A 115,343-nucleotide genomic window follows, 5' to 3' on the forward strand; every position below is an offset into this window, starting at 1 on the left:
AGGTACAGGCCGTAGACGTCCGCGCCCGGCTCGGCGGGCAGCACGACGGCCGTGTCCGACAGGTCGGCCATCCGCGTGAACGGAAAGCCGCTGTTCGCAAACGCGGCGAGGTCGGGCAGCGCCTTGTAGTGCGGAAACGACGACACGTCGATCGTCGAGTCCGGGTCGATCGAACCCGCGACGTTCTGCAGCAGCCGCCCCGTGCATCGGCCCATGTCCGGGATCTCGTAGAAGAAGTGCAGCTGCAACGGCGTGCGCGGCGTGAGCAGCAGCGGCGGCACGTGCAGCGTCGCGCGGTCGATACCGTTGGCGACGAACGGCAGGTAGCGGCTCAGGCTCCAGCGCGACGTTTCCCGTGCCGGGATCGGCAGCGCCTTCACGAACGTGTCGCCGACGCTCAGGTTGAGCGACGAACGGTCCGCGCGCAGCGTCGGCGTGTAGCGATAACGCAGGTCGATCGGTGCGCCGCGCGTATCCCAGGTGAACAGATCGGGGGCGACGCGCAGATCGATCCGGACGGCGCCCGCGTCGTATCCGGACACGCTGAGCGCGCGCCCGTCGGCCAGTTCGCCGATCCGCACCGGGCGCGTCGACGACAGCCAGTTCGGCGCGTCGTACGGCACGCGCGGCGCGACGTTCTCGAGCCGGCTCACCGTGGCATGCGTACCCGCCAGCGTCTTGCTGCCGAGCACGAGCGTGAGCGCGGCGACCTTCACTTCGTCCGGCGTGCGACCGAGCACCAGCAGCAGCTGGCCGTGAGCCGGCGCCTGCCGCTCGACGACGGCCAGCGTCGGTCCGTCGATCGCCGGCAGCGTCACGCCGTCCAGACGATCGTCGGCCGTCGCGAACACCACCGCGTTGCCCGATTCAGGCAGGCCGCCGGGCCGGGCCGGAAACCGCGCGCCGCGATACGAGGCCAGCGCGCCGAACCACGACGCGACGATGCCCGCCGCTTCCAGCGTCTCCCGCGGCGGTCGCGCGGCGAATGCGAACGGCAGCTCGAGCCGCCGGACGTCCCGCGAATCGAAGAACGGCGCGGGCAGGACGCCGAGTTCCGGCCGCTCCGGCAGCGCCGCATAGGTCAGCTCGAGCCGGCTCGCGTTGCTCACCGTTGCCCACAGCGACGAGTTGGCGGGATCCTCGCAGTCTTTCGTGTAATGACCGATCAGCTGAACGTTCAGATGGTTGTACTCGGTGACGAAGCGCGGATCGATCGACACGTCGCGCGCAACCGTCATGCCGGCTTGAGCGGCCGGCAACGGCAGCGTCGCCGCCACTTCGCCGTTGATCAGCACCTTGAGCTGCGACAGATCCGGCAGCAGCGCGGGCGAGTAGCTGTAGACCAGATGCAGCGTCGCGCCCATGACGACCTCGTCGCGCCGGACCGAGAACGCGATGCCGTTCTGGCCGTCGGTACCCCGCAGCTGCAGCGGATCGCGTGCCCCGAGATCAGCGAACGTCAATGCCTGGCGCCGGCCGCCGGGCACGAGCGTGCCGGGCTCGGCCGTGGTCGGCAGCATACCGAAGCGGCGACGCGCGGCGTCGGCCGCCGGCACCGGTTCGGCGAGCGGCGCGGGGCGCGCGGTGTCGGGCCCGACGACTATGGCCGGCGACGGCGGCGCCGCATCGCCCGACGACATCGCGCCATCCGCCGCGCGCATCGCGCCGGGCGCCTGCATCCCGGCGGCCGCTGCCCAGCTGCCCGATGCGATGCCGCCCGCCATTGCCCAGAGCAGTAGCGACACCATCCTGCGCGACACGCGCGCATACCGGCCGACACGTGCAGGAACCGCGACAACCGCGCCCTGCGAAATGCACGCCTTGCGGCGCGTGCTGCCGCGCTGTCGCGACGCCCACGTCATTCTTTCCGCCTCATGCTATTTTTTTTCGTTGCTGCGGCCGCCACGCGCGTACACGCGCAGGTCCGCGTACAGGCGCGCGATCAGGCGAAGCAAGCCCTGCACGCCGACCTTCAACAGATGCAGGAACGCACGCAGCGGCGAATCGGGACGGCGGCCGTCCGTCCAGTCGATCCATGCGTCGGCTCGGGCAAAGGTCGAACTGACGAGATCGAACTCCTGCTGCTGCGACAGGCTCTCGAACCGGATGCCGACGCGCCCCGGTTCGACGTATTCGACCGTCGCGGGAAATGCGTACTCCTCGACACCGCGAAACAGCGATACCGTCACCAGCTCGCCACGCGGAATGCGCGCATCGTCGGGGACTGCCACGCCGATCCCGCCCTCCGAGTAGTCGCGCGTTTCGCATGCCAGCGTCCGGCCATTCGCGAAGCGCAGCATGACCGGAATCCGCGCCGCGACACGATGGGACACGCGTACCTGCCGGCGCTCGTTCGCCGCCGCGACGGCGAGCCCCAGAATCAGGATGTTGTAGGTCGTCCATGCCAGGTTGAACGCCGTCGTCTGGACTTCGCTGCCGACGTGACGGTTGAGCGACAGGTTCAGGACGCCCACCGCGAGGCCGATCACGTTCAGGACCACCAGGCTCAGATACGGTTTCGACACTGCCCAGTCGAAGTAGCCGCGGTCGATGCGTCCGCCCTTGGCCGTCACGTTGAACTTGCCCAGTCGGGGATTGATCAGCGCAAGCATCGTCGGCAGCGCGATGTACGACGCGAGCACGGCTTCGTAGACTTCGGCCCAGAACGAATGGCGGAAGCGGCCCTGCATCCGCGAGTTCGTCACGTTCGCATGGATGACGTGGGGCAGCGCATAGAGCGCAAGCATCGTGGCCGGGGCATGGATCACATGCGCGTCGAAGAACAGGAACGACAGCGGTGCGGTCAGGAACACGAGCCGCGGGATCCCGTAGAAAAAATGCATCATCGCGTTCAGGTAGCACAGCCGCTGGCTCAGCGTCAGTCCGCGCCCGAACAGCGGGTTGTCGATGCGGAATATCTGCGTCATGCCGCGCGCCCAGCGGATGCGCTGGCCGATGTGCCCGGTCAGGCTCTCGGTGGCCAGCCCCGCCGCCTGCGGTATCGCAAGATAGGCCGTCGTATAGCCGCGGCGATGCAGCTTGAGCGCGGTGTGCGCATCCTCGGTCACCGTCTCCGTCGCGATGCCGCCGATCTCCTCCACCATCGAGCGGCGCATCAGCGCGCACGATCCGCAGAAAAACGTCGCGTTCCAGAGATCGTTGCCGTCCTGCACCAGTCCGTAGAACAGTTCGCCTTCGTTCGGCACCTTTCTGAAAATGCCGAGGTTGCGCTCGAACGGGTCCGGCGAAAAAAAGTGATGCGGCGTCTGCAGCATCGACAGCTTTGGATCCCGAATGAACCAGCCTAGACAGATCTGCAGGAACGAGCGCGTCGGCACGTGATCGCAATCGAAGATCGCGATGTATTCGCCGTCGGTGATCTTCAATGCTTCGTTGAGGTTGCCGGCCTTGGCATGGCGATTGTGATCGCGAATCGTCCAGTGCACGCCGACCGACTCGCAGAACGCGCGGAATTCCGGGCGACGTCCGTCGTCCAGCACGTGGATCGACAGCTTGTCGGCCGGGTAATCCAGCGCGAGCGCCGCGTAGATGGTCGGCTTGACGACGCTCAACGGTTCGTTGTACGTCGGAATGAACACGTCGACGCTCGGCCAATGCGCGCGCGACGCGGGCAATGGCAGCGGCTTGCGCCCGAGCGGCCACGCGGTCTGGAAGTAGCCGAGGATCAGCACCGCCGCCGCATAGACTTCGGCCGCCGCGAGCAGCGTGCCCCACACCGCGTCGAGCGGATGCGACCACACCAGCGTGCCGGACAATCTCCAATACATGTAACGGCCGGTGGCCACCACCGACAGCACGATCATGACGAGCGTCGCATAGCGTCCGCCCAGGCGACGGACCACCAGCGAACAGGCGATGCAGCAGGTGGCGAACACGAGCTGCCCGATCGCGTCGAGCGGCACCGTACACACGAAATACAGCGCCAGCAGCGTGCACGCGGCCACCGGCAGCGCGACGAACCAGCCGCTCCCGGGCAATGCATCGACGAACCGGTCGACCGCCGACGGCCGCGCGACCTCCCCGCGGGCGCTCAAGCGATGCTCCGCGCGGTGTCGCGCCGAGCGAGCACGCGCTCGAGCCATGCACCGCACGCGTTCAGGTCGGCGGCGGCCTGCGAACGCGGGTCGTAGCGATTCACGGTCGTCCGGGACGCGAGCGATTCCGCGACCCCTTCATCGCGGTGAATCACGCCGCCGAACCGCGCCGCGCCGAGGCTGTCGCACAGCACGCGCAGCACATCGCGGCCCAACTCGCGCGACTGATCGACCTGATTGACCACGTAGCCGTCGCCCACGAAATCCGCGCGGCTCGCGGCATACGCGTCGAGCATCCGCCGCATCTGCGGAATCGTTGCGTACGAGGCCGCATCGGCCAGCACGACCTTGAGCACGAAATGCGCGGCCGTCAGCGCGGCGCGCATGTATACCGAGGTGCCCGGCGGTGTATCGATGATCACGATGTCGTCGTCGCCGAGCCCGAGCGCGGCAAGCCCGTGCGCGAGCCACGATGGATCGCGGTCGAGCAGCCGCTCGAAGCGGCGTTGATCCGTTTCGCTGACCAGGCCGAACGGAAACACCGTGATCCCGTCGACGACCACGGCCGGCCAGTTCAGCCTGTCGAGCGCAGCATGGGCGAGCCCGTCGGTCATGTCGAGCGGCACGCCGAAATGCAGCTTCAGCGCATTCTGCGGATCGAGATCCACCACGCTCACGCGCCGGCGTCGCGACGCCGCCAACACGGCCGCGAGATTCGCCGCCAGCGTCGTCTTTCCGACGCCGCCCTTTGCCGAAGCGATCGCGACGATTTTCATGAGCGGCCGGTCCACACCGACGGCTTCTTCGGCGCCTCGCCCGTCGGCTCCGTGCGCAGCCGCTCGAACAACCGAACCAGCGGCTGTGACGGACCTTGCGCGTCCGTGCCATCCGATGCCGCCGGCCTGCCGACCAGTTTCTTCAGCGTGCCGGATGCTTGTTCGCGCCCGCCGTTATCCTGCGCGGACGCAGGCAACGCACGCGTGTCGGCCAGTACGATTTTGCGCAGGCTGTCCGCGCCGTCCGGCGACCCGGCGCCCGGTTGCCCGTGCGACTCACTCGCGCGCAACTCGACACCGCCGAGCAGCGGCCAACGCGCGCGTGCCACTTCGGCGTCCGCTTCCGCACGTACTTCGTGATAGCGTCCGGCATCGCCGCCAAAACGCTTGAACAACGATTCGATATCCCGTGAAGTCGACATAGCGTGCCCATTGGTTATCGCGGAAGTTCCGGTCGGCCCGGTCGCTCAGTTCTTTGCGCGCGCAACACGCAGTTCGATCCGCGAATCGTCCGGCGGCGCGACGTCCTGCGTCACGCGCAAACCGGTCGCGCCGACACTGTCGAACCAGCCCTGATACGCGCCTTCGAGGAAGGCGGAAGACCATGCGAGACAGCCGTCGCCGAACGCGCGCAACGGCGCGGCGTAATGAACGATGCGCAGGAAATCGTGTTCGTCGGACAGTTCGGCGTAACCCCACTGCATGTCGCGCCAGCGGGCATTCAATGCATCCGCGAGATCGTCCGTCGACTCGCAAGGGCCAAGTGGATGCGCGGCTGCGAAGCGCATGCCGATGCGCGCCATCAATTGCCTCAGCTCGTCCCGATCGAGCTGATCGGTGAATTCACCGGCCAATGCCTCCAGGAAGCCGCGCCATTGGATCGACACATGGCGCTCGAGTAGATGCTCCAACATTCCCTGCATGGACGACGAATCCCCGGTGAAAGACAATTATCGGCGTGGCCGCATCGTGTGCTTCGCGTGCGGACATCGTGGCAACAGCGTTTTTGCGCATCGTAGCGAATCCAATTAGACGAATGGGATTCGACATCTAGCCGAAAAACGCCAAACTATCGGCCACCGCCGACAATTGACGGGCGTGGCCACGGCGGCAGCCGAGCGGCGATTGGCCGCGCGGACAGGCAAGCCGATATACGGCCAGGCTCGTGCGCGGCGCGACGCATGAAACGTTGGAAAGGTCGCCGTATCAGGCCCGGCCGGGCGAGGATTCCGCGCGGAATTCGCAGAACAACTCGCGACGCTCGGCGAGTTCGTCGATCTGTGCCGGCGTCAATGCGGCAACGATCGCAGCCGTCTCGTCCGACATGCCCAGTTGTTGTTTCGCCGCTTCGCGATCCGCTTGCAGCAAGCGCTGGGCAAGCGTCAGATACGAACGGTTGAATTCCGCAATCGCGTCGAAGATGTCGTCCTGTTCGGACATGGGCGTTCCTGATTTTGGACGGTGATTGCATTCAGCCGGCCGCAGCGCGCGTATTGGCAATACGCGGAGTTTCGGCCCCGCACTCTACGTGTCGCGCACGGCGACGAGCGGACAAAACCTAGCGGTAATCCGCCACCTCGCGGGTTGCTCGTATTTCCGTTCGTGAAAACACGACACGACGGAGCGGCGGCATACGGTTCGGCAAAGTCGCGTGGCGATCGCCGGCCCACCCAAATGCTTGCCGGAACGCGCAGCGCCGCCGGCAGATGCCTGCTATGCAGCCCGTGTCACGCGCTCGCGCCAGAAATCCCCGCGGGCGCCGAAAATCTTGCTGCACCATTTGGTGCCGTCCCAATACACGGGAAAGCCGTACGGATGTCCCGGCCATCGGCCCTCACACCACATCGGTTCCGCGGGAGGATCGGTGCATGGAAGCCAGACACCGGCCCAGCCGGTGCGCTGCCGTTGTTCGGATATCGTCATGGTGTCTATGGTCGAATGCGTCATGGTGACTCCACTTTCGCCCTTCTGTTTGGCAATTGCGTTTCAACGATAAATATATTTCGTTCGGTTCTTTTTCTTCCTTCGCATATAGCGGGAGCGTGGCGCGCTTTCGTCCACGCATGCCGGAAACTCGACGGCTCCCGGCCACGGGGCCACCATCGCAATCCGGCCCGCACATTTGCAAGCAGGTGTTGCGACGAGACGACGCCAGCGTTGCCATCTACGGCTGCGATCCGCGGCCGACCAGCGCTTCGATCTCGGTTGGCGTCAGCGCGATGATCCGTGACGCGATCTGATTCGAGATGCCCAACTCGCGTGCCGCGACCTCGCAATCGATCTTCAACATCTGCTGCATCAGTTCGAGATAGGCAGGATCGAGTGCGCCCAACGCCCGGCAAATATCATCCTCTTCCGTCATCACGCTCTCCTAAAGACATGCCCGTGAACGCGATGCATCGGCACACACTCGCATCTGCAAAATCCGACCGGGTTCCGGGCTTTCGCTTCGAACCGTATCCCAACCAAGCGAACGCCTGTCGACAAACGACAGCCGTCATCCGCTATATAACGCCGAGCCGGCCATTTGCACACTGTTTCAAAATAATTCTTGCGCCAACGTATGGTTTCGCAATCAACCTGTCGGATTCGCCCAAGATTCAGTCGCCGCTTTATTTCCGAACACATTAGGATTTCCCGAATCGCACGTGCGCGGCCAGGCAATTGCGTCCTGTGCGACTTCGAATCTCTTGTTGCGTCCGGACACCGACATCGCACCTCGACGTTGTCTGCTCTTCATTCCGAACTCATGGAATTACCACTATGTTGAAAGTGACGAAAGCCGTCTTTCCGGTCGCCGGCCTGGGCACGCGGTTCCTGCCGGCCACCAAGGCCAGTCCCAAGGAAATGCTGCCGGTCGTGGACAAACCATTGATCCAGTATGCGGTCGAGGAAGCGATCGAAGCGGGCATCACGGAGATGATTTTCGTGACCGGACGCAGCAAGCGCGCGATCGAGGATCATTTCGACAAGTCGTACGAGATCGAGGCCGAACTCGAGGCACGCGGCAAGGACAAGCTGCTGTCGCTGGTGCGCAGCATCAAGCCGAGCCATGTCGACTGCTTTTACGTGCGCCAGGCCGAAGCGCTCGGGCTCGGCCATGCCGTGCTGTGCGCGGAGAAGCTCGTCGGCGACAATCCGTTCGCGGTGATCCTCGCCGACGATTTGCTCGATGGCCCGAAGCCGGTGTTACGCCAGATGATCGACGTCTTCGATCACTATCATGCGTCGGTCATCGGGGTCGAGGAAATCGCTCCCGAAGATTCGAAATCCTATGGCGTGATCGACGGCAAGCGCTGGGAAGACGATCTCTTCAAGCTGTCCGGCATCGTCGAGAAGCCCGAACCGGCGAATGCGCCGTCGAACTTCGGCGTGGTCGGCCGTTACGTATTGAAACCGAAGATCTTCGAGCATCTCCGCGGGCTCAAACCCGGCGCGGGCGGCGAATTGCAACTGACCGACGCGATCCAGTCGCTGCTCACCGATGAACAGGTGCTCGCGTATCGCTACGACGGCACGCGCTTCGATTGCGGCAGCAAGCTCGGGTACCTGAAGGCGACGATCGAGTTCGCGCTGCGGCATCCGGAGGTTGCGGCGGACTTCGAGCGGTATTTGCTTGCGCGGATGTCGGAACAGCTGGTCGTCTGATGCCGATCGTGCGCCGTGGTGACACGCGGCGCATCGCGTTGCCGGCTTTTCATCCCACGAGCGATCGATAACTCCGTTTCGTCCAGCGAGGACCGGACATGTGGCTCGCTATCGGCAACCTCGGTGACGCGGCGCTGACGCTGCCGCTTGCCGCCATCTGTTTCGCGTGGCTCACTCGTTCGATGTATGGCTGGCGCATTGCGTTGTCGTGGGTCGTGCTGCTTGCCGTCGCGATGCTCGCCGTCGGACTGACGAAAGTTCTCTACGCCGGATGCGGGTTGCAGATCCGGTCGATGAACTTCCGCATGATCAGCGGGCATACGATGCTTGCCGCGACTGTCTGGCCGATGGCGTGCCTGCTGATGCTGCACGACGGGTGGAACGTTCGCCCTGGCCCGGCGCTGTTGCCGGGGCTCGTCCTCGCCGCGACGATCGGCGTTGCACGCGTACGCGACGATGCACATAGCGCGTCCGAGGTGATCGCGGGGTGGATGCTCGGCGCGCTCGTTACCGTCGTGTTGCTGAAACGATGGACGGACGCACCGATCCTGCCGCCGGCCATGCGTCCGCTCGCCGTGGCTTCGACGCTTGCCGTGTCCGCCCTCGCCTACGGATATCACGCGCCGATTCAGGCGGCTATCGAGATGTATTCGCCGCTGGTCTGCACGCGTCTTTTCTGACGACTGTCTGCCGCATCGGGTAACGCTGCCCGCGGCGTGCAATCTCGCCCACGATTCACACGGCCGCCGCAGACGATTGGCGGCACCGATCAACATTCTGTCGGACTCGCACGATAAGCATTACCGACAATGCGCTTATAACGCACCGCACCATTTTTATCTTTCGCTGGGAGCCGATGAAGATCCTCGTATACGGCATCAACTACGCGCCCGAGCTGACCGGCATCGGCAAGTACACCGCGGAGATGGCGGAAACACTCGTCGAAAAAGGCCACACCGTGCGCGTCGTGTGTGCACCGCCGTACTACCCCGAATGGCGGGTCGCCAGCGGCCACTCGGCGCTGAGCTACTCGACCGAACGACGCAGCGGCGTCGCGCTTTGGCGCGCACCGTTGTGGGTTCCGTCGCGACCGAGCGGCGCGCGCCGCATCGCGCATCTCGCGAGCTTCGCGCTTTCGAGCTTCCCCGTCATGCTGCGGCATGCGTTCTGGCGGCCCGACGTCGTCGTGTGCATCGCGCCGAGCCTGCTGAACGCGCCAGCCGGCTGGCTCGTCGCACGGTTGACCGGCGCCCACGCGTGGATCCATATCCAGGATTACGAGGTCGATGCGGCGTTCAGCCTCGGAATGCTCAAGGGATCTCTGCTGAAGCGCGCCGTGCTTGCCATCGAGCGTACGCTGCTGAAGCGCTTCGATACCGTGTCGACGATCTCCGGGAAGATGGTCGAGCACGCGCTGCGCAAGGGGATTCATTCAAGCAAGCTCGTGCATTTCTCGAACTGGGCCGACACCCACTCGATCTATCCGCTCAAACGGCCGAGCGAGCTGCGAACGGCGTTGTACATCTCTCCCGCCGCGACGGTAGTGCTCTATTCCGGCAACATGGGTGCCAAGCAAGGGCTGGATATTCTCGCCGACGCGGCTCAACGACTCGTATCGCGCGACAATCTGGTGTTCGTCTTCTGCGGCAACGGGCCCGCGCGCGCCGAGCTCCTCATGCGCTGCGGCGGCCTCAGGAACTGCCGCTTCATCGAGCTGCAGCCTATCGGCCGGCTCAACGAGCTGCTGAATCTGGCCGACATTCACGTCCTCCCGCAACGCGCCGACGCTGCCGACCTCGTCATGCCGTCGAAGCTGACCGGGATGTTCGCGAGCGGGCGGCCCGTGATCGCGATGGCGAGCCCGGGGACGGAGCTGCATGACGTGGTCGCGCCGCGCGGGATCGTCGTGCCGCCGGGCGATTCCGAAACGCTTGCATCGAGTATCGACGCGCTCGCCGCCAATGCGGCCGAGCGCACTCGCCTGGGACAGGCCGGGCGCAGATTCGCCGAGGCCGTCCTGTCGCGTGACGCGGTGTTGAGCGATTTCGACACCAGGTTGCGCGCATTGCGTCCCGAGCCGTCCAATGCCGACGTGTCAGGCGCACGGCATCCGGATTTTTGAACCCGCAATCGATTCCTCTCCATACGGCAACATGAAAATCACCATCATCGGTACCGGTTACGTAGGCCTCGTGACGGGCGCATGCCTTGCCGAAATCGGCAACGACGTGTTTTGCGTCGACGTCGATCAACGCAAGATCGATATCCTGAACGGCGGCGGCGTACCGATTCACGAACCCGGCTTGAAAGAGCTGATCGATCGCAATCGTGCGAGCCGCCGGCTGCAATTCTCGACCGACATCGAAGCCAGCGTCGCGCACGGCGACATCCAGTTCATCGCGGTCGGCACGCCGCCCGACGAGGATGGCTCCGCCGATCTGCAGTATGTGCTCGCCGCCGCGCGCAATATCGGACGGTATATGAGCGGGCCGAAGGTGGTGGTCGACAAGTCGACCGTTCCGGTCGGCACCGCGCTGCACGTGCGCGATGCGATCGCAACCGAGCTGACCCGCCGCGGCCTGCGCCACGAATTCTCGGTCGTGTCGAATCCGGAGTTCCTGAAGGAAGGCGCTGCCGTCGACGATTTCATGCGGCCCGATCGTATCGTGATCGGCACCGACGCCGACGAGGCCGGCGAGCACGCTCGCGAACAGATGAAGCGGCTGTATGCGCCGTTCAACCGCAATCACGAGCGTACGCGCTACATGGACGTGCGCTCGGCGGAGTTCACCAAGTATGCGGCGAATGCGATGCTGGCGACGCGGATCTCGTTCATGAACGAGCTCGCGAATCTTGCAGATCGCGTCGGCGCGGATATCGAAGCCGTGCGCCGGGGGATTGGGTCGGATCCGCGGATCGGGTATGACTTCCTTTACGCCGGCGTGGGTTACGGCGGTTCGTGTTTTCCGAAGGATGTGCGAGCGTTGGTGCAAACCGCCGCCGAGTACGGGCAGGCGCTGCGCATTCTGGAAGCCGTCGAGGCAGTCAACGATGCGCAGAAGAAGGTGCTGCTCGAGAAGATCTCGGAACGCTTCGGGGATGATCTGTCGGGGCTCACGTTCGGGGTGTGGGGGCTTGCGTTCAAGCCCAATACCGATGATATGCGGGAAGCGCCGAGCCGTGAGCTCGTGGTTGGGCTTCTGAAGCGTGGTGCGAACGTGCGTGCTTACGATCCTGTTGCGACGGATGAGGCGCGGCGCGTGCTTGCGCTCGATCTCAGCGACGATCCGGCTGCACATTCGCGGCTCGAGTTCGTGACGACGTCGGAAGAGGCCGCTGCAGGGGCCGATGCGCTCGTGATCGTCACGGAGTGGAAGGTGTTCAAGAGCCCGAATTTTGCGGCGCTCGTCGAGTTGCTCAGCGAGCCGGTGATTTTCGATGGGCGGAATCTTTATGAGCCGGAGACGATGCGGGAGTTGGGGGTCGAGTATTACAGTATTGGGCGGGCGGGTGTGGGGGGGACGCGTGAAGCAGAGACGACGTTGAAGGTGGCGCGGGGGTAGGAACGACGTTTGTGTGGGCAGCGCAAGGGGAGCGACATGTCGACTCGAGACTATCAATCTTTCGCATGCCCTCCTCTCGCGCCCCGATAATTCCTAGCTAACAAATGTCAACCGAGACGGGTTTCCTGGCGGCGTGCCGGGACGCTAACGTGACGCCGCATGTAGCACAGCGATTGATGATCGCAAAACACATTGGGCGAACCACGTATCGGTCGGCGCAAACAAAAATACATCGAGCACGCCAGGCGATGTATATCAGCCGCGAGCGAGCCGAGTAGCTTCCCTGCTGACTCTAGCGGCTTCCGACCTTATTCGTGTGCGCGCGCTGGTCGAGCGGAAAGTGGTATAAAACCGCAAATTAGCGGGAAATGAAATTGTCACATCCACATTACGGATGCTCCGAATCAAACCGACGCGAACCAGCCTGCGCTATAGCGCTTTGGACGGGCATGCTGAGCATCGGTAACGTACATTACAACAGACCACTAGAGACGGACGCCATTACTTTGACAGAACACCTGGATAACTCATTCGGCGTTAACAGAATTTTGCACGGAGCACCGAATTATGAAGGTTAGCGTTGCAGTATGCGGGCGATTCCATTTTCACAACTATGTTGAAAAATTAGACGAATTTGGGATCCTTGATACATTTTACTACTCCCATAAAATACGCAACTCCGCATTCTCCTTAACACATAGCCGCGCGGTAAATGTCTGGCTCAAGGAATACGCGCTCCGAGCACACGCGAAGCTGCTCAAGGGTCGATTCAGCGACACGCTGTATCCGACATACCACGACCTTTGGCAGATCGGCGTCCAACTGAACTGGCGCCCGACACCATTGCTGCACGTGATGGCACATGGCACATCACTGCAAATTGTGAAGCGAGCAAAGCAGGAAGGTTCAATCGTAATCGGCGAGGTCGTCAATACACATCCAATCTATCACGACGAAATCCTGACTCAAGAGGAAAGCAAGCGCGGGATTCAGCATGAAAACAGAATAAACCGACAACAGCAAAGGCTCATCGATGAGTTAGAAATGTATAATTACGTACTCGCGCCTTCTGAAATTGTCCGTGAATCTTTCGTCCAGCAGGGCGTTCCGCCAAATATCATCAAGGTGATTCCCTACGCCGCCAATGTCAATAGGTTCCACCCTTTAGAAAAAAATACATCACTCAAAGATAGCTTCAACATTCTATGTGTCGGTCAGATAACACTACGAAAGGGTCAACTCTATCTTCTTGAGGCAATTAAGAAGCTTGATGACAAACGACTACACGTTACGCTGATCGGCCAAATAGATCCACGAATAAAGCCCCTACTGGCTAGCTATCAGCATCTCTTCAAGCACATTCCTCGCGTAGACAATGCCGAACTCAACGAGCACTATAATTCGGCTGATCTCTTCGTGCTGCCTTCACTCGAGGAAGGCTTGGCAGTCGTTCTATGCGAGGCCCTTGCGACTGGACTTCCCATCATTGCCACGCGCGAATCGGGGGCTGCGGAGATTATCGAGCACGACCGCACCGGAAAGATTATCCCCGCAGGTTCCTCCATTGAGCTTGCTGACGCGATCAACGAAATGGCTAATTCTCCGGAAAAAGTGAGAGAGTTCTCTCAACAGGCGATCCTTGCCGCGACGCAAACTCACAACTGGAATCAGTATGCCGATAAGCTGCGCAACCTATACTTGAACTGCTTAAGCTAGAAATTACGAATCGAAATTCGTGACACGCGTGTCACGACGCAACTGAGTCAACAAAACTTGTCGCTGATGCCATCAGCGACAGCATCAGCGACGCTACGTTGATGCTGTCGCTTCACTGGCTACAACAAACCGAATGGCAAACGCGATGAGCACTTCTCCGAAGCAACAGTTCAATTCATTGAATAATTTTCACGCCAGCTTGGCGACAAGTAAATTTAAAGTCAAGACCCGAAAATCATATATTTCTGACGCCTCGATTTCTTTGAAAGCCAATCAATTGCCGGCTTCTCAACGAAAAGATAAAAAACATACGAAAACCCGATAGCCAATAAGCCAGCCAAAGCCACCCATCCAATATTTTCCTGCCGAACGCCACGAAACAAAATCGCCGACAAAAAAACCAATAACGGCAAATGCGTAATATACAACGAATAACTTAACTTACCAACCCCTTCCAATAACGTAACCGCTAATCCACTCCAATCTTTAACAACCAATATCACACCAAGAAACAAGGCAAACGACAACGACCACACTTGAAATGCAACAAAAGGAAGCTTAAAAAATAAAATACACCCCACCACCAATAGAAAAACACCACCCGATAACCGCACCCTCATCTCTCTCGCATATTTATCAACCTCCCCCTCCGCAACCAGCACACCCAGGTACCACGAAAACCAATAAGAGGCAAACACCTTGACTCCACTTTCATGTAAAACAATACACGAAATCGCATTTACCATCAGAACAAAAAACATAACATTCCGAACACCCCATGCCCTAATCAAAATAAGCAAAAATGGATATACGATGTAGAATTGAATTTCGATAGACAAGGTCCACAATGCGCCATTAGAACCAAATACCCCTCCAACCACTCCCTGCAATGCGAGCAAATTAACAAAAAAATCCCGAATTGATAAATCACCAACTCTCACATAACCCGGCAATAGCTTCAAAGTCAAATAATCGAGAATTAACGTAACAATCAATGCCGCAAACAATACCGGATATATCCTAACAAAACGCCTAAACCAAAACCTCAACGCCATATCTCGAAACAAAAAATTAGCCTTCGAATCTCCAGCATATCCACGATGAATACAATAACCGCTCAACACAAAAAAAACGGGCACTCCAATCGACCCCCATACGAGCGGGAAAGAAGCATATCCAAAAATCCTAGATGCAGAGATTGCTCCCGGCCCCTCCAACCAAAAAGCACGCATTCCAATCCAAAATATTTCTCGAGCATGCAAAAATAGAACGAAAAGTGCTGCCACACCGCGCAGCAAATCTATGTTTCTTCCAACGAGAGGCCTTGAGAGCATCATATAGATTCCCGATCAACAAAACATACGAGCCCAACATCTCATACAAATAACGCCGGCTTCAGCAAGCCTACCCTCCGAGCAGTGCCGACACCAACTCTCCAATGTTATGGCTAACTGAAGTCTGGTACATGGCACGCTCGAATGCTTCCCTTGACAGTTTCTCGTAGTGCACAGGATTCTCAGATAAATATTTTATAAAATCAGCGACTCTTCCCTCAAAATCAGAATCATCAGGATAAGTCACTCCCCCACCGGCTACCAATAGTGATCGAATACATCCTCTTGATGTTGCGATCACTGGAATCATCCTGCTCATCGCTTCTATTATAGTTAATGGCTCTGCCTCATTCTCGTAGGCGGATGGAAACACCAACAGATCAATTGATCCAAAAAACAACTCCTTCTTTTCGCCGTAGGCCGGGCCAATATAGTCGACCCTATCCTCGGAACGCACGCACAACTCAAATTGCTCCCGAATACTTTCATCAAGGGGACCAGCAATTATTACCTTCAGATCGACACCCTCGTCCCTCAACTTATCAACAATATCAAATAATCTAAATATTCCCTTTTCCCGCGTAATATTTGACAAAAAACCAATCGTCAACCCCGAACGGTTAACATTTTTTTCAACCTTAATGCCAGGACTCAATTTCATCCCGATAATTTCCGCATTCGAAATTGCCCGTACGTCCGTTACCAGACCACCGTACCGATCTCGGAGCCGCGCCGCCATGTCCTCACAGAGCACAATATGCGTCACCTTTCCCGAAATTGAAAATATTATAGAAGTCACCCAGTCTCGTTTGTTAATGTATCTAAAGCTATGGTGATGAACAAAGGCCCGCACACCCAAAAATCTACCAATAACCAGAAATATTGAATCTCTAATTTGCCCCTTCCCACCCGAAAGAGCAACGTAAAGTGAAACAGGCCGATGCGAAATCATCAAAAAACAATAATTCACTATTAGCTTCACACCATCAAGAAAGCGACGAAACGTCGACGCAATCTTATTTTTTGAACTACCCCTCCAAGTCGTATCAAACGGAATCACATTTGCGCATTGCCGAAGTCTTTCCATCATGGTCTGGTTCATATTTGACAAGCCATGAACCGGCGGTGGAAATGCGCCGATCATGAACACAGTAGGTTTGCCCTTCATTTAAGAACCTCAACCAAGACAATCTAAAATTCAACAGTCGTAAAAAGATAATCCCGACTGGCCACAATAAAATTCCTTCAACTCTATGCCTGTCAACTTCTGGGCAATGTGATAAATAGCTCGATAAATTTATAATTTTTATAATCTCAAGAAATCACTTTCACCAGATCAAGCAAATTTGTTGCATAGAGTCCCGGAGACCAATCTCGAATAAGCATTTTTGCTCGCCGTGCAAGCTTATGTCTCGTAGACGCCTCTTCCAACAATTCGATCATTTTTTTAGACAGCGCATCAACGTCATCCGGCGCCACAACAAAGCCCGTCTCATTGTCGATCACGATTTCGTCTGCGCATCCGCAAGTCGAAGTTACGATCGTAGGAATACCAGACGCCATCGCTTCACTAACACATATACCCCATTGATCATACTTACTTCCAAGAACCAAATACTCCGCCAACGCGTAATATTTTGGCATCTCTATGTTCAAAACACTGCCCCGCATTATTACCTTATCCTCAAGTCCCAGTGCGCCAACCCTCTCCCTGATGGTTGATTCCAGAGGTCCATCACCGATCAAGATTAAACAAACGGACTCACTCCTTTCATTTGCTTTTCCGAATGCCTCCAAGACACCAATAATATTTTTTCTATCGATAAATCGACTAACGCACAGAACATATCGATCGGGCAAACAAAGGGTCTCTCTAACAGAAAATTCATCCAGCTTTGCTTTTGCCGCTATTTCTCCAAACATTTCCACATCGATCACGTCAAATCCAACTCGAGAGCGATCCATTGGAATCCCCAGACCTTTTACATATCTCCGATGTTTATTTCCGGCGACCAAAGCACCATCAAAGCGCGAAACAATTAATCCCTTTAATTTCTCTTTCCAAATCGACCTTCTCCCGTCGTCAGCCTTCGAATCTGAAGTAAAAATTATCTTGTAGCCATGAAATATTTTACCAAAGGCCAAATATATAGAATAATTTGTGTTGTATCCCAGCGTTACTATCACATCAGGGGAAAAATCACTTACTTCGACTCTTATCGCCCTCAACAAACGCCAACCCCGCACCAAACCCTCCTTAAGATTTGGGAATAAAGTCCTCTTATCGTATTTTATATCGCGCTGAAAAGAATCTCTGCTGCTCTGAGGATATTCGTATAGCCCAGATTCCCCGTACACCTCAATTAATCTGACCTCGAATCCTCGCTCGACACACAAATCGGCAAAAGATTTATATCGAGGGATGTGATAATCACTAAGATTCCCAATCACAAAAAGGATTCGCATATTACGCCCACTCAAATTCAAAAAAATATCAATTCGAGAACTTGCTCAATACATCATCAAGCACATGAAATAGCCCATCAATTTCTCAATAACCTATAAAACTAGCTCCAATTCGGAGCAACTTTATTTGATACGACTTCCAAATATCTTTCTGCAACAGCGGATTCAACATGCCGAGACAAATGCACCTGGTATTTACTAAATAAATTATCTCGAAGGTCTCTATTTTCGTGAGCACGAATCATCTGACTAACCAGATCCTCAACATCGTCGCGGCGAAACACAAGACCACATTCTCCGACAGCATCCGGCAACCCACCGCCATCTGATACTATTACTATGCAACCGCATGCCAGACCTTCCAATGCAACATTTCCGAAAGGCTCAGCCCAACGAGACGGAATCACTAATATCTTGTGCTGGTTATAAATTGATGCGATTTCGGAAGCATCTTTCTTTCCAACGAAATCGATTTCGATGTCTGGGCACCGAGAATGCGCAAGAACTTCCAATTCAGATCTATCTTCACCTTCACCAACTATGGTTACTCCCGAAATCTTTATTGTCGAACTTGCTTGTGCTAGAGCCCGGATAAAAATATCGGCCCCTTTATCCTTGACGAGACGCCCCGCAAACAAGAACTCTCGCGGTCTACTGTCGTAGGCAATTTCATTACGAAATACCGAATTTCTATATGGATTCCCAATTACGTTTCCGGCGTATTCACAGTCTGTCGCAACGGCCTTACTTACATAAATTCGACCTTTCACTTCACGAAGAAAAAGCCTTTTCAATCTACTTCTAAAACTTGGCTTACCATCAACTCCAGCGATCCAAGTTCTTACCGCGACATACGTTTTCCTATATCGCAAAATTCCGATTAATGCATACCGAAGAGACGGATTATTGTGAAAAATAACATCCGCCCACATTATCAATCCAATTCTCTGCCATACACCCGGCCGGCGGATGACCGCGAACGGAAACGATGTTTCGCATTTCGATGGAGTCTGGGTAACGAGAACTACATCGTGCCCAAGATTTACGAAATTTCGAGCCAGAATTTCCGAATTTACTTCAATTCCGCCAACCGACGGATAAAATGCATGAGAAATAAATAATATCTTCATCTTCGTCAACTTATTCATTAAGAGCGGGTTATCGAAGCAATCTGATTCGATGGGATTTTCCCTCGGTATCCAGATCCATCAGTTGGCGAATACACTGCGAACTCGGCCGCGCGACTATCTTTTAATATCAAACAATCCCATCGCCCAGCGGCCAATACCTTGACTCGAACAGCCAGATCATGCAGTCGTAGATGGCTAAACCACCTTGTCCCAAAAGACCTTCATCAACCAGACGAGGTCGAGGCCTTGATGCAGTACTCAATCCGGTCAGTAACAAGGTCCAAGGTGCGTCGTGATGTTTGGGAGCCGGGACGCGACTCGTATTGCTTCTTGCGCGATTTCCGAGGTCAATTTGTTGTCGACAATATGTTCTAAGAACTCGTGGCTCGATTACAGCGGTTCACTGCCGCGATGTCTGACGCACGCGAAGTCGCAGTCGCTACACTTCGAAACGGGAATATACTAAGTATTGGCGGAACAGCTTTACCAATATGACCGCCACATGTTTCCGAGCGCTCGCGGCCCCCCGTCATACTGCCATGGCTAATCGTACAGTTCTATCGCACCACAGCCGACATCGATCCCGGCCAAGTCCGCCATCAATGCCGCACAAGTGCACAGTTGAAAACTGACGCCAGTCGGCGCATCAATAACATTCCGAATGACACGGATCTTCGATCACCCATCCCCTCAGTACCTTTTTATTTTGCAACATCACTTTCTACGTAAGCCTTGACATTTATTTATGTGCTATGCCACCTCACGGTAGTCCGCCGCAAATCAAAACGTCAATTGACAAAATAAAAAATCGCCAAATTAGAGCCCCCTCAACTGAAATGAGAGAAAACATCTTATTCGGCGACAACCATCCACTCTCCTATTTATTTCAATTCAACAATAGCCTCAGCCAGTATTTTTGCTCCACTAATACTTAAATGATCTTCGTTGAAGTAAAGAACGCCAAAATCAGGTGCGTATACATGGCACACCGAATCGCACAAGTATCTTTGCGTATAAATTCCCCTAACACTACTATCCCTTTCAAGTGATTCGAGCATTTCAAATACGGCTGAATTTTTTGCGCGGTATATCTTCTCGCTCAAACCATATGAATTCAAATTCCTGCCATCTTGAGCAGCGACGCCCAAAATGGCTGGTGGATCGAATGATTGAACCGGTATCGGATACAGTACAATCACCTTCTTACCTGCCCGGTCCAAAGCAAGCGCTGCCCTTCTGAATCCGTCCAGCATATCTGCGTACGCGAAACTTCTGTATCTGTAGAAGTTCGCTACCATGACGACCTGTTTTATATTCCTATCTTCAAGAAGATGTACAAGCGTATCATTATTATGCTTTACACAAAATGGCCTACTCTCAATTGAATATCCTATTGAGGGCGGACAGGCAGAAGCAGTGATTTCCATTACCGATTGATCGTTCGCCACGAGCTTCTGCCCTAACGCAACAGACAATTCTGCGCCATGACTGTCTCCCCATATTGCGATACTAGGCGGCACATTCTTCGCCCCAAATGTACAATTATTTGAATAGGGAATAATTCTCGATCCATCACTATGACACTCTACGCGTCGCACATTATAATCATTTGACGCATTAAATAGTCTTTGAGCATCGGTAGAAAATCGGTTTGGCATTCCTTGCGACGCACCAACAACTATTGGAGCAATACATCCAAGCACCATAATAGTTACCCCCACTTTCAAAACAGGAGTCCTGGCCGCTTTGACGCCCAAAAAAGGACGTTCGACATAATATCTAGAAAGCACCGCCGCAATTAACCCGATAATTATGGCCATACCAATTTCGGTTGGCGACAATTCATCGCCATAAATATGCTTTAAAAAAACTAGAACCGGCCAATGCCAAAGGTACCACGAATATGAAATGTCACCAAAAAATAGAAACACCTTATTCGAAATCACTCTTCCAACAAACGTCTGCCATTTTGCGTTCGCACAAATAATCGCCGCAGCCCCAACGCATGGCACTAGCGCAGCAAATCCAGGAAAGGCAACTCGTTCATTATATAAAATCAGGCCACTGGCAATAAGAATAATTCCAGAAATGGCCAAAATCTCATTACTCTTACGACCTTTCAAAAGACTCAATCCTGGTGCAGCACAAAATGCCCCAATCAGTAACTCGAAGGATCTAGGCGGCGTCAAGTAAAAAGCCGCACCCGGATGTTGATGTAACATCCATACCGAAATAGAAAGCGACACGAGCATAAGAACTAGCACAACAGGAATGTACAATTCCTTTCTAATTCTAAAAATTAAAATCAGAATCAGGGGATGTAGAATATAAAACTGCTCCTCGACAGCCAGCGACCACGTATGCAAAAGCGGCTTCAGCTCAGCAGAGCCGTCGAAATATCCGGAGAGGTGAAGAAAAACAATATTTGAGACGAAAAAGATAGAACCGACTACGGTTTTACTTAACTCCATAAAATCTTTTGGAGAAAGCAGAAAATACCCACAAATCATCGAGAAAAACAATACCGAATATAGCGCGGGAAATATCCTTCGTACCCTACGTCGATAGAATTCGGCAATCGAGAATTCTCCCCGCTCAATTTCACCCAAAATTGTTCTGCTAATCAGATATCCAGATATCACAAAAAATATATCAACGCCTACGTATCCACCTGGAATAAGCGATTTGTTAGCGTGAAACAACACGACAGAAAGCACGGCTATCGCCCGAAGCCCCTGAATATCTGATCTAAAATTGACATGCCTCATATATAATTCCCGCTTTATAAAAAATACCAGCGGACACCAACATCACGACCATTATCGCGAAAAAGTCGCAGCCCACAACATAATGCTTGTTGATGACTCGAACACAAAAAACAAATCTCTGCAGCGCTCAACAACATTCCGGCACATCCACATGGATGTTAATATGACAAACCAGCCCCACCTCAAACACAATTTACTTCTACACAAAATACTTCTCAATTTAAATTATCCTTTCACTCTGCAATCGACACCAATGCATCGATGTCATGCGTCGCAAATTTTTCAATTTTCCTCACGAAATATTAACCATCTTCACTAAAAATATCGAAGATAAAAACTCAATTCTATTTTGGCTTATTAGTTTTAATGAACTTCTCAAAACTATGATTAGCATAATCAACTCTTGCCAAGCGAGCCCATACGCCGCCATTGAAAGTGATCCAGATATTTTCGCGATCACATAACAAGCCGCGAGACCGAAGATGGAGAAAATCAATGCCCATAGGGTGAATCTGGTATGCAAGTTAACTGCCAGCAAAACAATAGCGCTGGTACCCCACAACATATTCAGGATAACCGCAATCAATAATGGTATAAATAGATTTATATCAAAAACGACCTTCCCTTTTGTCCAGTGGTCGAAAATGAATGGAGCCAGCCAAATCATGCTCGCACCCACCAGCATTCCGATAAACAATGCCGCTCGCATTGCCGCGGCGTGTAACTTTCTGACCAAAGGCATATTTTCGGAAGCATAGGCTGACGAAATCTCAGGAACTATGGGTGAGTTGATCGCCGTAGACAACTGAACCAATAAACGCGCGAGAGTACGCATGGCGGTAAATACAATTACCTGTAACGGTCCAAACATGTATCCGATTAGCATGACACTTCCACTTTGCGACACGGCGACGCTGGCAGGCAACGCCATATAACCTAGGCAGGGGCGTATCAATCGCCGAGCCACTAGTAAGCCGTCTTTCGATAAAACAAACCTCGCCCACTCAAACCGAACGGCTAACTGGCGAAACATCCCAATTACAAAGATTATCCGAACGATCAAAACAGATAGCGCTACTACTATTGGACTTCCGCCGAGCAGAGCCGAAGATACAGTCGCCATAATTTCCGTAAGGCGTTGGACATTATTTAGAAATGCACCGTAGGGATATTGTCCACCCCCACGAAAACTGGCAACACTACAATTTTGAAAAAAAGTCAAACAAACCTGAATCCCGAAAATAAGCAAAATTATGACTGAAGAGTCTTCCCGAAATCCGTGAATAGGTAATATCTGAAACTGACTTTGCAGTATTATTAACAGGCAAGTCAGGAAAATCACCGCAATGCACGCGACAATGTTCGCCACAAGTGCCCCACGAAAAGCATTTTTTGCTTTCATCAGATCCTTGCGGCCGAGTGCCATGGCAATCTCATTTCCCGCCACGGAGCTAAATCCCATATCACTTAACGCAAGATATTGTGGGATAACGCTTAAAATGATCCATGCCCCGTACTGCTCGGCGCCCCAATGGATCAATAGTGTCGGCAATATTATGAGCTGCCCCAATATCGTGACAGCCTGTCCAAATCCATTGACCAGGATCCCTTTTCCGATTCTTGCTCCTAGGCTCATATGTCTCTATTCCGGCGCCGATATTTCATTCATCAATCAATTATTGAATGCTTTTGATTAAAAATAATCTAAAACAATATCTCACAAAAATCAGCCTGCCCCATCCCGCTCATTAAACAAAACTCTATTCTTGATGGGCTTCGCAGGTGAGCCGGCACAAATCATGTGAGCTGGCATATTTCCTATAACCACGCTACGAGCACCCACCACTGCACCGTCCCCGATAATTACTCCAGGTGCGACAAATGTCTCAGTCGCAATCCAGACACCCGATCCCACTTTTAACCCGGCCCCACGAATCGGAAAATCAACCGATCGATAATCGTGATCTCCACCGCACAAATATGTCCCTTGCGAAACTACTGAATGCGCCCCGATTGAAATATCACCTAGGCTATAGATGTGTACGTTATCGCCAACCCACGCGAAATCTCCAATCTGTACCTTCCAAGGATACGTAATAATTGCGGACGGTCTTATGAGAACTCGCTTCCCGATTTTTGCGCCAAATGCCCTTAATAACATACGCCGGAATCCATACGCAATTTGTGGCGAGCATCTAAATAATGTTGCCTGGACAATCCACCATAATTGCACAATTACTGCGTGACGTCCTCGGAATCCCCGCGGCATGACAAAACGACTTAGATCTTGAGGTAAATTCATGAGGTCACTCCGCTTCGGCGCATAAAATGATAGTCATTCATATCACCGACACCCATCTAGTTCAGAAATCAAAAAATCGTATCGACCAGCGAACGTTACCTATCGGAACGTCTCCTCCACCAATGCGTGACCAGAAAAATAATTGAATCTCGAACTACTGTCTGAATCCGAGATCTCCTGCTCTCCTGTTTTTTTTAAAATCACACTTCCATTGCGGATCAAAGTAAATGTCGGTCGGCCGAATTCGAACGGTACGTCGACGTTTTGCAGTCCGGCCTGCAAATTGAAAGTCGAATGATCGCCACCAATTTCCACAATCAAAGTTGCTGGATACTTTAGAAAAGCCGTCACGTAAACACGATCTTCCAATGTGGATACATTTTTAGGACGACCCATATCGGAAAATTCCTTCGGCGTTACCGTCGCACTCAACTTCATCGGTGCCAGTCGATAAAAATAGTAGAGTTGGTCGGTGGAGATATGCGGTGGCACACCGGCTTTAAACCAATCAATATAGTACTTGCTTGCTTCTAGATAGGCGCTATGAGAGAGCAATTTCCCGGCTGTACCCCAAGTGAGCGCCGTCGTATCCGGACTTCCGAATGGAGCCATATACGTCGATTCGTTCCAATCATTCCACGTTACCAGCTCTACCCAATCGGCACCTACATCAATGGCAGATCGCCACTGATCCTCCATACCTTGAAATCCCTTTGTGTCAAACAATCTATAGTTTGTAGAATTTCCGCGGTAATACGGATAAATTCCCGCCATAAATATTTTTTTTCTTTCGTGGAGACTTCGAGATAAATTTATATTGGAATTTACGACTTGATCAGACCTCGTTCCTGCAGCAAAATAGAAATATCCATCAATGTCGGGGAATGTATTGATCAGATTTTCAGCTAGAAGATCGGAGATCAGCGGGAAAACTATTGGTCTCGTATAGAAAAATGGAATAAAAAACAACCTTTTGTTTTTTGCAAATTCCATCAACTCTTTGCCTTGTCTATTATCCTTTCCCTCTCTCGAAAAAGTTGACAAAACAAATTTTCCACGGAAATAAAATTGATTTGGTTGATTACTCAACGTGTCAACGATATCTTCGAGCTCCTGACGACTCAATCCATCGTCAGATATAAATAACTTGAAACCAGTTCCTAACTCTTTTGCAGCCTCATAGATTCGGAGTACGCGCTTTTTATATTCCGGCTCTACCTCATTCCAGTGTCCGCAATTCAGTGCAAATCCATCGATATGATATTTCTGCGCCGAACGTATCTCGTCCTTATAATCATCAACGCTTGCCCCTGGCCCCTTCACTGGACAACAAACCATATAGTGAGCAAAAACGTACTTTCCCTGCGTCCTTTGCCCTACTTGATCAAATTTGGAGCCGAGCGAAGAATCAGAAAGAAACACTGCCCACACAATAAATAAAGGGACTTGCCGAAGAATTACGCTAAATTTTCTCACGATGTCCCTCAGTAAACATCAACGTCACCCTAAATTGGGAGCTACGAAGTTCAAAAATCCAATATTTACGGTGTTAGCTACGGTTAGCTGGTGCAGAGAAGCGGTCAGTATCGTTTATCAGAGACTGCCGTCCCCTTTTGATACCTAAAAATTTATTCACTGCGGCCGCCAATACAACCGGTGCGATCGTAAGCGCCGGAAATTTGAAAAATGAGATAATCCAGCCGTCTCGGAAAAACTGAATAAACAACGCACAAAAGCAAATATACATCATTGCGTTTATCGGTTTATGCGAATTCCGCATAAACCAATTATATGTCGTCGCAAAGAACATCCCGTATGCGACGTGCAGTAGTACAACGCCAACGATTCCTGCACTAGTCCAAGCATCGCCAACCGAAGTCCGTGTCAAGCCAAAGAAGTTGGCGTAGTCGTTCAAGTTAAAAAGCTGAATTGGCGCCCCGACTGGTTTCCCCGGCCACCAAACACGTGGAATAGGTTCGGTGAAGATCTGCAAATATTGAACACCGTACGTATATGTCTTTGTTACCGCTGGAACAAATTTTAGTATTATCGTAAGCGTATCAAAATTTGCGAAGTCCGGTCCTTGAAACGGAATTAGCAAACTATCGCCTATCGAGTGCTCGACTGTGGTGCTAGCGAGGGATGGGTCAATCAACCCTCGAATAAATGATCTATCTTGTCCCAGAACACCGAAGAGAGCGAAGATTGGAAGCCCATAGAAGATCCAACGACGCGGAGGCCAATACTTCTTCTTGGAATACAGATACAATAATGCAACCGCTAAGGTTGTAAGAACGATCGACCATCGTCCCCCACCAACATAAGATCGAATAAAGAAGAAACCGAGCAATGGCATAAAGCTCCTGGCCTTAAAACCCTGCTGATACAAAAGAATCACGCACAGACCTACTAGAAGAAATTGAGCATCCAAAATATATCCATTTTCATTCGTATTAATAGATATATTATTAACGGTCGTCATATTTGCGTAGTTCGCTCCCCCCGCAGAAATCCCCAGACCCGCCGACAACATAGAATAAATCGCTATGGGGCCAAGAATGAGCCAAACTATTACGACCGTCTTTGTGCTGATTGCATAATTCTGAGTTGTCTTTTCAGAATAAACAGCACTCTTTTTATTGATGGAAAAAAAATATCCGCCTGTGAACGAGATCAAACCCGCCGCTACGACGATATGAGTGAGTGCGAGATCACTTTCATCCGGGGTTACCCCGATATAATCCCAGACAGCATTGAAATCAAACAATTCCCCCAGTGCCGGTCTAAATATAAATACCACAAAATGGAATATCAAATACCAAAACAGAGGGCTAAACATACTACAACTTCTCTTTTGCCCCAAGAATAGGAACAAACAAAATAGAAACGCGGCAATGTCAACAAAGAGGCCGATGGTCTCCATAATCAACCTCCATAGATGGACAATATCTCGTCGAGATTCATCGCTTACGCTTTCTCGTTCAAGTACCCGGCGTAAGTGTAATATGAGTAGCGATATCTACCGTCGCTATATCCATAACGCCCCGGGCGTGGTACTACGCAATTGAAGATAATGCCTTTCGGATTTACGCCAACTTGCGTTAATCTCTTCTTCGCCTCATCCAGCTCGCCGATTGTCGAAACACCTCGTCGAGCGACCAAGAAAGTCAGACCCGCAAGCATCGCTATTGTGGACGTTTCCGCAACTGGCAAAATAGGTGGCGAATCAACTAAAACGATATCGTACCTCCCGGTCATGCTTTCTAGGAAGTGCGCGAACTTCTTTGAAGAAATTACTTCGGCTGGATTCGGAACAATTTCACCAGTCGCGACAAAGTCGAGATTACTGCGAACATCTCGCCGAACTACGTCCTCAAGGGTGCGTCCTTGTACAATAATTTCGGAAAGCCCATTTTCTCTCTGTTGTCCCAACGCGGTATGTAATGCCCCCTTCCTCAAATCGGCATCGATGAGCAAGACCCGACACCCAGAATCAGCAAGTACCGCCGCCAGATTTAAAGATATGAATGACTTGCCCATATTGGGCGTCGCCCCGGTTATCTGAAGAATATTCGACTTCGCTTCCGCTAACGTAAATTGAAGCGCAGTTCGAAAACTTCTTAAGCTTTCGATTGCCGGATCGGTCGATTTAATATCAGCCAATATTCCCGACTGACCATCTCGCTGCCGACTCCTTACAAGTGTCCGCTGATTTTCACTTACAGGCACAGTTGCATAAACCGGAAGATTAATTCGATTTTCAATATCGTTAGCTGACTCCAATCCTCCAAAGATTGCACGGCGCAAAAATGCTGTCGCCACAGCCACGATGAGTCCGAGGATCACGGATACCCCAATAATGACCGCACGGCGAGGTTTGACTGGAACGTCAGACGTGGTAGCTGAATCAACCAATCGGACATTTCCGATTTTTCCCGCTTTAATTAACTGTAGCTGCTGATAATTGTTAAGCAAATTTGTATACAAACTTGTGTTAACCAACACATCTCGCTGAAGGCGAACTACTTGCTGCTCCAGTGGCGGCAACGCACGCGTCCTCGCTTCGTTTTCCGCTATCGCATTTTTGTATCTTGCTATTTGCGCATCGATTGCTTTAACCGAAGGATAGTTTGGCGTGAATTTTGTTACCAGTTCGTCACGTTGTTGCACCAATTGCAGCAGTGCTGATTGAAGCGTTACAGAGTTTTGCAACGTCGAAGCAGCCTCTCCGCTAAGATCCACGGTGTTATTTTTGACACGGAAGCTATTGAATCGTTGTTCGGCCGCCTCGAGCCTCGATTTAAGTTCCGGAAGTTGTTTATCTAGAAATTTGAGCGACTTTTGCGCTTCTTCCGATTTTCTCTCAATATTTTGATTAATATATTCCTTGGCAATCTCGGTCAAAATGTCAGCAATATGTGCTGGCCGCTCCCCCTCCAGAGCAACACCGATGACATCCGACTCCTTACCTTTTTCGGCGATCTGCAGCTTGCCTTGAAGAGCAGCAACCGTCCCAACAGGTGACCGTTGAATCAGCGTAAAACGTGCACCAGGTGCTCCATGGACATAATCCACTAACAAATTTATCTCGCCGAAAGGGGAAGTGGCCACCAAACGATGACCAATTTCACCACGATATGCGAGATTGTGCTCTTTATCAATTAATGAATAATGACCGCCATTAGCCAATTCTAGTTGAAATTCCCTTCCATACAATGACGGTGGCACATCAAATTTCGAAACTTTAATCGACTCCCTTCCCCATACAAATCCGCCAAATCCAAATAACCCGGGCTTACTTATCGTAGAGTTGAATCGAGAAATCCATTCCCCCAAAAAGGGAAACCGCAAAGGTTCTGCATCGATATCGAGCCGCAGGTTATTCACCGCTTTCCCAACCACCAGGCGCGATTTGATAATTTCTATTTCGGTACTGGCTTGCGACTTGATATCAAATAACGTACTCACGTCAGATAGCAAGCTACGCGTTGAGTTCGGATTCTCTTCAACTTGCACAAGTATATCGGCCCGATAAACTGGCGTTGCGGTGAATGCATAGATCGCGCCGATCAAGAAGATAACGAGAATTACCCCTCCCATCATCCATCGATAATCGTACATCACGTCCAACATATGGCCGAGGTCGAGTTGACCATCTTCTTCCGTAAATCTCTGTTGAACTGGCGTGCTAATGTTATCCATTTTCATTTCTCATTGCGCCCGTTTGAAAAGATGAGTCAGTGGCCCAAGCCATTTGTCTACCCCAGCATCGATTAAAGAAAGACTTTTCACAAAAGCATCAAGTCCCAATTTGTAGGGATCCGGAATATCCGATGACTGATCGCGTCCCAAACAAAATACTTTCCCGCGGGCAAGCGGAAAGGAATTAAGCACGACCTGTTCTTGCCAACGCTCCATCACAAATATGACGGCCGCAGCAACTACTTTTTCACGATTCAAAAGCTTTGCCCGGTGCAAGCTAATATCCAGATTTCGCTCTGCCATCAAGCCGACCGCAACCGGATCGGCTGGTTGCCCAATCATCGGTCGGATACCGGCCGTGTGCACAACTATTTGAGGAAGTTTATCTTGCAGGATAGCCCCGGCCATCGGACTCCTACAGACATTTCCCTCGCAGAGGACAAGAATCGAATTCATCTCAGCAAAATACACGGAAGCGTCCCGGATAATATTTAATTCAGAATTTCAACACCAAATTAAGTAATATTGGCCCAGCTCCACATTTATCTACGGGAATTGGCATACCGGTTGATTAGAACTTGAATTTACACAACGGCGCTTCAACTTTGTCGGCGACGATTTTCCATGCAACGGAGCATAAAGTTGCCCCTGACCAGGAAAAGTCGAATAAGCAGTCTGATTGTTTAGCGACCGATCCAAGGTGGACAAATAACTAGCCCCTACCCTGTCATTCCTCACATTACCGAAAAGCGAACTAGCGCTTCCTCCATCGGAACCACCTATGCTGTTCTCCGGAGTCACTGCGCCTCCCTGGATGGGGTAGCCACCTGTCGAGGTAAACCCTCCCATACCGGGAGCAGCTCCACCAAGGAACATATTGTTCGCTAGTCTTTCACTCGTCATAAGAGCACTGGAACCGATCTGCCATTGATATGAGTTTCCGATATCTTTATTCATCAACTCGTGAGCAACGCAGAGATTACTAATGCTGAATGCGCCAAAAAAAAATATGCTAAGGAGGCCACCTAGTGCAGTTGAACGCACTACTGAGTTTGATAGTCCTTTCATATCTTCCTTCACTTCTTCACGCCCTTTAATATTGAAGCCGCTCGAAAATTTTCAGCGCATCGCAATCTATATAAAGTGCGTCGTCAGAACGATTCCTTTAAATCTCAAAAAACCGGATATGCACCTAGCTTTTCATAAAAGCTGAATAAGTCATTTTCAATCCATCTTCGAGGCTAACCTTTGCCCGCCAACCCATATTAGCGAGTCTGCTCACATCCAGCAATTTTCGAGGAGTTCCATCTGGTTTGGTTTTGTCAAACACAATATTCCCATTCCATTCGATCGCGCGCATTATCGAACTCGCAAGCTGCCCGATAGTAATATCTTCACCGCATCCGACGTTATAAATACCATTTTCGACGCCATTTTCCATTAAGAAAATCGCCGCCGCGGCAAGATCGTCAACGTACAAAAATTCTCGTCTAGCGCTGCCGCTCCCCCAAACTTCGAGCACATCTGTTCCAGCCATCTTCGCTTCATGCGCTTTCCTAAGCAAAGCTGGCAACACATGACTTGTGTTTAGATCATAGTTATCGTTCGGGCCATAGAGATTCGTTGGCATGAGCGAGACATACTTCGTCCCATACTGACGATTATAAGATTCGCAGAGCTTAACTCCCGCGATCTTTGCAATTGCATACGGTTCGTTTGTTTTCTCGAGATGTCCGCCCAGCAAGTATTCTTCCTTAATCGGCTGATCGCAATCACGAGGATAAATACAGGAGGACCCGAGAAATATGAGACGCTTCACCCCGGCACGAAATGCCGAATGTATTACATTGGCCTCTATCATCAAGTTTTCGTATAGAAAATCGGCTGGGTACGAGTCATTCGCCTTTATTCCGCCAACCTTCGCAGCAGCCAATAGCACAACATCAATCGACTGCGAATTAAAAAAACTCTCTACTTGCGACTGGCAAATTAGATCAAGATCTTTCCGACAACGAGTGATAATGTTCTCGTATCCGGATTCCTTCAATGCTCTAACAATCGCAGAGCCAACCATCCCGTGATGTCCGGCAACAAAAACACCAAGTTTCTTATTCACGATAATTACTCATTGTGGGCAAAGGTTTTGAAACCAGCCAATTTTATGAGTGCATCCCTCTTGGCAGCCTGATGATCAGCATTAACCATTTCGTGAACCAATGATTGAAACGAGGTTCGCGGCTTCCAACCCAACTTCTGATGCGCTTTCGTCGGATCACCAAGCAATGTTTCCACTTCCGTTGGACGGAAATAGCGAGGATCAACTCGAACAATAATTTCGCCGGGCGAGACATTTACCTCGTTTCCAGCAACCGTCTCTACGACCCCCACCTCATCCACACCGCTTCCTTCGAATTTAATAGTGATTCCGAGCTCAGCAGCAGCAGATTGGACAAAATCCCGCACACTATATTGAATACCAGTCGCGATAACGAAATCTTCTGGTTCATCTTGCTGAAGCATTAGCCATTGCATTTCGACATAATCACGAGCATGTCCCCAGTCTCGCAGAGCCGACAAATTCCCCAGATACAGGCAATCTTGCAGTCCTACTGCGATTCGGGCAATTGCACGGCTAATTTTTCGTGTTACAAAAGTTTCACCTCGGACTGGGGACTCGTGATTGAAAAGAATCCCGTTGCACGCGTAAATACCGTATGCTTCCCTATAGTTGACGGTGATCCAGTATGCATATAGCTTGGCTACCGCATACGGACTTCTAGGGTAGAATGGCGTCGTTTCCTTTTGAGGAATTTCTTGCACGAAACCATATAATTCCGAAGTCGATGCTTGATAAAAGCGTGTTTTTTTATCAAGACCAAGGATACGAATCGCTTCTAGAATTCGGAGCGCGCCAATTCCATCTGCGTTCGCCGTATATTCCGGCTCCTCGAAAGACACAGCCACATGACTTTGTGCTGCCAGATTGTATATTTCATCTGGTTGCACACGCTTAATAATACGAACAAGGCTGGTCGCATCGGTTAGATCCCCATGATGCAGCACGAAACTGCGACCTGAAACATGTGGATCTTGATAGAGATGATCGATTCGGTCCGTATTAAATAGTGAAGTGCGGCGCTTGATTCCATGCACCTCGTAGCCTTTTTCCAGTAGCAGTTCAGCAAGGTAGGATCCATCTTGCCCCGTGACACCGGTTATCAAAGCAACTTTGCGCGTCATACGTTACCCCTCAATCTGTTATTTAAGCGTTGATTCGCCATATCGATGGTTAATCGCCGATTCTGCTTACATCATATTAATGATAATACTCATGCGAATCAGCTCCCTGCTCAACCGCAAGCGGATCAATTCTTATCTAAACTATTCGTCGGCATTTCACCGCAAGTTGCTTTTGATTAGTCTCGGCTCGCGTTGCAGCACTACAATCGATAATACGTCCTCAAACCGCCATAATCATTTCGACAACACGGCACCCGTTAGGCCGGCGTTTACCGCTGGCAACAGCAAATTCAAAACCCGACTAAATCGGACTAAGCCATTGCCATCCACATATACGACATCTCGTGGCTTAAGCTCAAACTGGTTCGCAAGGAGCATTGAGACAGGGGACCGGGCGTCGAGATGAAAGACCTCCGGAGCCGTCGCATTTGATCCACGTACGACGAATACTTGTGCGGCATCCGCGCTGTTGCTATTCACACTTCCGGCTTGCGAGATCGCCTCACTTAATGTCAGCTTTCCACTCCTGAGTGGATATGCACTGGTTGGCTTATTTACTTCGCCCATTACATATACGCCGTGCTCTTCACGGGAAACAACGCGTAACAAATCGCCATCCTTCAGAACAATATCCGACGGACTTATATTGCGATCAAGGATTCGCGTCAAATTGATTGGATAGGACTTTCCGCTTCGCACCACGACCATCCGACTTTGGTCAGCCGTCGGACTAAATCCACCAGCGCGGCTGATAGCCTCGTTCAAGGTCAACGGGACATCGTTGACGGGAACGACTCCCGGCGAATGCACTTCACCGTCCACATAGATTTGCTGAGAGCGATAGGAAGCGACGCGAACTGTAACCTGGGGCTTCACAAATACCCTCATGAATGAATACTCTACAGCTCGCTGGGCTTCATCAATACGCATTCCCTCGACATGAACAACACCGCCATACGGCACTTGCACATTGCCTTTGTTATCGACCACAAATCCTTGAGTTGGATCTGCCGGACGCGTAGTACTGACGTTTTGCCCCCCTCCTTGCGCCGCCATCAATTCCGGATGGTCCCACACGGTAATCTGGAGTACATCTCCCTTGCCTAACTTATAGGCTTGGGCCTTGCCTACCAGATCTCTAATCTGATCCTCATCCGCCTTGAGGTCCGCCTCGTGCATGCCTCGAATCAAATTCGTCGTGATATCCGTAATCGGTACTTGAAGGTCGGGTTGCTGTACCTGCGCATCGTGCCCGCTAACCGGTAACGTCGCCGGGGTTGTCATCTTCATCCCTGGCGCAAATGCACATGCCGACAGCATTACGCTTACAGCCGCACCGAAAACTAGCTTGCGGTTGAGTTTGCGAATTTGCACCACGGCCTCGCCTGCATTTTTCCAATAACCATGCATTCCTATCTTCCTCGACTCTTGCCTCGCTCGGACGCCCACCGACCGTGAAGGCCGATTTAGTACGCGTTTGTATTCATCAAGCCTTTCGTCACCGTCGCAAGGACAATGCGCATATCCAGCGCGAATGACCAGTTCCTTAGGTAATACAGGTCATATTCGACCCGCTTCTGCATCTTCTCGAGGCGATCGGTCTCCCCGCGATAGCCGTTCACCTGAGCCCATCCGGTAATTCCGGGCTTGATGCGATAGCGGTGGATGTACCCGTCGACGACCTTTTGATAGAGCCGATCGTGCTCGATCGCATGCGGCCTCGGCCCAACCACCGACATCTCGCCGCGCAGCACGTTAAGAAACTGCGGCAGCTCGTCGAGACTGGTTCGTCTGAGAAAGCGTCCGACACGGGTGATGCGTGAGTCGCTCTTCGTCGCCTGCGTGACCACGCCTGGCTGTTCGACGTGCGCACGCATCGTGCGGAACTTCAGAATCTGGAACTTTCGCCCGTCCGCCCCCTTGCGGTATTGCTTGAAGAACACGGGCCCGCGTGACGACAACTTCACCGCGATGGCGATCACCACCATCAGCGGCATCAGCGCCACCAGCGCGATTGCGGCGAACAGGCGATCGAACACATCCTTCTGCCACATCGCATGACGCGGAAGCGGCGATGCCACGAGATTGATCGCCGGCGCGCCGATGAGGTCGATCATCGCGCCGTCGAACAGCGCGACGCTGCGCACATCGGGAATAAAGCGGATGTTCACTAGATCGTCGCCGAACGTATTGACGAACCGCAGAACGGTCGCCTCCTCCGACAAAGGCAGCGCGAGCCAGATTTCCTGGACACCGTTCTCCCGGACGAACTGCGCGAACGCATCGAGCTCCGTGAATACCGGTAAGCGATGCGAAGCATTCGCGGTAACCGGGCGCAGGTCGAATACAGCCACCGGCCGGAATCCACTCGCCGGCGACTCCTCGATGTTTCGAACCACCTGTTGGCAGTGCTGAGCGTGTCCTACAACCGCGACACTGCGCAGGTTGATGCCCGCATGACGAACACTGCGCAGAAACAGATGCGTGCCGATTCGCGACGCGATCAGTGCGCCCCCCGTCATCGCGGTCCAGTACACGAACCACAGCCTGGAAATCACGTCCGAGCGATGGAGCGAGAACATCAACACGATCCCGCACGCCTGAACGACGAGCCACGCGAGCGAGATCTTCCCGCTCAACCTCAGCATCGACCGTCCCCGCCACGATTCGTACACGCCGAATACCGGAAACAGCACCAGCGTGAACGCGATCGCGAACGTGACGAGTGCGCTGTCGAAGTGCCCCTCGGAAACCGTCTGATAGCGAAATTGCGACGCAAGCAACGAGCCGGCGACGATCAACGCGATATCCACGAGTCGAGCCATCAAGCCTTGTAGACCGAACATTTCAATCTCCCGTCTGACGCCAACGATCACAGTCGAATCGGGGCATTACGCACGCCCGTACGTATCGTCGAACCGCACGATGTCGTCCTCGCCGAGATACGATCCCGATTGCACTTCGATGAGCTCGAGCGGCAACTTTCCCGGGTTCTCGAGCCGATGCGTCACACCAAGCGGAATGAAGGTGGACTCGTTTTCGCCGAGCATGAATTGCTCGTCGCCGCGGGTAACGAGCGCAGTTCCGCTCACGACGATCCAGTGCTCGGCACGGTGGTGGTGCAGCTGGAGCGACAACCGTCCGCCCGGATGCACGACGATGCGCTTCACCTGGAATCGGGCGCCGTGATCGATCGAGTCGTAGTAGCCCCACGGGCGGCGCACCTTCCGGTGCGCATCGGCTTCCGGCGCCTGTTGCGCGCGGATCCGGTTCACGAGGCCCTTCACGTCCTGGACGCGCGAGCGGTCCGCCACCAGCACCGCATCGGCGGTTTCGACCACCACCGCATTGGTCATGCCGACACATGCGACGAGCCGCCCTTCCGAATGCACGAAGCTCGAAGTCGCACCTTCGAACACGACCTTGCCGCGCCCGACGTTGCCGTCCGCATCCTTGTCGAGCGCCTCCCAAACCGCATCCCACGAGCCGAGATCCGACCAGCCCGCATCGAGCGGCACGACCACGCCCTCCACCAGGCTCGTGTCGGACACGAGGCGCTCCATCACCGCGTAGTCGATCGAATCAGACGGCGACTTGAGAAAGGCATCCTCATGCGGCCGGAAGAAAGGACCATCGTGCTTGCCGTCCACATGTGCCGCGAGGCATGCGGCGTGCATATCGGGCTGGAGCATGCGCAACGTGTCGAGCCAGACGCTCGCGCGCACGACGAAAATGCCGCTGTTCCACCAGTACGAGCCCGATTCGACGTACTGCGCCGCGAGTTCGGCGGCCGGCTTCTCGACGAATCGCTCGATGCGGTGCGCACCGGCGCCAAGGGCCTCGCCGATCTTGATGTAGCCGAACCCCGAATCGGGCCGGGTCGGCGGCACGCCAAGCGTCGCGATCGCACCGCGCCGCGCATGCTCCACCGCGAGTGCAATCGCACGATGAAACGCGGCGGTATCGGCAATGGCGTGATCGGCCGGCATCGCGACGACGATCGCGTCCTTCCCGTCCGCACTGGCGGCAGCGACTGCCAGCGTCAGTGCGGGCGCCGTATCGCGCCGGGCCGGCTCGACGATGACGCGGGCATCGAGGCCGCTGGCCCGGAGCTGCTCCGCCGTGACGAAACGATGCTCGTCGCCGCAAACGACGATGGGCGCCGACACATCCCCTGCTTCGATCGAAAAACCCGTCATGCGCTGGACGGTTGCCTGCAGCAGAGAATCCGCACCCAGTACGCCGATCAACTGCTTCGGATACTGTTCGCGCGACATGGGCCACAAGCGCGACCCCGATCCGCCCGCGAGAACGACGGGCGCGACGCTGACCTTCACGTCGACTGCGTCGCCGCGACCGGAGCCGACCGGTCCTGTTTCGCCGCGCTCTGTTTCGATGGATGCCGACATAATCTGCACTCCTATTCTCTCAGGCAATAATTCGATCTGAAAATCCGGGAATGAGCTCCGTCCCTTCGCCGAAGCTTATCCAGCCTTCTCTACAACTCCAGTTCCGTCTGGCTCGAGCGTGCCTGGAACCGGTATTCCGAGGGTGTCACGTCGAGGTGTCGCCGAAAAATTTTGGCCAGGCGATCACCGTTCCCCCACCCGCATTGCCGTGCGATCGTGCCGATCGGCAAGTCGGTTTCCATCAACATCTGCACCGTGCGCTCCAGGCGAACCCGCAGCAGAAATTCGGACGGCGTCATGCCGATTTCCTGCTTGAAATGCCGCAGGAAGTTCCGTTCGCTCATTGCAGCAACCCGCACTGCATCGCTGACGGATATGGCTCTTCCACAGTTCTTGCGCAACCAGCTCGCCGTCGCGCGGACCCGATCGGCTGGCGTGCCATTGCGCACTTCACCCTCCTGCTCCGCCGGCTCGAATGCGTCGCCCAGCGCGAGCCGCGCCACAATGCCTCGCACCGCATCGCCACCCAGGTCGCGTTCGATGAGCGCCAATGCGGCTCTTGCCGGCTCGTAGCCGCCGCGACCCACGCGCACCGCATCCACTGCATCGATCACGTGCGAGCCATTCAGCGCCGCATCGATCAACATCCTGCCTTCGCCGATCGTCTCGACCATGCCCGCCTTCGGCAGCACGATCCGCAACCAGTCGATCACCCGGGCGTCGCGCGACGCGCGACGCGCACCTTCGCCACCCGCGACGAACAGCGCATCGAATGCGTGCGCCGTGCCCGCATCGCATGCGAATGTCCGCACGCTGATGGCCGACGACCAGACGATGTTTCCACCTTTCGACGAATAGAAGCGAATGTCGTACAGCGGAAGCCCTGTCGCGCGCGGCGCATAGATTTCATTGGCTACTTCGAACACCTCGAATACCGCGCCCGCCGCAAACAACGAGAAACCGTCGAAGACGACAACGCCGATATCCCGATTCCTGCGTGACCGCTTTCCCCCAACATCTGCTGCCGCTTCATCTCCCGAATGATCGACACTCGTGTGCGTCATGGCGTGCTCTCGGACAATCAGTCCAATCAACTTCGGTCGTCGTTTTTTACTCCGTTGCGACGCATCATACCGAGGGCGCCGAATGGCGTTTAAACACTGGCCGATTCGAACAAACAGTCGTCGGATTAGTCTGCGGGAATTCCCTGATCGGCCAAATGTTGGCGGTTTTCGACTACCTCGCCGCAGCGAAACGGATGACGAAGAGCTTGCAGAAACAGCGGCGCTCGCATGACGAGCGAGTGATATCCGACGGCAGTCGTTCGGTGATCGAAGCGTCGTGGCGCGCCCCACGGGCGGTCAGGCGTTCGGCAAGATGCGCGGCACCTTCGTGCATGAATTGCGACAGCAAGCAATGTGGTGCGACATGATCATGTGCTGGCGAGTATCGCTGTGGATGCAGCAGTCGATTCGGCCCTGGAACTCGACAGTACGGTGGCGCAACGCGATCGGCGTCGTTGACGATCAGCCTGCATCGATGCGTCGTATTCGGCCACGGGTGCCGCGCAAGGCCGATTAGCCCGGATCCGCCAGCCCGGCGCCTGGCGAAACGCGCTGACGACGCGACGCAGCAATCCGCCGCCCCTTCAGTTCCTTGTATTTTTTTGTTCGAGCCGGCCGGTACTCGCTCCAGCCGCATGACGACGCTCATGCGAGCCGGGCGTCTACGACATCACCGCGCTCGCAACGAGCGACGCAATCGCCACGGGTAGCGCGAACAGCGCCGACAGCGCCATCCTTTTCAAGATTCGAGCTCGCGCCACCTCACGCGAGCCGCGGGCCCGGCGCGACTGAAATTCGAGCAGCAGCAGCCCCTGACCATGTCGTGCGCCGGCCCAAAGGCCGGACGCGGTGCTGAAGACGAGGTAGACGAGAATCCAGACGAAGCAAATCCTCGAGAAGATAAGAAGCGCGACGTTCATGGCGGCGATGCTCCGTTTTCGGCGAGATACCGCGCATCAGATGGCGCGCGGTTCGATGCCGATAGCGTACATTGCAATGCAGCATGCCGGACATGACAATTGATCCGACGATTCCGCCAACCGGTTACCGTACGTTTCCTCCGGGCGGCGCCGACGCGAAGCACCACGCGCGTGCAACAATGTTCGCACTGCTTCGTAATGTTCGAAGCCAGGCCACACGGATCGTCTTGCGGATCCACGACTCGAACGACGGCGACTGACATTCACCGTACGCGCAGCTCGACCCGTGATGAATAAAAAGGCCTGCGTGCCACACGGCACGCAGGCAAAATTCCGAGGAGAGTTCCGGGGTGAACGCGTCTCCTCGAAAGGCCAGACAAAAGCGTAACGTCGAATCGACCGTTTCAAAACGGAATGGCGGCTTCGACCACGATCATGGCCGAATGAAAATGTATTGATGCACGCGCACACGTTTCTCGACGGGCATTGCGCCGTCACGCCCGATTTGCTTCCTGCAATTGGCGGATTGCTTCGGTGTTTTGGCCGACGAGCGAAATCTCGACTGGCCATGATGAGATGCGTGCAGACGGACATTCAACGTTCGCTCATCGACGAAGCCGGCATGTCATCGTCGTGACCGAGTCGCCTCGAACGCGCAACGATGCCGATGCACTTCGACAGACTTCCAGGAGCCCATCCGCCATGCTTCCGCTGGACACTTTCTTGCGCGTCGTCGACGCAACCCCGCTCGTTGCGATCGACCTGATCATCTCGAACGGCGATGGCGCGTATCTACTCGGTCACCGTGTCAATCGTCCCGCGCAGGGTTTCTGGTTCGTGCCGGGCGGCCGGATTCGCAAGAACGAGCGTCTCGACGATGCGTTCAATCGCATCGCGCGCGACGAACTCGGATGTAGCGGTCTGGAGCGTGCCGATGCCGAACTGATCGGCATCTACGATCACCTCTACGATGACAACTTTGGCGGCGAACCGGGTATCTCGACGCACTATGTGGTGATGGGATACAAGCTCCGCGGCACGTTCGACCTCGTGTCGCTGCCGAATGCCCAGCACACTGCCTACCGATGGGCGACCGCCGACGAGATCGTCGCCGATCAAACGGTCCATTCGAATACGCGAACCTACTTCGGCACGTCCGCCTGAAATCGGGCGAGCGCTGCTCCCGCGGACAAATCGACTACCCGACGCCGGTCGTTAGCCCGGCGCGGGCATCAAAGCGACGATGTACCGTTGCGAATGTCCGAGCCGCCAACCGACGCGAACATTCTGTCCCGAGCGGCCGCGCGATACTCCGTCGGCGACATCGACAGATGCTGGCGGAACAGCTTGGCCAGCCGGTCTCCACTGCCGAGGCCGACCCGCCGCGCGACCTTGTCGGCGGGCAAATCCGTCTCGACCAGCATGGAGCATGCCTTTTCGAGCCGCACCCGCAGCACGAATTCGGTTGGCGTCACGCCGATTTCGTTCTTGAAGCGCCGCAGGAAATTCCGCTCGCTCATCGCAGCGGCCTGCGCTGCATTGGCGATCGAGATGCGATTCGCACTGTTGGCTCGAAGATGCTGAGCGGCCGCGCGAATCAATTCACTGGCTCGCGCCTCCTGCGCCCCGAACAGGACGCTCGCAAATTTCCGGTTCGCCCCCGGCATCATGTACGAAACGATCTCTTGCGCGACTTCGTAGCCGGCGTCACGCACGACGATCGACAACGCGGCCGCGAACATGCCTTCGCCATCGTCGTCGGATGGCCCCGATTCGCCCGTACCGCCAACGGCAAGCACCGCCTGCGGCACGACTTCCGGAACTTTCTGGTTCAGGCGAATCGCCGTCAGCATTTCGGCGCCGGCATTGTCGCCCTTGACCACGCGGGCGCGCTGATGGGCATGCTGCAACCAGCTGATGAACGCATCGTCGAGGCCGCTTGCCCGCCCCTGTCCACCGAGCACGAACATGGCCTGCACATTGCTCGCATCGAGCGGACGAGCCGCTTCCGTCCAGATCTGTACACCCGACGACGAACGAACGGCACCGCCGTGACTGGAATAAAGCCGCAATTCATAGCGATCGGCAAACGCGACGTTCACGCCTTCGAGCTGATTTGCAAGTTCGAATACCGCGGCCAGCCGGCCCATTTGCATGATCGAAAATCCGTCGAGCAGCAGGATGATGACGCTGTCCCGCCGACGACCGACGCTTCTTCCCCGGTCACCACTCACTCTGAACCCCGTAGTCGTTTCGTTCGGCGCTATTTGCATCATCTCGGCCTCTTAACAATTTTTTGCATTTTCTGCAGCGCATCATATGCGGCTAAATCGTCGGCCGATCCGTCGGTGTCCGATCCCGCCTCATTGTTGACGGAATCAGTCAAGGCGATGATATGGTACCAATTATTTGTTGATAATCAGGAATAGGAGTTGGCGTGACGGCACAAAGTCATGGAGATTTGATCCAGATCATTGACGAAACATTTTTACAACACAACGAGCAGCGCATGTTTCACTCCGGAAATAGAACATGCGTTCAGTTCCTTACAGATCCTTACAGCATTGGTCATAAGGAATCGACGCGTTCGCGTTGTCCGCCGCCTCGACGGCGGGCGGGGATGAGACAAAAAAATATGCGCAATGCCTCCCTCTGCGGGAGGGGATATTACCTTGCAAGCTTTACCATGCAAGCGCGATACGAAAAAATCATAGATGGCAAGCGCTTTAACGTTTGCCTATATTAAGTAAATTCTTCCAGATGCATTCGAAATATTATTTGCCGATGATAGCCGAATTTCGGTAGATAAATCCGCGCGACTGGGAATGCCCGAATATTTCGTAACATCAAACCCGACGTGCGCCACGGCCCGCGCGTCACATCACCAGGGCCATCGGTTTCCGGAACATGCGACTCTGCCGCCGGCCGATCGTGATGCTTGCCGGGTCGTCGACCGCTCGAAGGCGCATGCGGAAACTCGCGAATCGGAGATATCGCCCTGCCAATCGCTAAGGAAAACGAATTGTCACGAGTGTAATCGTACGACGTGCGCGTTGACATCCGACGCTTGGCGGCGCTCGCCTCAACCAATCACGCTCGGGAATCGAATTCCTGCCGGCATGACTTCGGTCGCGATGATTGCTCTCGCTGTGAAGCGTCGTCGAACAGGCTTTACATACACCATTCGATTGAACGGTCGACCCGCACATCGATCTCGCTCATCGTGCAGCGATTATCGGTTCGCCATCGTCTTCGAATTTTCCGGCAATTGATTCCTGCGTCTGCAACGCCCATAACCGGAATTTTCCGATGTGGCACCCAGTTTGAAAACGCCTTCCTTCCCGGATGCTGTCGCTTGCGGAACAACCATGAGTTAATACCGCAGCGCCTGTAGACAAAGCATGCAGAATGCACTGCACCCCAGCCTCGAAAATGAGCGTGTCTGCACCACCATCACTCGATGCGGTTTCCTTGCCGGTCCGACTGCGCGCACGTCTCGCTCCGGATCTTTCGATACGCCTCGGCACGGTTTCCCGAAGAGTCGGCACATACCCCGGACGATGAGGCCGCACGACGAACGAGAGTGCCGACTCCGCGCCGGCTCGCCCCGGACTCGCCAATAATAAAATCGAAAATCGCTCCAAAAAATCCATGAAGTCCGATTAAATCAAATCATTGGCGCATCACGACTATGTTATCCCGCTGCACCCTCATTTATTCATCGAAAAAATCACCCTCCCTTCTCTCCGCACACTCCACTTCGATCAAAGACATCGTCAATTCGACCAGCCTGCACGAACCGAAATGCATCACTCTCCGTTATTTTTTGGAGACACCTCGCCATTTTAATTTCGCACTAAAAATCTCTCGATGTAGTCTGCTTCCGTTCATTTGAACGCAGGCATGCTTGCAAAAGGAGAGACCATGAAACACGCATTTTTCCTGTCCTTGCGATCGCGTCGGTCGCGATGGGCGGCGTATCCCACGCGCAGTCGAGCGTGACGCTTTACGGGACGATCGACACGTCGCTCACGTACGTGCGCAACGCCGATGGCGGCAAGAACCTTTGGGCGCTCGGCAACAGCAGCGCCGGCAATCTGTCGGGCAGTCGTTGGGGGCTCAAGGGTTCGGAAGATCTCGGCGGCGGCCTGGCGGCGATCTTCCAGCTGGAAAACGGTTTCAATCCGAGTACGGGCGGCCTCGGTCAGGGCAGCCGCATTTTCGGCCGCCAGGCCTATGTCGGGTTGACCAGCAACCAGTATGGCTCGCTCACGCTCGGTCGCCAATACGATCCGCTGATCGACCTCGTGCAGCCGATTACCGCCGACAACTACTTCGGCAGCGTGTTCGCCACCGCCGGTGATGTCGACAACTACGACAACAGCTTCCGCGTCGACAACGCGGTCAAATACACGTCGCCCGTCATCGCCGGACTCCAGTTCGAGGCGATGTACTCGCTGGGCGGTGTCGCGGGCAGCACCGGCTCGAAGCAGTCGTATTCGGCCGGCGTGTCGTACGCCAACGGTCCGCTGAGTCTCGCCGGCGGCTACTTCTATGCTGCCAACGCGAATCCCGTCACGGGCAGTCGCACGACATGGTCGAGCACGTCGGACGGCACGTTCGACGGCGCAATCAATACCGGCTACCAGACGGCCCACTCCATCGGCATCGCTCGCGTGGCCGGCCAGTATGTGATCGGTGCGTTCACCGTGGGCGCCGGCTACAGCAACGCCCAATATCGACGCGACGGCGCATCGGTGTTCGCGAAGAACGAACACTACAACACCGCCCAGGGCTTCCTGAACTATCAGGCGTCCGCCGCGCTGCTCGTCGGGGTCGGCTACAGCTTCACGAAGTCGGGCGGCGACACCGCGGCGCACTACCACCAGGCATCCGTCGGTGCCGACTACAACCTGTCGAAGCGTACGGATGTCTACATGACGGCCGCTTATCAGCATGCAAGCGGGAATACCGGGGACGGTGCCGGCGGTGCGGTGCCGGCGCAGGCGTCGATCGGTTCATACGGCTACAACGGCACGAAAAAGCAGGCCCTGGTCAATCTGGGGCTGCGTCACCGGTTCTGATCGTCACTTCGGGGCGCCGACATGTCCGGCGGTCGTCCCCAAACACTCGTGACGGCCGGCGCGGCGCCCGACGAACCGGCCGTGCTCGCCGGCAACGGCCGCCTTGCCGATATCGTGGCATGACTCGACGAGCATGCATGCGGCGTTCGTGCAGGCGGTACGGGAGCCGCTCGATGCGCCGGACCTGCACGCGGTCGAGCGGCGGACCGCGTTGCTGAAACACATCGGCATCGCCAATGCGTCGAAACATACGCCGTTCAACGCCGAACCAGATATGGATATGCCCGGACCTGCATAACCGTCACCGGCGCGCCGCCGACGGCGTGAAGCGCCACACCCGCAAAACCCGCCGCATCGTCGACACCAGCGCCGCATCGTCACCCGGCGCAGCTGACGCGTCCTGCGCGACTTCCCGCTTGCGCCGTTTCGGATCGAGCCCGGTGCCGCCGCTCCGCCGCCGCGCCGCATGCCGCTCGATGATCCGCTGCAGCAGGCAGAACACGCACAGCAGCGCGCCGATCACGATCCGCGTCCACCACGAGCTCAGCGTGCCGTCGAACGTGATCAGCACCTGGATCGTGCCGAGGATGCCGACGCCGAACACCGAGCCGATCACGTACCCCACTCCGCCCGTGAGCAGCGTGCCGCCGATCACGGTCGCGGCGATCGCGTCGAGTTCCATTCCCTGCGCCTGCAGCCCGTAGCCGGACAGCACGTACAGCGTGAATACCACGCCGCCGAGCGCCGAACAGAAGCCGCTCAGCGCATACACGCCGACCTTCGTGCGCGCGACCGGCAGCCCCATCAGCAGCGCCGAGCGCTCGTTGCCGCCGATCGCATACACGTTGCGGCCGAAGCGCGTGAAATGCGCGACGTAGATCGCGGCGGCCAGCGTCGCGAGCGCGATCAGCGCGCCCGCGCTCAGCGTCCCGCCGCCGACCGGCACGCTGATGCCCGCGAGCGCATGAAAGGTCGGCTCGTTGATCGTGATCGACTGCGTCGTGATCAGGAAGCACGCGCCGCGCGCGAGAAACATCCCGGCCAGCGTGACGATGAACGGCTGCAGCCGGAAGTAGTGAATCAGCGCGCCCATCGCCGCACCGTACAGCGCGCCGAACACGAGCACGAGCGGCACGATCGCCCAGACGGGCCAGTGCCATCGTTCGGCGCCGACCGCACAGAAGATCGTTGTCAGCGCAACGACCGAGCCGACCGACAGGTCGATGCCGCCCGACACGATCACGAACGTCATCCCGATCGCGACGATCAGCAGGAATGCGTTGTCGACGAGCAGCCCGGTCAGCACCTGCATCGAGAAGAAACCCGTATACATCACGGATCCGAAGCCGAACAGCGCGGCGAACAGCACGATCGTCACGACGATCGGCAGCGTGCGCGGGTCGGCGAGCCGTGCGAGGAATCGGTTCATCGCGGCGTCGCTCCGGTGGTGGCGCGCGAACGCGCGGAAGGCAGCAGCCGCGACGCGTGCCGGACGACCAGCGCGCGCGCCGCGTCCGACTGGATCAGCGTCACGACGATCACGACCATCGCCTTTACGACGAGCGTCGCCTCCGGCGGCACGCCGATCGAATAGGTCGTGTAGGTGAGCGTCTGGATGATCAGCGCGCCGAGCACGGAGCCGGCGAGGCTGAAGCGGCCGCCGAGCAGCGACGTGCCGCCGAGCGTCACCGCGAGGATCGCGTCGAGCTCGAGCAGCAGCCCCGCGTTGTTGCCGTCGGCGCTGCGCACGTTCGAGCTGGCGAGGATGCCGGCGAGCGCCGACATCACGCCGGAGCACAGATACACGCCGAACACGACCGCCCCCGCGCGCAAGCCCACGAGCCGCGTCGCGACCGGGTTCACGCCGATCGCGCGGATGAACAGGCCGAGCGCCGTACGGTTCACCAGCAGCGCGCTCGCCGCGATCGTCGCGAGCGCGATCCAGACCGCGCACGGCACGGCCGCGAGATAGCCGCCGCCGAGTGCGAGGTAGCCGGGCGCGCCGATCGGGATGATCTGCCCGCCGGTCAGCAGCTGCGCGATGCCGCGTCCGGCGACCATCAGGATCAGCGTCGCGATGATCGGCTGCATTCCGACGAACGCGACGAGCACGCCGTTCCATGCGCCGGCGAGCAAGCCGACGCCGAGCGCGGCGGCGAGCGCCGTGCCGACTCGCGCCGGATCGCCGTCGAGCACGATCGCCGCGGCGGCGCCCGCGATCGCGACGATCGCACCGACCGAGATGTCGATCCCGCGCGTCGCGATCACGAGCGTCATGCCGAGCGACACGATCACCAGCGGCGCCGCGCGAGTCAGGATGTCGACCGGCGCGCCGAACAGGTGACCGTCGAGCAGCGCGATCGACAGGAAGCCCGGCCGATGCGCGACGTCGAGCGCGAACAGCAGCGCGAGCGTCAGCACCGGCCACACGAGCGGATGACGAAGCAAGGCACGGAGCCGCATCATGACCGGCCTCCCGCAATCAGTTGATACACGTGTTCCTCCGACGCGTCGGCACCGGTCAGTTCGGCGACCTTGCGGCGGTCGCGTAGCACCGCGATCCGGTGGCTCACGCGCACCACTTCGCTGATCTCCGACGAGATGAACAGGATCGCGAGCCCTTGCGCGCAAAGCGCGAGCACGCGCTCCATGATGTCGAATTTCGCGGCGACGTCGATGCCGCGCGTCGGCTCGTCGAGGATCAGCAGCTTCGGCTCAGTCGCGAGCCAGCGCGCGAGCAGCACCTTCTGCTGGTTGCCGCCCGACAGCAGCCCGATCGGCTGCTCCGCGTCGCGCGCCTTGATGCCGAGCCGCGCGATGTACGTCTCGGCGAGCTCGCGCTGGCGCGCACGGCTGATCAGCCGCCACCAGCCGCGCCGCGCCTGCAGCGCAAGGATGATGTTCTCGCGGATCGACAGCGCCGCGACGATGCCCTCCTTCTTGCGATCCTCCGGGCAATACGCGATCCCGTTGCGGACCGCGTCGTGCGGCGACGCGAGCCGCTTGCGCGCGCCGTCGATCTCGATCGCGCCGGTGTCGGTGCGCTCGGCCGCGAACGCGAGCCGCGCGGTCTCCGTGCGCCCCGAGCCGAGCAGCCCGGCCAGCCCGACGATTTCGCCGGGCCGCACGTCGAGATCGAGCGGGCTCATCATCCCGCGCCGGCCGACCTGCCGCATCGACAGGAACGGCGCGGCCGCATCGGCATCGCGCTGCACGGCCGCCGCGCCCGCCTGCAGCGTGCCGGACATCGGTTCGCGGCCGGTCATCTTCGCGACCAGCAGGTCGACCGGCAGGTCGCGCGCGAGGTACTCGCCCTCGCGCTCGCCGTTGCGCATCACGGTGATCCGGTCGGACACCGCGTAGGTCTGTTCGAGAAAGTGCGTGACGAACAGGATCGCGATGCCCGACGCCTTCAGCCGGCGCAGCACGTCGAACAGCCGCGCGACCTCGCCGTCGTCGAGGCTCGACGTCGGTTCGTCGAGAATCAGCACGCGCGCGTCGACCGACACGGCCCGCGCGATCGCGACCATCTGCTGCACCGCGATCGGATACGCGTCGAGCGAACGCGTGACGTCGAGCGACAGGTCGAGCTCGGCGAGCGCATCGCGTGCCCGCGCGTGGATCATCTTCCAGTCGATCGCGCCGCGCCGCATCGGCTGCCGGCCCGCGAAGATGTTCTCCGCGACCGACAGGTTCGCGCACAGGTTCACTTCCTGGTACAGCGTCTGGATCCCGGCCGCCTCGGCCTCGCGCGGCGCGGCGAAACTCACCGGCGCGCCGCCGACGCGAATCTCGCCCACGTCGTGCGCGTGCACGCCGGTCAGCACGTTGATCAGCGTCGACTTGCCGGCGCCGTTCTGGCCCATCAGCGCGTGGATCTCGCCCGGAAACAGCCGGAAGCTCACGCGCTGCAGCGCGTGGACACCCGGAAACGCCTTGTCGATGCCGATCATCTCGACCACCGGCGGACTCGTCATGGATCGCCCTCGATTCGAAGCGGCGGCCGGACGGCGTCGAACGCGCCGCCGCCCGCGTGCGCCGGGATTCAGTACTTGCGGGTCGGCAGCACCTGCGCCGCGACGCTCATCGGGAACACCGTCTCGTTCGTGACGATGCGCTTCGGCAGCTGCTTGCCGGCGACCACGTCTTTCACCGCGGTCATCAGCTGCGGGCCGAGCAGCGGGCTGCATTCGACGTCGACGTTGATCTTGCCGGCGACCATCGCCTGGAAGCCGCCCTTGGTCGCATCGAACGACACGACGCTCACGTCCTTGCCGGGCTTGATGCCGGCCTCTTCCATCGCCTGGATCGCGCCGAGCGCCATGTCGTCGTTGTGCGCGTAGACGACGTTGATCTGCTTGCCGTAAGTCTTCGCGAACGCTTCCATCACCTGCTTGCCGCCGGCGAGCGTGAAGTCGCCGCTTTGCGACGCGATCACCTTGAACTTCGGATTGTTCTTGATCACTTCGAGCAGGCCCGCGCGGCGGTCGTTGGCGGGCGCCGAGCCGACCGTGCCCTGCAGCTCGACGATGTTGACCGGGCCCGCGTCGTTCCTGTAGCGCTCTTCCAGCCAGTGGCCCGCGCGCCGCCCTTCCTCGAGGAAGTCCGAACCGATCATCGTCACGTACAGCGATGGATCCTTCACGTCGACGCCGCGATCGGTCAGGATCACCGGAATACGGGCCGCCTTCGCTTCGGTCAGCACCGGCTCCCAGCCCGACTCGACGACCGGCGAGAACGCGATCACGTCGACCTTCTGCGCGATGAACGAGCGGATCGCGCGGATCTGGTTCTCCTGCTTCTGCTGCGCGTCCGAGAATTTCAGGTTGATGCCGGCCTCCTTCGCCGCGCCCTTCACCGACACGGTGTTCGCGGTGCGCCACGCGCTTTCCGCGCCGACCTGCGAGAACCCGAGCGTGATCGCCTTTTGCTGCGCGTGCGCGCCGGTGGCCAGCACCGTCGCCGCGGCGACGATCGCGCCGGCCGCCAGCTTCCTGATGAATGTCATGGTCCGTCTCCGATGGTGTCGTTGTATGCCGCGGCGCCGGCCTGGCGCGGTGCCGTGTCGTGCTGTTGTGGTTCTGCGTGGCACGGGCGCGGTTCGGGGCGATGCGGCCCGGCCGTTGCGGCCGGCCCGAGATGTACGCCCCGGATCAGTCTAGGAACAAGTCCGATAACCTTCCAATGAAATATTGGATTGAAGCGATATCGGTCTCGGCATACGTATAAACACCTAAGCGGGCGGGGCCGCGTCGTGAAATGAACTCGGGGCAATCAACGAGAACGCCACACGGACGGTTTTTCTCCATGATCGGCCGGCGCAACGGTAACGGCATCGCTCCGAAAGCACGGCGCACGCTTCTTGCTGTCACGCTCCGAATCGCGCGAACGACAAGGAGAAGACGATGCCCGCAGCAGCGACGAGCGGAACCCGCACCGCCGATGCGCGGATCGACCGCGCGCGTCGATCGACGCATCGCAGCATGAAGACGCGCACGCCCCGCGCGGCACCTTCGGACGCAGACGTGTCCGCCGTGCCGCTGCGCCACGTCGACGACCGGCGCCCCGGCTACACGCGCCGGCGGCTGCGCAACGGCTTCGCGTACTACGCGCCGGACGGCACGCGGATCCGCGACGCCGACGAGATCGCCCGCATCAACGCGCTCGCGATTCCGCCCGCCTACACCGACGTGTGGATCTGCACGGACCCGCGCGGCCATTTGCAGGCGACGGGGCGCGACGCGCGCGGACGCAAGCAGTATCGTTATCACCCGCAGTGGCGCGCGACACGCGACGCGAACAAGTACGCACGGATGGCTGAATTCGCCCGCGCGCTGCCGCGCATCCGCGCACGCGTCGCGCGCGATCTCGCGCTGCCCGGCATGCCGCGCGCGAAGATCGTCGCGACGGTCGTCCGGCTGCTCGACACGACGCTCGCGCGGATCGGCAACGCCGAATATGCACGCGAGAACGCGTCGTACGGGCTGACGACGCTGCGCAAGCGCCACGTGACGATCGGTCCGGGACAGGTGCGGCTGCGCTTCACGGGCAAGAGCGGGATCGAGCACGACGTGACGGTCGACGACCCGCGCGTCGGCCGCATCGTGCGCCGTTGCGCGGAGCTGCCGGGACACGAGCTGTTCCAGTATCTGGACGAAGACGGCACGCGCCATTCGGTCGGCTCGTGCGACGTGAACGACTATCTGCGCGACGCAGCGGGCGCGGCATTCACGGCCAAGGATTACCGGACGTGGGCAGGCAGCGTGCAGGCGCTGGCGTTGCTGCGGCGCATCCCGCAGCAGGACGTCGCGCACGCCAGCAAGCAGATCGTCGAAACGGTGCGCACCGTCGCCGAGGTCTTGCGCAACACGCCGGCCGTGTGCCGGCGCTGCTACATTCATCCGGTGGTGCTCGATACGTTCGAGGCCGGGATGCTCGCGGCGCTGCAGGTGCGCCGCACGCCGAGGGGGCTGCGCGTCGACGAAGCGGCGTTCGCGGCGCTGCTCGAGCAGGCGGCGCGGCAAGCGGTCAAGCGATCGAACAAGTGAGGCTCACCGACGCGCCGCCCGCTGCCGCTCAACTCGCGATCGAATTCGCAATACTGCGAAAGATCAGCGGCCGCTCGTCCTCCCGCCCTGCCCGCCGCGCGAACTGCACGACCTGTTCGACCCGGCCGTGATGTTCGGACTTCGCGCAGACCGGATCGGCCTGCGCCGGGTCGCCGGCCAGCATGTATGCCTGGCAGCGGCACCCGCCGTGATCCGTGTGACGCTCGTCGCAGGTGCGGCACGGATCGCGCATCCACCCGTCGCCGCGAAACGCGTTGAATGCGTCGCTGTCGTACCAGATCTCCTTCAGCGACCGGTCGCGCACGTTCGGCAGCGCGAGGCCCGGCAACCCGCGCGCGGCATGGCACGGCAGCGCGGTGCCGTCCGGCGCGACGCCGAGGAACACCGAGCCCCAGCCGTTCATGCAGGCCTTCGGCCGCTGCTCGAAGTAGTCGGGCACGACGAACAGGATCTTGCACCGTTCGCCGACGAGCTTCCGGTAGCGATTGACCGTTTCCTCCGCTTCGCGCAGCTGTTCGGCGGTCGGCATCAGCTGGTCACGATTCAGCATCGCCCAGCCGTAGTACTGCGTGTTGGCAAGCTCGAGAAAATCCGCGCCGAGGTCGAGCGCCATCTCGATGATCTGGCCGACGTGCGGCAGGTTGTACCGGTGCAGCACGCAGTTCAGCACCATCGGATAGCCATGCGACTTGATCAGCCGCCCGACGCCGCGCTTGAGGTCGAAGGTGCGCGTGCTGGTCAGGAAGTCATTCAGCTCGCGCGTCGAATCCTGCAGCGACAGCTGGACATGATCGAGGCCGGCCGCCTTGAGCCGGCCGATGCGCGTGGCATTCAGGCCCACGCCCGACGTGATCAGGTTGGTATAGAAACCCAGCGACCGCGCGTGCTCGACCAGCACCTCCAGATCGTCGCGCTGCAGCGGTTCGCCGCCGGAAAAGCCGATCTGCGCGGCGCCGAGCGCGCGCGCGTCGCTGATCACCGTGCGCCACGCGTCGGTGTCGAGCTCCGCGCCGTGCGTCGCGAAGTCGACGGGGTTGTAGCAGAACGCGCAGTGCAGCGGACAGCGGTACGTGAGCTCGGCGAGCAGCCACAGCGGCGCGCTCGGGCGGTTCGGAGGCGGTGTCAAGTCCATGTCAGTCGAGCCAGCCGCGCAGTCGCGCATGATCGAGGAAGCGATAGACGTCCGACGCGAGATCCGACGTGCTGAACAGCCGCTCGAGCTCGTCGATGATGTCGTCGAGCTCGCGCTTGCCGTCGCAGCGCGCGAGGATCTCGCCCGCGCTCGGGTTGAGCCGGACCATGCCTTCCGGATACAGGAGCACGTACGCATCCTGGGCCGCCTCCCACTGCAGGCGGTACATGCCCCTCAGCGCGGGGCGCAGCGGCACGCCGCTGACGGCTTCGTTGGAGTTCATGCGGGGTACGCCTTTTCAATCGCGTCGAGAATCGACCACAGCACATCCAGCTTGAACGACAGGATGTCGAGCGCGCGCCGTTGCGCGTCCGGTGTCGTGAAATGGCTCAGCGTCACCGCGAGCCCGTGTTCGACGTCGCGCTGCGCGAGCGGCACGCGGCTGCGGAAATACTGCAGCCCGTCCGCCTCGATCCACGGATAGTGGGACGGCCAGCCCGCGAGCCGGTCGAGGTGGATCTGCGGCGCGAACATCTCGGTCAGCGACGAGCACACGGCCTCCTGCCACGGCGCGTGCCGCGCGAAATTGACGTAGGCGTCGACCGCGAACCGCACGCCGGGCAGCACGTGCGCGAGCGACCACAGCTCCGAGCGCTCGATGCCGACCGCCTCGCCGAGCCGCGCCCAGGCCTCGATCCCGCCTTCCTGGCCGCCGTGACCGTCGTGGTCGAGAATCCGCTCGACCCACATCCGGCGCGTGTCGCGGTCCGGGCAGTTGGACAGGATCGCCGCGTCCTTCAGCGGAATGCTGACCTGATAGTAGAAGCGGTTCGCGACCCAGCCGCGGATCTGCGCCGGCGAGCACGCGCCGGTGTTCAAGCGCCGGTTGAACGGATGATGGATGTGGTAGCGCGATTCGAGCGCGCGCAGGCGCGCCTCGAACTCCTGCGCACTCCAGGGCGTCGCGTGCAGCGCCGCGGCGGGAATCGGTGCGTTCATGGTCAGACCTCGAATTGCATGCCGTCGTGGGCGACCTCGATGCCGTGCTCGCGCAACTGCGCGCACTGCGCGGAACCGGGGTCGAGAATCGGATTCGTGTTGTTGATGTGCGTGAGGACCTTGCGCGTGTGCGCCGGCAACTGCCCCAACTGCTCGATCATCCCCGGCCGCGCCGCGTCGCCGCACTGCGCGAGATGCCCCATGTCGGCCGCGTGCTTCGACGACAGGCCGAGGTCGATCATCTCGGTGCCAGTCCAGAAGGTGCCGTCCACCAGCACGAGATCGGCGTCGCGCATCGCGGCGCGCGCGCCGTCGTCGACGTCGGCGAGCCCCGGCGCGTAGAACGCGTGTCGGCCGGTCGCCGTATCTTCGATCAGGAGTGCGATGTTGTCGCCCGGCACGCTCGCCTCGCGGCGCGGCGAATACGGCGGCGGCTTGCTGTCGACCGGCACGGCGGTGAAGCGAAGGCCGCCGGCGCCCGCGATCGCGAACGGCTGGCCCGGCGCGATCGGGTGGACGTCGACCCCGCAGTAGTGGCCGAGCAGCGGCACGAGCGGCAGCCCGGTCGACAGGTCGTCGAGCACCGGTGCGCTCGCGTACAGCGGCAGCGGCGACGTGCGCTCTCGCAGCATCAGCAGGCCCGTCACGTGATCGATCTGCGCGTCGCACAGCACGACGGCGACGATCGCGCTGTCGCGGATCGCGCGGGCGGGCTGCAGGTCGGGGGCGGCGCGCAGTTGCGCGAGGATGTCCGGCGACGCGTTCACCAGCACCCAGTCGATGCCGTCGCCGCTGACGGCGATCGACGATTGCGTGCGCGGCACGATGCCGTCGGTGCCGGCCCGCGCGCGACGGCAGTTGCCGCAGTTGCAGTTCCATTGCGGCAGCCCGCCGCCGGCGCCCGAGCCGAGTATCTTGATCTTCATCTGCGTGTGCTCCGGGTGCCGCCCGCATCGTGTCCGTCGATGCGGGCGGCACTGCGCGCGTCGATCAGCGGTTGGCGATGTACATCGTGATTTCGAAACCGAAACGCAGGTCGGTATAAGCCGGGGTGGTCCACTGCATGATGTGTCTCCTGGTTGAGTTGGTGAGTCGAACAAACCGCATCGATCGAGCGGCCGATACCCATTCAGCAAGGAGCGTGCCGGGGCCGGATTTGCGTCGCGCAGCGGTGTGCGAAGGCGTGCGGCCACCGCCGGGTGGTCACGGCACCGGAATCCTTACGATTGACCGACATAAACATTTCAGAATCCGTCGAGCGACGGTTCACGATGCGCGCGGCCTGGTGAGCAAGTGTTGAATCCTTGAACACCGGGTGTTGCAACCTGACACACCGGTGTGACAGTCGCGGCTTCCGTCAGGGTTCGTCCGGCTCCAGCGCATCCGGCCCGGCGGCCGGCATCTTGCGGTAGATCGTGTTGCGCGACACGCCGAGCGCGCGTGCGGCGGCGGACACGTTGCCGCCATGACGCGCGAGCGCGGCCGCGATCGCGGATGCGGCCACGTCCTGCAACCGCGCATCACCGGCCGTGGTCGCGTTCGCGAACGCTGGCGCCTCCGCTGCGAGCGCTGGCGGCGCAGCGGCGCCCTGCGCCGCCGCGCCACAGTCGCGCCGCACGTCGTCGAAGAAGTCGTCCGGCAAATGCTCGCAGCGGATCTCGCAGTCGTCGTCGACCATCGCGGCCGCGGTGCGCAGCAGGTTCGCGAGCTGCCGGAAGTTGCCCGGCCACGCGCAACGCTCGAACAGCGCCATCACGTCGGGCGCGACGCTCAATGGCCGGCGGCCGGGCCCCGACAGCGTCTCCCGCTGCAGCATCTTCTGGACGACCACCGCGAGGTCCGTGCGGTCGCGCAGCGGCGGCAGCCGCACGACGAGGCCGTTGAGCCGGTAGTACAGGTCCTCGCGGAAGCGGTTCTGCGCGATCATCTCGCGCAGGTCGCGGTGGGTCGCGCAGATGATCGCGATGTCGACGCCGATCGCCTTCGTCGAGCCGAGCGGATTGACGATGCGCTCCTGCAGCACGCGCAGCAGCCGCACCTGCAGCGGATACGGCATGTCGCCGATTTCGTCGAGAAACAGCGTGCCGCCGTTGGCCTGCAGCAGCTTGCCGGTCGCGCCCTTGCGGCGGGCGCCGGTAAACGCGCCCTCCTCATAGCCGAACAGTTCGGATTCGATCAGCGTCTCCGGAATCGACGCGCAGTTGACGGCGACGAACGGCCCGTCGCGGCGCGGCGAGTCGTTGTGGATCGCCTGCGCGAGCAGTTCCTTGCCGGTGCCGGTTTCGCCGGTGATCAGCACCGGAATGTCCTTGCCGATCACCTTGCGGATCTTCGCGATCACCGCCGCGACCTGTGGATCGCCGGTGTCGAGATAGCTGAGGCGCGACAGGCTCGCCGCGCCCTGCGCGGCAGGCGGCCGCGCGGCGGGCGCGGCGCCGTCGTGCACCTCGGCGGGCCGGCTGCCCTCGGCCCGCAACGCGCGCCGGAACTGCACGCGCGCGCAGACCACCGCGCCGTTGCCGAGGTTCAGCGACACGTGCGGCTCGGTGCTCGCGCGCATCCGGTCGATCAGTTGCGCGCTCGTCACGTCGAACAGCGACGCGAGCGTATGCGCGCGCAGCGCGGCAAGCGGCATCCCGAGCTGGAACTGCGCGCTGCGGTTCGCCGACAGGAAGCGGCCGTCGGCGGTGAACGCGACGATCCCTTCCATCAGCGTGCCGAGGAATTCCGGGCGGCCGTGGAACGACACCTGCAGCGTCTCCTGGAAGGTCGTCGTGAACAGGTGGTTCTCGATCATCTGCACCGACATCTTCGCGAGCGCCATCGTGTGCTGGTGATAGCTGCGGTGGTCGCCCGTCACGTCGAGCACGCCGATCGCGTCGCCGTACGGATCGAGAATCGGCACGCTCGAGCAGGTCAGGAAATGGTTCGCGGCCAGGAAGTGCTGGTCGCCGTGCACGACCATCGGACACAGCTCCGCGAGCGCGGTGCCGATCGCGTTGGTGCCCTGCCGGTTCTCGGCCCAGTTCGCGCCGGGGCGCAGCGCGACCCGTTCCGCGCGCCGCAGGAAATCGTCGTCGCCGATCGAATGCAGGATCAGCCCTTCCGCATCGGTCAGCACGATCATGCTCTGCGTATTGACGATCTGCTCGTGCAGCGTCTCCATCACGGGCATCGCATGCACGCACAGCACGCGGTTCTGCTCGCGCTTGAGCGCCAGCGCGGCGCCGGACAGCAGGTCGTAGTCGGGACGTGCCGACGCCTGCAGGCCGAACGTCTCGGACCGCTCATGGGACTTCTGGATCGTCGGCGTCGGCCAGCCGGGCGCATGCGTGGCCCGTGCGTTGGCCGTCGGATGAACGTCATCGCGCATTGTCTCCTCCGGGGATCCTTCCGGTCGTGCCGGACTCTTTGCCCTTGATGCAAGCAAACATCGGGCCACGACGGGATGCGCGCACGATCTGGTTTCGTTGCATCGCCGCGCCGACCGAAATTGAAAGGGAAATGAAATGACGGCACTGGCTTGCCGTCGATGCGGCGTGCCGCGCGCGTGGTCGACGTGATAACGTGAAACGCACGCGTGCCGCCACCCGGACGAATCCCTATCTTCATCGCCGGCGCGAATCTGGCTTCATACGGGTCGAGCGCGGCCGCATCGCGCGATTGCCTTTCCCTCTCCGTCTATACCCTGCCGACATGTCGCCATCACGCAGCCAACGCTCCGCCCTCCCCGTGCGCCGCCTGTCCCGCGATGCATGCACGATCGCGTGGACCGAAGCCGGCAACCCGCGCGGCGCGCCGGTCGTCGTGCTGCACGGCGGGCCCGGCAGCGGCAGCCGGCCGGCCGTGCTGCGCCTGTTCGACCTGACGCGCACACGCGTCGTGCTGGTCGACCAGCGCGGCGCGGGTGCATCGACGCCGCGCGGCGGCCTGCGTCACAACGACACGATGCGACTGATCGGCGATCTCGACGCGCTGCGCGCGCGGCTCGGCATCGCACGCTGGAGTGTCGTCGGCGGGTCGTGGGGCGCGGCGCTCGCGCTCGCCTACGCGGGACGGCATCCGTCGCGCGTCACCGGCGTCGTGCTGCGCGGGTTGTTCCTCACGTCGTCGCGCGAAGTGCGCGGCCTGTTCGTCGGTGCACGCGCACACGCGCCGCGGGCCTGGCAGCGCCTGACGGCCGCCGCCGGCACCGCGCGCGCCGATCGCCTGATCGCCTGCTGCGCGCGGCGTCTCCAGCCGGGCGCCGGCGCGGCACGGCAGCGCGCGGTCGCGCTCGCATGGAACGCGTATGAAGACGCGATCCTGACCGGGCGGCCGGCGCGCGGCGCGCGGCCGACGCAGGCCGCGATCGACCGGCTGGTCGACAAGTACCGGATCCAGGCGCACTACCTGCAACGCCATTGCTGGCTCGGCGAACGCCGCTTGCTGGCGCTCGCCCGGCAGGCCGCGCAAGCCGGCGTGCCGATACATGCGGTGCACGGCACGCGCGACCGCGTGTGCCCGGTCGACAACATCGATCGACTCGCGCGCGCGGTGCCGGCCGCCATCGTCGAGCGCGTGCCGGCCGGGCATCTCGCGAGCGATGCTGCGCTCGCGCGTGGCGTCGCCCGCGCGGTACGCAAGATGCTCGACGTCACGGCGGCAGCCACACCGCAACACGCCGAGCCGCCCGTTCAGTCCCACGCATAGCGCGCGCCGACCCATGCGCCGCGCGGCGCGCCCGGCCCGACGAACTGTTCGTTGACGGCATTGAGCCCGTCGAACGAATGGTTCGGACCGTTGAAGAAGTTCCGGCCGAGCATCCCGAAGCTCGCATAGCGCTTGTCGAGCAGGTTGGTGACCGACGCGAACAGCTGCAGCTGCTTCGTGACCTGCCAGGTCGTATCGAGGTCGATGAGGACATAGCCGGGCACCTTGCCGTTCACGTCCTGGTTGTTCTCGTCGCCGCGCGCGAACACGCCGCTGCGATAGGTGATGCGGGTGCCGACGGTCCACGTCGGCGTCGCCGCATAGTCGAGCCGCAGCTTCACGGTGCTCGACGGAATCCCGGGAATGCGGTCGCCGGAGCGGACGACGATGTTGCCGCGCGCGTCGGCGCTCGAATTGCTCGCGCTGCTTTCGGTCCACGTCGAGCGGTAGCTGGCGTCGACATAGCTGTAGCTGACGCCGATGCCGAGCGGCCCGAGCCGCGTATGGCCCGCGAGTTCGAAGCCTTGCCGGCGCGTCTTGCCGACGTTCTGGAAATAACCGAGCGTGCTCGCGCCGCCGTTGCTGCTGATGAACTGGATGTCGTCGTCGAGCGTCGTGCGGTAGACGGCCGCGCTCCACGTCGTCTCCTGGCCTGCCCGGCCGCGCGCGCCCAGCTCGATCGTCTTCGCGATCACGGGCTTCAGTGCCGGATCGGCGAGAAAGTCGTTCGGCAACGAGCACGGTGCGGCCGGATCGGCGCACGCGAGCTCGATCGCGGTCGGCGAGCGCATTCCTTCGTTGTACGTCGCATACGCGGTGAAGCCCGGCACCGGATTCCACGTGACGCCGACGGCCGGATTGAACCGCGCGAACGTATGGCGCGCGGTGAGCAGCGGCTGCAGGCCGCTCACGTCCTCGATCGCCGCGCGCGACACGTTGTAGCGCCCGGCCAGCGTCAGCGACCATTGCCGCGTCAGCGCGAGCGTGTCGTCGAAGTAGACGCCGTAGTTCGCGTTGCGCGTCTTCGCGCGCGTCGTCTGCGTGAAGTCGCCGATGCCGACCGTCGCGCGCGTCGCCGTGAACATCGCATCCTGCGACGATTGCTCGAACCCCGAGTTCGCGAGATCGGCGGATGCGCCCGCCACGAACTGGTTGTCCATGCCGGCGAGCTTGCCGAGCAGCGTCAGCTGCAGGTTCGCGCCGTAGCTGTCGGTCGCGATCACCGAGCGGGCGTTGGTCGCCTGCACGGTGTCGGCGGCGCCGCTGCCGTCGACGCTGCCGAAATCGTCGTTCACGTTGCTGCTGATGTTGGTGTTGCGATAGTGCCGGTAATAGACGTTGCCGCTCAACTGCACGTGGTCGCTGAACGAATGGTCGCCCGCCACGGTGACGTACGCGGCGCTGTTGCGGTTCAGGTCGGGATAGGTGTACGCCTGCGCGCGATTGTCGAGAAACGTGCGCGGAATCGTCTGCGAGCCTTGCAGCGCGTTGTCCGCGCCGCCGGCCGAGATCGACAGCGTCGTATCGGCGTCCGTGTAGCGCAGCTTGCCGAAGCCCTGCCGCACGCGGCTCGCGTTGTGATCGGCCCAGCCGTTGTCGTTCACGACGTTGCCCGTCACGTAATAGTCGAGGTGGCTGCCGACGCGTCCGCCCTGCTCGATCTGCGCGGTCTTGCGTCCCCACGATCCGATCGATACCTGTGCGGCGCCGCCCGGGCTCGTCCTACCGTTCTTCGTCGTGATCGCGAGCGCGCCGCCGAGCGTGTTGAGGCCGTAGGTCGGATTCGAACCGGGGATCAGCTGCATCGTGTCGATCGCCGCCTGCGGGATCAGGTCCCAGTTCACGACGTCGCCGAACGGCTCGTTGACACGCACGCCGTCGACGAACACCGACAGCCCCTGCGGCGTGCCGACGACCGGCGACGCGGTGAAGCCGCGGTAGTTCACGTCCGTCTGGTACGGATTGCCTTGTGCCTCGTTGATGTCGACGCTCGAGACGTTCTTCTCGAAGTAGTCGGTCAGCACGCTGTCGTGCTGGCGCGCGAGGTCCTCGCCGCGAATCGTCTGCACGTTGGCCGGCACGCGCGAGAGCGGCGTGCCGATCCCGAGCAGCGGCGTCGTGCCGACGACGACGATCGGCGCGAGCGTCGGCGCATCGGCGTTGCCGGCCGGTTCGACCTGCGCCGACGCGGGCGCGAGCCAGCCGCCGAGCATGCCGCCGAAGCACAGCGTCACGCCCGCGCGCCGTGCGGCGAAGCGGCGCTTCGCCCCATCGGTTTCCTTCATCTCCACGTCTCCTCTTTTCTTGTCGTCGCGTCGTTATATCGTTGTCCGTATCGATGGGTCGGCGGCCATCTCCGCCGCCCTCGTTCGCTTCATGGCGCCGGCCCGGCAGCGCCCTCCGCCGTCGCGATCGCGACATGCGCGACACGCGCGCGTCCGATCGACGCGATGACGCCGGCCACGGTGCCGAACGGCTCGTTGCGGTCCGCGTGCAGGCTCACGCTCGTCTGCGGGTCGTGCGCGACGCGGCGTGCCAGCACGGCTTCGACCTCGGCCGGCGCGGCCGGCGTGCCGTCGATCCGGACCGCGCCGTGCGCGTCGACGGTCACGGTGACGGTCGACGCACGCGGGTCGCGCGCGGGCGCGGCTGCCTTCGGCAGGTCGACGCGGATCGCATGCGTCATCAGCGGCGCCGCGATCATGAAGATCACCAGCAACACGAGGACGACGTCCACGAGCGGCGCCACGTTGATCTCGCCGAGCGGTTCGCCCGCGTCGGCTTCGCGCTCGTCCGTCCTCATACGGCCGCCCGGCGCACGCCCGCATTGCTTGCCGCCGGCAGCGCGGCATGCAGCGGCGCGTCGATCCGGAAGCGGCGCTGTTCGGCCAGCGCGATCAGGTCCTGCCCGAACTCGTCGAGCCCGGCCGTCACGGTCTTGAGCTGCCGCAGGAACAGGTTGTACGCCAGCACCGCCGGAATCGCGACGCCGATCCCGATCCCGGTCGCGACCAGCGCCTGGCCGATCGGCCCCGCGATCGCATCGATGCCGTTCGTGGCCGACGCCGTCATCGACTGCAACGTGTGGACGATGCCGAACACGGTGCCGAACAGCCCGACGAACGGCGCGACGTTCGCAATCGACGCGAGCACCGTGAGCCCGCGCTCGAGCGGCCGCCGTTCGCGCCGGATCGCGCGCGCGAGCGTGCGTTCGAGCAGGTCGCGGCGGTCCCACGCAACCAATGTGGCCGGGGCGTGCGGCTCGGGTGCGTCGAGATCGCGCAATGCGGCGCACACGGCGCGCTGCAGGCGCGCGTTGGAGCTGGCGGCCGCCTCGTCGTCCGTCGGCATCGACAGTGCCGCTTTGCCGCAGCCCGCGGCAAAGCGGCGGTTGCCGAGCGCGACGCGCGCATGCAGCAGCGCCTTGACGACGATCAGCGTCCAGGTGAGCGCCGACAGTACCGCAAGAAGCGCAAACGCACTGACAACCGCGTAGTGGATGTAGTCAGGCATGAAGGACTCCCTAGTTTCCGAGTTTGAACACGACCGGCACCCTGACCCAGCCGTCGATTGATTCCGTGCCGCGTTTCGCCGGCACGAAGCGCCAGTCCGTGACCGCCGCGACGGCCGCCTCGTCGAGCGCGTCGTGTCCGCTGCTCGCCGACAGCAGGACCTGGTCGGGCCGGCCGCTTGCGAGCACATGCACGTTCAGGAACGCGGTGCCTTCCCAGCCGCGCCGCTGCGCGACGTCCGGATAGTCGGGCGCGGGATTGCGCAGGTACGCAGCCGCGAACCGCGGTGCGGTGACGGGTTCGGGCGCGGTTGCCGATGGTGCGGCGGGCGCCGCGTGCGCAGGCACCGTCGCGGTATCGGCCGATGCGTGTGCGGCGGCCGGCGACGCCGGTTCCGGTACCGCCCCGGCTCGCTGCAATTCGCCGTCCGGCCGCGCCACGGCGGTTGCGGCCGGGGGCTGGCGCGAAGGACTTGTGCGATCGAGCCGACGCGGCACCGTCGGGTTCGGCCGAATCTCCCGAGGCATGACCGTTTCGCGGCGCGCATGCGAAGGCCCGTGCTCGGGAGGAACCGGTGTTGCGCGATCCGTACGGCGCTGCTCGCCCGGTTCGGCTAGCCGCGCGGATTCGCTCGCGTCCACTTCGACGGCGAGCGCACGGGCTAGCGTCGGGCGGGCAGCTGGCACCCATGCATGCCACAGCGCGACCGCGATGGCCGCATGGACGGCGAATACCGCCAGCGCGACCGTGTGCAGCGGTTCGCGTGCGCGCACGGCCTGCGACATCGCGATCGTCGCCGCATCCGCGCCGACGGGCGCGATGCCGTATGCGAGCGCAACCACGCGGCGGCGGTCGGACCTGCGATTGGCATCGAACGGCATCGGGACGGGCATGGTGGTTTCTCGCTGCGCGGAATCGTTGCCGGTTCGAACGGCAAGAAGCATGCCGATGCCCGCATCGCCCGACCGGCGCCGGTCGAAGCCGCCACGCGTCGATATGCAACCGCCGTCCTGTTGCAGTTCGTGCCACCGCTGTTGCACCTGTGTCAATTTGGATCAACGGTACGGCGCTCGCGCAGTCGTATGCGCGATCGTCGTTCGGATCGAGCGCGCCGCCGCGGGCGCGCGGTCCGTTGCATGCGTGCGTCGCACCGGGTAACGGCGCGCCATCGACTCACACAGTCGACGACGATCGCCGTCCCTGCGCCGCACCGTCATCCATTCAGGCATGCACTCGCGCACGACGGCCGCGATTGGCCGTGCGCCACGTATCGCATGCACGCGGCTCCCGTCCGCTCACGGCGTTGTCATGTTTCGCAACACTCGGCCCGCGGCTGTCCCCGAACGCAACACCCGCGGATCACCCGCGCCGCGCCGCCCGCGTCGCCGCAACGCGCGCAATCGGCCGCTGCGCCTTGCGCGGCAAGGCGCGCGCCGCAGTGGCATGCGATTTGCGTGACTGGCTGCGCACTGGACCCGGATCCCCACCCTGCCGGCCCGGCCATGTGTTGGCCGCGGTGCGACCACAATGACTCAGGAGACAACCATGAAAAAACTCTCGGCTTCGACGAGCCGACTGGCAACGATCGGCATCGCGGCGGCTGCCGCGATCGCCTTGAATCCCGGCCTGGTGGACGCTGCCGCGGATTATCCGGCCGTCACGTACCAGCGGCTCACGGATGCACAACGCGATCCGGGCTGGCTCACCTACTACCGCACGTACAGCGGCCAGGCGCATTCGCCGCTCAAGCAGATCGACGCGTCGAACGTGAAGCAGCTCACGCAGGCGTGGAGCTACAAGTTTCCGGCCGAGCTGAAACAGGGTTTCGAGGCCACGCCGATCGTCAACGGCCGCTACCTGTTCGTGACCACGCCGAAGGACAACGTGTACGCGTTCGACGCGGCCACCGGCGCGCAGCTGTGGAAATACGAACCGAAGCTCGGCGCGGAATCGTTCAAGACGGCCTGCTGCGACGTCGTGAACCGCGGCGTCGCGCTGTACGGCAAGAACGTCTACGTCGCGATGCTGAGCGGCGAGGTGGCCGCGCTCGACGCGCAGACCGGCGCGCTCGTGTGGAAGAAGCAGATGTTCGAACCGGGGCTCGGCTACGCGTTCTCGCTCGCCCCGCTCGCGCTCGACGGCGCGATCGTGGTCGGCAGCTCGGGCGGCGAATACGGCGCGCGCGGCTTCATCGCGGCACTCAGCCCGAACGACGGCACGCTGCTGTGGAAGCGCTTCACGATCCCCGGCCAGGGCGAGAAGCACGCCGATACCTGGCCCGACGGCATGCAGGCGCACGGCGGCGCGCCGGCCTGGCTGACCGGCACCTACGACGCGGCGACGCGCACGCTGTACTGGGGCGTCGGCAACCCGGGGCCGTGGCTCGCGGACCTGCGGCCGGGCGACAACCTGTACTCCGATTCGCTGCTCGCGCTGGATCCGAAGAACGGCGACCTCAAGTGGCACTACCAGTACACGAAGCACGACACCTGGGACTACGACGGCGTCAACACGCCGGTGCTCGCGACGATCAAGTACAAGGGCAAGGAACACGACGCGATCGTCCATGCCGACCGCAACGGCTACTTCCATGCGATCGACCGCGACACCGGCAAGCTGATCTATGCGGAGCCGTTCGTGAAGGCCACGTCGGTCACCGGCTACACGGAAGACGGCGCGCCGATCCAGGATCCCGCGAAGTATCCGAAGGTCGGCACGACGATCGACACGTGCCCGAGCTTCCTCGGCGGCAAGAACTGGTGGTCGATGTCGTACGACCCCGTGCGCCATCTCGCGATCGTCCCGGCGCTGCATGCATGCATGAGCCTGTCGGGCAAGTCGGTCAACTACATGGAAGGGCTGCCGTATCTCGGCGAAGGCTTCGAGATCAAGCCGGAGCCGGGCAGCGAAGGCTACGGCGAACTCCAGGCGATCGACGTGAACACCGGCAAGAAGGTGTGGAGCCACTGGAGCAAGCTGCCGTGGAACGGCGGCGTCGCGACGACCGCGAGCGGCCTCGCGTTCAGCGGCTCGCTCGACGGCCACTTGTACGCGTTCGACGTGTCGACCGGCAAGGTGCTGTGGGAGAGCCCGAAGCTCGCGAGCGGGATCATCGCGCAGCCGTCCGTCTTCGAAGTCGACGGCAAGGAGTACGTAGCAGTGCTCGCCGGCTACGGCGGCGCCAACCCGATCTGGGGCGGCCCGATGGCCAAGGCGGCGGACGACGTGCCGCGCGGCGGCACGCTGTACGTGTTCGCCCTCGACCGCGGCTGATCGACGTCCGTTCAACCGCATCGCACCCGCGCCGCCGGCGCGGGTGCCGCCTCCCTTCTCCTTTTCAACCGAGCGTACGATCATGAACCTCCGACTTTCCCGCCTCGCCGTGGCCTGTGCGCTCGCGGCAGGCACGGCGCTGACCCCGGTGCCGTCCACGGCCGCGACGGCGGTACGCGTCTGCTCGCTGCCCGGCACGCCGACGGCCGCGCTCGACAAGGCCGTCGCCCGCGAGGTGTTCCGCACGGCCGGCATCGTCGCCAGCTTTTCCGCACACGACGCGGGCGGCAGCGACGACGACGGCGTATCCGCGCACGAACTCGCCGGCATCCTCGAACGCGATTGCGACGTGCTCGCCGGCTTCCCGCGCTCGGCCATCGCCGACGCATCCGACACGAAGCTGCTGTTCTCGCAGGGCTACCTGCGCTCGGGCTACGTGAGCGTCACGCGCCGCGACGCCGGCACGCCGGCGACCGGCCGGGAAATCGTCGCGGCCACCTACGCGAGCCCCGCGCAACTGATCGCGGTTCAGCAGAAGAACGCGCGCTTCGATCTCGAGAACACGTCCGAGCAAACGATCGACGCGCTCGCCCGCGGCCGCGCGCATCGCGCGATCGTCTGGTATCCGGCGGTCGTCGCGTACCAGGCCGCGCATCCGAAACAGGCGTTCCGCATCGGCGCAACCTCGTCGCCGTATGCGGAGTGGCAGCTCACGTTCGCGTTCGCGCCGCGCTCGGCCGCGTTGCAGCAGCGGATCGACGCGGCACTCACGCAGATGAAGGACAACGGTCGGCTCGCCGCGCTGACCCGCAAGTGGGCACTGCCCGGCAGCGCGCTCGAAGCGCACGAGTCGCGCACGCCGTCGCGTTTCCTCGACGGCGCGACGGCGAGCGCAGGCCGCGCGCCCGGTAGCCTGCTGCCCGCGCGCAACGTGCCCGCAGGCGGCTTCATCCGCGTCGCCGCAAGCACCGGCGACGCCGCGCCGACGTTCGACGCCGTCCAGGTCGCACACGGCAAGGAAATCTACGGCAACGCCTGCGCGAAGTGCCACGGCGCCGACCTCGAAGGCAACACCGCGCCCGCGCTGAGCGGCCCGTCGTTCGCGCCGCTGTCGCATTCGCACCTGACGATCGGCGGCGTGTTCGGCTACATGGCGACCAACATGCCGGCGGACCAGCCCGGCAAGCTGAAGGACGAAGACTACGCGGACCTGATGGCCTTCCTGCTCGCGTCGAACGGCTACGTCGCCGGCAAGAGCAAGCTGACGGCCGATACCGCCCACGCATCGACCGCGCCGCTCGTCGCCGGTCCCGCCGCGCACAAGGACGCGAGCCAGTAACACCGGGCAAGCGGCTCCGCCACGCGATGCGGGCCGCGCCCTTCCCCACGATTTCATCTTCACCAGGAAACGACCGTGACGTACCCGACCTCCCGCAGAACCTTCATCATCCATACCATCGGCCTGTGCGCGACGCTCGCCACCTCACGCACGGCACTCGCGGCACCGCCGCTCGTCGACGAGAACGATGCCGCCGCGAAGACGCTCGGCTATCGCGCGCGTGCGTCCAGCGTCGACGCCGCGCAGTTCCCGAAATACCAGGCCGGCCAGCGCTGCGTCAACTGCCGCTTCTACAAGGGCGAAGCGGCGGACGCCGCCGGCACGTGTCCGATGTTCGGCGGCAAGCTGGTCGCCGCGGACGGCTGGTGCAACGTGTATGCGAAGCGCGCGTGACGCGTCGCGCGACGGGATGCCGGCGCGGCACGCACCGGCCCCCGTGGCCGGCATCGACGACGGCGCGCCGCCGCACGCCGTCGCGCATCTGCACGCGCTGATCGCGACCGGCCTGTCGCGCGGCTTCGTCACGCGCGGCGACATCATCGACACGCTGCCCGACGACGATGCGGGCGACAGCGGCATCGATGCGGCCGCCGCGGTGCTCGCCGAACTCGGCATCGCGGTGTGCGACAGCGCCGATACCGCGAGCGGCTGGACGCTCGACCGCTACTTCCGACCCGCGCCGCCCGCGCGTGCATGGGCCGACGGCGCCGGCACGCTCGCCGCGGCCGACCTGCTCGCGCCGCGCACGACCGACCCGGTCCGGCTGTACCTGCGCGAGATGGGCACGACGCCGCTCCTCACGCGCGACGAGGAATTCGCGTACGCGCAGCGCATCGAGCGCGGCCGCGCGGCGGCGGTCGCGGTGCTGTGCGGCGATCCCGATGCACTCGACGCGCTGGTGTCGATCCGCACCGAGATCGCCGAATGCCGGACCGCCGCATCGACCTACGTGGTCTTTCTCGCCGACGGCCCGCGCGACGATCGACCTGCGGACAGAGTCGATGCGGACGCTTCGCCCGCTTCCACCGGCGAACCCGCACGCGACGACGAGACGCCACCGGAGGATTCGGCCTGGCGCGACGCCGTCGTGGCACGGCTCGCCCGCATCGACGCGCTCGCCGGCGGCATGCGCGCGGCGCTGCTGTCGGGCGGCACCGCTTCCGCCGCGTATCGCGCGCAAGTCCGCGACGTCGCGGCGCTGCTCGGCACGGTGAGCCTGTCCGCCCGCGCACTCGAACGGATGAGCGAACCGTTGCGCAAGCGCGCATGCCGGCAGCGCGCACTGCGGGGCCGGCTCGCGCGGATGCTGGCCGACGTGGGCGTCCCGCCGTCGTTTGCGCGGTCGAGCGACGACGACCACGCGGGCTGGCTCGCGTCGTGCATCGCCGCCCATCCGGCCTGCGGGCCGACGCTGACGCGGCGCGCGGCCGAGTTCGTCGACGCACGCGCCGCGATCGTGCGCGATGCCCCGACGTCGGCGCTGCCGCCCGGCGCGACCGCGTCGCTCGATGCGCGGCTCGCTGCGATCGAGCGCGCGATGCAGCCGGCGAGGACGGGCCTGTTCGACGCGAACCTCCGGCTCGTCGTGTCGATCGCGAAGCGCTATCCCGATCGCGGGCTGCCGTTCGCCGACCTGATCCAGGAAGGCAACATCGGCCTGTTGAAGGCGATCGAGCGCTACGACTACCGGCGCGGTTTCCGCTTCTCGACCTACGCGACCTGGTGGATCCGGCAGGCGATCACGCATGCGCTCGCCGACCTCGGCCGCACGATCCGCGTGCCGACGCATACGGTCGACGCGCTGAACAAGCTGACGCGGCTCGCGCGCGAGCATCGGCAACGCGTCGGCACGGCCGCGACGCCGGCCGAACTGGCCGTCCACATGGGCGAGCCGGTCGACAAGGTGCGCGACCTGATGGCGATCGTGAAGGAGCCTGTGTCGGCGGATTTGCCGGTGTCGCCGGAAGGCGACATGACGTTCGCCGACGTCGCGCCGGACCTGTCGTCGCCGTCGCCCGAAGACGCGGCCGGCGCCGCCCAGTTGCGCCATACGATCGCTGCCGCGATCGACCGGCTGCCGCCGCGCGAGGCGACGGTCCTGCGGTTGCGCTACGGACTGCACGCGGACGAAGGCTGCTCGCTGCGCGACATCGGCCGCCAGTTGAACCTGTCCGCCGAACGCGTGCGGCAGATCGAGGCGTCGGCGCTCGCGCGGCTTCGCGCATCCGACGCGCTCGGCGTGCTCCGGTCGTTCATCGCGTAGCACGACGTTCCGGCCAGCGGCGTGCACGCCGCGCATCGTGTGCCGTGTTGACGCCTGCAACACCCGCTGCTGCATTTCGACGCAACGCGCAGGCCGGCAAGCGCACCGAGTGCCTGGTCTTTTCATGCTTTGCACTGCATATCGATCTACGCGAACCGCACTGCAACGCGCACGCACGCCGCTGCGGCCGAATACCCGCGCGACTGGCATGCAAGTTGCGTTTCAACAGTCAGGCCGCACACCAACGATTTCCACGGAGAACACCTTGACTGCCCTCGTATCGATCCTGCAGGAACACCGAATCTTCGAACCGTCGGCCGACGCACGCGAGAGCGCCAACATCTCCGGCATGCCGGCCTACCGCGCACTGGCCGCCGAGGCCGAGCAGGATTACGAAGGCTTCTGGGCGCGTCTCGCGCGCGAAGGCCTCAGCTGGCACAAGCCGTTCACGAAGGTGCTCGACGAGAGCGACGCGCCGTTCTACAAATGGTTCGACGACGGCGAACTCAACGCGTCGTACAACTGCCTCGACCGCCACGTCGAAGCCGGCAACGGCGAGCGCGTCGCCGTGATCTTCGAGGCCGACGACGGCACCGTCACGCGCGTCACCTATGCCGAGCTGCTGACACGCGTGTCGCGCTTCGCGAACGCGCTGAAGAAACGCGGGATCGGCAAGGGCGATCGCGTCATCATCTATATTCCGATGTCGATCGAAGGCATCGTCGCGGTGTCGCGGTCACGGACCTGAATTACATCGTCCACGACGCAGGTGTACCCAGCGACGCAGCGTCGTTACGCGTTGTCTCGCTCGCGCAGACCTTGACCGAAACCCTCCCTGAATACGACCACACGAATCAAACCTTCAACACGGCCGCCCTACTCGGTGACATGGGAACCGGCGGCGCATTGACCGACGTCGCGCTGGCAATCGGCCGGATCAACCACTTCGGCGGCAACGCCTTGGTCGCCGGCACGACCGACCCCGAGCACCCCGTCGCCGTCGTCGTCAGACCACCATCGAAGCTCACGCCGATCGATCCGGACCAAGACTGGTTCCGCGCACGCGGCGGCAACAACGCGTACCTCCCCTGGTGGGGACGTCGACACGACACCGACTACGGAATGCAAGGCTATTCGTGGTGATGCCAACCAGCGCGGCGGCACGTTGCGTGTCAACGTGATCGCCGCGTCGCAACAGGAGATTGAATGAAGCGATTCCGTGTATTACCCGGCTTGGCCACGCTTATGGTGTTTCTATTCACCACTGCCATGATGCGGCCGGCACGTGCCACTCCTGCCAAAGAGTCCACAAGGAATACGGCGGTGGCAGCCGAAGAACCGGCGAAGCCGTTAGTCGCACAGGTTGTCGGTCTGATTTGGTTGAATCCATTGCAGCGGAAGGATTACCCGACCGAATGGCAATTGTTGTGGACGCAGGGACTTGCAGTGCCAAACAAGAATGACGATATGGTCCGCACCGATCCGAAGTCTTTTACGACGCTGCAATCGGTAGCGGGTATCGCATACGGCAACAGAGGCACTGAAACGTTTAGAGGCTTCTATCGCAAGTACATGTTCGAGTTACCGCTTCTACTTCGGTCGCGCTACGCATCCAATCCAAAATATTTCTACACAGTGAGCCCGGCCAATCAGAAGGACTGGCATGAACTGGCGGGCATTCGTGTCGAGCTTTCCATTCCGAACCGACTTGATGCGACCGACTCGCAAACCTACTTGCAAGACTCGATCCGAAAGACGTTCTCGATTGGCAACCGGCATTTCCCGACGATGTGGAGCCGCGACACGCCTCCCGACGTGCAAATCACTCAGGGCAGTGCAAACGCCGGCTTCACCTCGCTGAACAACGCGCTGGACTACTTGCAGAAGAACCCCGACAAGACCGTATGGGCGATGAACTGGGACGCCCCGAACTTCCCGCCCACGGATGCGCAGATCAACGAGAACCTCGTCGTGCTTTTTCTCGCCGGCCCGAACTTCAACACCGAGCGCGAACCGCTCGCCTGGATCGGCAAGGCCGCGACCGGCAACACGCACGATTTTTCGCCGAAGGTCGGCACGACACGCGCCGTGCAGGCATGGAAAGCCACGATCGACGAAGCAGCACGCAACGCCGGTGTCGCGGTCACGGACCTGAATTACATCGTCCACGACGCAGGTGTACCCAGCGACGCAGCGTCGTCACGCGTTGTCTCGCTCGCGCAGACCTTGACCGAAACCCTCCCTGAATACGACCACACGAATCAGACGTTCAACACGGCAGCACTCCTCGGCGACATGGGAACCGGCAGCGCATTGACCGACGTCGCACTCGCAATCGGCCGAATCAACCACTTCGGCGGCAACGCCTTGGTCGCCGGCACGACCGACCCCGAGCACCCCGTCGCCGTCGTCGTCAGACCACCATCGAAGCTCACCCCGATCGATCCGGACAAGGACTGGTTCCGCGCACGCGGCGGCAACAACGCGTACCTCCCTTGGTGGGGACGTCGACACGACACCGACTACGGAATGCAAGGCTATTCGTGGTGATGCCAACCAGCACCGCGGCATGTGGCAAGCAAACCGCCAGTGCCGCGCGAATCATCGAGAGGACGAGTCATATGCGAGGAATCATCCGCGTAGGCGACAGCCATACCCACGGCGGCCGGGTCGAGTCCGGCGCGGAAATCAGCAAGGTCATGGGGCGCGCGGTCGCGCGCTTCGGCGACACGTGTTCGTGTCCGATCCACGGCACCTGCACGATTGCCGCCGGCGACGCTGCCTTCAACGTCGAAGGTCGGGCCGCCGCATTCGACGGTTACAAGACTTCGTGCGGCGCGACGCTCATTTCTTCCATTCCGAGCTCCGGGCACCCCTGAATGCTGAAGATACGACGCATGACCGCCGAACAGTTCCAGCTGCTGCGGCTTCAAGATACCCGGATCAAACCGTTGAACCAATGGGCCCTGCACGAGATTTTCGTGAAGGGCCGCCCACAGCGCGAGCTGGCCGCGAAACTGGGTATGAACCGCTCGGCAATGTCGCAGCTCGTTCGCAAGGCGTGGCAGCGGTATCTGGAACTACCGGGCAACGTCACGCACCTCACCACGCTCACGATTACGATCCCGACGAAATATGAGCAAGCGCTGCATGCCTGGGTGCAGGACGCGCATCGCTTATCGAATCAGCCCGATCAAGACGAGTTGACGTGATCGACGCGCCCCTCAAGACGTTCACGGAGATCCGATTCGGCGCGGGCAGGCCGGGCAACGCCCATCGGCAGCGCCCGGCCGCGCCGGCATCCGCATGAACAATTCCCGATCTTCCATCAGGTCCAGACGAAAACAAATTCCCCCATATCAAACAAAAATAAAACGTTATTCCACATCGCTCTGAATTCCCAGCCAACTTTGGATCCTTTTTCCCCGTCCACCCTCGTATCATTTCTCCCATTCCGAAGAGAAAGAACCAGAGAAGGACATGAGCGATACCACCCCGCTGCACTACCTCGACTACGCAGCCACCACCCCTGCGGACCCCCGCGTGATCGAAGCGATGACGGCCTGCCTCGGTGCCGACGGCATCTTCGGCAATCCCGCGTCGAGTTCGCACGCCGCCGGCCGGCTCGCGAAGGAAAAGGTCGAGCACGCACGCGCGCAGGTCGCCGCGCTGATCGGCGCGCAGGCCGACGAGATCGTCTGGACCTCCGGCGCCACCGAATCGAACAACCTCGCGCTGAAGGGCTACGCGGAGACCGCGACCAGCAAGCGCCACCTCGTCACGAGCCGCCTCGAACACAAGGCGATCCTCGACACGATGGCGAACCTGTCGAAGCGCGGCATGACCGCGACCTGCCTGACACCCACCGCCGACGGCGAAATCACCGTCGACGCCGTTGCCGCGGCGATCGGCCCCGATACGGGCCTCGTGTCGCTGATGCTCGTCAACAACGAACTCGGCACGCTGACCGACATCGGCGCGATCTCGCGCATCGTGCATGCGGCCGGCGCGCTGCTGCACGTCGACGCCGCGCAGGCGCTCGGCAAGACGCCGATCGACGTGCGCGCGCTCGGCATCGACCTGCTGTCGATGTCCGCGCACAAGGTGTACGGCCCCAAGGGGATCGGCGCGCTGTTCGTCCGCAGCGAGATCGCCGAGCGCATCGCGCCGCAGATCCACGGCGGCGGGCACGAGCGCGGCCTGCGCTCGGGCACGCTCGCGACGCACCAGATCGTCGGGATGGGCGTGGCGTGCGAACTGGCCGCCGAAAAACTCGAGCGCGAAGCCGCGAGGATCGCGGCACTCAGCGCACGCCTGACGGACGCGCTGCTCACGCTCGGCGACATCACGCACAACGCGGCAGCGGCACGCCGCATCCCGCACACGCTGAGCCTCACGGTGAACGTGCCGGGCTTCTTCCCGTTCATGCTCGGCGATGCGCTCGCCGTGTCGTCGACCTCCGCATGCAACTCGACCAGCGGCGCGCCGTCCCACGTGCTGACCGCGATCGGCCTCGACGAGCAAGCCGCGGGCCGCACGGTGCGGATCAGCTTCGGCCGCTTCACGACGGAACAGGACGTCGATTTCGCGATCGCGTGTTTCGCGCGCGCGCTCGAGCAATGCCGGGCCGCGGCAGCGACCGGGTTCACAGCGTCGCGACAGATCACGCCGGCGGACCTGAAAGCGATCCGCAGCGCCGGCTTTCGCGCGGTGATCTGCAACCGGCCGGACGGCGAAAGCGCCGATCAACCGGCATTCGAGGCAATCGCCGCCGCTGCGCGCGAACTGGGCCTCGACGCGCGCTATCTACCGGTCGAAAGCGACCGGATCGGCGATGCGGAAGTCGACGCGTTCGGTGCGCTGGTCGATGCGCTGCCGAAGCCGGTGCTCGCCTATTGTCGAAGCGGAAGCCGCGCCGGGATGCTGTGGAACCGGCTGACGGCGCGGCGGACGGCGACGGTCTGAGCGCGGCCCGCATGTAACGAAGCATCGCGCGCGTCCACGTTCATGCTCGAAACCGACGTTTCGACGCGTGGCCGCCCGGGCGTCGCGATCAAACGCCGAATGCAAGTCGGCGGAAAGTGCGAAGTGCGCGCGATGTGCTGCGCGCATGTCCGCTGGCACAGGCCGAGCTCGTCGATCGGGACATCATCCCGCTCGGGCCGTTTCCGGCGTCGGAGGCACGGTTTGCGCCGGGCAACGCGCAAGCCCGGCAGCCGCTACTTCGCATACTCCAGTTGCAGCGCCACCCAGTCCGACGTCGCGTCGCCGTAGCGCGCCGCGACGTCGCCGAGCACACCGGGCAGCACCGCTTCGCCACGCCGCCCGTCCGGAATCGTCACGCGCGCGTGGCCGGCATCGGCCGGTTGCGTCAGCAAGCGCAGCCCGTGCTTCGATTCGATCACGTGCGCGTCCGCCGTTGCGACGATGTCGCTGCGCCACGTCCGCGCCCACGCATCCGCGGTGAGCGCAACCGGAAGTTCGTCGAATCCGCTCGCGACAGGCAGATCGAAGGTCCGATGCCGCCAGAACGCGACGCGATTCGTCAGTGCGGTCGCCACGGCACGCGCGGTCAACCCGAACCGGCTGCCGTCGTGAACATCGCTCCATCCGTGCGCGCCGATGTTGCGTGCCGTTTCGCGCGCGGCCACCGGCCCCGCCAGCGCATTCACCAACGCAAGCGACGCGGGAATCGACGCCGACACGCCGCTCGTCGTCATCACGTTGCCGTCCATCACGTAGCGGCGATCGTCGACCCACGCCGTATCGGCAAAACGGCGACGCAGTCCGTCGCGCGAATACCAGTGCGCGGTCGCGATGCGATCGCGCAGCAGCCCGGCGTTCGCGAGCACGGCCGCGCCATCGCAGATCGCCACCATCGTGGCGCCGGCAGCGGCCTGTTTGCGCAGCCACGCGAGCACGGCCGGCCGGTCGGCACGATGCAAGGCCGGCACGATCACGACGTCCGCGCCGAGGGGCACGTCCGCGTCGAACCGGTCGAACGTCGTATCGGCCAGGATCCGCAGCGCGGGCATCAGTTCGACCGCGCCGGCGTCGGCCGACACGGCCACGACATCGGCCGCGCCCGACGTCTTCAGAATCGCGTACGGGACGATGAAATCGGTCGTCTCAGTTCCGGCATTGTCCGCGACGATCGCAACGAGCGGCCGCGTGCGGCCCGCCTTCGGTGCGTTCACGCTCAGCGTTTGCGTGACCGTTCGTGCGCCGTGCGCGGCCGACGGCCCCGACTGCCCCGACATGCACGCGCCCAGCACCGCGCATACGAGCAGCGCAACCGCCACGCGCATCGCCCCGTTTCTGTTCCGTTCCCGCATCGCCCACCCGCGTCAATCGATTGCATGTGCGGAAAATTACAAGGATCATGCACGCGGTCACAAGGACAACTCCACCGCACTTTCCGCCATGCCCCAGTCAACCGGTCCGGCACGCGACATCGTCGTCGTCGGCTTCGAAGGCGTCCAGTCACTCGACATCACCGGCCCGATGGAAGTGTTCGCGGTCGCGAACCGCCATCTTCCCGGGCATGTCCCGCGCTATCGGCTCACGCTCGCATCGCAACACGGCAACGACATCGTCACGCACGCGGGCCTGCGTCTTGCCGGCCCGACCGCGCTTGCGGCGTTGCCCGAGCCCATCGACACGATCATCGTCGCAGGCGGCAGCGAAGCGGCGCTGCGGCACGCGGCGTCGAACGCCGGCGTGCTGCCCTGGCTGCGCACGCGGATCGCGGGCACGCGGCGGATCACGAGCATCTGCACGGGCGCATTCGTGCTCGCCGCGGGCGGATGGCTGGACGGCAAGCGCGCCACCACGCACTGGAATCAGTGTGCGACGCTGCAGGCGCTTTGCCCCGACGTGCGGGTCGAGCCGGATGCGATCTACGTGAGCGATCCGCCGTTTCATACGTCGGCCGGCGTGACGGCCGGCATCGACCTGTGTCTCGCACTCGTCGAGGCCGACTGCGGCGCGCCGACCGCGCTCGCGGTCGCGCGCGAACTCGTGCTCTTCATGCACCGTCCCGGCGGACAGGCGCAGTTCAGCGTCGGTCTCGACATCCAGGCAAACGCGACGCCACCGATGCGCGCGCTGCTCACGTCGATCGCCGACGACCCGACCGGCGACCTCGGCGTCGCCGCGCTGGCCGCGCGCCTGCACATGAGCGAGCGCACGTTTGCGCGCAATTTCCTCAAGGAGGCGGGGCTCCCGCCCGCGCAATTCGTGCTGGCCGCACGCGTCGAGCGCGCGAAGGCGCTGCTGGAGCGGGCAGACTGGCCGCTCGAACGGGTCGCGCAACGTTCGGGGTTCGGCAGCGTGGATGCGCTGCAACGTGCATTCGCGAAGCGGGTCGGGATATCGCCGCGCGACTACCGTGCGCGGTTCGGACGGAAACCCGGCAAGCAGCAAGCCGAGTAGGCCGCTCCAGGTTCCCTGCCGGGCCGACTCACGGGATTGCGACACGGGGCGCGATCGACTTCAGAAAGCGATTGCGGGCCATGTCGCCCTTCAAGGGAACGCACTTTTTCCCCGACTGTCGCATTTCGACAAGTACGGATCATCCGGATCCGGTTGGATTCCTTACAAATATTCAGCCCGCCACGCGATGCCCCCGAACGGTGCACCCGTCCGGAGTTTCGCCGGATTGCCGAAATCCGATATCGCCGCGAGATTTGGCTTCATACCGTTCCGTATCGGACCGGATACGCGATCGCCATCGATGCATGACAACGCGTGCCCGCCGACGAATTCCAGGAGCGGGCCGCAGCACCGGGCCCGGGCAGCGATGACGGTCCTGCCTCGCAGGACATACGTGACGGAGCGAATATGGATGCGAATATCCAGCCTGATGCAGGTACCGACAGCGACGTAAGCCTCCTCCACAAGATGGGATATGCGCAGGAGCTGTCGAGACGCATGAACGGCTTCTCGAACTTCGCCGTGTCGTTTTCGGTGATCTGCATTCTGTCGGGCGGCATCACCGCGTTTCAACTGGCGTTCTCCGCGGCCGGCGGCGCCTCGGTCGGCCTCGGCTGGCCGCTCGGCTCGCTGTTCGCGCTGATCGTCGCGGTGTCGATGTCGCAGATCGCGTCCGCGTTTCCGACCGCCGGCGGCCTTTATCACTGGGGCGCGATCCTCGGCGGGAAGAAATGGGGGTGGATGACGGCGTGGCTCAACCTGATCGGCCTGATCTTCGTGATCGCGGCGATCAACTTCGGCACCTACGATCCGTTCTTCAAGACGCTGATCGCACCGATGTTCGGTGTCGGTCCGGACAGCCTGACGTGGTGGCATCAGACCGCGTTCATCACGGTCATCACGATTTCGCAGGCGATCCTGAACGCACGCGGCATCCGGATCGCGAGCAAGATCACCGACCTGTCCGGCTACCTGATCTTCGTCGTGACGATCGCGCTGGTCGTGTCGCTGCTGGTCTACTCGCCGGTCACGTTCGACCTGCATCGGCTCGTCACCTTCACCAACTACACGGGCGTCGACGGCGGCGCCTGGCCGAAGCAGACCACGCCGCTCGCGTTCCTGTCCGGCCTGCTGCTGGTGACCTACACGATCACCGGTTTCGACGCGTCCGCGCATACGTCGGAAGAAACGCACGACGCGGCGAAGAACGTGCCGCGCGGCATCATCGGCTCGGTGTTCTGGTCCGCGGTGTTCGGCTACGTGATGGTGTGCACGTTCGTGCTGGTCATGCCCGACCTGACCGCCGCGATGAAACAGGGCACCGGCTTCTTCGAAGCCATCCTCGCACCGATCCCGAAGACCTTGCGCGTCTGCCTCGAGCTCGCGATGTTCTTCATCAACTACGTGTGCGGGCTCGCCGCGATCATGTCGACGTCGCGGATGATGTACGCGTTCGCGCGCGACGGCGGGCTGCCGGCGTCGAAGCTGCTGCGCAGCGTGAATCACAATCACCGGACGCCCGGCCCGGCAATCTGGACGTGCGCGGTGCTCGCGATCGTCGTCACGCTGTACGGCGACGCGTTCTCGGTACTGAGCGCGGGCAGCGCCGTGTTCCTGTTCATCTCGTATGCGATGCCGATCGGTTCCGGGATGCTCGCCGAAGGGCGCACGTGGACCGAAAAGGGCCCGTTCCAGCTGGGCATCTGGTCGAAGCCGTGCGCGCTGCTCGCGCTGGTGGGCGCGTGCGTGCTCGCGTACGTCGGCATCCAGCCGCCGAACGAGAAGGTGCTCTACGTGCTCGTCGCGTTCGTGGGCGTGCTGATGGTCATCTGGTACGGGTTCGGCGTGCGCAAGTCCTTCGCCGGGCCGCCGGTGCTCAAGGACACGCGCAATGACGAGCGTATTCGCGAACTCGAAGCGAACGTCGATCCGACCGTGTGACGCGACACCGATTCGCACACAGTGCAAAAAATCCGGCTCGCGGTGTGCGAGCCGGATTTTTTTACATCGTTTCGGAACGCGCGAGGTTCAACCGCGTCGGCAGTCGAACCCGATTGCCGCGTCTCAGCCGTAGACCGGAAAACGCTGGGTCAACTCCGCGACCAGACCGCGTACGCGTTCGATCGTCGCGGCATCTTCCGGTGCTTCCAGCACGTCGGCGATCAGGTTGCCGACCTTCTCCGCTTCCGCCGTGCCGAAGCCGCGCGTCGTCATCGCCGGCGAACCGAGGCGGATGCCGCTCGTCACGAACGGCTTTTCCGGATCGTTCGGGATCGCGTTCTTGTTCACCGTGATGTGCGCAGCACCGAGTGCCGCTTCCGCTGCCTTGCCCGTGATGTTCTTCGCGCGCAGGTCCACCAGCATCACGTGGCTTTCCGTGCGGCCCGACACGATCCGCAGGCCACGCTTGACCAGCGTTTCAGCCAGCACGCGTGCGTTCTCGACGACCTTCTGCTGATATTCCTTGAACTCCGGCGACAGTGCTTCCTTGAACGCCACCGCCTTGCCGGCGATCACGTGCATCAGCGGGCCGCCCTGGATACCCGGGAAGATTGCCGAGTTGATCTGCTTCTCGTACTCGGCCTTCATCAGGATCACGCCGCCGCGCGGGCCGCGCAGGCTCTTGTGCGTCGTCGTCGTGACGAAGTCCGCGTGCGGCACCGGGTTCGGGTACACGCCCGCGGCGATCAGGCCGGCGTAGTGCGCCATGTCGACCATCAGGTACGCGCCGACCGACTTCGCGATCTTCGCCAGACGCTCGAAGTCGATCTTCAGCGCGAACGCCGATGCGCCCGCGACGATCAGCTTCGGCTTGTGCTCGTTTGCCAGCTTCTCGGCCGCGTCGTAGTCGATGTCTTCCTGTTCGTTCAGCCCGTAGCTGACGACGTTGAACCACTTGCCCGACATGTTCACCGGCGAGCCGTGCGTCAGGTGGCCACCATGCGCGAGGCTCATGCCCATGATCGTGTCGCCCGGCTTGAGCATCGCGAAGAACACGCCCTGGTTCGCCTGCGAACCCGAGTTCGGCTGCACGTTCGCGGCTTCCGCGCCGAACAGCTGCTTCACACGGTCGATCGCCAGCTGCTCGACCACGTCGACGTACTCACAGCCGCCGTAGTAGCGCTTGCCCGGATAACCTTCCGCGTACTTGTTCGTGAGCTGCGAACCCTGTGCGGCCATCACGGCCGGGCTCGTGTAGTTTTCCGACGCGATCAGCTCGATGTGATCTTCCTGGCGGCGGTTTTCCTGCTCGATCGCTGCAAAGAGTTCGGGATCGACGTTCGCGATGGTGCTTTGGGCTCTGTCAAACATACGGTTTCCGTTAAGTGTGTACAGGTTGACCGGGGCGGCCGAGTACATTGCGCTGCTGGCGGAACCAGCTCGACGTGGCGGAAGAATCCGTATGACGCGAGACGGGACAGCCACCGGCGATGCACGCAACGGCGCACAACGGCTGCCCAGGCGAACGGCAAAAACGGCGCCCCGCGCTTCACGGTGGGATGCTCCACCTTGAACCCGAAGGGTTCTATCGCCAGTCACGCAGGGGTGATGAGCGCGTTAGTTTATTGGATGCGTCATGAATAGGCAACCGCGCGGCAGCGGCCCCGAAGCAATAAGGGCCAGACTCTATGCACCCGTGCCGACGCGCTTTGGCGCCTTGCCGCGGTGCGGCAATCTCAGTAGGCTTGCGGGATACTATCCGCTACTTTGTTACCGACCAGGAGCAGCAATGATCGTGTTCGTCACAGGCGCGTCCGCCGGCTTCGGCGCCGCAATCGCCCGAGCCTTCGTCAACGGCGGCCATCGCGTCGTCGCAACCGCGCGCCGCAAGGATCGTCTCGATGCGCTCGCGGCCGAACTCGGCGAGGCACTGCTGCCGCTCGAGCTCGACGTGCGCGACCGCGCCGCAGTAGAAGCCGTGCCGGCCGCCCTTCCCGCCGAATTCGCGGCGCTCGACGTGCTCGTCAACAACGCCGGTCTCGCGCTCGGTGTCGAGCCGGCCCACAAGGCCAGCCTCGACGAGTGGCAAACCATGATCGATACGAACTGCTCGGGCCTCGTGACCGTCACGCACGCGTTGCTGCCCGGCATGATCGAGCGCGGCCGCGGCCATATCTTCAACCTCGGTTCGGTGGCCGGCACCTATCCGTATCCGGGCGGGAACGTATACGGCGCAACCAAGGCTTTCGTCAGACAATTCAGCCTGAACCTGCGCGCCGACCTGATCGGCACGCCGTTGCGCGTAACCGACATCGAGCCAGGCCTCTGCGGCGGCACGGAATTCTCGAACGTCCGCTTCCGCGGCGACGATGCGAAGGCGGCGAACGTCTACCAGAACGTCCAGCCGCTCACGGCCGAGGACATCGCCGACACGATCTACTGGATCGCGACGCGCCCCGCGCACGTCAACATCAACACGATCGAGATGATGCCGGTCGCCCAGGCTCCGGCCGGCCTCACGATCCATCGCGGCTGACACGACGGGCGCAGCCGCGGGCCCGCCTCCGGGTGGCCTGCGGCATGCTACGCCGTACTACATTCCGTTACGAATCGGTTACGAATCCGGCCTCGGCCTTCCGGTAAAATGCGCGCCATGACTCAGCCTACCCGCTCCCCGGACGCGCACTCCGGCTTCACCTGGCCGGTACGCGTGTACTACGAGGACACCGACGCAGGCGGCATCGTCTTCTATGCCAACTACCTGAAATTCTTCGAGCGCGCTCGCACCGAATGGCTGCGCGCGTGCGGCATCGACCAGCGTCGGCTCGCCGACGACACGGGCGCGATCTTCATCGTCCGCAGCACGTCGCTCGACTACCGCGCTCCGGCGCGACTCGACGACACGCTGACGATCACGAGCCGGCCCGGACGCATCGGCCGCGCCTCGGTGGAATTCACGCAGGAAGCATGGCGCGGCGATACGCTGCTCGTCGCCGGGCACATCCGCCTCGGCTGCGTCGAACAGATCGGCATCCGGCCCGCGGCGATCCCGCCGGTCGTGCTCGACGCGCTGCAACGCGGGCCCGTCATCGACGCCGGGCAGACTGCCGTACTGTCAACGAAGCTCGGATGAGCACCGTTTAGACAAGGCCCATGAACTTGCCTTCCTGAATCGATACTAAGCAAGGTTCGGCGCCAGGCCAGGCCGGCGCGCCGCGCCACACGCATACCGTGCGCCCTCGCCGGCCCCCCCCGAAGGGACGTTACTCAAACCTCTATGAACACTTCTCAAGACCTGTCGATCATTTCCCTCGTCCTCAACGCGAGCGTGCTGGCCCAGGCCGTGATGGGGCTGCTGTTGCTGCTGTCGCTGATGTCGTGGACCTTCATCTTCCGCAAGTGGTTCGCGATCCGCCGCGCACGCGCACAGACCGAACGCTTCGAAAGGGATTTCTGGTCGGGCGGCGACCTGCAGGCGCTGTATCAGAGCGCGGCCAACAACCGTCACACGATCGGCGCGCTCGAGCGGATCTTCGAATCGGGGATGCGTGAATTCCTGAAGGCGAAGGAAAAGCGCATCAGCGACCCGGGCCTCGTGCTCGACGGGGCACGCCGCGCGATGCGCGCGTCGTTCCAGCGCGAAATGGACGTACTCGAAGCGAACCTCGCGTTCCTCGCGTCGGTCGGCTCGGTCAGCCCGTACATCGGCCTGTTCGGCACCGTCTGGGGGATCATGAACTCGTTCCGCGGCCTCGCGAACGTGCAGCAGGCGACGCTCGCGAACGTCGCGCCGGGCATCGCCGAGGCGCTCGTCGCCACCGCGATCGGCCTGTTCGCCGCGATTCCGGCGGTGGTCGCGTACAACCGCTACGCGCACGACATCGACCGCCTCGCGATCCGCTTCGAGACCTTCATCGAAGAGTTCTCGAACATCCTGCAGCGCCAGGCCCAGTAAGGAGCACGCCATGGCAGGAAGCCCCATTCGATCCAGCATGCGCGGCGGCCGCTCGCGCCGCGCGATGGCCGACATCAACGTCGTGCCGTACATCGACGTGATGCTGGTGCTGCTCGTGATCTTCATGGTCACGGCACCGCTCGTCGCCCCGTCGATCATCAATCTGCCGACCGTCGGCAACGCAGCACCGCAGGAACAGACGCCCCCCGTCGTCGTCAACATCAAGGCCGACCGCACGATGAGCGTCAAGTACAAGAGCGACGCCGGCGCGACGCAGGAAGACACGATGACCAAGGCCGAGCTCGACAGCTTCATCTCGGCCCGGCAGGCCGATCATCCCAACCAGCCCGTCGTGATCGCGGCCGACAAGACCGTGCAGTACGATGCGGTCATGACCGTGATGTCGGACCTGAAGGCGCGCGGCGTCAAGCGCGTCGGCCTCCTCGTCAAATCGCAATGAACCGGCAGCAATCCACGCGCGGCAACGCCTACCCGTCTCAGCCCCCGCGCGAGCGCGGCACCTGGCGCGCGTTCGCGCTCGCCGCGCTGATGCACGTGCTGCTCGCGCTGTTCCTCTATCACGGCGTGCAGTGGCAGAACAGCACGCCGGCCGGCTCCGAGGCCGAGCTGTGGACCGAGGTGCCCGACGTCCCCGCGCCGCGGCCCGTCGTCACGCCCGCGCCGCCCGCGAAGCTCGCACCGCCCCCTCCCCCGGTCCGGGACGAGCAGGCGGACATCGCGCTGCAGCAGAAGAAACGGCAGCAGGAAGCGGCCGCGCGCGAAGCGCTGCTCGAGCAGCAGCGCCGCGCGCAGCAACTGAAGGCCCAGCAAGAGGAAACCCGGCGCGAGCAGCTCGCGGCCCAGCAGGCTGCCGCGCTCGCCGCGCAGAAGGCCGCCGAGCGCGAACGGCAGAAGCAGGCGGACAAGCTCAAGCAACAACAGCTCGTGGAGCAGCAGAAGCTCGAACAACAGAAACTCCAGCAGCAGAAACAGCAGCAACAGAAGCAGGCGCAGCTGGAAGCGCAGCAGGCAGCGAAGGCCAGGGCCGACGCGGCCGCGAAGGCGAAGGCGGAAGCCCAGGCCAAGGCGAAGGCTGAAGCGACGGCGCGCGCGAAGGCCGACGCGGCAGCGAAGGCGAAGCTCGACCGTGAGCGCAACGCGCGCCTCGCGCAGATGCAGGGCATGTCCGGCGCCGGCGAAGGTGGCGGCGAGGGCCTCGCGAAAAGCGGCACCGGCACGGGCTCCGGCGGCAATGCCGCATCGCCCGGCTATCCCGACAAGGTGCGTCGCCGCGTGAAGCCGAACATCGTCTGGGGCGGCGAGCGCGCGGGTCTGACGACCGTCGTCGCGATCCGCTGCACGCCGTCGGGCGACGTGCTCAGTGTTTCGATCCGCCGTTCGAGCGGAAATTCGGGGTGGGATCAAGCCGTGGTCAATGCGATCCAGTCGTCGGTCCCATTGCCGCCCGATTCTAACGGTCGTACCCCGTCCGACATTACGATTACCTTCAAGGCGGCGGAGTGATCGCAAATGCGCTTACACTCCGTGCGTCGCTGCCGGACGGGAACGAATCGGGTATTTTTACTGTCTCTGCGGTTGCGCAGCGATCCAAGTCACATGGGAAGCAAGAAGCATGAGTTTGATGACGAAACTAGGTTTCAGGGCACTCGTGGCCTCGTGTCTGATTGCGGCCGGCGGCGCCGCTAACGCGCAGGTCAACGTGCTGATCACCGGCGTCGGTTCGACCCAGTTCCCCATCGCCACCGCGAACTTCGCGAACGAGGCAGGCCTGCCGCAGCAGGTCACGTCGATCGTCCGCTCCGACCTCGCCCGTAGCGGCAAATTCACCAACATCGACGCGGGCAGCACGCCCGTGCCCGAGACCGCATCGGTCGATCTCGGCGCATGGAAGGCCAAGGGCGCGAATGCGTTCGTCGCCGGCAGCGTGAACCGCGAAGCGAACGGCCAGTACAAGGTGAACTTCATCCTGTACGACACCGTGAAGCAGCAAAGCCTCGGCGGCCTGTCGCTGACGGCCACCGACACCACGCTGCGCACGGCCGGCCACAAGATCGCCGACTACATCTACCAGAAGCTGCTCGGCGTGCGCGGCGTGTTCGCCACGCGCCTGTCGTACGTGATCAAGACGGGTAACCGCTACCAGCTGCAGATCTCGGATTCGGACGGCCAGAACCCGCGCATCGCGCTGTCGAGCACCGAGCCGATCATCTCGCCGTCGTGGTCGCCGAGCGGCACGAAGGTCGCGTACGTGTCGTTCGAGCGCAAGAAGCCGATCGTCTACATCCATGACCTGCCGACCGGCCGCCGCTACATCGTCTCCGACCAGAAGGGCAACAACAGCGCGCCGGCGTGGTCGCCGGACAGCAACACGCTGGCCGTTGCCCTGTCGCTGACCGGCAATACGCAAATCTATACGGTCAATGCAACCGGTGGCGGTCTGCACCGGCTCACGCAGAGCAGCTCGATCGATACCGAGCCGTTCTACTCGCCGGACGGCCGCTGGATCTATTTCACGAGCGATCGCGGCGGCGCGCCGCAGATCTACCGGATGCCGGCGCAAGGCGAAAGCGCCGGCGCGGCACAACGCGTGACCTTCACCGGCAGCTACAACACCAGCCCGCGCATCAGCCCGGACGGCAAGCTGCTCGCCTACATCTCCCGCACGGGTGGGGGGTTCAAGCTGTACGTTCAGGATCTGCAATCCGGGGCGGCGAACGCCGTCACGAATACCAATCGCGACGAATCGCCGAGCTTCGCGGCAAACGGCCAGTACCTTCTCTACGCGACCCAGTCGGGTGGTCGTAACGTGCTGGCAGCAGTGCCCTCCGACGGCAGCGCGCCGCCGCAAATCCTGTCCGTCCAGGGCGGCTCCGTTCGTGAGCCGTCGTGGGGGCCCTTCATGCAATGACCACAAGGAGAGTAACCATGATGTCGAATAAAGCTCGTCTGGCCCTGGCCGTGATGATGATCAGCGCGCTCGCAGCGTGCAAGTCGGGTGTGAAGCTCGACGACAAGGCCAACGCAGGTGCGATGAGCACGCAGCCGAGCGCCGACAACGTCGCGCAAGTGAACGTCGATCCGCTGAACGACCCGAACAGCCCGCTCGCAAAGCGCAGCATCTACTTCGACTTCGACAGCTATTCGGTGAAGGACGAGTACCAGCCGCTGATGCAGCAACACGCTCAGTACCTGAAGAGCCATCCGCAGCGTCACGTGCTGATCCAGGGCAACACCGACGAGCGCGGCACGAGCGAGTACAACCTCGCGCTGGGCCAGAAGCGTGCGGAAGCTGTCCGCCGCGCGATGGCACTGCTCGGCGTGAACGACTCGCAGATGGAAGCCGTGAGCCTCGGCAAGGAAAAGCCGCAAGCAGCGGGTCACGACGAAGCATCGTGGGCGCAGAACCGTCGCGCCGACCTCGTCTACCAACAGTAAGTAACGGAAGAGTTGCCGTATGACGCACCGTGTATCCTGGCTGCGCATCGCCGCAGCGTTCTGCGTCGTCGGCGCGGCGTGGTCGGCCGCGCCGGCGCACGCCGGCATGTTCGACGACAACGAGGCACGCCGCGCCGTGCTCGATCTGCGCAGCAAGAGCGACAACCTGTCCAGCCAGCTGTCGGCCGCCCAGCGTACGATCCTCGATCAATCCGGCCGTATCGACCAGCTGAACCAGCAGGTCGCGACGCTGCGCGGCGAGAACGAGGATCTGACGAACCGGCTGACGACGCTCGAGCGGCAGCAGAAGGAGTATTACCAGGATCTCGACACGCGGCTCAAGAAGTTCGAGCCGCAACAGGCGACGATCGATGGTGTCGAAGGCACCGTGCAGCCGGGTGAAACGGATGCGCTCAGCGCGGCGCAGCAGCAATTCCGCAACGGCAACTTCAAGGCGGCCGCGGCCTCGTTCCGCGGCTTCATCGCGAAGTACCCGCAGAGCCCGTACCAGCCGACCGCGCAGTACTGGCTCGGCAATGCGCAATACGCGCTGCGCGACTACCGCGGCTCGACCGCGACGTGGCAAGCGATCGTGAGCAAGTATCCGCAGCATCCGCGTGCCGCCGACGCGCTCGTCGCGATCGGGACGAACCAACTCGAGCAAGGCCAGAAGGCGGCCGCGAAGAAGACGTTCGAGCAGGTCGTGTCGCAGTACGCCGGATCGAACGCTGCGCAGACTGCGCAGGGCAAGATCGAGAGCATCAAATAAATTACCGTGTCGAATTGTTGACAGCCCTTCAATTCGCCGATATAATTTTTTGCTCTTCGGGTCGTTGAGCAAGTTGTCAGCGCAACGGACCGACCGGTTTCAAGAACGTGGGGTGGTAACTCAGTTGGTTAGAGTATCTGACTTTTAATCAGAGAGTCGAGGGTTCGAGTCCCTCCCACCCTACCAACTATCTTTGATAGTGCAATAAAAGCCTCCCGAGTGGAGGCTTTTTTGCGTCTGCTTCCTGCGGTATTGCGCGCTGCCGGTCTTACGTGCCCCGCTGCGCGCGCCGCCAGCGCCCCGGCGTCGTGCCGAGCACCGCGCGAAACGCCTTGCCGAACGCAGCTTCGGACTGATAGCCGACCGCCTGCCCGATCTCCGCCTGGCCGCGCTGCGTGTCCTGCAGCAGCGCGCATGCATGCATCATCCGGATCTGCGCCACGAACGCGCCCACGCTCATCCCGGCCTTCTCGCGGAAATGCCGCGCATAGGTCGCGCGCGACATCGCGGATGCCGCGCCGAGCGATTCGACCGTCCACGCTTGCGCCGGCGCCTGAAGCACGGCCTGGACCGACGGGCCGAGCCGCGCATCGGCAGCCAGCGCGAGCCAGCCGGCCGGCACGCGCGCATCGCGGCCGTACGCACGCAACGCGTACGCGAGCAATGCCTGCCCCAGCGCGTTCACGATCGCGCGCGCACCCGGCTGCGCGCTCGATGCCTCGGCACGCAGCACGCTCGTCAGCAGTTGCAGCGACGCGGGCCCCGACGCCGCGCGCAGCCCGACATGCAGCACGCGCGGCAACGTACGCATCAGCAATTCACCGGCGCCGCGCGCATAAATGAAGCGCCCGCAGAGCAGGTCGACGCTCGCATCGGCCGGATCCGCGGGATCGCGATTCGACTTGACCGGCAGCACCGCGCCGCCGGCCGCGCCCGGTTCGCGCAGCGACGCGACCGGCGGCCGCGCGCCGCCACCCCCGACATCGGACAAATCGTGCGCGTCGCCCGCCGGCAGCAGCACGAAGTCGCCGTCGGCCAGCCGCAGCGTGCGCCCGTCGGCCGTGCGCAGCCGGCACGTTCCGGACAGCAGCAGGTGAAACGCCGCCTCGCCGGGCGGCAACGGATCGTGCGGCATCGCGAACGGGCCGTCGAGCAGGCAGCGCACGTCGAGCTCGACGTGGCTGCGGCCCAGCGACAACAGTTGACTCAATGCGTCCATGAGACGTTTGCGCTAAAAATTGACACTCTAGCGTATCGAAACCCTCAACGCGAACGCTCAGAATAAGTCCTGCATCGCCCGAGATCGCGGCATCCGCCGCCTGATCCACCTCTTCTCGAAAGGACGCATCATGCTGAACTGGAACGAATACCGGAAGGAACTCACGACGCGCATCGGCGACATCGCGAAGCTCTCCCCCGACACGCTGGCCGGCTACAAGGCGCTATCCGGCGCCGGCGCCAAGACAGGCCATCTCGACGCGAAGACGCGCGAACTGATCGCGCTCGCGGTGGCCGTCACGACGCGCTGCGACGGCTGTATCGCGGTGCACACGGCCGAAGCCGCGAAGCATGGCGCAACCAAGGAGGAAGTGGCCGAGGCGCTCGGCGTCGCGATCGCGCTGAATGCGGGCGCGGCGCTCGTCTATTCGGCCCGCGTGATGGACGCGCTCGGCGAGTGACGCGCACCTGAAGGGTGCGGCGCCCGCCGCATCCTTCGCGGACGATCGCCGGCGCGGCCGGCCAGCAGGAGGACGCGCCGCGGTCGCGTACGCCGGCGCCGCGAAGTCGGCTACCATGCGCGAGAAGATTCATCGCGAAGGAGCGCTCCATGTGCCGCTGGCTCGCCTATACGGGTAATCCGATCCATCTCGAGACCGTCCTGTTTCGCGCGAAGCATTCGCTGATCGACCAGAGCCTGCATTCGGAGCTGGGCGCCACGACCACCAACGGCGACGGGTTCGGCATCGGCTGGTACGGCCGCCCCGAGGAACTGCCGTTCCGCTATCGGTCCGTGCATCCCGCATGGAACGACCGCAACCTGCGCGAAGCCGCGCGCGCGATCCGCTCGCGGATGTTCATCGCACATATCCGCGCGGCAACCGACACGCCCGTCCAGGAAACCAACTGCCATCCGTTCCGCCACGGCCGCTGGCTGTTCGCGCACAACGGGCTGATTCGCGATTTCCACAAGCTGCGCCGCGACCTGACGATGAAGGTCGACCCGGCACTGTTCCCGACGATCGAAGGGACGACCGACTCCGAGCTGATGTTCCGTCTCGCGCTGACCTTCGGCCTCGAGCAGACGCCGCTGCCGGCGCTCGAACGGATGGTCGGCATGGTCGAGGAAACCGCCGCGCGATACCGCGTTGCCGAGCCGCTCAACATGACGATCTGCGCGACGGACGGTGAGCGGATCATCGCGGTGCGCTACTCGAGCGAACGGCAATCGCGCTCGCTGTTCCACAGCACGTCGTTCAAGCATCTGCACGAACTCTATCCGCACAATCCGCGCATCGCGGAAGCGGGCGACGACGCGTTCATGGTCGTGTCGGAGCCGCTCGTCGACTTGCGCGGCGCATGGGAGGAAGTGCCGGAAAGCATGGCGATCGTCGCGCAGGGGGCGGATGTGCAGCAACGGCCGTTCAATCCGCGGCATAAGTAGGTTGAATCAGCGTTTCAACTCCTGCCGCCACGGCGAAATGTGTCCGAATCAAACCGGATTTAGCGAATAAACTGACAGGCGTGCCAACGACCACGGCGCCACCAGCCGTGACGGCAAAGCAAAAACACGGCAATGCTAAATCACGATATAAAACGAGTGATTCGCACCGACTGAATCGAGCATGGTATAGTTATCGCCGATTTAAAGTATCGCAAAAACCATCACCGCATTCGACATCAACTCCCGCTTGCCGTTTCTTTGCTGCGGTTCGCGCAAATGTTTGCGCGAGATTGCATGTCTGATGAATTGCCCGCAAGAGCACGGGAAATCGTGATACCCCGTACGCAACCGGCACCGGCCGGGTCCCGCGGCATAGAGAATTAATAGTCTTTCAACGCAGACTGTCCGGTTGGCACATGCGTCGCCCCCCGAGGAATATCCTAGAATACGCGTGCAATCCAGCCCGCCACGTCCGCCAGGCTCGCACGATTTCTTGATATTCTTCAACGCGCGTCAACCGAGGGCAGCGCGCGAACGAGAACAAGGCAGGATTCACTGCCATTAACGTAATGAGAGAGACTACATGATATTGGTTACAGGTGGCGCCGGCTTTATCGGTGCCAACTTTGTGCTTGACTGGCTGCGTCAATCGGACGAATCGGTTCTGAACGTCGACAAATTGACCTATGCGGGCAATCTCGGAACGCTAAAATCGCTGCACGGAAACCCGAAGCACGTGTTCGCGCACGCCGATATCTGCGACCGTGCAGCACTCGACGCGCTGTTCGCGGAATACAAGCCTCGGGCGGTCCTGCATTTCGCTGCGGAAAGCCACGTCGATCGCTCGATTCACGGGCCGGCGGATTTTGTTCAGACCAATGTCGTCGGGACATTTACGCTGCTCGAAGCCGCGCGCCAGTACTGGAATACGCTGCCGGAGGCGGACAAAGCCGCATTCCGTTTTCTGCACGTTTCCACGGACGAAGTATTCGGTTCGCTGTCGCCTACCGATCCGCAATTCTCCGAAACGACTCCGTACGCACCGAACAGCCCCTATTCGGCGACCAAGGCCGGTTCCGATCATCTCGTGCGCGCGTATCAGCATACGTACGGCCTGCCGACGCTGACCACGAACTGCTCGAACAACTATGGCCAGTACCAGTTCCCCGAGAAGCTCATTCCGCTGATGATCGCCAACGCGCTCGCCGGCAAGCCGCTGCCCGTGTATGGCGATGGCCAGAACGTACGAGACTGGCTGTATGTCGGCGACCACTGCAGTGCGATCCGCGAGGTACTCGCGCGCGGCCAGACCGGCGAAACGTACAACATCGGCGGGTGGAACGAGAAAACGAATCTCGAGGTCGTGCACACGCTGTGCGACCTGCTGGACGAACTGCGACCGAAATCGGCGGGCTCGTACCGCGACCAGATCACTTACGTGACCGACCGGCCGGGCCATGACCGACGCTACGCGATCGATGCGCGCAAGCTCGAGCGCGAACTCGGCTGGAAGCCCGCCGAAACGTTCGAAACCGGTCTCGCGAAAACGGTGCGCTGGTATCTCGACCATCAGGAATGGGTCGACGAAGTCGCTTCGGGCGAGTACCGCAAGTGGGTCGCAACGAACTACGCGTACCGCGCGTAAGGGGAACGGACATGGCGCGCAAGGGCATCATTCTCGCCGGCGGTTCCGGCACACGGCTCTATCCGATCACGCATTCGGTCTCGAAGCAGTTGCTTCCTGTCTACGACAAGCCGATGATCTATTACCCGCTGTCGACGCTGATGGTAGCGGGCATTCGCGACGTGCTGATCATCTCGACGCCGCAGGACACCCCGCGCTTCGAAGCCATGCTCGGCGACGGTAGCCAGTGGGGGATGAACATCCGGTATGCGGTGCAGCCGTCACCGGACGGTCTTGCGCAGGCGTTCGTCATCGGCCGCGAATTCGTGGGCAACGACCCGTCGGCGCTTATCCTCGGCGACAACATCTTCTATGGTCACGACCTGGCCAAGCAGCTCGAGCACGCAGACGCGCAGGACGCGGGCGCAACGGTGTTCGCCTATCACGTACACGATCCGGAGCGTTACGGCGTCGTCGAGTTCGACCAGCACTTCCGTGCCGTATCGATCGAAGAGAAGCCGGCCAAGCCGCGTTCGCACTACGCCGTGACCGGCCTCTACTTCTACGACAACCGCGTGTGCGACATCGCCGCCGACATCGAGCCGTCGCCGCGCGGCGAACTCGAAATCACCGACGTCAATTCCCGCTATCTCGCCGACGGCGCGTTGAACGTCGAGATCATGGGCCGCGGCTATGCATGGCTCGACACCGGCACCCACGATTCGCTGATCGAGGCCGCCAGCTTCATCGCGACGCTGCAGAAGCGGCAAGGTCTGGTCGTCGCCTGCCCCGAGGAGATCGCGTACCGCAGGCACTGGATCGATGCCGAACAGGTACAGAAGCTCGCGCAGCCGCTGTCGAAAAACGGCTACGGCAAATATTTGCTGAACATTCTTACGGATCAGGTTGCATGGCCATCACGGTAACTGCTACGGCGCTCCCCGAAGTCAAGATCGTCGAGCCGAAAGTATTCGGCGACGCGCGTGGCTATTTCTACGAGAGCTTCAACGGGCGCGAATTCGCGGCGCTCGTCGAGGCCGACGTCGAGTTCGTCCAGGACAACCACTCGCGTTCCGCGAAGGGTGTGCTGCGCGGGCTCCACTACCAGATCGAGCACGCGCAGGGCAAGCTCGTGCGCGTGGTCGAAGGCGAGGTGTTCGACGTCGCAGTCGACATCCGGCGCAGTTCGCCGAATTTCGGCAAATGGGTCGGTGTGACGCTGTCGGCCGACAACCATCGCCAGCTGTGGGTGCCGCCCGGCTTCGCGCACGGCTTCGTGGTGCTGTCGGAGTCCGCACAATTCCTCTACAAAACCACCGACTACTGGTTCCCGGAGCACGAGCGCAGCCTGCTGTGGAACGATCCGGAGATCGGCATCGAATGGCCGCTCGACGGCGAACCGCTGCTGGCCGCGAAAGACGCGGCGGGCAAGCGGCTCGCCGAAGCCGAGTGCTTCCAGTGAGGGCCGCCGTGCAAACGCCCGAACCGCGAACCATCCTGCTCACCGGCATCAACGGCCAGGTGGGATTCGAGCTGGCGCGCACGCTGCAAGGGCTCGGTAACGTGGTCGCGCTCGACCGCAACCGGCTCGACCTGTCGCGCCTCGACCAGGTGCGCGAGGTCGTGCGTGAAGTGAAGCCCGACCTGATCGTGAATCCGGCCGCGTACACGGCGGTGGATCAGGCGCAGACCGACGTCGCGCTTGCCACGCGCCTGAACGCCGAGGCGCCCGCGGTGCTGGCCGAAGAGGCGAAGCGCATCGGCGCGGCGCTGATTCACTACTCGACCGATTACGTCTTTGCCGGGACGAAGGACGGCCCGTACGTCGAGGACGATCCCGTCGATCCGCAAAACGTCTATGGCAAGACCAAGCTCGCGGGCGAACAGGCGATCGCGGCCGCCGGCTGCGCGCATCTGATCTTCCGCACGAGCTGGGTGTACGGTGCGCGCGGCAAGAACTTTCTGCTGACGATGCTGCGCCTGGGCGCCGAGCGCGACGAACTGAAGATCGTCGCGGACCAGATCGGTGCACCGACCTGGTCGAACACGATCGCAACGCTGACCGCCCATGTCGTCGCACAGGCCGCCGCCACCGGCGCGGCCGGTCGGGAAGCATGGTGGAACGCGCATTCAGGCATCTATCACCTGTGCGCGGCGGGTTCGACTTCGTGGCACGGCTTCGCCGAGGCGATTTTCCGTCTCTCGAATCTACCAAGGAAGCCTGCGGTCATGCCGATTCCCGCCAGCGCCTATCCGACACCCGCCAGCCGCCCGGCCAATTCGCGGATGTCGAACGAGAAACTGGCCGAGCACTTCGGCGTGCGCGCGCCGCATTGGGAAGCTGCGCTCGAGCTGTGCATGAAAGAAATTTAACGCGCACCGTCAGCCGCGGCGCGTGAGCCGCATGCGGACCGAAGCGAGTTCGGCGGGCAGCCGGCGCGAGCGCTGACGCGACCGCGTCAGCACGGCAAAGCCGAGCCGCTCGTACAGTTCGCGGGCACGTACATTCCGGGTCAGCACGTCGAGCACGATTTCTCGGCTGCGGTCGTCCGGCACCGCACCGGTCTCGAGCGCGTCGCGCAGCAGTGCGGTGAAGATGCCCGTGCCGCGCTGCCGCTCGTCCGTCGCGCAATGCGCGATGAGGATCTGCGCACGTTTCGGCGCCGGAATCTCCGTTTCGAGCACCAGCCCGCGCAGTAACTGGCCGATCGCGCGGCGCACGCCGAAAAAGCGCGCCAGGGCCCACACGACGTGAAGGTCGTCGAACATCGTCCGGCGCCCGTCATGGATGGCCATCACGGCTTGCACCGTGCCGTCGGCGCCGACCGCGACCCGATGCCGGCGCCATGAGAACCGGCCGTGACGCGAGCGGAACGCCTGTTGCAGGAACGCAATGCAGCGCGCGTCGCTTTCACCGAGGAAGAAGCCGAATTCGCCGACACCGGATGCGAACACGAGCGGCGCGCATGCCGCCGCATCGTCCGCGCAAGCGGCGCGAAACGGTGTCGACGCATCGGCATGCGGCGCGTCGAAGGATGGTGCGAGCGCCGCGGCGGGCATCACGTTGCCCGCCCCGCCAGGCGGGCCAGCACGGCGACGGTCCGGCTGATCTGCGCCGGCTCGTGCGTCGAGCAGATGAAGAAACGCAGGCGCGCGGCCTTCTCCTCGACGGCCGGATAGAAGATCGGCTGCACGTTGATCCCTTCGTCGAACATCGCGTTGGCCCACTGCGCGGCTTTCAGCGAACTGCCGGTGATCACCGGCACGACCGCATAGCCGGCGCTCGTGCCGGTGTCGAGCCCGGCGGCGCGCGCCTCGGTCAGGAACTGCCGGCCGCGTGCCTGCAATTGCGCCACCCGCTGCGGTTCGGCCTGCAGGCGTTCGAGCGCGGCCAGCGACGCTTCTGCGAGCGTCGGCGCGAGTCCGACGCTGTAGAGAAAGCCCGGCGCCAGATGGCGCAGCATGTCAACGAGCGGCTGGCAGCCGGCGATGAAACCACCGCAACCGGCCAGCGTCTTGCTCATCGTGCCCATCCACATGTCGACCTGGTCGGGCGCGACCGTGCAATGCTCGCGGATGCCCTTGCCCGTCGCACCGAGCACGCCGAGCGAATGCGCTTCGTCGACCAGCAGGAACGCGCCGTGGCGCGTCTTCACGTCGACGAAACGCTGCAGGTCCGGAAAATCGCCATCCATGCTGTACAGCCCTTCGATCGCGATCAGCACGTGCCGGTATTCGCGACGCACGCGCGACAGCAGTGCGTCGAGCGCCTGCCAGTCGTTGTGCGCGAAGCTCAACCGCTTCGCGCCGCTCAGCTGCGCGCCCTGCACGATGCTGTTGTGCGCGAGCGCGTCGTGGACGATCAGGTCGCCGGGGCCGAACAGCGCACCGATCACGGTCACGTTGGTCGCGTGGCCGCTCACGAACGCGACGCAATCGTCGGTCTCGTAGAACGCAGCCAGCGCGCGCTCGAGGTCGCGCTGCACCGGACGCTCGCCCGCGACCATCCGGCTCGCGGACGCCGACGTGCCATAGCGGTCGATCGCGGCCTTCGCCCGCTCGGATACGGCCGGATCGCCGGCGAGACCGAGATAGTTGTAGTTCGCGAAGTTCACGTATTCGCGACCGCCGATCTGCGTGGTCGCGCCGGCGATGCCGTCATGCACGCGGAAGAACGGCGAGTCGACGCGCAGCTTCTCGCCCATCTCGCGCATGATCCTGACCTGCTGATACTGCGGCATCGATTCGAAACGGCTGCGCGCCGACGCGACCTGTGCCGCCGGTGCAGCGGGCACACCGGGCGCCGCGACGGCTTCCGTCGCGCGCTCCAGCTGCCGTTTCAGGGCTTTCGCCGCCAGTTGCTGGCGAAGGTGTTCTCCGAGTGCCATGTCTTTGGTTCCGGGCAATCCGTGCGTTGCGTCCGCATTACGCGGACACGTCGACCCATTCGTACGCGTCGGGCGTACCTAGCAGCGCGCTGAGGAGTCTGTAGTTCATTTCGTGGGTGGGGCGATGTGCGATGACACGCCCGAGCAGCGGCGAACCCGCGAGCGCAAGGTCGCCGACGAGATCGAGCACGCGATGACGCACGAATTCATCGGGCGCACGCAGCCCGCCGATCACGTGATTGCCGATGATCGACGCCGTGCACGACGGTCGTGCGCCACGCAGGATCGGCGTGCCCGTCAGGTAACCGACCGCGATTGCCGGCACGGCCCACTTGATCCGTCCGTACGAACGCGACGACGAAATCTCGCTGGCAAACGTCCCCGGCGTGAGCTCGCCGTCCCACTGCATATCGCCGAACCCCTTGAGATCGTCGCGCACGCTGAATTCGTAGCGCTCGGCGGGCTCGACGCGCAATTCGCGCCGCGACGCACCTTCGCCGTCGGCCACGCTCACCGGTTTCAGCACCCGGAGGAAGCGCTTCGAACGCTGCAACTCGGCTCGGCCGCCGGCGGCGATCGCGTCGATCCAGGGCCGTGCGCTACCGTCGAGAATCGGCACTTCTTCCGCATCGAGTTCGACGATCGCGTGATCGATCTCACAGGTCAGCAGCGACGCGAGCAGGTGCTCGACCGTACGCACGCCCATGCCGTCGTCCGCTCGCAGCATCGTGCAGAGCGGTTGTGCACGACGCACCGCCGGGCCGGCGGCAAGCCTCCCCAGTTCATGCTCGCCGCGCATGCGGCGAAATACGATCCCGTGCCGTTCGGCCGACGGGGCTGCGGGCAGGATCCGCACCTGGACCCGGCGCCCGGTGTGCAGGCCATGTCCGGTCATCGTCACCGGCCGGGCGACCGTCCCTTCGCTGGCCCGCCATCCTTGCGGCGCTTTCACCCGGCATGCACCGGCGTCGATTTGCATGTTGCTGCCCTCTGGTTTTCGTGATCCTGATTGCGTGCGAGTGTCGCGCGCGCCTCGTCGCCCAGCCCATGCCTCGCGACCAGCGCATCGGCCAGCTCGTCCGCTGCCGCGACGTTCTCGTTGCCGCCCTGCGCATCGAGCAACTCGACGATGCGCTCGGCCAGCGTATGCACCGTCGCGCCTTCCGCGATCGCCATGATCGACAGCTTGACGCCGAAGGTCTCCTCGACGGCCATGCCGAGCTCCATGCCCATCAGCGAGTCCATCCCGAGATCCAGCACCGACCGGCCGGCATCGACGCGCTCCGGCGACATGTGCAGAATCCGCGCGATCTGGCCGCGCAGCGCCGACTCGACGAGCGCGACGGCCTCGGCCGCCGACAACGTTCGCAATTGCTCCAGCAACACGCGATCCTCGCTCGACGCCTCGGCCGCCCCACCCGTTTGCAACGCCGCGTAACGGCGCGCGTGCGCGGCCGGCATGCCGCGCGAGATGGCGCCCCAGTCGAGACGCACGACCGCTTCACCGGCGCTCCCTTGCACAAGCGCGCGTTCGAGCGCGCCCATCGCCTCGTCCGACGTGATCGACGCACCGCCGATCCGCGACTGCAACGCCTCGCGCGTGTCGGCGTTGCGCGCGAGGAAACCGACGTCCTCGATCGGCCCCCATGCCATGAACATCGCCGGCAGCCCCGCCGCGCGACGATGTGCGACCAGCGCCTCGAGGAAGCCGTTGGCGGCCACATATGCACCCTGCCCCGGATTGCCGAGATAGGTCGTCGCTGATGAGTACACGATGAAGAAATCGAGCGCACATCGCCGCGTCGCGCGATGCAGGTTCCATGCACCGGCCACCTTCGGTTCGAGCACGGCCGCAAAGCGCGCGTCATCGACGTTGCGCAGCAGACCGTCGTCGATCTGCATCGCCGAATGCAGCACACCCTTGAGCGGCGTCCCGCGACGCTCGATCTCTTCGATGAGGGTTTCCAGCGCCGCGCTGTCGGTCACGTCGCATCGTGCGACCGACACGTGCGCGCCGAGCGCGTCGCGCCAGCGATCGGCTTCGGCCTGCATCGCGGCGCCCAGTGCGCCGCCGCGACTCGCGAGTGTCAGGTGCCGTGCGCCGCGCTCGATCATCCAGCGCGCGGTCGCGAAACCCAGCCCGCCGGTGCCCCCGACGATCAGGTACGCCGCCTGCGGGTCGAGCCGCAGGGTCGGCACCGCGACGCCGCGCGTCGGTACCGGCGTGCCCGACGGATAGGTGACCAGCACCTTGCCGATCTGGCGCGCCTGCTGCATGTAGCGGAACGCTTCCTCCGCACGCGCGGCCGGGAACGCGCGGTACGGCAGCGGATGCAGCACGCCGCCCGAGAACAGGTCCATCACTTCCTCGAACAGTCGCGTCGTCAGCGACGGCAGCACGCCCATCAGCTGATCGGCGTCGATGCCGAAATAGCTGATGTTGTTGCGGAAAGGCCGCAGGCCGATCTGGCTGTTCTCGTAGAAGTCACGCTTGCCGAGTTCGAGGAAACGGCCGAATGGACGCAGCGTATCGATGCTGCGCACCATCGCTTCGCCGGCGAGCGAATTGAGCACGATGTCGACGCCTTCGCCGTGCGTGCGCGCGAGAATCTCGTCGGCGAACGCGAGGCTGCGCGAATCGAATACGCGGTCGACGCCGAGCAGGCGAATGAACTCGCGCTTCTCGTCGCTGCCGGCGGTCGCGAAGACTTCGGCGCCGAGATGCCGCGCGATCTGGATCGCCGCAATACCGACCCCGCCCGCACCGCCGTGCACCAGCACGCGCTCGCCGCGTCGCAGCCGCGCCAGTTCGCAAAGTGCGTAGTACGCCGTGAAGAACGTCGTCGGGACCGTGGCGGCCTCCTCGAACGACATCGTGTCGGGCTTGCGTGCAATCGCGGTTGCGCGCGTGACCACGCGCGTCGCGAACGATGCCGGCGCGAAACCGAGCACCACATCGCCCGGCGCAAAACCGTCGACGTCCGGGCCGACCCGGGCGACGCGCCCCGACATTTCCATGCCGATCGTCGCGCCCGCGAAGCCCGTCTCGACCGCTTCGTCGGACAGCAGCCCCATCGCATACATCACGTCGCGGAAATTGAGCCCGGTCGCCATCGGCTCGATCTCGACCTCGCCGGTGGCGAGATCGTGTGCTGGCATCGCGAACCATTCGAGGTTGCGCAACGAACCCGGCATGTCGAACGCGAGCCGTGCTCCCGGGTGGTCCGATGCAGGCGGCAGCGCGTTGTCGCGCTCGGCTGCCTGCGCGGCCGGCAGCATGCGCGGCACGTAGCGGCCCTGCGGTGCCAGCAGCACTTCCTCTTCGCCATCGTCGCCGAGCAGCGCCATCGCAAGCTGCAGCGTCGGTCGTTCGACGGCCTGATCGACGTCGATCAGACGGATCGGCAGCGTCGGATACTCGTTCGCGATCACGCGGCCGAGGCCCCACAACGTTCCGTGCTCGGGATGCGCCGACGCACCGGCCGCGAACGGCGCACCGCCGCGCGTCACGACGCACAGCCGACCGCGTTCCGACGCGCCCGCCGCATCGAGATCGCGCACGAGCGATGCCAGTGCGAGCGCGCCGTCGTGCTGCGCATGCATCACGGCCGCCCCGTCGGCCGAGTCGAGCGATGCAAGCGGCGCCACGAACACGACATGCGCCGGATGCTCTGCCGGCTGACGCGCCGACCATGCGGCGGCGTCACGCACCGATGCCGATTCGACCCGGCAACCGAGCCGCTCGAGCTCGCCCGCCAAGGAAATGCCGAACGCGTCGTCACCGTCTTGCGCGATCAACCAGTGCGCCGCGTCGCTCGTCGCCATGCGACGCGCGAGATCCGCGTCGTGCGATGCGATAGCCACCGGTTCGTCGGCGAATGGCTTGCGTGCGGCGATGAAGGTCGGCACGCCTTCGAGATCGAGGCCTTGTTCGGTATCGCGCACCACGTCGACGAGCCCGGCGCGTTCACACATCGCGACGATCGCGGCTGGCGCCAGCGTGCCGTACGCACCGGCGGACACTTCGCCGCCGGCCATGCCGAACACGATGTCGGAGAACCGGCTTCGCCGCCCTTCCGTGATGGCGACCAAGCCGCCCGGTGCGAGCCGTTCGGTGATCGCCGTCAGCGCGGCGAGCGGATCCGGGTGATCGCCCAGCATCCGGTTGACGATCACGACGTCGAACGGCGTCGTATCGCAACATTGCGCGAACAACGGCGCGTCGGTCGCAAACGCCAGCGTTCGTACCTGCGCGTGCGCTTCTGCATCGAACCCGGCGAGCTGCTGCTGCGTACCTGCCAGCAGGTATTCGCAGCGACCGGCCGGCACGTCAACGTCGAGCGGTTGCAGCACGTCGCCGCTCGCGGCACCGATCTCCAGCACACGCAAGCGCCGTGCATCCGACCACGCTGCGATCGCCTGCGTCACGCAGGCGGCGAGCAGCGCACGCGCATGCGCCCAGGTCGGCGAGGCATCGAAGAACTGCTCGACCAGACTGCGCCCGGTCGACGACAGCAGCGCGCCCTCGGACGACGCGTCGCTCAGCACGCGCGGCAACGCCGCGCCGACGTGCGCCAGCAACGTCAGTTCGGCGACATGGGCCGGCGATGCCGCCAGCACGTCGCGCCACAGCGCGTCACGCGCGGGCATCGCCGCGCAGGCTTCGTCATCGCGAACCAGACTATCGCCGTCGAAACGGGCCAGCCCGTCTTCGACGACGATCTCCGCCAGACGGGCGACCTGTTGCGGGTGCGTGCCCATCGGCAGCGCCGGCTGGGCGAAGACGCCAAGCGCATCCAGTGCGTCGAGCGCATGCAGACCGGCGAGCACGTCGAGCAGCGGCAGCATTTCGGTCAGATGCTGCGTGCGGCGCGCGTGGTCTTCGCGCGCCGCGACATGCGCGTTCGCACGCTCGACGAGCATACCCGGCTGTGGCAGTGCGGCGGCCGTGTAACCGCCCGGCAGCGGCCGCGCTTCGAGCACGTAGGCAAAGCGCGCCGGCGCGCCGTGACGGCGCCCGGCGAGATCGACGCGACGGAAGCGGCACGCGGCAAGGCGCGCGACGATCCTGCCGCTGGCATCGATGAATTCGAACGATGCGACGATCGAATGCGGGCTGCGGCGGTGAATGCGCGCCAGCACGCGACGAATCGATTCGCCGCTCAGGAAATCGACGCGGCCGATCTGGACCGGAACAAATGCCGCATGCGCATCGTCCGGTGCGGCGCCGGCCTGCCCCAGCACCGCGAACAGCGGATGGAAACCGCTGTCCATCAGCGCGGGATGCAGCAGATAGTCCGACCGCGCATACGCGTCGGCCAGGGCCGTCGGCACCTCAAGCTCGGCAAGCGCGTCGTCTCCCGACACGCACAGCGACCGCACCCAGCGGAACGCCGGGCCGTAGCTGAGGCCGATCGCCGCCGTGCCCGCATACAGCGCGTCGCCGGACAGCGCGGGACGCGATTGCAGCCGCGCGATCACGGACGCCTCCGGCATGCTGTCCGCATCGAGCGTATTGCCGCTTTCGAGCAGGCGCCCCGTCACGTTCAGGTTCCACGGGCCGTCCGTCATCCGGTCGCGCGTCTCGATCGTAAACGACGCGGTGCGCACGTCGATCGCGAACCGGAACAGCTTCGCGTGCTGCGGCTGGAACACGACCGGCATGCGGATCTCGACGTTCTCGATGGCGACGTCCTCCGTGCCGAAGAACGTGCGCGCCGCCGCGAGCGCCATTTCGACATAACCGGCACCGGGGAACGCGACGCCACCGTCGACGACGTGATCGGCGAGCATCGCCACGCGCTGTGGATCGAGCTGGTTCTCCCAGGCGAACGCATGCTCGTGCAGGCGATACCCGAGCAGCGGATGATCGACGCGGCGGTTCACGAGCCCGTAACCCTCGACGCTCGGCACCAGCCAGTAACGCTCACGCTGCCACGGATAGGTCGGCAGCGCGGCGTGCGGCGCGTCGGGCACGAAGCGGTCGAGATCGACGCGCGCGCCTTGCGCAACCGCCGACAGGACCGAATGGGCGAGCATCTCCGCGCTATCGTGCTGGCGCTTGAGCGTCGGCACGACGACGCCCGGCGCAACGCGCGCCGCAAGCGTCTGCTTCACGTAGGTGCGCAGGATCGCGTGCGGCGCGATCTCGACGAACACGCGCACGCGATCGTCGGCCAGACGGGAAATTGCGTCGCCGAAACGAACCGGCTCGCGAATGTTGCGCCACCAATAGCCCGCGTCGAGCGCGGTGCCCGACAGCGTGTCGCCGGTCACCGTCGACACGAATCGCGTATGCGTCTCGCGCGGCGCGAGATCGGCCAGCCCGTCGCGCACGACCGGCTCGATCGCGTCCATGCGGCTGCTGTGGAACGCGTAATCGAGGTCGAGCATCTGGTAGAAATGGCCCGCGTCCGCAAGCGCCGCGCCGATTGCTTCCAGCGCAGCTTGCGAACCGGCGAGCGTCACTGACTCGGGGCTGTTGGTGCCGGCAATTTCGATGGCGGCGCCGAGTTCGAGACGCGCGATCCAGTCGCGCGCCGCGGCTTCGCCGATGCCGGCCGCCGCCATCCTGCCTGCGCCACGCGTGAGACCCTGTGCCCCGCTGCGGATCCGGATCACGCGCACGGCTTCGGCGAGCGTGAGTGCACCCGACGCCCAGGCCGCGGCGATCTCGCCGACACTGTGGCCGACCGCCGCGTCGAAGCGGATGCCGCGCGCGGTCAGCACACGCGTGATGCCGACCTGCATCGCGAACAGCAGCGGCTGCGCGTTCTCGGTCGCGGCAAGCCATGCGGCGTCGACGCCTTCGCGCATGACTTCGACGAGCGACGCGTTGCCGTCTGCACGCCAGAGCGCATCGACTTCGTCGAGTGCCGCGCGAAACACGGCGTCCTCGCCATAGAGCCGCTTGCCCATCCCGGCCCATTGACTGCCGTTGCCCGCATAAACGAACGCGACCGGCGCGTCGCCTTCGACGGCCTGCCCCTGCACCGCGCACGCCGGCAGCCCGCGCGCCGACGGCTCGGCAAGTGCGGCGAGCGCGGCCAGCCCTTCGGCCCGATCTGCCGGCGCGATGACCGCGCGATGCTCGAGCCACTGGCGACGCCGTGCGGCGGCAGCCGCGAGTGCGGCCCAGTCGGCACCCGACTGCAGACGTGCGAGATAGCGCGCAGCGACGGCCGCCAGCGCAGCCGGTGAACGTGCGGTGAGGACGAGCGGCGGCAACGGTGCATCGATCCTTGCCGCCGACTGTGCGGTGGGCGCGGGTGCCGCTGCTTCGGTGATGACGACGTGCGCATTCGTGCCGCCAAAGCCGAACGAGTTGATGCCGATCGTCAGCGGGGCTTCGCCGCGCTCGAGCGGCGTGAACCGATCGACCACGCGCAAGCGGCCGCCATCGAAATCGATGCCGGGATTCGGCGTATCGAAATGCAGCGAGCGCGGCACCGCACGATGCTTCAGGCACAGCACCGCCTTCAGCAGGCCCGCCATTCCCGATGCCGTTTCGAGGTGCCCGATATTGGTCTTGACCGAACCGATCAGCAGCGGATCGGATTCGGGCCGGCCGCCCGACACCGCATCGATCAACGCACGCGCCTCGATCGGATCGCCGACCGCCGTGCCCGTTCCGTGTGCCTCGAGATACGCGAGCGTGCGCGGATCGATGCCAGCGCGCCGATACACGGCGCGCAGCAGGTCCGCCTGCGTCGCCGCGGCCGGCACGTTGATGCCGCCATGCGAATGGCCATCCGAATTCACGCCCGATCCGGCGATGACCGCGTGGATCGTATCGCCGTCGGCCAGCGCCTGATCGAGCGGCTTGAGCAGCACGAACGCACCGCCCTCGGCACGCACGTAGCCGTCGCCGGTCGCGTCGAACGCACGGCAGCGGCCGCGCGGCGACAGCATCGACGCCTTCGAGAAACTGACGAATCCGAACGGGTGCAGCAGCAGGTTCACGCCGCCGGCCAGCGCCATCGCGGTCTCGCCCGACTGCAGCGCCCGGACCGCCTGATGGAGCGCGACGAGCGAAGACGAGCATGCGGTGTCGACCGACATGCTCGGGCCGCGCAGGTCGAACAGGTAGGACACGCGGTTCGACGCAATGCTGAGCGTGTTGCCGGTTGCCGAATACGGATCGATCGTGTTCATGTCGTCCATATTGCGGTTGCCGTAATCCATGCCCGCCACACCGACGAACACGCCGCAGTCGCGGCCGCGCATCGCAGCCGGACGCACGCCGGCGTCCTCGAACGCCTCCCACGCGAGTTCGAGCAGCAGCCGCTGCTGCGGATCCATTTGCGCGGCCTCGCGCGGCGAGATGCCGAAGAATTCGGCGTCGAAGCCCGCGACGTCATCGACGACGCCCGCCGCGAACGTGTAGCTCTTTCCCGGCTCGCGCTTCGACGGGTGCTGGTAGAACGCCGTACCGAAACGGTCCGGTGGGATGGCGGTCACGGCGTCGCGTTCGTCACACAGCAGTTGCCAGAAGTCGTCCGGTCCCTCGACCCCACCGGGAAAGCGGCACGCTATCCCAATAATTGCAATTCGTTTTTCCATCATCACGCCGGCGTCTGCAGCATCCCGGTCGGCGAAGCGGCGCGCGTGCAATCGACGTGCACCATCGCGCGCTGTATCGCGGCACCGAGACTCTCGACGCGAACGTTTCGTTGCTCGCCGAAATCGTTCGCGAAGTTGCGCCAAATAAAGTAGTCGCTATTGGTCGGTTCGGTTCCGAGCGCGTCGAACACCGAAGTCAAAGCAGGAACGTGATCGCCGTAAAAGCACAGCACGGTCGGTCGTTCCCGCATGCGGAGATAATCAGTCAGCTTGCCGATCATGCCGTCGGCATTCTCGACATGTCGAAGATAGGCGGTCAGGTCGCGCCAGCGCGCGTCGTCGCCGAGCGTATGCCGCGATTCGGACTCACCCGGCCTGACCGATTCCAGATGCAGCGGGCCATGGTTTTCCATCGTGATCGCAAATGCGAATACCGGCCTGTCGCCGTGCGCCTGGAGGGCCGCGATGATCGCATCGGCCACCGGACCGTCGCCGATATACGGCCCGATTCGCGTCGCATCGCCGAAATCCCGAATGTCCAGAAAGCGGTCGAAATGCATGAACCGGAATGCCCGGTCGCGCCCGAAGAAGTCGGCGTGATACGGATGAATCGCGAGCGTGCGATATCCGCCTTGCTTGAACCAGCCCGCCAGCGACGCGCACGCGCGGCGCACGTACATGTACGGATAAAAGCGCGAATAGCCGAGCGCCGCCGACGGCAAACCCGTCAGCATCGCGAATTCGCTGCGCATCGTATTCGCGCCCCAGGCGGGAACGTCCAGGCTGCCCTGCATGAATGCTTCGCTGCGGGCGCGATCGAGATTCGCGTAAGGCTCCGACAGCACGCTTGCGCCGAGACGGCGCGCGTCGAAATAGGATTCGCTCTGGATGACGATCACGTCCGGCGTGCTGTCCGGACGGCCGCCGGAGAATGGCCCGGCATCGACCGCGCGAAAGAACGCATTGCGTTCCGCGCGCCGCAGCCCGTTGACGAGGTAAGCGACGAATGTCGCGAAGAACCCCGTGCGGCGCTGGTCCGCCATCGGGTCGAGCGTCAGCGGCATGCGACGCGACAGCGCGACGCAAACCGGCACGCAAGCGGCCGCGATCAGTGCAGCGGCGCTACGCGCCGTCGAGCCGGCCGATTGTTCGAGCAGAAACCCGGCCGTCGCGACCTCAACGGCGGCAGCGATGCCGAGCACCTTGCTGGCACTCAGAAACGGCAGATAGAGACGCGGATGTGCGAAGACCTGGCTGAACAGGCTCAGGTCCGTAAAGACGAAGGGCTCGCGCAGGGATTCGTATTTTGCGTTGCTGATGACCGCCAGCAAGGCGATCAGCACGAGGGCGACGGATGCCGAGAAAAGCGGCCGTGCCGTCACGGCGAAAGTCGCGCCCGCCACGATCGCGAACGCGCAGACATGCAGTGCGATCGCCGCCGGCGAACGGGCGAGCGACGCGCGCGGATACGCGATGGCCTCTACGAGAAATGAGAGTGCGGCTGCGGCAGCCGCGAACGCGAATCCGGGCAGCACGTCACGCCTTCCCGCGCGGGAGGTAGGACAGACGACCGAGAATGGCATCCGCCAGCGTGGCCGGCAGCAGGCGCAGCAACTTGATGCCGAAGGCAAGACTGAACGGAAAGGCGATTTCCACGCGGCGTCGCGCGAGGCGCTTCTTGATGTATCCGGCGGCCTTGTCCGCACTCCACATGAATGGCTTGCTGCCCGGGAAGACGTCGCTCATTGCCGTGCGGACAAAACCCGGCATCACGACCGACAGGCCGATGCCCTCGCGTGCGAGGATCGGGCGCACGGAATCGCAGTAGGCGACCAGCGCCGCCTTGCTCGCGCAATAGGCGGGCGAGATGGCCATGCCCCGCAATGCGGCGAGCGAGCTGACGACCGCGATCTGTCCGCGCCCGCGCATGCGCATCCGGTCGATGGCCGGCAGCACCGCATGGAGTGCGCCGTACAGGTTGGTATCGACGACGTCGGCGGTACGCGCCATGTGCTCCCAGTCGTCGGCGGACTGCAGCGTGCTGGCGACGCCTGCATTCGCAATCATCAATTCGATCGGGTATCGGGTATCGAAATCGATCATCCAGTCCTGGACGGCGGCCGAATCGCGCACGTCCATGCAGCCGATCACGACGCGGGCGCCGCGCGCGCGGCATTCTGCAGCGACGGATTCCAGCCGTGCCGAATTTCTGCCAATCAACCCCAGCGTGATATCGGGCGCGGCATAACTCAATGCCAGCGCGCGCCCAAGCCCGGCACTACTGCCGGTTATCACGATTGCTCGTGGCCCGTTTGCGCTCACCCGCCCTCCCCGGTTGCGAATATTGCTGTTTTTCCATCGTTTTAAACGAACATTGTTTTTCAGCGGCCGTCTGGTTATCGATCTCCAAGCGCCAAGCGCTGCCTGATATTTCGACCAAGCAGCGGACAACATTGTCGATTTATTGCGTTTGATTATTTCGTATGATTTGACTACGCCCGCAACATGCCACGCACTGATATCGCACATCGACGTGACGACGTGCGACCGCCCGAATCAGGGTTGCGAAAAAATGTGCGGACCATGCAGCGAACGCAACCACATGGAAATTTGCGCGGCGCGAAAGGCAGTTGGCCACAAGCTTACAACGCGCCGACGCGATCATACATCAATATTAATATTCGAGTAAAACCTTACGTGTTACAACTGCTTACATCAGACATGCGCCGGCGGTCCTGCTCCATGCAAAGGTAGAAACTCGCGTTGCCTGCAATCCTCAAGTACCGGCCGCACACCGATTCCCGAAGTACAAATATCGGAAAAAAATGCCGAACCGCTCTCCTGACCGTCCGGTCGCGACCGATCCTCAGGATGCTTTAATCGCGCAGATAACCGATGCGCGCGGCACCCCGCGGTGGACAGCATGCGGCCATCCCGCAAGCAATTCTTAAAGTTCTCCCGGCTATTTGTCAGACATACCCTCCGACCTAGCGAGTTCGACGAAAGGCTGTCTGGTGGCATTCTGCTCCGTCCAATTGGGTCGGATAGAATTCCTCGAATGTTCTTTGCAAATCTTGATGATCCTTCGACTCGCTTGGTTCGCTGAACTATGTTTGGAGATCGTCAGGCAGCGTCTTCGACCGGCGCCAGACCGGCGAAGCGAGCGCAACCGGACGGCCGCGCTCTCGGTAAAAATGAATGGGCCGCCCTCGGCGGATCGAGCGGCCGGTCAGTGCATCAGCGGTCTGCGGAACTCGTCTTACGGTATCGATTGTTATTGCGCGTTCCCTCGTCGCGCAAACATTGGGGTTGCTTTCGATGCTGACAATTTCTTTACGCAGGCCACATGGACGAAAGGAAGGTGCCCTTAACGAATCGGCAATTCTCGCCCGTCAATTGGACCGATTCGACTGCGCGCACCTTGAAATCACGATTGCTCACGGGCACGGCGCTCTCGCCACGACCAATAGAGAACCATCCCGAAGCCGACGCAAACCGTTACGTTGAGCGGAATCAGAACGTAGTTCTTCTTCTGAATCGCCAGCAAAATCGTCACGAGCGAATAGGAAAACGTGGCGATTTCTCCGGCCAGCAGGACTGCATTGATACGCGGCATCGTGGAACGATAGGCTTCCTTTCCTTTTGGTGTGCGATGAAAACCGCTATACACGCCGAAAACGGCGCGCACGCCCCCCGCAAAGTAATACCAGGCCATCGGCAAGAACATCGCGATATAAAGGTAGGTATCCCATACGGTTTTCAGAACACTCGGTTTGTCGTCGAATCTCGCGCCCTTGCGTGAACCGAACGCATTCGCAAGCGCCCAGATTGCCACCAGTACAAAAAAGACGAATGCTCCGAGATGAATACCTTCGCCGTCGAAATGCACCAGGCAGGTCAACGGCAGGCTGAGCAGGATCAGCACATAGATCGAAGCCAGCAGCACGGACGAGAACATCACCGAGATCGCGTGCATCCGCTTCATCAGCGGCATGCTTTGCGACAACATTTGCCCGACATGCTTGAACCCGCTGTGGATCAGGCCGCGCCCCCAGCGTTCCCGTTGAATGCGAAACGCGCTGATGGTCTCCGGCAGCACCGACATGGAAACGACCTCTCGCAGATACGCGTATTTCCATTCACCGAACTGCGCGCGATAGCCGAGGTCCACGTCTTCGGTGACCGTCGACGCATTCCAGCCGCCCAGTGCATCGACGCACTCCTTGCGCCACACACACGAGCTGCCGCTCAGCGAAGCCATGTCGCCGTCCTCGCTCAGCCCTACCGTCACGTACTGCTGGTGACCCATTTCCATGGCCTGGAAGCGCGTCAAAAACGACGCGTCGCGATTCTCGTAGCCGATGCCGGTCTGAAGGAAACCGAGCTTCGGATCGGTGAAGCACGGAATAGTCTTCAGCAGGAAATCCGCCGGCGGCACGAAGTCCGCATCGAAGATCGCAAAGAACTCGCCGCACGACTGCTGGATGCCGTTGACCAGATTGCCGGCCTTGTAGCCCGTTCGCGACTGGCGCTTAACGAGCCGGATGTTGATTCCGTCGGCGGCGTAGCGATCGACTTTCGCCCGTGCCAGTTTCGTCGTCGCATCCGACGAGTCGTCGAGCACCAGGATCTCGATCTCGTTCGGCGGATAGGTCAGCCGGCAGGCCGCGTCGATCAGCCGCTCGACCACCTCGGACTCGTTGCAGATCGGCAGCAGCACACTGACCCGAGGATGAAACCCGTTTTCGGAAATCCGGACGGGCTGCGCCAGGTCGGTCAGCTTGCGCCGTTCGACCTTGCGCGAAATCAGCAGCACGCGCAGTTCGAGCAGCACGTACAGCGCAAAGTAGAGCACCACCAGCAGGAACACCAGTTGGGCAGCATAGGAGAGCAGCGCGAGCATCGTGACCGCTTCTCCTCAGATCTTCAAGACGGCGAAGATTTCCTCCAGCCGGTGCGCCCACGTATGGTTTTGCCGTACGTAGCGTGCGCCTGCCTCGGCTCGGTCCAGATCGTCCTGCGACGGACCGTGCCGAAGCCGCGAAAACAACTCCCGCGCCTCGTCAGGCGTATCGATCACGTGGCAGAACCCGCGGAAGTACCGGTCGACCGAACGGCTCGCGTTGGTCACGGCGATGCCGCCACACGCGAGGATTTCGACCAGGCGCCGCGAGAACATCGTCTCGGAGCCCGTCACGGAATTCACGTTGATCGAGATCGCATGGGATTTGTACACATGCGCCGTTTCCCGATGCGGCACCTTGCCATGCACGCGCAGCCCGCTCTTCTTCGGATAGCGAAACTCGAAGAAGCGCGACAGGCGGTCGTGATTGCGGTCGAATACGTTGAGCGGCAGATTGCTCTGCTCGCAGGTGTCGAACACCATGTCGAGAAAGCGGCGGCGTTCGTTCAGGATGCGCCGGTAATAGCTGCCCGTGAAGCACGCCTCGTTGCGCACGAAATTGAAGCCCGAGAAGTTGTGTGACGCCGGCTGATACGGCATCACGAGCGTATTCACCGGCACATGCGCGGGCACCTGCTGCCGATACCGATCGAGACACTCCTCGTCGGTCGTGAACACGTAGTCGAATACCTTCGCCACGTCGATGAACGTGTCGAAGAACGCGCCGTCGTCCTTGTTCCAGAATACGGTCGGCACACCCGCGCGCCTGGCGAAGTCGACCAGGCGAAAGATCGCCGTCGGCTTGCCCAGGCGCATCGGCGGCGACTGTCGCGCCAGCTCGTAGCGCCAGCTTCCGTCCACGCCATGAAACGCCGATTCCACGAACACGAGATCGGGCTTCCAGTTGCCGATCACGTCCGCGTAGTTGGCAGGCGTCATGGTGCGCACGCGGCATTCCGCCGACAGGCAATCCGCCGTGAAGTAATCCGTGACGAGCGCGATCTTCAGGCGCCCGAAGCGCCCGGCCTGCTCCACGTCCTCCGCAACCGTCGGGTAGTCGTAGACCAACGAACCCAGTTTTCTAATGACCCTGCCGACCATTTAACCCCTCACCCTGCGACATTGGCAGTGCGTTCATGACAAATTCGCGCCAGCGGCGCTGCGTGGCCGCGTATTCTCTCGCCTGGCCGCGCAACGCCGCGAGCGTGCCGCGATCGGACAGCGCCGCGTCGATGACCCGCGCCAGGTCGACCGCATCGCCGGCCTTGAAAAACCAGCCGGCCGGACTCGGGCCCAGTTCGTCGCGAAACACCGGCAAATCCGGCACGATCACCGGCTTGCCCATCGCGAGCGCCTCCACGAGTTTGATCGGCGGCACGATCTCGCAAACCTTGAACGGTTTGCGCGGAATGCACACCAGCGCGCAACGGCCGAGCGTCCTGCGCGCCTGCTCGGGCGACGTCCGGCCCAGAAAGCGAACCTGCTCCGCCAATCCGAGGCGTCGCACCTGTGCCTCCAGCGCCGGCCGTGCCTCGCCTTCTCCGACGATCTCGACCCGCACCGTGCGCCCTTCCCCGATCAACCGCCCGACCGCATCGATCAACGTATCGAGCCCTTCATAGCCGATCAGCGAACCCGCATAGCCGATCGTGTCCGCGTCGATCTCCTCGGGTTTCGACGGCGTAAACCGCTCGGGGTCCACGCAATTCGGCAGCAGATGCATCCGCTCGCCGGCAATCCCCCAGCGGTCCCGCGCGAACCGCCCCAGCTGCGCCGAGATCACGAACAGCTTGTCCGCGTGACGGGCCACCAGGCCCTCCAGTTGCAGCCCCTGCGCGAACCCCTGGCGCCCTTCGTATTCCGGCATGCGCGAGATGCGCGTCAACTCCCACAACCCGCGCATCTCGTACTGGAACGGGATGCCCAGTTGCCGCGCCGCCAGCAGGGCCGGCAGCGCGTTCACGTGATTCGACGCCGCGTGGATCACGGACACGCGATGCTGCATGGCCACGCGCGCGATGACCGGCGCTGCCTGCAACGCATACATCAGCACCGGCCGGTTGTTCAACGGTGCGCTCGCATGCAGATACCGGACCTCGCTGACCTGCGTGTCGCTTCCCGCGACATCCATCAGGCGATCCACGCGATCGCCGGGATAACCGGGCCGCGTCAGCGGATGCACGCGACCGCCCGCAGCGGCCAAGGCGCGAACGACTTCGTGCGTGCGCGTCGTATAGCCGCTCGTGTGATACGGCAACGCGCTAGCCGCCACGTACAGCATGCTGTCCGGATCACCGACGAACGGCACGCCGCGCGAACGCTGCTTCACCTTGCGCTCGAGCACATGCGCCGTCAGTCGACGGCTCATCGCGAGAAGCGGCTCGGTCAACGCCGTCTGCAACGAATCGAGCATCGTGCTCATGCTTTCACCGCCCCGGCCGCCTTCAGTTCGGCATGGGCGAGATCGGTCGTATGCGTGGTCCGGATCTTTCCTCGGGCCTGCAGGTCCAGGAATTCCGCCGTGGTGATCACGTCGTAGTCCTTCGTCAGCCGCGACAGCAGCTTCCGGTAGCCTTCGACGCGCTGGTCGTCCCGGTAGGTCGCGTGGCCGTTTTCGTCCCAATACAGCAGCGACCACGAATGGAGCAGGAAGATCGAGAACGTCGGACTGCCGCTGAACGCGTCGAGCAGCAGCTTGCCCCACCACGGACGGAACCGGAAATACGGCGACTCAGGGTAAGTCAGGCGTGCCCACCATTCTTCCTTGCCCACCTTCGGCAGGATTTTCTTTTCCGTCATCGGCACCTCGATCACGCCGTTCGACCACTGGAACGGCAGATTCGTGGGCTCGCTGTAATTGCACTGCCCGGCATGGACGGCGCACAGGGAATTGTTGAACGACAGTTGTACGCCGGTGGACTTCAGCGCCCGGATCGTCGACGCGTTCCAGCGGAACGAACCTGCACGGTGCGCCAGCACCGGCTTGCCCGTTTCCGCCGAAATCAGCCCGCCGAAGTGGCGAATCACGAACTCCGCGCGCGCATCGTCCGTGTATTGGTTCATGTATTGCGGACGCCGCGCGAGGCCGTGCTCGGCCCAGAACGCGTCCGGCAGGTATTCGGGATGCGTGTGCAGTTGCACGTCCTGCCCTGCGGCATCCAGTCGGCGCACGACGTCCTTCGTCTCGTCGAGATACGCATATGCGCCGCACTGGTCCACGAAGAACACGTGCTTGACGCCGAACTCGTCGCCGATGGAAGCCATTTCACCGACCCCCGCCCGCCCCTTTTCGTGCACACCCCACATCAGCCGTTTGACGTGATCCTCCGTGGCACGCTTGGGCAGCGCCTCGGTATCCACCGTCAACATGGCATAGCGATTTCTATCCATCATGTTCAGTTCACTTCCACCAGTGCCTTCCAGTCGACGTCGTTGGCCTGCGCCGCGGCCGGCGGAACGATCCGCGCATCGCGATAGCGCCACGCAAGGTACGCGCGCTTTCCCTCGCGATAGGAACGGTCCTCACCGCTCAATTCCGGCAGGTATTCCACCAGCCAGCCCAGCCGCGAATAGAAGGCGAAATCGGCCACGTCGGTCACCAGTACCGGCGCCAGCGCATCGTTACCTCTCAGCCGCGCGGAAAATCCTTCGCACGCACGGCGCAGTGCATCGCGCTCCGTACCCGGCGCCCAGATCAGCAGCGTGTTCGCTTCGGCCGAAACCGGTGCGTGCTTCAGGGTCGACAGCCACAAATATTTCGTCACGTGAGGCGGAATCACGCCCAACGTGGCCAGCAAGCGCCTGGCACCGCGCCACGCGCGCTCCTTCAACGTGGCAGGCGGTTTCCCGGCGAGCAGGTCGTGGCGCGTCAGCAACGTCCAGTCGGGCTTCGCCGCCAACGCACGCAACTCACGCCTCAAGGTCCGGGTTTGGTCGATGATGCTCAATGCGTTCGCCTCTTGTCGGCAATCCTGGCGATGATCTCGTCCGCCGCGAGCGACGCGCCGTTCATCGGCACCGCGCACTGCGCCGGTCCTGCATCGGGCAACAGGCCCAGCAGCGCGTCGACGGCCGTCTTGCGCTCCTGTTCAGTCTCGCACGCCGAAACGACAGCCGGCATCACGTCGGCGACCATCAGTGCGCGACGCACCTGATCGTCCACCAGTTGTGCGTTGGGCACCAGCAGCGCGGGAACGCCCGACTGCACAAGTTCGCAGCAGGTGTTGTAGCCCGCTGCGCCGACAAATACATCGAACGCACGCAGATAGCGCGCCAACGGATAGACCGAGACCGGCAACACGCCGGCCGGCAATTCGACGTCACGCACCGAAATGGGCGCACGTGCCCAGACCACCTGGAAACCGGCCGCCTCGAAGGAGGCGATCAGTCCGTGCCCGATGCCGGCGACATCCTTCAGATTGCCCGGGCCGAGCGAAAAGAGGACGAAGCGGCCCGCCTGCGGCAGGCCAAGCGCATCTCTCGCCGCTCCTCGGTCGAGCAACTCGTCGTCCTCCAGCAGGCAGACCGGCGGAACCGTCAGCCGCGTGCCGCCGTTCGTCAGGGACGCGCGTGCTTCGGTCGCACCCAGTTCACCGGGCTGGATCACGAGATCGAACAACGATTCGTCCACCGGCACCGCTTTGGTATCGGCTTTGAGCAGCCCGCGATTGGACCACACGAGGACGGGCGATCCATACATTTCGCAGGCCGTCAGCAAACCCTTGAACGGCCACGTGCCGTCGAATACGACCGCATCCGGACGCACCCGCTCCAGCATCAGGCCCAATCGGACGGCCAGTTCACTGTTCCAGCCGAACGTCGAACTCGACGACCAGTAATGCGAAACGAAGTAGTCCGCTTCGAATCCCATCTCCTCGATGATTTCGATCGCCGACGCCAGCGAAAAGAAATACGGGCGAGCGCGGCCCCGCAGGCGACGCGCGTATGCGAGGCAACGGTTCAGATGGCCCATGCCCGAGCCGTTCACGTTGAAGAACAGGATGCGCGGCAACGCGCTCGCCGCGCCTACCGCGTGACCGGACTGCTGGTCGATCATGCGTCCCCGCCGAACAGGTCGCGCGTGTAGACCTTGGCTGCGACGTCGGTCAGATCGTCGGTCAGCCGGTTTGCAACGATCACGTCGGCGGAGTGCTTGAATTCGGCCAGATCGTGCACGACCGACGAATTGAAGAACGTCGATTCGTGCAATGCCGGCTCGTAGACGATGACCTCGACGCCCTTGGCCTTGATGCGCTTCATGACGCCCTGGATGCTCGACGCGCGGAAATTGTCGGACCCCGCCTTCATCACGAGACGGTAAATGCCGACAACCTTCGGCTTGCGCTTGAGAATGCTCTCGGCGATGAAGTCCTTGCGCGTGCTGTTCGACTCGACGATCGCGCGGATCAGGTTCTGCGGCACGTCGCGATAGTTGGCCAGCAGCTGCTTCGTGTCCTTCGGCAGACAGTAGCCGCCGTAGCCGAAGCTCGGGTTGTTGTAGTGCGCGCCGATGCGTGGATCGAGACAGACGCCGTCGACGATCTGATGCGTATCGAGACCGTGCTGCGCGGCGTAGGTGTCCAGTTCGTTGAAATACGCCACGCGCATCGCCAGATACGTATTTGCGAAGAGCTTGATCGCCTCGGCTTCCGTGCTGCCGGTGAACAGCGTCGGAATGTCCTGCTTGATCGCCCCCTGCTTCAGCAGATCGGCGAACGCCTCGGCTCGCCGCGAACGCTCGCCGATCACGATCCGCGAAGGGTGCAGGTTGTCGTACAGCGCCTTGCCTTCGCGAAGGAATTCCGGCGAGAAGATCAGGTTGTCGGTGCCGAGTGCCGCACGCGTGCGCTCGGTGTAGCCGACCGGAATGGTCGACTTGATCACCATTACCGCGCGCGGGTTGATCGCCATCACGTCGCGGATGACGACCTCGATCGAGCGGGTGTTGAAGTAGTTCGTATCCGGATCGTAGTCGGTCGGCGTGGCGATCACCACGTAGTCGGCCCCGGCGTACGCGTCTTCCTTGTCCAGGGTCGCGCGGAAGTTCAGATCCTTGTGGCGCAGGTAGTCCTCGATCTCGGCATCCTCGATCGGCGACTCCTTGCGGTTGAGCATCGCCACCTTCTCGGGGACGATGTCCAGAGCAACGACTTCATTGTGCTGCGACAGCAGGACGGCGTTGGACAGGCCGACGTAGCCTGTGCCGGCGATAGCGATTTTCATGCAAACATCTCTCAGACAGATAAAGAAATCCGCTGCCTTCCTTCCGGCCAGGACAAGCGCACCCATAGGCGATCCGTGCCACGAAAAGCAACTTCATTCCATTGCAAACATCCCCCAAACGGCCGAGGCCAATGGGCCGTCGTCCAGGGGAAGTCTGTTCAAATTCAGCGGTGCCCGAAATTGCGTTTCAATGCCGCGCTTTCAGAGCCAGGCTCCAGTGCCAACAGGATCAAACCGATCACATCGTCACACTCAACCGCGAAACGGGAGCCCTCTGACATGCGGCAACGCACTAGCTTCCGTGACATGATCCGCAACCTCCACAATCCGTGGCCGCTTCACTCGCTAGTTCGAGGCGTCACTTGACGTCCGAATCACTTTCAACACCAGATCAGAGACGAAGTTACACGGCACCTCAGACTTGCAGTCCCTCGGGCGATCTCTATTGTCCGCAGGTAAGCTAAACCACGAAATCGCATAATTGGCGTCGGCGCTATCAGGTGCCGCGTCCCCAATGGCGACAGGACGAATATTCAGCTCGGCGCCCTTCGGGGCCTGACGATCCTTGATGGCAATTGTCGGCGCCCATACGCTTGCACCAAGCACTTGTCGAGCCTTGAGTGAATCGTCATCGTACACAAACGTCTTCGTACCGATATCCCGTTGATGAACCTGTTCGATCAGGCGACCGTTTCTCATCTTCACGCCTGAGAAATTGATCTCACTCGGAATCGTCCCGCCGCCTCTCGGGTCCCACCGATAGGTCCATTGGGTCGCTGGCACTGACTTCCACCCGTTGTTTTCTCGTCTGGCGTGGAACAACTGTGTAGCACCGGTCGAATCGAATTTCAGGTATGAGATGACCGGGCGGCCTGTTGCATCGAACCCGATCCGCACATTGTTGATCAGTCCGCTACCCTTCGGAATGGCGTCCACAACTTCAGCTGTGGCTGGCGTAATAGGCAATGGTACAACCTCTCCTCGACTATTCCTCCAGGTGCGCAGATCAGAGCTCTTCGCATAACTGACGTTAAAGTTGGTTTCGACTCTGTAGGTCTCCCGCCAAACCCAAGCTACGTGGAAGAAGCCGTCCGGCCCTAACTGGTAATCCGAATGGTACGCGTTGACTGTGCTCTTTCCCGAGTTCGGAGCGAAGATCGGCTGGTCTGTCCAGCGGACCCACCGCGAACCTTCCAGCCGGTTGATCAATTCAATACCGTTGCCACTCCGGCCAGATCGGTATGAATATCCGAGCGCGCCATCAGCGAAGCGAAAAAAATACGGATAGGTTGTTCGGGCCTCGTCCGTTCCGGTCATCGGTCGTAGCGCATCAAGTCCAGTCAATCGATCCGGGCCGTCTGTTCGGGCATAAATCAACGGAGACACATGCATATTCCCCGATACATGCAGCCGGTTCTTGTCGTCCAGCACGAGGGAAATATAGTTGTGCTCGTCCCATCCCTCGAAGCGAGACGGAACCCTGACTTTCTCCTTGTCACCGGTGCATTTATTGATTTGCGCAACGGTGAGCCAGCGATCAGCGTCGTAGTAGGCAACGTAGACGAATTTCTTGCTTTCGAGCGAAGCGAACTCGACGTGCGCGCTCCCCCAGACCTGATCGATCGGCAGTTCTCGCGGCAGACCCTTGCAAGTATCGATGTCGCTGCCCGCAAACGACGAGGTTGAAAAAGCCATCGCCGCTGCAACAGCAAGACATTCGATCAAATATCTCGGCATCTCAACCCCTCTTTTGAGCAAAATCCACTTTTTCCATCGTTCAAGAACTCTTCAAACTGACGCTACAAATTTCGCAAGAGTTCCACTCACCACCCAGCGACTTGCCTGTACCGATCCTTGCGTTTCCTACATTTGACTAAGTTCCGCAGCTCTCACATCGTATTCACGAACCGCCGCCTGAACAGCGCTATGCAGATCTTTGATTGCAGAAGACGAGAATGCTTCCCGAACTCG

At 61.8% G+C, this 115,343-nt stretch carries 93 protein-coding genes, 1 tRNA gene, 2 pseudogenes and 1 riboswitch (2 of these 97 cut by a window edge); of the genes and pseudogenes, 38 read left to right on the plus strand and 58 right to left on the minus strand.

Annotated elements, in window-relative coordinates; translation table 11 throughout:
- From bcsB to PL79_RS28295, 7 genes are all read right to left on the minus strand, one after another.
- Positions 1-1,862: the 5' portion of a cellulose biosynthesis cyclic di-GMP-binding regulatory protein BcsB gene (gene bcsB, locus PL79_RS28265; protein WP_044846958.1), read on the minus strand. 646 nt of this gene lie to the left of the window's left edge; 1,862 of the gene's 2,508 nt are visible here — the first part of the coding sequence; its start codon is at positions 1,860-1,862; its stop codon lies off the left edge, out of view.
- Positions 1,863-1,877: 15 nt separating this feature from the next.
- The gene (gene bcsA / locus PL79_RS28270; RefSeq protein ID WP_082088642.1) at positions 1,878-4,103 is read right to left on the minus strand and encodes a UDP-forming cellulose synthase catalytic subunit; all 2,226 of its coding nucleotides are present in this window, start codon (positions 4,101-4,103) and stop codon (positions 1,878-1,880) included.
- Positions 4,052-4,831, minus strand: a complete 780-nt coding sequence (gene bcsQ / locus PL79_RS28275; protein ID WP_044846993.1) for a cellulose biosynthesis protein BcsQ — start codon at positions 4,829-4,831, stop codon at positions 4,052-4,054. Before bcsQ ends, bcsA begins: the two co-directional genes overlap by 52 nt.
- Positions 4,828-5,253, minus strand: coding sequence for a cellulose biosynthesis protein BcsP (bcsP, locus tag PL79_RS28280; RefSeq protein WP_044846960.1), 426 nt, complete (start codon positions 5,251-5,253; stop codon positions 4,828-4,830). The genes bcsQ and bcsP overlap by 4 nt, the downstream gene beginning before the upstream one ends.
- A gap of 45 nt (positions 5,254-5,298) precedes the next feature.
- Positions 5,299-5,754 carry a cellulose biosynthesis protein BcsD gene (gene bcsD, locus PL79_RS28285; RefSeq protein WP_044846961.1) on the minus strand — a complete coding sequence of 152 codons (456 nt, stop codon included), beginning with the start codon at positions 5,752-5,754 and terminating at the stop codon, positions 5,299-5,301.
- A 283-nt stretch (positions 5,755-6,037) separates the two neighbouring features.
- Positions 6,038-6,271 (minus strand): flagellar transcriptional regulator FlhD, encoded by a 234-nt coding sequence (locus PL79_RS28290; RefSeq protein ID WP_044846962.1) that lies wholly within the window; start codon positions 6,269-6,271, stop codon positions 6,038-6,040.
- A 724-nt stretch (positions 6,272-6,995) separates the two neighbouring features.
- Positions 6,996-7,193, minus strand: coding sequence for a flagellar transcriptional regulator FlhD (locus tag PL79_RS28295; RefSeq protein WP_044846963.1), 198 nt, complete (start codon positions 7,191-7,193; stop codon positions 6,996-6,998).
- A 401-nt stretch (positions 7,194-7,594) separates the two neighbouring features.
- Between PL79_RS28295 and galU the strand changes: the two genes are divergently transcribed.
- The 5 genes from galU to PL79_RS28320 all read left to right on the plus strand — a co-directional run bounded on the left by galU (position 7,595) and on the right by PL79_RS28320 (position 13,758).
- Complete coding sequence (gene galU / locus PL79_RS28300; RefSeq protein WP_044846964.1) at positions 7,595-8,479, plus strand: UTP--glucose-1-phosphate uridylyltransferase GalU; 885 nt, start codon at positions 7,595-7,597, stop codon at positions 8,477-8,479.
- A 98-nt stretch (positions 8,480-8,577) separates the two neighbouring features.
- A complete protein-coding gene (locus tag PL79_RS28305) occupies positions 8,578-9,159 on the plus strand; it encodes a phosphatase PAP2 family protein (RefSeq protein ID WP_044846965.1) in 582 nt (193 codons plus the stop codon).
- Between the two features lie 176 nt (positions 9,160-9,335).
- Complete coding sequence (locus PL79_RS28310; RefSeq protein WP_044846966.1) at positions 9,336-10,601, plus strand: glycosyltransferase WbuB; 1,266 nt, start codon at positions 9,336-9,338, stop codon at positions 10,599-10,601.
- 31 nt (positions 10,602-10,632) lie between these two features.
- A complete protein-coding gene (locus PL79_RS28315; protein WP_044846967.1) occupies positions 10,633-12,042 on the plus strand; it encodes a UDP-glucose dehydrogenase family protein in 1,410 nt (469 codons plus the stop codon).
- A 567-nt stretch (positions 12,043-12,609) separates the two neighbouring features.
- Positions 12,610-13,758, plus strand: coding sequence for a glycosyltransferase family 4 protein (locus PL79_RS28320; RefSeq protein ID WP_082088643.1), 1,149 nt, complete (start codon positions 12,610-12,612; stop codon positions 13,756-13,758).
- 221 nt (positions 13,759-13,979) lie between these two features.
- Here the strand turns inward: PL79_RS28320 and PL79_RS28325 are convergent, their stop codons facing one another.
- From PL79_RS28325 to PL79_RS28405, 17 genes are all read right to left on the minus strand, one after another.
- Positions 13,980-15,095, minus strand: a complete 1,116-nt coding sequence (locus PL79_RS28325; RefSeq protein WP_044846969.1) for an acyltransferase family protein — start codon at positions 15,093-15,095, stop codon at positions 13,980-13,982.
- 67 nt (positions 15,096-15,162) lie between these two features.
- Positions 15,163-16,260 (minus strand): glycosyltransferase family 4 protein, encoded by a 1,098-nt coding sequence (locus PL79_RS28330; protein WP_082088644.1) that lies wholly within the window; start codon positions 16,258-16,260, stop codon positions 15,163-15,165.
- 146 nt (positions 16,261-16,406) lie between these two features.
- A complete protein-coding gene (locus tag PL79_RS28335) occupies positions 16,407-17,558 on the minus strand; it encodes a glycosyltransferase family 4 protein (RefSeq protein ID WP_044846970.1) in 1,152 nt (383 codons plus the stop codon).
- A 101-nt stretch (positions 17,559-17,659) separates the two neighbouring features.
- The gene (locus tag PL79_RS28340; protein WP_082088645.1) at positions 17,660-18,706 is read right to left on the minus strand and encodes a glycosyltransferase family 4 protein; all 1,047 of its coding nucleotides are present in this window, start codon (positions 18,704-18,706) and stop codon (positions 17,660-17,662) included.
- A gap of 863 nt (positions 18,707-19,569) precedes the next feature.
- Complete coding sequence (locus tag PL79_RS28345; protein ID WP_082088646.1) at positions 19,570-21,456, minus strand: acyltransferase family protein; 1,887 nt, start codon at positions 21,454-21,456, stop codon at positions 19,570-19,572.
- A gap of 292 nt (positions 21,457-21,748) precedes the next feature.
- Positions 21,749-23,092 (minus strand): lipopolysaccharide biosynthesis protein, encoded by a 1,344-nt coding sequence (locus PL79_RS28350; protein WP_135801162.1) that lies wholly within the window; start codon positions 23,090-23,092, stop codon positions 21,749-21,751.
- 90 nt (positions 23,093-23,182) lie between these two features.
- Positions 23,183-23,758 carry a putative colanic acid biosynthesis acetyltransferase gene (locus PL79_RS28355; RefSeq protein ID WP_044846971.1) on the minus strand — a complete coding sequence of 192 codons (576 nt, stop codon included), beginning with the start codon at positions 23,756-23,758 and terminating at the stop codon, positions 23,183-23,185.
- 99 nt (positions 23,759-23,857) lie between these two features.
- Positions 23,858-25,234, minus strand: coding sequence for an endo-1,3-alpha-glucanase family glycosylhydrolase (locus tag PL79_RS28360; protein ID WP_135801163.1), 1,377 nt, complete (start codon positions 25,232-25,234; stop codon positions 23,858-23,860).
- A 73-nt stretch (positions 25,235-25,307) separates the two neighbouring features.
- Positions 25,308-26,681 (minus strand): O-antigen polymerase, encoded by a 1,374-nt coding sequence (locus PL79_RS28365; protein WP_135801164.1) that lies wholly within the window; start codon positions 26,679-26,681, stop codon positions 25,308-25,310.
- Between the two features lie 44 nt (positions 26,682-26,725).
- Entirely contained in the window at positions 26,726-28,960 is a 2,235-nt protein-coding gene (locus PL79_RS28370) for a polysaccharide biosynthesis tyrosine autokinase (RefSeq protein WP_193759886.1), read from the minus strand.
- A gap of 9 nt (positions 28,961-28,969) precedes the next feature.
- The gene (locus tag PL79_RS28375; RefSeq protein WP_044846974.1) at positions 28,970-29,416 is read right to left on the minus strand and encodes a low molecular weight protein-tyrosine-phosphatase; all 447 of its coding nucleotides are present in this window, start codon (positions 29,414-29,416) and stop codon (positions 28,970-28,972) included.
- 736 nt (positions 29,417-30,152) lie between these two features.
- Complete coding sequence (locus PL79_RS28380) at positions 30,153-31,076, minus strand: GDP-L-fucose synthase family protein (RefSeq protein WP_044846975.1); 924 nt, start codon at positions 31,074-31,076, stop codon at positions 30,153-30,155.
- A gap of 5 nt (positions 31,077-31,081) precedes the next feature.
- Entirely contained in the window at positions 31,082-32,200 is a 1,119-nt protein-coding gene (gene gmd, locus PL79_RS28385) for a GDP-mannose 4,6-dehydratase (protein WP_044846976.1), read from the minus strand.
- A gap of 234 nt (positions 32,201-32,434) precedes the next feature.
- Entirely contained in the window at positions 32,435-33,610 is a 1,176-nt protein-coding gene (locus tag PL79_RS28390) for a polysaccharide biosynthesis/export family protein (RefSeq protein ID WP_415750473.1), read from the minus strand.
- Positions 33,611-33,666: 56 nt separating this feature from the next.
- Complete coding sequence (locus PL79_RS28395) at positions 33,667-35,046, minus strand: undecaprenyl-phosphate glucose phosphotransferase (protein ID WP_044846977.1); 1,380 nt, start codon at positions 35,044-35,046, stop codon at positions 33,667-33,669.
- Positions 35,047-35,091: 45 nt separating this feature from the next.
- On the minus strand, positions 35,092-36,609 hold the full coding sequence (locus tag PL79_RS28400; RefSeq protein WP_044846978.1) for a mannose-1-phosphate guanylyltransferase/mannose-6-phosphate isomerase: 1,518 nt from the start codon (positions 36,607-36,609) through the stop codon (positions 35,092-35,094).
- A gap of 89 nt (positions 36,610-36,698) precedes the next feature.
- The gene (locus tag PL79_RS28405) at positions 36,699-37,673 is read right to left on the minus strand and encodes a GlxA family transcriptional regulator (RefSeq protein ID WP_044846979.1); all 975 of its coding nucleotides are present in this window, start codon (positions 37,671-37,673) and stop codon (positions 36,699-36,701) included.
- Between the two features lie 277 nt (positions 37,674-37,950).
- Here PL79_RS28405 and PL79_RS28410 point away from each other — a divergent pair, with 277 nt between their 5' ends.
- Complete coding sequence (locus tag PL79_RS28410) at positions 37,951-38,190, plus strand: hypothetical protein (protein ID WP_044846980.1); 240 nt, start codon at positions 37,951-37,953, stop codon at positions 38,188-38,190.
- Between the two features lie 145 nt (positions 38,191-38,335).
- Here the strand turns inward: PL79_RS28410 and PL79_RS28415 are convergent, their stop codons facing one another.
- Positions 38,336-38,593 carry a hypothetical protein gene (locus tag PL79_RS28415; RefSeq protein ID WP_044846981.1) on the minus strand — a complete coding sequence of 86 codons (258 nt, stop codon included), beginning with the start codon at positions 38,591-38,593 and terminating at the stop codon, positions 38,336-38,338.
- A gap of 702 nt (positions 38,594-39,295) precedes the next feature.
- Here PL79_RS28415 and PL79_RS28420 point away from each other — a divergent pair.
- On the plus strand, positions 39,296-39,757 hold the full coding sequence (locus tag PL79_RS28420; protein ID WP_044846982.1) for a GDP-mannose mannosyl hydrolase: 462 nt from the start codon (positions 39,296-39,298) through the stop codon (positions 39,755-39,757).
- A 68-nt stretch (positions 39,758-39,825) separates the two neighbouring features.
- On the opposite strand, the gene PL79_RS28425 is transcribed toward PL79_RS28420, so the two are convergent.
- The gene (locus tag PL79_RS28425) at positions 39,826-40,869 is read right to left on the minus strand and encodes a GlxA family transcriptional regulator (protein ID WP_082088647.1); all 1,044 of its coding nucleotides are present in this window, start codon (positions 40,867-40,869) and stop codon (positions 39,826-39,828) included.
- Between the two features lie 1,659 nt (positions 40,870-42,528).
- Between PL79_RS28425 and PL79_RS28430 the strand changes: the two genes are divergently transcribed.
- Both PL79_RS28430 and PL79_RS36275 read left to right on the plus strand, forming a co-directional pair.
- Positions 42,529-43,677, plus strand: a complete 1,149-nt coding sequence (locus tag PL79_RS28430; RefSeq protein ID WP_328592087.1) for a porin — start codon at positions 42,529-42,531, stop codon at positions 43,675-43,677.
- Positions 43,678-43,810: 133 nt separating this feature from the next.
- The gene (locus PL79_RS36275; RefSeq protein ID WP_193759887.1) at positions 43,811-43,975 is read left to right on the plus strand and encodes a hypothetical protein; all 165 of its coding nucleotides are present in this window, start codon (positions 43,811-43,813) and stop codon (positions 43,973-43,975) included.
- A gap of 3 nt (positions 43,976-43,978) precedes the next feature.
- On the opposite strand, the gene yjfF is transcribed toward PL79_RS36275, so the two are convergent.
- The 4 genes from yjfF to PL79_RS28450 all read right to left on the minus strand — a co-directional run bounded on the left by yjfF (position 43,979) and on the right by PL79_RS28450 (position 48,685).
- Positions 43,979-45,106 carry a galactofuranose ABC transporter, permease protein YjfF gene (yjfF, locus tag PL79_RS28435; RefSeq protein ID WP_044846985.1) on the minus strand — a complete coding sequence of 376 codons (1,128 nt, stop codon included), beginning with the start codon at positions 45,104-45,106 and terminating at the stop codon, positions 43,979-43,981.
- Entirely contained in the window at positions 45,103-46,143 is a 1,041-nt protein-coding gene (locus PL79_RS28440) for an ABC transporter permease (RefSeq protein WP_044846986.1), read from the minus strand. Before PL79_RS28440 ends, yjfF begins: the two co-directional genes overlap by 4 nt.
- Positions 46,140-47,654: a sugar ABC transporter ATP-binding protein gene (locus tag PL79_RS28445; protein ID WP_044846987.1), complete on the minus strand. Its 1,515-nt coding sequence runs from the start codon at positions 47,652-47,654 to the stop codon at positions 46,140-46,142. Before PL79_RS28445 ends, PL79_RS28440 begins: the two co-directional genes overlap by 4 nt.
- Positions 47,655-47,722: 68 nt before the next feature.
- Positions 47,723-48,685 carry an ABC transporter substrate-binding protein gene (locus PL79_RS28450; protein ID WP_044846988.1) on the minus strand — a complete coding sequence of 321 codons (963 nt, stop codon included), beginning with the start codon at positions 48,683-48,685 and terminating at the stop codon, positions 47,723-47,725.
- A gap of 475 nt (positions 48,686-49,160) precedes the next feature.
- Here PL79_RS28450 and PL79_RS28455 point away from each other — a divergent pair, with 475 nt between their 5' ends.
- Positions 49,161-50,225, plus strand: a complete 1,065-nt coding sequence (locus PL79_RS28455) for a DNA topoisomerase IB (RefSeq protein WP_044846995.1) — start codon at positions 49,161-49,163, stop codon at positions 50,223-50,225.
- Positions 50,226-50,253: 28 nt separating this feature from the next.
- On the opposite strand, the gene pqqE is transcribed toward PL79_RS28455, so the two are convergent.
- From pqqE to PL79_RS28485, 6 genes are all read right to left on the minus strand, one after another.
- Positions 50,254-51,378 (minus strand): pyrroloquinoline quinone biosynthesis protein PqqE, encoded by a 1,125-nt coding sequence (gene pqqE / locus PL79_RS28460; RefSeq protein ID WP_135801165.1) that lies wholly within the window; start codon positions 51,376-51,378, stop codon positions 50,254-50,256.
- Between the two features lies 1 nt (position 51,379).
- Positions 51,380-51,661: a pyrroloquinoline quinone biosynthesis peptide chaperone PqqD gene (pqqD, locus tag PL79_RS28465; protein WP_044849078.1), complete on the minus strand. Its 282-nt coding sequence runs from the start codon at positions 51,659-51,661 to the stop codon at positions 51,380-51,382.
- Positions 51,658-52,377, minus strand: coding sequence for a pyrroloquinoline-quinone synthase PqqC (gene pqqC / locus PL79_RS28470; protein WP_044849077.1), 720 nt, complete (start codon positions 52,375-52,377; stop codon positions 51,658-51,660). The genes pqqD and pqqC overlap by 4 nt, the downstream gene beginning before the upstream one ends.
- A gap of 2 nt (positions 52,378-52,379) precedes the next feature.
- Positions 52,380-53,303 carry a pyrroloquinoline quinone biosynthesis protein PqqB gene (gene pqqB, locus PL79_RS28475; RefSeq protein ID WP_044849076.1) on the minus strand — a complete coding sequence of 308 codons (924 nt, stop codon included), beginning with the start codon at positions 53,301-53,303 and terminating at the stop codon, positions 52,380-52,382.
- 64 nt (positions 53,304-53,367) lie between these two features.
- A complete protein-coding gene (gene pqqA / locus PL79_RS28480; protein WP_006410019.1) occupies positions 53,368-53,442 on the minus strand; it encodes a pyrroloquinoline quinone precursor peptide PqqA in 75 nt (24 codons plus the stop codon).
- A 292-nt stretch (positions 53,443-53,734) separates the two neighbouring features.
- Positions 53,735-55,750, minus strand: a complete 2,016-nt coding sequence (locus PL79_RS28485) for a sigma-54-dependent Fis family transcriptional regulator (RefSeq protein ID WP_044849075.1) — start codon at positions 55,748-55,750, stop codon at positions 53,735-53,737.
- 323 nt (positions 55,751-56,073) lie between these two features.
- Here PL79_RS28485 and PL79_RS28490 point away from each other — a divergent pair, with 323 nt between their 5' ends.
- Positions 56,074-57,069 (plus strand): alpha/beta fold hydrolase, encoded by a 996-nt coding sequence (locus PL79_RS28490; protein ID WP_044849074.1) that lies wholly within the window; start codon positions 56,074-56,076, stop codon positions 57,067-57,069.
- Here PL79_RS28490 and PL79_RS28495 read toward each other — a convergent pair.
- From PL79_RS28495 to PL79_RS36775, 4 genes are all read right to left on the minus strand, one after another.
- A complete protein-coding gene (locus PL79_RS28495; protein ID WP_044849073.1) occupies positions 57,054-59,354 on the minus strand; it encodes a TonB-dependent receptor in 2,301 nt (766 codons plus the stop codon). The two genes, PL79_RS28490 and PL79_RS28495, sit on opposite strands and share 16 nt — an antisense overlap.
- Positions 59,355-59,443: 89 nt before the next feature.
- A complete protein-coding gene (locus PL79_RS28500; protein WP_044849072.1) occupies positions 59,444-59,872 on the minus strand; it encodes an ExbD/TolR family protein in 429 nt (142 codons plus the stop codon).
- Complete coding sequence (locus PL79_RS28505) at positions 59,869-60,582, minus strand: MotA/TolQ/ExbB proton channel family protein (protein WP_044849071.1); 714 nt, start codon at positions 60,580-60,582, stop codon at positions 59,869-59,871. The genes PL79_RS28500 and PL79_RS28505 overlap by 4 nt, the downstream gene beginning before the upstream one ends.
- 10 nt (positions 60,583-60,592) lie before the next feature.
- Positions 60,593-61,474 (minus strand): energy transducer TonB, encoded by an 882-nt coding sequence (locus PL79_RS36775; protein WP_235879349.1) that lies wholly within the window; start codon positions 61,472-61,474, stop codon positions 60,593-60,595.
- A gap of 652 nt (positions 61,475-62,126) precedes the next feature.
- Between PL79_RS36775 and PL79_RS28515 the strand changes: the two genes are divergently transcribed.
- From PL79_RS28515 to PL79_RS28560, 10 genes and pseudogenes are all read left to right on the plus strand, one after another.
- On the plus strand, positions 62,127-63,854 hold the full coding sequence (locus PL79_RS28515; RefSeq protein WP_044849070.1) for a methanol/ethanol family PQQ-dependent dehydrogenase: 1,728 nt from the start codon (positions 62,127-62,129) through the stop codon (positions 63,852-63,854).
- A gap of 82 nt (positions 63,855-63,936) precedes the next feature.
- Complete coding sequence (locus tag PL79_RS28520) at positions 63,937-65,193, plus strand: c-type cytochrome (RefSeq protein ID WP_044849069.1); 1,257 nt, start codon at positions 63,937-63,939, stop codon at positions 65,191-65,193.
- Positions 65,194-65,268: 75 nt separating this feature from the next.
- Positions 65,269-65,586, plus strand: coding sequence for a high-potential iron-sulfur protein (locus PL79_RS28525; protein WP_044849068.1), 318 nt, complete (start codon positions 65,269-65,271; stop codon positions 65,584-65,586).
- 16 nt (positions 65,587-65,602) lie between these two features.
- Complete coding sequence (locus tag PL79_RS28530) at positions 65,603-67,456, plus strand: sigma-70 family RNA polymerase sigma factor (protein WP_044849080.1); 1,854 nt, start codon at positions 65,603-65,605, stop codon at positions 67,454-67,456.
- A 208-nt stretch (positions 67,457-67,664) separates the two neighbouring features.
- Positions 67,665-68,186: pseudogene (locus PL79_RS28535) on the plus strand (acetyl-coenzyme A synthetase N-terminal domain-containing protein); the annotation flags it as partial.
- Positions 68,183-68,599 (plus strand): annotated as a pseudogene (locus PL79_RS28540) (virulence factor); the annotation flags it as partial. The pseudogenes PL79_RS28535 and PL79_RS28540, both read left to right, overlap by 4 nt.
- A 63-nt stretch (positions 68,600-68,662) precedes the next feature.
- Positions 68,663-70,006 carry a virulence factor gene (locus PL79_RS28545; RefSeq protein WP_044848334.1) on the plus strand — a complete coding sequence of 448 codons (1,344 nt, stop codon included), beginning with the start codon at positions 68,663-68,665 and terminating at the stop codon, positions 70,004-70,006.
- A 71-nt stretch (positions 70,007-70,077) separates the two neighbouring features.
- Complete coding sequence (locus tag PL79_RS28550; protein WP_044848333.1) at positions 70,078-70,335, plus strand: PAAR domain-containing protein; 258 nt, start codon at positions 70,078-70,080, stop codon at positions 70,333-70,335.
- A gap of 18 nt (positions 70,336-70,353) precedes the next feature.
- A complete protein-coding gene (locus PL79_RS28555) occupies positions 70,354-70,668 on the plus strand; it encodes a TrfB-related DNA-binding protein (RefSeq protein WP_044848364.1) in 315 nt (104 codons plus the stop codon).
- Between the two features lie 268 nt (positions 70,669-70,936).
- Entirely contained in the window at positions 70,937-72,421 is a 1,485-nt protein-coding gene (locus tag PL79_RS28560) for an aminotransferase class V-fold PLP-dependent enzyme (protein WP_044848332.1), read from the plus strand.
- Between the two features lie 254 nt (positions 72,422-72,675).
- Here the strand turns inward: PL79_RS28560 and PL79_RS28565 are convergent, their stop codons facing one another.
- The gene (locus tag PL79_RS28565) at positions 72,676-73,791 is read right to left on the minus strand and encodes a DJ-1/PfpI family protein (protein ID WP_044848331.1); all 1,116 of its coding nucleotides are present in this window, start codon (positions 73,789-73,791) and stop codon (positions 72,676-72,678) included.
- An 88-nt stretch (positions 73,792-73,879) separates the two neighbouring features.
- Here PL79_RS28565 and PL79_RS28570 point away from each other — a divergent pair, with 88 nt between their 5' ends.
- Together PL79_RS28570 and PL79_RS28575 are read left to right on the plus strand one after the other, a co-directional pair.
- Complete coding sequence (locus PL79_RS28570) at positions 73,880-74,890, plus strand: GlxA family transcriptional regulator (protein WP_044848330.1); 1,011 nt, start codon at positions 73,880-73,882, stop codon at positions 74,888-74,890.
- A 408-nt stretch (positions 74,891-75,298) separates the two neighbouring features.
- Entirely contained in the window at positions 75,299-76,831 is a 1,533-nt protein-coding gene (locus tag PL79_RS28575; RefSeq protein WP_044848329.1) for an amino acid permease, read from the plus strand.
- A gap of 123 nt (positions 76,832-76,954) precedes the next feature.
- Here the strand turns inward: PL79_RS28575 and glyA are convergent, their stop codons facing one another.
- Positions 76,955-78,202, minus strand: coding sequence for a serine hydroxymethyltransferase (gene glyA / locus PL79_RS28580; RefSeq protein WP_135801166.1), 1,248 nt, complete (start codon positions 78,200-78,202; stop codon positions 76,955-76,957).
- A gap of 137 nt (positions 78,203-78,339) precedes the next feature.
- Positions 78,340-78,440, minus strand: a riboswitch (ZMP/ZTP riboswitch).
- A gap of 180 nt (positions 78,441-78,620) precedes the next feature.
- Between glyA and PL79_RS28590 the strand changes: the two genes are divergently transcribed.
- The 9 genes from PL79_RS28590 (at position 78,621) to PL79_RS28630 (ending at position 85,197) form a co-directional block, all read left to right on the plus strand.
- Complete coding sequence (locus PL79_RS28590) at positions 78,621-79,367, plus strand: SDR family NAD(P)-dependent oxidoreductase (protein WP_044844094.1); 747 nt, start codon at positions 78,621-78,623, stop codon at positions 79,365-79,367.
- A gap of 108 nt (positions 79,368-79,475) precedes the next feature.
- A complete protein-coding gene (gene ybgC / locus PL79_RS28595) occupies positions 79,476-79,964 on the plus strand; it encodes a tol-pal system-associated acyl-CoA thioesterase (RefSeq protein ID WP_044844093.1) in 489 nt (162 codons plus the stop codon).
- A gap of 144 nt (positions 79,965-80,108) precedes the next feature.
- Positions 80,109-80,786, plus strand: coding sequence for a protein TolQ (gene tolQ / locus PL79_RS28600; RefSeq protein WP_010091489.1), 678 nt, complete (start codon positions 80,109-80,111; stop codon positions 80,784-80,786).
- A 10-nt stretch (positions 80,787-80,796) separates the two neighbouring features.
- Positions 80,797-81,246, plus strand: a complete 450-nt coding sequence (tolR, locus tag PL79_RS28605; RefSeq protein WP_044844092.1) for a protein TolR — start codon at positions 80,797-80,799, stop codon at positions 81,244-81,246.
- Positions 81,243-82,310, plus strand: a complete 1,068-nt coding sequence (gene tolA, locus PL79_RS28610; protein WP_044844091.1) for a cell envelope integrity protein TolA — start codon at positions 81,243-81,245, stop codon at positions 82,308-82,310. The genes tolR and tolA overlap by 4 nt, the downstream gene beginning before the upstream one ends.
- A gap of 109 nt (positions 82,311-82,419) precedes the next feature.
- Complete coding sequence (gene tolB / locus PL79_RS28615) at positions 82,420-83,715, plus strand: Tol-Pal system beta propeller repeat protein TolB (protein ID WP_044844090.1); 1,296 nt, start codon at positions 82,420-82,422, stop codon at positions 83,713-83,715.
- Between the two features lie 17 nt (positions 83,716-83,732).
- Complete coding sequence (gene pal, locus PL79_RS28620) at positions 83,733-84,242, plus strand: peptidoglycan-associated lipoprotein Pal (RefSeq protein WP_044844089.1); 510 nt, start codon at positions 83,733-83,735, stop codon at positions 84,240-84,242.
- A gap of 19 nt (positions 84,243-84,261) precedes the next feature.
- The gene (gene ybgF, locus PL79_RS28625; protein ID WP_044844088.1) at positions 84,262-85,011 is read left to right on the plus strand and encodes a tol-pal system protein YbgF; all 750 of its coding nucleotides are present in this window, start codon (positions 84,262-84,264) and stop codon (positions 85,009-85,011) included.
- A 109-nt stretch (positions 85,012-85,120) separates the two neighbouring features.
- Positions 85,121-85,197: transfer RNA gene (locus PL79_RS28630), tRNA-Lys, on the plus strand.
- An 82-nt stretch (positions 85,198-85,279) separates the two neighbouring features.
- Here PL79_RS28630 and PL79_RS28635 read toward each other — a convergent pair.
- Entirely contained in the window at positions 85,280-86,230 is a 951-nt protein-coding gene (locus tag PL79_RS28635; RefSeq protein WP_044844087.1) for a cupin domain-containing protein, read from the minus strand.
- Between the two features lie 130 nt (positions 86,231-86,360).
- Here PL79_RS28635 and PL79_RS28640 point away from each other — a divergent pair, with 130 nt between their 5' ends.
- The 6 genes from PL79_RS28640 to rfbD all read left to right on the plus strand — a co-directional run bounded on the left by PL79_RS28640 (position 86,361) and on the right by rfbD (position 91,670).
- Entirely contained in the window at positions 86,361-86,690 is a 330-nt protein-coding gene (locus tag PL79_RS28640; protein ID WP_044844086.1) for a carboxymuconolactone decarboxylase family protein, read from the plus strand.
- Positions 86,691-86,839: 149 nt separating this feature from the next.
- A complete protein-coding gene (locus tag PL79_RS28645; protein ID WP_044844085.1) occupies positions 86,840-87,673 on the plus strand; it encodes a class II glutamine amidotransferase in 834 nt (277 codons plus the stop codon).
- A gap of 583 nt (positions 87,674-88,256) precedes the next feature.
- The gene (gene rfbB / locus PL79_RS28650; protein WP_044844084.1) at positions 88,257-89,318 is read left to right on the plus strand and encodes a dTDP-glucose 4,6-dehydratase; all 1,062 of its coding nucleotides are present in this window, start codon (positions 88,257-88,259) and stop codon (positions 89,316-89,318) included.
- 11 nt (positions 89,319-89,329) lie between these two features.
- The gene (gene rfbA / locus PL79_RS28655) at positions 89,330-90,223 is read left to right on the plus strand and encodes a glucose-1-phosphate thymidylyltransferase RfbA (protein WP_044844083.1); all 894 of its coding nucleotides are present in this window, start codon (positions 89,330-89,332) and stop codon (positions 90,221-90,223) included.
- Positions 90,208-90,759 (plus strand): dTDP-4-dehydrorhamnose 3,5-epimerase, encoded by a 552-nt coding sequence (gene rfbC, locus PL79_RS28660; RefSeq protein ID WP_044844082.1) that lies wholly within the window; start codon positions 90,208-90,210, stop codon positions 90,757-90,759. Before rfbA ends, rfbC begins: the two co-directional genes overlap by 16 nt.
- A gap of 8 nt (positions 90,760-90,767) precedes the next feature.
- The gene (rfbD, locus tag PL79_RS28665) at positions 90,768-91,670 is read left to right on the plus strand and encodes a dTDP-4-dehydrorhamnose reductase (RefSeq protein WP_044844081.1); all 903 of its coding nucleotides are present in this window, start codon (positions 90,768-90,770) and stop codon (positions 91,668-91,670) included.
- A gap of 9 nt (positions 91,671-91,679) precedes the next feature.
- On the opposite strand, the gene PL79_RS28670 is transcribed toward rfbD, so the two are convergent.
- The 15 genes from PL79_RS28670 to PL79_RS28740 form a co-directional block, all read right to left on the minus strand.
- A complete protein-coding gene (locus PL79_RS28670; protein ID WP_044844080.1) occupies positions 91,680-92,357 on the minus strand; it encodes a GNAT family N-acetyltransferase in 678 nt (225 codons plus the stop codon).
- Positions 92,357-93,685: an aminotransferase class I/II-fold pyridoxal phosphate-dependent enzyme gene (locus tag PL79_RS28675; protein WP_044844079.1), complete on the minus strand. Its 1,329-nt coding sequence runs from the start codon at positions 93,683-93,685 to the stop codon at positions 92,357-92,359. The genes PL79_RS28670 and PL79_RS28675 overlap by 1 nt, the downstream gene beginning before the upstream one ends.
- Positions 93,686-93,722: 37 nt before the next feature.
- Complete coding sequence (locus tag PL79_RS28680) at positions 93,723-94,637, minus strand: UDP-3-O-acyl N-acetylglycosamine deacetylase (protein ID WP_135801181.1); 915 nt, start codon at positions 94,635-94,637, stop codon at positions 93,723-93,725.
- Positions 94,634-102,247 carry a type I polyketide synthase gene (locus PL79_RS28685; protein ID WP_135801167.1) on the minus strand — a complete coding sequence of 2,538 codons (7,614 nt, stop codon included), beginning with the start codon at positions 102,245-102,247 and terminating at the stop codon, positions 94,634-94,636. The genes PL79_RS28680 and PL79_RS28685 overlap by 4 nt, the downstream gene beginning before the upstream one ends.
- A gap of 2 nt (positions 102,248-102,249) precedes the next feature.
- Positions 102,250-103,782: an LTA synthase family protein gene (locus PL79_RS28690; protein WP_044844077.1), complete on the minus strand. Its 1,533-nt coding sequence runs from the start codon at positions 103,780-103,782 to the stop codon at positions 102,250-102,252.
- A gap of 1 nt (position 103,783) precedes the next feature.
- Positions 103,784-104,569 carry an SDR family NAD(P)-dependent oxidoreductase gene (locus PL79_RS28695; RefSeq protein ID WP_044844076.1) on the minus strand — a complete coding sequence of 262 codons (786 nt, stop codon included), beginning with the start codon at positions 104,567-104,569 and terminating at the stop codon, positions 103,784-103,786.
- Between the two features lie 1,105 nt (positions 104,570-105,674).
- Positions 105,675-107,150, minus strand: coding sequence for a glycosyltransferase (locus tag PL79_RS28700; RefSeq protein WP_044844075.1), 1,476 nt, complete (start codon positions 107,148-107,150; stop codon positions 105,675-105,677).
- A gap of 15 nt (positions 107,151-107,165) precedes the next feature.
- On the minus strand, positions 107,166-108,251 hold the full coding sequence (locus tag PL79_RS28705) for a CgeB family protein (protein WP_044844074.1): 1,086 nt from the start codon (positions 108,249-108,251) through the stop codon (positions 107,166-107,168).
- The gene (locus tag PL79_RS28710) at positions 108,232-109,572 is read right to left on the minus strand and encodes a glycosyltransferase (RefSeq protein WP_044844073.1); all 1,341 of its coding nucleotides are present in this window, start codon (positions 109,570-109,572) and stop codon (positions 108,232-108,234) included. The genes PL79_RS28705 and PL79_RS28710 overlap by 20 nt, the downstream gene beginning before the upstream one ends.
- A complete protein-coding gene (locus PL79_RS28715; RefSeq protein ID WP_235879350.1) occupies positions 109,569-110,633 on the minus strand; it encodes a polysaccharide deacetylase in 1,065 nt (354 codons plus the stop codon). The genes PL79_RS28710 and PL79_RS28715 overlap by 4 nt, the downstream gene beginning before the upstream one ends.
- Complete coding sequence (locus tag PL79_RS28720; protein WP_135801168.1) at positions 110,546-111,097, minus strand: hypothetical protein; 552 nt, start codon at positions 111,095-111,097, stop codon at positions 110,546-110,548. Before PL79_RS28720 ends, PL79_RS28715 begins: the two co-directional genes overlap by 88 nt.
- On the minus strand, positions 111,094-112,206 hold the full coding sequence (locus tag PL79_RS28725; RefSeq protein WP_044844070.1) for a glycosyltransferase: 1,113 nt from the start codon (positions 112,204-112,206) through the stop codon (positions 111,094-111,096). The genes PL79_RS28720 and PL79_RS28725 overlap by 4 nt, the downstream gene beginning before the upstream one ends.
- Positions 112,203-113,372, minus strand: coding sequence for a nucleotide sugar dehydrogenase (locus tag PL79_RS28730; RefSeq protein ID WP_044844069.1), 1,170 nt, complete (start codon positions 113,370-113,372; stop codon positions 112,203-112,205). The genes PL79_RS28725 and PL79_RS28730 overlap by 4 nt, the downstream gene beginning before the upstream one ends.
- 345 nt (positions 113,373-113,717) lie before the next feature.
- Positions 113,718-115,097: a BNR-4 repeat-containing protein gene (locus PL79_RS28735; RefSeq protein ID WP_193759889.1), complete on the minus strand. Its 1,380-nt coding sequence runs from the start codon at positions 115,095-115,097 to the stop codon at positions 113,718-113,720.
- 138 nt (positions 115,098-115,235) lie between these two features.
- A protein-coding gene (locus PL79_RS28740) for a glycosyltransferase (RefSeq protein ID WP_082088460.1) crosses the window boundary here: on the minus strand, positions 115,236-115,343 show its 3' portion. Its footprint extends 5,631 nt past the window's final position; only the last 108 of its 5,739 coding nucleotides appear in the window; its start codon lies off the right edge, out of view; its stop codon occupies positions 115,236-115,238.

It is taken from the genome of Burkholderia sp. USMB20, assembly GCF_000949135.2.
Taxonomy (GTDB): domain Bacteria; phylum Pseudomonadota; class Gammaproteobacteria; order Burkholderiales; family Burkholderiaceae; genus Burkholderia.

What these genes read in the sequence shown, in the direction of transcription:
- PL79_RS28405 (WP_044846979.1), bottom strand. Translation starts at nt 37,673, where the DNA reads ATGACGCACACGAGTGTCGATCATTCGGGAGATGAAGCGGCAGCAGAT.
- PL79_RS28390 (WP_415750473.1), bottom strand. Translation starts at nt 33,610, where the DNA reads ATGCATGGTTATTGGAAAAATGCAGGCGAGGCCGTGGTGCAAATTCGC.
- yjfF (WP_044846985.1), bottom strand. Translation starts at nt 45,106, where the DNA reads ATGAACCGATTCCTCGCACGGCTCGCCGACCCGCGCACGCTGCCGATC.
- PL79_RS28645 (WP_044844085.1), top strand. Translation starts at nt 86,840, where the DNA reads ATGTGCCGCTGGCTCGCCTATACGGGTAATCCGATCCATCTCGAGACC.
- PL79_RS28685 (WP_135801167.1), bottom strand. Translation starts at nt 102,247, where the DNA reads ATGGAAAAACGAATTGCAATTATTGGGATAGCGTGCCGCTTTCCCGGT.
- rfbB (WP_044844084.1), top strand. Translation starts at nt 88,257, where the DNA reads ATGATATTGGTTACAGGTGGCGCCGGCTTTATCGGTGCCAACTTTGTG.
- PL79_RS28320 (WP_082088643.1), top strand. Translation starts at nt 12,610, where the DNA reads ATGAAGGTTAGCGTTGCAGTATGCGGGCGATTCCATTTTCACAACTAT.
- PL79_RS28330 (WP_082088644.1), bottom strand. Translation starts at nt 16,260, where the DNA reads ATGAAGGGCAAACCTACTGTGTTCATGATCGGCGCATTTCCACCGCCG.
- PL79_RS28675 (WP_044844079.1), bottom strand. Translation starts at nt 93,685, where the DNA reads ATGGCACTCGGAGAACACCTTCGCCAGCAACTGGCGGCGAAAGCCCTG.
- rfbA (WP_044844083.1), top strand. Translation starts at nt 89,330, where the DNA reads ATGGCGCGCAAGGGCATCATTCTCGCCGGCGGTTCCGGCACACGGCTC.
- PL79_RS28420 (WP_044846982.1), top strand. Translation starts at nt 39,296, where the DNA reads ATGCTTCCGCTGGACACTTTCTTGCGCGTCGTCGACGCAACCCCGCTC.
- PL79_RS28555 (WP_044848364.1), top strand. Translation starts at nt 70,354, where the DNA reads ATGACCGCCGAACAGTTCCAGCTGCTGCGGCTTCAAGATACCCGGATC.
- pal (WP_044844089.1), top strand. Translation starts at nt 83,733, where the DNA reads ATGATGTCGAATAAAGCTCGTCTGGCCCTGGCCGTGATGATGATCAGC.
- tolA (WP_044844091.1), top strand. Translation starts at nt 81,243, where the DNA reads ATGAACCGGCAGCAATCCACGCGCGGCAACGCCTACCCGTCTCAGCCC.
- PL79_RS28425 (WP_082088647.1), bottom strand. Translation starts at nt 40,869, where the DNA reads ATGATGCAAATAGCGCCGAACGAAACGACTACGGGGTTCAGAGTGAGT.
- PL79_RS28340 (WP_082088645.1), bottom strand. Translation starts at nt 18,706, where the DNA reads ATGAATAAGTTGACGAAGATGAAGATATTATTTATTTCTCATGCATTT.
- PL79_RS28375 (WP_044846974.1), bottom strand. Translation starts at nt 29,416, where the DNA reads ATGAATTCGATTCTTGTCCTCTGCGAGGGAAATGTCTGTAGGAGTCCG.
- PL79_RS28560 (WP_044848332.1), top strand. Translation starts at nt 70,937, where the DNA reads ATGAGCGATACCACCCCGCTGCACTACCTCGACTACGCAGCCACCACC.
- pqqC (WP_044849077.1), bottom strand. Translation starts at nt 52,377, where the DNA reads ATGAACGCACCGATTCCCGCCGCGGCGCTGCACGCGACGCCCTGGAGT.
- PL79_RS28550 (WP_044848333.1), top strand. Translation starts at nt 70,078, where the DNA reads ATGCGAGGAATCATCCGCGTAGGCGACAGCCATACCCACGGCGGCCGG.
- PL79_RS28700 (WP_044844075.1), bottom strand. Translation starts at nt 107,150, where the DNA reads ATGCTCGCGCTGCTCTCCTATGCTGCCCAACTGGTGTTCCTGCTGGTG.
- PL79_RS28295 (WP_044846963.1), bottom strand. Translation starts at nt 7,193, where the DNA reads ATGACGGAAGAGGATGATATTTGCCGGGCGTTGGGCGCACTCGATCCT.
- PL79_RS28325 (WP_044846969.1), bottom strand. Translation starts at nt 15,095, where the DNA reads ATGATGCTCTCAAGGCCTCTCGTTGGAAGAAACATAGATTTGCTGCGC.
- pqqB (WP_044849076.1), bottom strand. Translation starts at nt 53,303, where the DNA reads ATGAAGATCAAGATACTCGGCTCGGGCGCCGGCGGCGGGCTGCCGCAA.
- PL79_RS28530 (WP_044849080.1), top strand. Translation starts at nt 65,603, where the DNA reads ATGCCGGCGCGGCACGCACCGGCCCCCGTGGCCGGCATCGACGACGGC.
- pqqE (WP_135801165.1), bottom strand. Translation starts at nt 51,378, where the DNA reads ATGGACTTGACACCGCCTCCGAACCGCCCGAGCGCGCCGCTGTGGCTG.
- PL79_RS28635 (WP_044844087.1), bottom strand. Translation starts at nt 86,230, where the DNA reads ATGGACGCATTGAGTCAACTGTTGTCGCTGGGCCGCAGCCACGTCGAG.
- ybgF (WP_044844088.1), top strand. Translation starts at nt 84,262, where the DNA reads ATGACGCACCGTGTATCCTGGCTGCGCATCGCCGCAGCGTTCTGCGTC.
- PL79_RS28315 (WP_044846967.1), top strand. Translation starts at nt 10,633, where the DNA reads ATGAAAATCACCATCATCGGTACCGGTTACGTAGGCCTCGTGACGGGC.
- PL79_RS28400 (WP_044846978.1), bottom strand. Translation starts at nt 36,609, where the DNA reads ATGTCGGCATCCATCGAAACAGAGCGCGGCGAAACAGGACCGGTCGGC.
- PL79_RS28440 (WP_044846986.1), bottom strand. Translation starts at nt 46,143, where the DNA reads ATGATGCGGCTCCGTGCCTTGCTTCGTCATCCGCTCGTGTGGCCGGTG.
- PL79_RS28730 (WP_044844069.1), bottom strand. Translation starts at nt 113,372, where the DNA reads ATGAAAATCGCTATCGCCGGCACAGGCTACGTCGGCCTGTCCAACGCC.
- PL79_RS28570 (WP_044848330.1), top strand. Translation starts at nt 73,880, where the DNA reads ATGCCCCAGTCAACCGGTCCGGCACGCGACATCGTCGTCGTCGGCTTC.
- galU (WP_044846964.1), top strand. Translation starts at nt 7,595, where the DNA reads ATGTTGAAAGTGACGAAAGCCGTCTTTCCGGTCGCCGGCCTGGGCACG.
- bcsP (WP_044846960.1), bottom strand. Translation starts at nt 5,253, where the DNA reads ATGTCGACTTCACGGGATATCGAATCGTTGTTCAAGCGTTTTGGCGGC.
- tolR (WP_044844092.1), top strand. Translation starts at nt 80,797, where the DNA reads ATGGCAGGAAGCCCCATTCGATCCAGCATGCGCGGCGGCCGCTCGCGC.
- PL79_RS28335 (WP_044846970.1), bottom strand. Translation starts at nt 17,558, where the DNA reads ATGCGAATCCTTTTTGTGATTGGGAATCTTAGTGATTATCACATCCCT.
- PL79_RS28500 (WP_044849072.1), bottom strand. Translation starts at nt 59,872, where the DNA reads ATGAGGACGGACGAGCGCGAAGCCGACGCGGGCGAACCGCTCGGCGAG.
- PL79_RS28355 (WP_044846971.1), bottom strand. Translation starts at nt 23,758, where the DNA reads ATGAATTTACCTCAAGATCTAAGTCGTTTTGTCATGCCGCGGGGATTC.
- PL79_RS28370 (WP_193759886.1), bottom strand. Translation starts at nt 28,960, where the DNA reads ATGGATAACATTAGCACGCCAGTTCAACAGAGATTTACGGAAGAAGAT.
- ybgC (WP_044844093.1), top strand. Translation starts at nt 79,476, where the DNA reads ATGCGCGCCATGACTCAGCCTACCCGCTCCCCGGACGCGCACTCCGGC.
- PL79_RS28670 (WP_044844080.1), bottom strand. Translation starts at nt 92,357, where the DNA reads ATGCCCGCCGCGGCGCTCGCACCATCCTTCGACGCGCCGCATGCCGAT.
- PL79_RS28305 (WP_044846965.1), top strand. Translation starts at nt 8,578, where the DNA reads ATGTGGCTCGCTATCGGCAACCTCGGTGACGCGGCGCTGACGCTGCCG.
- PL79_RS28705 (WP_044844074.1), bottom strand. Translation starts at nt 108,251, where the DNA reads ATGGTCGGCAGGGTCATTAGAAAACTGGGTTCGTTGGTCTACGACTAC.
- PL79_RS28350 (WP_135801162.1), bottom strand. Translation starts at nt 23,092, where the DNA reads ATGAGCCTAGGAGCAAGAATCGGAAAAGGGATCCTGGTCAATGGATTT.
- PL79_RS28575 (WP_044848329.1), top strand. Translation starts at nt 75,299, where the DNA reads ATGGATGCGAATATCCAGCCTGATGCAGGTACCGACAGCGACGTAAGC.
- PL79_RS36275 (WP_193759887.1), top strand. Translation starts at nt 43,811, where the DNA reads ATGCATGCGGCGTTCGTGCAGGCGGTACGGGAGCCGCTCGATGCGCCG.
- bcsA (WP_082088642.1), bottom strand. Translation starts at nt 4,103, where the DNA reads ATGGCTCGAGCGCGTGCTCGCTCGGCGCGACACCGCGCGGAGCATCGC.
- PL79_RS28490 (WP_044849074.1), top strand. Translation starts at nt 56,074, where the DNA reads ATGTCGCCATCACGCAGCCAACGCTCCGCCCTCCCCGTGCGCCGCCTG.
- PL79_RS28395 (WP_044846977.1), bottom strand. Translation starts at nt 35,046, where the DNA reads ATGTTCGGTCTACAAGGCTTGATGGCTCGACTCGTGGATATCGCGTTG.
- PL79_RS28640 (WP_044844086.1), top strand. Translation starts at nt 86,361, where the DNA reads ATGCTGAACTGGAACGAATACCGGAAGGAACTCACGACGCGCATCGGC.
- gmd (WP_044846976.1), bottom strand. Translation starts at nt 32,200, where the DNA reads ATGACGCGCAAAGTTGCTTTGATAACCGGTGTCACGGGGCAAGATGGA.
- PL79_RS28725 (WP_044844070.1), bottom strand. Translation starts at nt 112,206, where the DNA reads ATGATCGACCAGCAGTCCGGTCACGCGGTAGGCGCGGCGAGCGCGTTG.
- PL79_RS28445 (WP_044846987.1), bottom strand. Translation starts at nt 47,654, where the DNA reads ATGACGAGTCCGCCGGTGGTCGAGATGATCGGCATCGACAAGGCGTTT.
- PL79_RS28565 (WP_044848331.1), bottom strand. Translation starts at nt 73,791, where the DNA reads ATGCGGGAACGGAACAGAAACGGGGCGATGCGCGTGGCGGTTGCGCTG.
- PL79_RS28485 (WP_044849075.1), bottom strand. Translation starts at nt 55,750, where the DNA reads ATGCGCGATGACGTTCATCCGACGGCCAACGCACGGGCCACGCATGCG.
- PL79_RS28450 (WP_044846988.1), bottom strand. Translation starts at nt 48,685, where the DNA reads ATGACATTCATCAGGAAGCTGGCGGCCGGCGCGATCGTCGCCGCGGCG.
- PL79_RS28455 (WP_044846995.1), top strand. Translation starts at nt 49,161, where the DNA reads ATGAAGACGCGCACGCCCCGCGCGGCACCTTCGGACGCAGACGTGTCC.
- pqqD (WP_044849078.1), bottom strand. Translation starts at nt 51,661, where the DNA reads ATGAACTCCAACGAAGCCGTCAGCGGCGTGCCGCTGCGCCCCGCGCTG.
- PL79_RS28520 (WP_044849069.1), top strand. Translation starts at nt 63,937, where the DNA reads ATGAACCTCCGACTTTCCCGCCTCGCCGTGGCCTGTGCGCTCGCGGCA.
- PL79_RS28515 (WP_044849070.1), top strand. Translation starts at nt 62,127, where the DNA reads ATGAAAAAACTCTCGGCTTCGACGAGCCGACTGGCAACGATCGGCATC.
- PL79_RS28345 (WP_082088646.1), bottom strand. Translation starts at nt 21,456, where the DNA reads ATGAGGCATGTCAATTTTAGATCAGATATTCAGGGGCTTCGGGCGATA.
- bcsQ (WP_044846993.1), bottom strand. Translation starts at nt 4,831, where the DNA reads ATGAAAATCGTCGCGATCGCTTCGGCAAAGGGCGGCGTCGGAAAGACG.
- PL79_RS36775 (WP_235879349.1), bottom strand. Translation starts at nt 61,474, where the DNA reads ATGCCCGTCCCGATGCCGTTCGATGCCAATCGCAGGTCCGACCGCCGC.
- glyA (WP_135801166.1), bottom strand. Translation starts at nt 78,202, where the DNA reads ATGTTTGACAGAGCCCAAAGCACCATCGCGAACGTCGATCCCGAACTC.
- bcsD (WP_044846961.1), bottom strand. Translation starts at nt 5,754, where the DNA reads ATGCAGGGAATGTTGGAGCATCTACTCGAGCGCCATGTGTCGATCCAA.
- PL79_RS28590 (WP_044844094.1), top strand. Translation starts at nt 78,621, where the DNA reads ATGATCGTGTTCGTCACAGGCGCGTCCGCCGGCTTCGGCGCCGCAATC.
- PL79_RS28495 (WP_044849073.1), bottom strand. Translation starts at nt 59,354, where the DNA reads ATGAAGGAAACCGATGGGGCGAAGCGCCGCTTCGCCGCACGGCGCGCG.
- tolB (WP_044844090.1), top strand. Translation starts at nt 82,420, where the DNA reads ATGAGTTTGATGACGAAACTAGGTTTCAGGGCACTCGTGGCCTCGTGT.
- PL79_RS28545 (WP_044848334.1), top strand. Translation starts at nt 68,663, where the DNA reads ATGAAGCGATTCCGTGTATTACCCGGCTTGGCCACGCTTATGGTGTTT.
- PL79_RS28365 (WP_135801164.1), bottom strand. Translation starts at nt 26,681, where the DNA reads ATGGAGACCATCGGCCTCTTTGTTGACATTGCCGCGTTTCTATTTTGT.
- tolQ (WP_010091489.1), top strand. Translation starts at nt 80,109, where the DNA reads ATGAACACTTCTCAAGACCTGTCGATCATTTCCCTCGTCCTCAACGCG.
- PL79_RS28310 (WP_044846966.1), top strand. Translation starts at nt 9,336, where the DNA reads ATGAAGATCCTCGTATACGGCATCAACTACGCGCCCGAGCTGACCGGC.
- rfbC (WP_044844082.1), top strand. Translation starts at nt 90,208, where the DNA reads ATGGCCATCACGGTAACTGCTACGGCGCTCCCCGAAGTCAAGATCGTC.
- PL79_RS28505 (WP_044849071.1), bottom strand. Translation starts at nt 60,582, where the DNA reads ATGCCTGACTACATCCACTACGCGGTTGTCAGTGCGTTTGCGCTTCTT.
- PL79_RS28415 (WP_044846981.1), bottom strand. Translation starts at nt 38,593, where the DNA reads ATGAACGTCGCGCTTCTTATCTTCTCGAGGATTTGCTTCGTCTGGATT.
- PL79_RS28710 (WP_044844073.1), bottom strand. Translation starts at nt 109,572, where the DNA reads ATGAGCACGATGCTCGATTCGTTGCAGACGGCGTTGACCGAGCCGCTT.
- PL79_RS28290 (WP_044846962.1), bottom strand. Translation starts at nt 6,271, where the DNA reads ATGTCCGAACAGGACGACATCTTCGACGCGATTGCGGAATTCAACCGT.